This is a genomic window from Cystobacter fuscus (assembly GCF_002305875.1).
GTDB classification, from domain to species: Bacteria; Myxococcota; Myxococcia; order Myxococcales; family Myxococcaceae; genus Cystobacter; species Cystobacter fuscus_A.
In genome coordinates this window covers 2,468,039-2,580,395 of the sequence record NZ_CP022098.1, presented here as the reverse complement: position 1 = coordinate 2,580,395, position 112,357 = coordinate 2,468,039, and the positions used below count along the sequence as shown (strand labels likewise).

At 70.1% G+C, this 112,357-nt stretch carries 96 protein-coding genes and 1 riboswitch (2 of these 97 cut by a window edge); of the genes, 32 read left to right on the top strand and 64 right to left on the bottom strand.

Annotation, left to right across the window (positions count from 1 at the left end; genetic code table 11):
* The 4 genes from CYFUS_RS10705 to pssA all read right to left on the bottom strand — a co-directional run.
* Positions 1-244, bottom strand: the start of a protein-coding gene (locus tag CYFUS_RS10705) for a DUF1285 domain-containing protein (RefSeq protein ID WP_095985130.1). 278 nt of this gene lie to the left of the window's left edge; 244 of the gene's 522 nt are visible here — the first part of the coding sequence; the start codon lies at positions 242-244; its stop codon lies beyond the left edge, outside the window.
* Positions 245-299: 55 nt separating this feature from the next.
* The gene (locus tag CYFUS_RS10700) at positions 300-1,847 is read right to left on the bottom strand and encodes a hypothetical protein (RefSeq protein ID WP_095985129.1); all 1,548 of its coding nucleotides are present in this window, start codon (positions 1,845-1,847) and stop codon (positions 300-302) included.
* Entirely contained in the window at positions 1,844-3,109 is a 1,266-nt protein-coding gene (locus CYFUS_RS10695; RefSeq protein ID WP_095985128.1) for a CinA family nicotinamide mononucleotide deamidase-related protein, read from the bottom strand. The genes CYFUS_RS10700 and CYFUS_RS10695 overlap by 4 nt, the downstream gene beginning before the upstream one ends.
* 64 nt (positions 3,110-3,173) lie before the next feature.
* Entirely contained in the window at positions 3,174-4,016 is an 843-nt protein-coding gene (gene pssA / locus CYFUS_RS10690; protein ID WP_095985127.1) for a CDP-diacylglycerol--serine O-phosphatidyltransferase, read from the bottom strand.
* A 113-nt stretch (positions 4,017-4,129) separates the two neighbouring features.
* Here pssA and CYFUS_RS10685 point away from each other — a divergent pair, with 113 nt between their 5' ends.
* A complete protein-coding gene (locus CYFUS_RS10685) occupies positions 4,130-5,257 on the top strand; it encodes an alpha/beta fold hydrolase (RefSeq protein WP_420042685.1) in 1,128 nt (375 codons plus the stop codon).
* On the opposite strand, the gene CYFUS_RS10680 is transcribed toward CYFUS_RS10685, so the two are convergent.
* The gene (locus CYFUS_RS10680) at positions 5,249-6,175 is read right to left on the bottom strand and encodes a hypothetical protein (RefSeq protein ID WP_157758381.1); all 927 of its coding nucleotides are present in this window, start codon (positions 6,173-6,175) and stop codon (positions 5,249-5,251) included. The genes CYFUS_RS10685 and CYFUS_RS10680 overlap by 9 nt on opposite strands.
* A gap of 795 nt (positions 6,176-6,970) precedes the next feature.
* Between CYFUS_RS10680 and CYFUS_RS10670 the strand changes: the two genes are divergently transcribed.
* Complete coding sequence (locus CYFUS_RS10670; RefSeq protein ID WP_043430183.1) at positions 6,971-7,240, top strand: HU family DNA-binding protein; 270 nt, start codon at positions 6,971-6,973, stop codon at positions 7,238-7,240.
* Positions 7,241-7,280: 40 nt separating this feature from the next.
* Here the strand turns inward: CYFUS_RS10670 and CYFUS_RS10665 are convergent, their stop codons facing one another.
* Both CYFUS_RS10665 and CYFUS_RS10660 read right to left on the bottom strand, forming a co-directional pair.
* A complete protein-coding gene (locus tag CYFUS_RS10665) occupies positions 7,281-8,300 on the bottom strand; it encodes a M23 family metallopeptidase (RefSeq protein ID WP_232537492.1) in 1,020 nt (339 codons plus the stop codon).
* A gap of 29 nt (positions 8,301-8,329) precedes the next feature.
* Positions 8,330-9,358, bottom strand: a complete 1,029-nt coding sequence (locus tag CYFUS_RS10660) for a threonine aldolase family protein (RefSeq protein WP_095985122.1) — start codon at positions 9,356-9,358, stop codon at positions 8,330-8,332.
* A gap of 108 nt (positions 9,359-9,466) precedes the next feature.
* On the opposite strand from CYFUS_RS10660, the gene nth reads away from it, so the two are divergent.
* The gene (gene nth, locus CYFUS_RS10655) at positions 9,467-10,099 is read left to right on the top strand and encodes an endonuclease III (RefSeq protein WP_232537781.1); all 633 of its coding nucleotides are present in this window, start codon (positions 9,467-9,469) and stop codon (positions 10,097-10,099) included.
* On the opposite strand, the gene def is transcribed toward nth, so the two are convergent.
* The 4 genes from def to CYFUS_RS10635 all read right to left on the bottom strand — a co-directional run bounded on the left by def (position 10,096) and on the right by CYFUS_RS10635 (position 18,188).
* A complete protein-coding gene (gene def, locus CYFUS_RS10650) occupies positions 10,096-10,617 on the bottom strand; it encodes a peptide deformylase (RefSeq protein WP_095985120.1) in 522 nt (173 codons plus the stop codon). The genes nth and def overlap by 4 nt on opposite strands.
* Before the next feature lie 106 nt (positions 10,618-10,723).
* Positions 10,724-15,076: a hypothetical protein gene (locus tag CYFUS_RS10645; protein ID WP_095985119.1), complete on the bottom strand. Its 4,353-nt coding sequence runs from the start codon at positions 15,074-15,076 to the stop codon at positions 10,724-10,726.
* 17 nt (positions 15,077-15,093) lie between these two features.
* On the bottom strand, positions 15,094-17,337 hold the full coding sequence (priA, locus tag CYFUS_RS10640; protein WP_095985118.1) for a replication restart helicase PriA: 2,244 nt from the start codon (positions 17,335-17,337) through the stop codon (positions 15,094-15,096).
* Positions 17,338-17,429: 92 nt separating this feature from the next.
* Positions 17,430-18,188 carry a hypothetical protein gene (locus tag CYFUS_RS10635; RefSeq protein WP_095991931.1) on the bottom strand — a complete coding sequence of 253 codons (759 nt, stop codon included), beginning with the start codon at positions 18,186-18,188 and terminating at the stop codon, positions 17,430-17,432.
* A 161-nt stretch (positions 18,189-18,349) separates the two neighbouring features.
* Between CYFUS_RS10635 and CYFUS_RS10630 the strand changes: the two genes are divergently transcribed.
* A complete protein-coding gene (locus CYFUS_RS10630) occupies positions 18,350-18,733 on the top strand; it encodes a hypothetical protein (RefSeq protein ID WP_095985117.1) in 384 nt (127 codons plus the stop codon).
* A 29-nt stretch (positions 18,734-18,762) separates the two neighbouring features.
* Here CYFUS_RS10630 and CYFUS_RS53850 read toward each other — a convergent pair whose 3' ends face one another.
* From CYFUS_RS53850 to CYFUS_RS10610, 4 genes are all read right to left on the bottom strand, one after another.
* Positions 18,763-19,506: an Imm52 family immunity protein gene (locus CYFUS_RS53850; protein ID WP_095985116.1), complete on the bottom strand. Its 744-nt coding sequence runs from the start codon at positions 19,504-19,506 to the stop codon at positions 18,763-18,765.
* Positions 19,507-19,515: 9 nt separating this feature from the next.
* Positions 19,516-20,892, bottom strand: coding sequence for a Tox-REase-5 domain-containing protein (locus CYFUS_RS10620; RefSeq protein WP_095991930.1), 1,377 nt, complete (start codon positions 20,890-20,892; stop codon positions 19,516-19,518).
* A 316-nt stretch (positions 20,893-21,208) separates the two neighbouring features.
* Positions 21,209-21,904: an Imm52 family immunity protein gene (locus tag CYFUS_RS54310; protein WP_332468428.1), complete on the bottom strand. Its 696-nt coding sequence runs from the start codon at positions 21,902-21,904 to the stop codon at positions 21,209-21,211.
* Positions 21,905-22,054: 150 nt separating this feature from the next.
* Positions 22,055-22,516 (bottom strand): Rrf2 family transcriptional regulator, encoded by a 462-nt coding sequence (locus tag CYFUS_RS10610; protein ID WP_095985114.1) that lies wholly within the window; start codon positions 22,514-22,516, stop codon positions 22,055-22,057.
* Positions 22,517-22,652: 136 nt separating this feature from the next.
* Here CYFUS_RS10610 and CYFUS_RS10605 point away from each other — a divergent pair, with 136 nt between their 5' ends.
* Together CYFUS_RS10605 and CYFUS_RS10600 are read left to right on the top strand one after the other, a co-directional pair.
* On the top strand, positions 22,653-23,708 hold the full coding sequence (locus CYFUS_RS10605) for an alkene reductase (RefSeq protein WP_095985113.1): 1,056 nt from the start codon (positions 22,653-22,655) through the stop codon (positions 23,706-23,708).
* A 129-nt stretch (positions 23,709-23,837) separates the two neighbouring features.
* Positions 23,838-27,680, top strand: a complete 3,843-nt coding sequence (locus CYFUS_RS10600; RefSeq protein ID WP_095985112.1) for an ATP-binding protein — start codon at positions 23,838-23,840, stop codon at positions 27,678-27,680.
* A gap of 18 nt (positions 27,681-27,698) precedes the next feature.
* On the opposite strand, the gene CYFUS_RS10595 is transcribed toward CYFUS_RS10600, so the two are convergent.
* The 5 genes from CYFUS_RS10595 to CYFUS_RS10575 all read right to left on the bottom strand — a co-directional run bounded on the left by CYFUS_RS10595 (position 27,699) and on the right by CYFUS_RS10575 (position 31,580).
* Positions 27,699-28,514 (bottom strand): class I SAM-dependent methyltransferase, encoded by an 816-nt coding sequence (locus tag CYFUS_RS10595; protein ID WP_157758380.1) that lies wholly within the window; start codon positions 28,512-28,514, stop codon positions 27,699-27,701.
* Between the two features lie 383 nt (positions 28,515-28,897).
* The gene (locus tag CYFUS_RS10590) at positions 28,898-29,104 is read right to left on the bottom strand and encodes a hypothetical protein (RefSeq protein WP_095985110.1); all 207 of its coding nucleotides are present in this window, start codon (positions 29,102-29,104) and stop codon (positions 28,898-28,900) included.
* A gap of 257 nt (positions 29,105-29,361) precedes the next feature.
* The gene (locus CYFUS_RS10585; RefSeq protein WP_095985109.1) at positions 29,362-30,267 is read right to left on the bottom strand and encodes an RluA family pseudouridine synthase; all 906 of its coding nucleotides are present in this window, start codon (positions 30,265-30,267) and stop codon (positions 29,362-29,364) included.
* A gap of 6 nt (positions 30,268-30,273) precedes the next feature.
* Complete coding sequence (locus CYFUS_RS10580; RefSeq protein WP_095985108.1) at positions 30,274-30,831, bottom strand: class I SAM-dependent methyltransferase; 558 nt, start codon at positions 30,829-30,831, stop codon at positions 30,274-30,276.
* 2 nt (positions 30,832-30,833) lie between these two features.
* A complete protein-coding gene (locus CYFUS_RS10575; RefSeq protein WP_095991929.1) occupies positions 30,834-31,580 on the bottom strand; it encodes a hypothetical protein in 747 nt (248 codons plus the stop codon).
* A 111-nt stretch (positions 31,581-31,691) separates the two neighbouring features.
* On the opposite strand from CYFUS_RS10575, the gene CYFUS_RS10570 reads away from it, so the two are divergent.
* Positions 31,692-32,561: a hypothetical protein gene (locus tag CYFUS_RS10570; protein WP_095985107.1), complete on the top strand. Its 870-nt coding sequence runs from the start codon at positions 31,692-31,694 to the stop codon at positions 32,559-32,561.
* A 107-nt stretch (positions 32,562-32,668) separates the two neighbouring features.
* Complete coding sequence (locus CYFUS_RS10565) at positions 32,669-33,640, top strand: GlxA family transcriptional regulator (RefSeq protein WP_232537489.1); 972 nt, start codon at positions 32,669-32,671, stop codon at positions 33,638-33,640.
* A gap of 47 nt (positions 33,641-33,687) precedes the next feature.
* Here CYFUS_RS10565 and CYFUS_RS10560 read toward each other — a convergent pair whose 3' ends face one another.
* The 4 genes from CYFUS_RS10560 to CYFUS_RS10545 form a co-directional block, all read right to left on the bottom strand.
* On the bottom strand, positions 33,688-35,073 hold the full coding sequence (locus CYFUS_RS10560; RefSeq protein ID WP_095985105.1) for a formimidoylglutamate deiminase: 1,386 nt from the start codon (positions 35,071-35,073) through the stop codon (positions 33,688-33,690).
* A gap of 15 nt (positions 35,074-35,088) precedes the next feature.
* Positions 35,089-35,886: an N-formylglutamate deformylase gene (gene hutG / locus CYFUS_RS10555; RefSeq protein ID WP_095985104.1), complete on the bottom strand. Its 798-nt coding sequence runs from the start codon at positions 35,884-35,886 to the stop codon at positions 35,089-35,091.
* 101 nt (positions 35,887-35,987) lie between these two features.
* Positions 35,988-39,398, bottom strand: a complete 3,411-nt coding sequence (locus CYFUS_RS10550; protein WP_095985103.1) for a tetratricopeptide repeat protein — start codon at positions 39,396-39,398, stop codon at positions 35,988-35,990.
* Positions 39,399-39,435: 37 nt separating this feature from the next.
* Positions 39,436-40,389 (bottom strand): RluA family pseudouridine synthase, encoded by a 954-nt coding sequence (locus CYFUS_RS10545; protein WP_095985102.1) that lies wholly within the window; start codon positions 40,387-40,389, stop codon positions 39,436-39,438.
* A gap of 233 nt (positions 40,390-40,622) precedes the next feature.
* Between CYFUS_RS10545 and CYFUS_RS10540 the strand changes: the two genes are divergently transcribed.
* The 3 genes from CYFUS_RS10540 to CYFUS_RS51670 all read left to right on the top strand — a co-directional run bounded on the left by CYFUS_RS10540 (position 40,623) and on the right by CYFUS_RS51670 (position 42,587).
* Positions 40,623-41,321 carry a hemerythrin domain-containing protein gene (locus CYFUS_RS10540; protein ID WP_095985101.1) on the top strand — a complete coding sequence of 233 codons (699 nt, stop codon included), beginning with the start codon at positions 40,623-40,625 and terminating at the stop codon, positions 41,319-41,321.
* A 256-nt stretch (positions 41,322-41,577) separates the two neighbouring features.
* Positions 41,578-42,138 (top strand): hypothetical protein, encoded by a 561-nt coding sequence (locus CYFUS_RS51675; RefSeq protein WP_198316532.1) that lies wholly within the window; start codon positions 41,578-41,580, stop codon positions 42,136-42,138.
* A 128-nt stretch (positions 42,139-42,266) separates the two neighbouring features.
* Complete coding sequence (locus CYFUS_RS51670) at positions 42,267-42,587, top strand: GIY-YIG nuclease family protein (RefSeq protein WP_232537488.1); 321 nt, start codon at positions 42,267-42,269, stop codon at positions 42,585-42,587.
* Between the two features lie 54 nt (positions 42,588-42,641).
* Here CYFUS_RS51670 and CYFUS_RS10530 read toward each other — a convergent pair whose 3' ends face one another.
* Positions 42,642-43,007 carry a hypothetical protein gene (locus CYFUS_RS10530; RefSeq protein WP_095985100.1) on the bottom strand — a complete coding sequence of 122 codons (366 nt, stop codon included), beginning with the start codon at positions 43,005-43,007 and terminating at the stop codon, positions 42,642-42,644.
* 15 nt (positions 43,008-43,022) lie between these two features.
* Positions 43,023-43,487, bottom strand: a complete 465-nt coding sequence (locus CYFUS_RS50515) for a hypothetical protein (protein ID WP_157758379.1) — start codon at positions 43,485-43,487, stop codon at positions 43,023-43,025.
* Positions 43,488-43,696: 209 nt separating this feature from the next.
* Here CYFUS_RS50515 and CYFUS_RS10525 point away from each other — a divergent pair, with 209 nt between their 5' ends.
* Positions 43,697-45,217 carry a peptidase M3 gene (locus CYFUS_RS10525; RefSeq protein WP_095985099.1) on the top strand — a complete coding sequence of 507 codons (1,521 nt, stop codon included), beginning with the start codon at positions 43,697-43,699 and terminating at the stop codon, positions 45,215-45,217.
* Positions 45,218-45,258: 41 nt separating this feature from the next.
* On the opposite strand, the gene CYFUS_RS10520 is transcribed toward CYFUS_RS10525, so the two are convergent.
* Together CYFUS_RS10520 and CYFUS_RS10515 are read right to left on the bottom strand one after the other, a co-directional pair.
* Positions 45,259-45,585, bottom strand: coding sequence for a hypothetical protein (locus CYFUS_RS10520; RefSeq protein WP_095991928.1), 327 nt, complete (start codon positions 45,583-45,585; stop codon positions 45,259-45,261).
* A gap of 223 nt (positions 45,586-45,808) precedes the next feature.
* Positions 45,809-46,846 carry a hypothetical protein gene (locus tag CYFUS_RS10515; RefSeq protein ID WP_095985098.1) on the bottom strand — a complete coding sequence of 346 codons (1,038 nt, stop codon included), beginning with the start codon at positions 46,844-46,846 and terminating at the stop codon, positions 45,809-45,811.
* 106 nt (positions 46,847-46,952) lie between these two features.
* Here CYFUS_RS10515 and CYFUS_RS10510 point away from each other — a divergent pair, with 106 nt between their 5' ends.
* The gene (locus CYFUS_RS10510; RefSeq protein WP_095985097.1) at positions 46,953-47,798 is read left to right on the top strand and encodes a DUF2058 family protein; all 846 of its coding nucleotides are present in this window, start codon (positions 46,953-46,955) and stop codon (positions 47,796-47,798) included.
* A 53-nt stretch (positions 47,799-47,851) separates the two neighbouring features.
* Here the strand turns inward: CYFUS_RS10510 and CYFUS_RS10505 are convergent, their stop codons facing one another.
* A complete protein-coding gene (locus tag CYFUS_RS10505) occupies positions 47,852-49,159 on the bottom strand; it encodes a hypothetical protein (RefSeq protein WP_095985096.1) in 1,308 nt (435 codons plus the stop codon).
* 70 nt (positions 49,160-49,229) lie between these two features.
* Positions 49,230-50,672 (bottom strand): M20 family metallopeptidase, encoded by a 1,443-nt coding sequence (locus CYFUS_RS10500; RefSeq protein WP_095991927.1) that lies wholly within the window; start codon positions 50,670-50,672, stop codon positions 49,230-49,232.
* Positions 50,673-50,953: 281 nt separating this feature from the next.
* On the opposite strand from CYFUS_RS10500, the gene CYFUS_RS10495 reads away from it, so the two are divergent.
* Together CYFUS_RS10495 and CYFUS_RS10490 are read left to right on the top strand one after the other, a co-directional pair.
* Entirely contained in the window at positions 50,954-51,715 is a 762-nt protein-coding gene (locus CYFUS_RS10495) for an SDR family NAD(P)-dependent oxidoreductase (RefSeq protein ID WP_095985095.1), read from the top strand.
* 118 nt (positions 51,716-51,833) lie between these two features.
* Positions 51,834-55,166 (top strand): hypothetical protein, encoded by a 3,333-nt coding sequence (locus CYFUS_RS10490; RefSeq protein WP_095985094.1) that lies wholly within the window; start codon positions 51,834-51,836, stop codon positions 55,164-55,166.
* Positions 55,167-55,173: 7 nt separating this feature from the next.
* Here CYFUS_RS10490 and CYFUS_RS10485 read toward each other — a convergent pair whose 3' ends face one another.
* Entirely contained in the window at positions 55,174-56,466 is a 1,293-nt protein-coding gene (locus CYFUS_RS10485; protein ID WP_198316530.1) for a hypothetical protein, read from the bottom strand.
* Positions 56,467-56,487: 21 nt separating this feature from the next.
* Positions 56,488-57,369 carry a hypothetical protein gene (locus tag CYFUS_RS10480; RefSeq protein WP_095985092.1) on the bottom strand — a complete coding sequence of 294 codons (882 nt, stop codon included), beginning with the start codon at positions 57,367-57,369 and terminating at the stop codon, positions 56,488-56,490.
* 237 nt (positions 57,370-57,606) lie between these two features.
* On the opposite strand from CYFUS_RS10480, the gene CYFUS_RS10475 reads away from it, so the two are divergent.
* Both CYFUS_RS10475 and CYFUS_RS10470 read left to right on the top strand, forming a co-directional pair.
* The gene (locus CYFUS_RS10475; RefSeq protein ID WP_095985091.1) at positions 57,607-58,089 is read left to right on the top strand and encodes a TlpA disulfide reductase family protein; all 483 of its coding nucleotides are present in this window, start codon (positions 57,607-57,609) and stop codon (positions 58,087-58,089) included.
* Between the two features lie 25 nt (positions 58,090-58,114).
* Positions 58,115-59,152, top strand: a complete 1,038-nt coding sequence (locus tag CYFUS_RS10470) for an SDR family NAD(P)-dependent oxidoreductase (RefSeq protein ID WP_095985090.1) — start codon at positions 58,115-58,117, stop codon at positions 59,150-59,152.
* A gap of 39 nt (positions 59,153-59,191) precedes the next feature.
* Here the strand turns inward: CYFUS_RS10470 and araH are convergent, their stop codons facing one another.
* From araH to CYFUS_RS10455, 3 genes are read right to left on the bottom strand one after another with little or no spacing between them, the layout of a single operon-like run.
* Positions 59,192-60,142, bottom strand: a complete 951-nt coding sequence (gene araH / locus CYFUS_RS10465) for an L-arabinose ABC transporter permease AraH (RefSeq protein WP_095985089.1) — start codon at positions 60,140-60,142, stop codon at positions 59,192-59,194.
* On the bottom strand, positions 60,139-61,653 hold the full coding sequence (araG, locus tag CYFUS_RS10460; protein ID WP_095985088.1) for an L-arabinose ABC transporter ATP-binding protein AraG: 1,515 nt from the start codon (positions 61,651-61,653) through the stop codon (positions 60,139-60,141). Before araG ends, araH begins: the two co-directional genes overlap by 4 nt.
* A gap of 13 nt (positions 61,654-61,666) precedes the next feature.
* Positions 61,667-62,656: an arabinose ABC transporter substrate-binding protein gene (locus tag CYFUS_RS10455; protein WP_095985087.1), complete on the bottom strand. Its 990-nt coding sequence runs from the start codon at positions 62,654-62,656 to the stop codon at positions 61,667-61,669.
* Between the two features lie 371 nt (positions 62,657-63,027).
* Between CYFUS_RS10455 and CYFUS_RS10450 the strand changes: the two genes are divergently transcribed.
* Positions 63,028-63,948 (top strand): alpha/beta fold hydrolase, encoded by a 921-nt coding sequence (locus CYFUS_RS10450; protein ID WP_095985086.1) that lies wholly within the window; start codon positions 63,028-63,030, stop codon positions 63,946-63,948.
* A gap of 9 nt (positions 63,949-63,957) precedes the next feature.
* Here the strand turns inward: CYFUS_RS10450 and CYFUS_RS10445 are convergent, their stop codons facing one another.
* Together CYFUS_RS10445 and CYFUS_RS10440 are read right to left on the bottom strand one after the other, a co-directional pair.
* Positions 63,958-64,839 carry a hypothetical protein gene (locus tag CYFUS_RS10445; protein ID WP_095985085.1) on the bottom strand — a complete coding sequence of 294 codons (882 nt, stop codon included), beginning with the start codon at positions 64,837-64,839 and terminating at the stop codon, positions 63,958-63,960.
* A gap of 107 nt (positions 64,840-64,946) precedes the next feature.
* Positions 64,947-66,059, bottom strand: coding sequence for an MJ1255/VC2487 family glycosyltransferase (locus CYFUS_RS10440; RefSeq protein ID WP_095985084.1), 1,113 nt, complete (start codon positions 66,057-66,059; stop codon positions 64,947-64,949).
* Between the two features lie 59 nt (positions 66,060-66,118).
* Between CYFUS_RS10440 and CYFUS_RS10435 the strand changes: the two genes are divergently transcribed.
* Complete coding sequence (locus CYFUS_RS10435) at positions 66,119-66,430, top strand: hypothetical protein (protein WP_095985083.1); 312 nt, start codon at positions 66,119-66,121, stop codon at positions 66,428-66,430.
* A gap of 127 nt (positions 66,431-66,557) precedes the next feature.
* Complete coding sequence (locus CYFUS_RS10430; protein WP_002630101.1) at positions 66,558-67,457, top strand: LysR family transcriptional regulator; 900 nt, start codon at positions 66,558-66,560, stop codon at positions 67,455-67,457.
* Here the strand turns inward: CYFUS_RS10430 and CYFUS_RS10425 are convergent.
* Both CYFUS_RS10425 and CYFUS_RS10420 read right to left on the bottom strand, forming a co-directional pair.
* Positions 67,423-68,196, bottom strand: coding sequence for an alpha/beta fold hydrolase (locus CYFUS_RS10425; protein WP_095985082.1), 774 nt, complete (start codon positions 68,194-68,196; stop codon positions 67,423-67,425). The genes CYFUS_RS10430 and CYFUS_RS10425 overlap by 35 nt on opposite strands.
* Positions 68,180-68,791, bottom strand: coding sequence for a TIGR02265 family protein (locus CYFUS_RS10420; RefSeq protein ID WP_095985081.1), 612 nt, complete (start codon positions 68,789-68,791; stop codon positions 68,180-68,182). The genes CYFUS_RS10425 and CYFUS_RS10420 overlap by 17 nt, the downstream gene beginning before the upstream one ends.
* A gap of 189 nt (positions 68,792-68,980) precedes the next feature.
* Here CYFUS_RS10420 and CYFUS_RS10415 point away from each other — a divergent pair, with 189 nt between their 5' ends.
* A complete protein-coding gene (locus CYFUS_RS10415) occupies positions 68,981-69,754 on the top strand; it encodes a protein kinase (RefSeq protein WP_095985080.1) in 774 nt (257 codons plus the stop codon).
* Positions 69,755-69,764: 10 nt separating this feature from the next.
* Here CYFUS_RS10415 and rsmB read toward each other — a convergent pair whose 3' ends face one another.
* The 8 genes from rsmB to CYFUS_RS10375 all read right to left on the bottom strand — a co-directional run bounded on the left by rsmB (position 69,765) and on the right by CYFUS_RS10375 (position 78,198).
* The gene (gene rsmB / locus CYFUS_RS10410; protein WP_095985079.1) at positions 69,765-71,084 is read right to left on the bottom strand and encodes a 16S rRNA (cytosine(967)-C(5))-methyltransferase RsmB; all 1,320 of its coding nucleotides are present in this window, start codon (positions 71,082-71,084) and stop codon (positions 69,765-69,767) included.
* 10 nt (positions 71,085-71,094) lie between these two features.
* A complete protein-coding gene (locus tag CYFUS_RS10405; protein ID WP_095985078.1) occupies positions 71,095-72,072 on the bottom strand; it encodes a type II 3-dehydroquinate dehydratase in 978 nt (325 codons plus the stop codon).
* Positions 72,073-72,084: 12 nt separating this feature from the next.
* A complete protein-coding gene (gene fmt / locus CYFUS_RS10400) occupies positions 72,085-73,020 on the bottom strand; it encodes a methionyl-tRNA formyltransferase (protein ID WP_095991926.1) in 936 nt (311 codons plus the stop codon).
* Between the two features lie 30 nt (positions 73,021-73,050).
* Positions 73,051-73,650: a HAMP domain-containing protein gene (locus tag CYFUS_RS10395; RefSeq protein ID WP_095985077.1), complete on the bottom strand. Its 600-nt coding sequence runs from the start codon at positions 73,648-73,650 to the stop codon at positions 73,051-73,053.
* Positions 73,651-73,757: 107 nt separating this feature from the next.
* Positions 73,758-75,044 (bottom strand): myxochelin B biosynthesis transaminase MxcL, encoded by a 1,287-nt coding sequence (gene mxcL / locus CYFUS_RS10390; protein ID WP_095985076.1) that lies wholly within the window; start codon positions 75,042-75,044, stop codon positions 73,758-73,760.
* 50 nt (positions 75,045-75,094) lie between these two features.
* Complete coding sequence (mxcK, locus tag CYFUS_RS10385) at positions 75,095-76,318, bottom strand: myxochelin export MFS transporter MxcK (RefSeq protein ID WP_095985075.1); 1,224 nt, start codon at positions 76,316-76,318, stop codon at positions 75,095-75,097.
* 137 nt (positions 76,319-76,455) lie between these two features.
* Positions 76,456-77,781, bottom strand: a complete 1,326-nt coding sequence (locus CYFUS_RS10380; protein WP_095985074.1) for an MFS transporter — start codon at positions 77,779-77,781, stop codon at positions 76,456-76,458.
* Between the two features lie 54 nt (positions 77,782-77,835).
* On the bottom strand, positions 77,836-78,198 hold the full coding sequence (locus tag CYFUS_RS10375) for an LETM1 domain-containing protein (RefSeq protein ID WP_095985073.1): 363 nt from the start codon (positions 78,196-78,198) through the stop codon (positions 77,836-77,838).
* A 174-nt stretch (positions 78,199-78,372) separates the two neighbouring features.
* Between CYFUS_RS10375 and CYFUS_RS10370 the strand changes: the two genes are divergently transcribed.
* Complete coding sequence (locus CYFUS_RS10370) at positions 78,373-80,202, top strand: HSP90 family protein (protein WP_095985072.1); 1,830 nt, start codon at positions 78,373-78,375, stop codon at positions 80,200-80,202.
* Positions 80,199-81,317: a hypothetical protein gene (locus tag CYFUS_RS10365; RefSeq protein WP_095985071.1), complete on the top strand. Its 1,119-nt coding sequence runs from the start codon at positions 80,199-80,201 to the stop codon at positions 81,315-81,317. The genes CYFUS_RS10370 and CYFUS_RS10365 overlap by 4 nt, the downstream gene beginning before the upstream one ends.
* A gap of 11 nt (positions 81,318-81,328) precedes the next feature.
* Here CYFUS_RS10365 and CYFUS_RS10360 read toward each other — a convergent pair whose 3' ends face one another.
* Together CYFUS_RS10360 and CYFUS_RS10355 are read right to left on the bottom strand one after the other, a co-directional pair.
* Positions 81,329-82,327: an aldo/keto reductase family protein gene (locus CYFUS_RS10360; RefSeq protein WP_095985070.1), complete on the bottom strand. Its 999-nt coding sequence runs from the start codon at positions 82,325-82,327 to the stop codon at positions 81,329-81,331.
* Between the two features lie 63 nt (positions 82,328-82,390).
* Positions 82,391-84,700, bottom strand: coding sequence for a Tex family protein (locus tag CYFUS_RS10355; protein WP_095985069.1), 2,310 nt, complete (start codon positions 84,698-84,700; stop codon positions 82,391-82,393).
* A 154-nt stretch (positions 84,701-84,854) separates the two neighbouring features.
* On the opposite strand from CYFUS_RS10355, the gene CYFUS_RS10350 reads away from it, so the two are divergent.
* Together CYFUS_RS10350 and CYFUS_RS10345 are read left to right on the top strand one after the other, a co-directional pair.
* On the top strand, positions 84,855-85,478 hold the full coding sequence (locus tag CYFUS_RS10350) for a Uma2 family endonuclease (RefSeq protein ID WP_420042684.1): 624 nt from the start codon (positions 84,855-84,857) through the stop codon (positions 85,476-85,478).
* 198 nt (positions 85,479-85,676) lie between these two features.
* The gene (locus CYFUS_RS10345; RefSeq protein ID WP_232537487.1) at positions 85,677-86,300 is read left to right on the top strand and encodes a Uma2 family endonuclease; all 624 of its coding nucleotides are present in this window, start codon (positions 85,677-85,679) and stop codon (positions 86,298-86,300) included.
* Between the two features lie 15 nt (positions 86,301-86,315).
* Here the strand turns inward: CYFUS_RS10345 and CYFUS_RS10340 are convergent, their stop codons facing one another.
* The 5 genes from CYFUS_RS10340 to CYFUS_RS10320 all read right to left on the bottom strand — a co-directional run bounded on the left by CYFUS_RS10340 (position 86,316) and on the right by CYFUS_RS10320 (position 94,176).
* Positions 86,316-87,434, bottom strand: a complete 1,119-nt coding sequence (locus CYFUS_RS10340; protein ID WP_095985068.1) for a tetratricopeptide repeat protein — start codon at positions 87,432-87,434, stop codon at positions 86,316-86,318.
* A 60-nt stretch (positions 87,435-87,494) separates the two neighbouring features.
* A complete protein-coding gene (locus tag CYFUS_RS10335; protein ID WP_157758378.1) occupies positions 87,495-88,691 on the bottom strand; it encodes a hypothetical protein in 1,197 nt (398 codons plus the stop codon).
* A 202-nt stretch (positions 88,692-88,893) separates the two neighbouring features.
* Positions 88,894-89,610, bottom strand: a complete 717-nt coding sequence (locus CYFUS_RS10330; RefSeq protein WP_095985066.1) for a hypothetical protein — start codon at positions 89,608-89,610, stop codon at positions 88,894-88,896.
* A gap of 23 nt (positions 89,611-89,633) precedes the next feature.
* The gene (locus CYFUS_RS10325) at positions 89,634-92,831 is read right to left on the bottom strand and encodes a TonB-dependent receptor (protein ID WP_095985065.1); all 3,198 of its coding nucleotides are present in this window, start codon (positions 92,829-92,831) and stop codon (positions 89,634-89,636) included.
* Between the two features lie 61 nt (positions 92,832-92,892).
* A complete protein-coding gene (locus CYFUS_RS10320; protein ID WP_095985064.1) occupies positions 92,893-94,176 on the bottom strand; it encodes a M14 family metallopeptidase in 1,284 nt (427 codons plus the stop codon).
* Positions 94,177-94,431: 255 nt separating this feature from the next.
* On the opposite strand from CYFUS_RS10320, the gene CYFUS_RS10315 reads away from it, so the two are divergent.
* Together CYFUS_RS10315 and CYFUS_RS10310 are read left to right on the top strand one after the other, a co-directional pair.
* The gene (locus CYFUS_RS10315; protein WP_095985063.1) at positions 94,432-95,157 is read left to right on the top strand and encodes a double-CXXCG motif protein; all 726 of its coding nucleotides are present in this window, start codon (positions 94,432-94,434) and stop codon (positions 95,155-95,157) included.
* Between the two features lie 10 nt (positions 95,158-95,167).
* Positions 95,168-95,629 (top strand): YybH family protein, encoded by a 462-nt coding sequence (locus tag CYFUS_RS10310; RefSeq protein ID WP_095985062.1) that lies wholly within the window; start codon positions 95,168-95,170, stop codon positions 95,627-95,629.
* A gap of 30 nt (positions 95,630-95,659) precedes the next feature.
* Here the strand turns inward: CYFUS_RS10310 and CYFUS_RS10305 are convergent, their stop codons facing one another.
* Positions 95,660-96,472 carry a YdcF family protein gene (locus tag CYFUS_RS10305; RefSeq protein ID WP_157758377.1) on the bottom strand — a complete coding sequence of 271 codons (813 nt, stop codon included), beginning with the start codon at positions 96,470-96,472 and terminating at the stop codon, positions 95,660-95,662.
* Positions 96,473-96,694: 222 nt separating this feature from the next.
* Between CYFUS_RS10305 and CYFUS_RS10300 the strand changes: the two genes are divergently transcribed.
* Positions 96,695-97,222, top strand: coding sequence for an ester cyclase (locus CYFUS_RS10300; protein WP_095985060.1), 528 nt, complete (start codon positions 96,695-96,697; stop codon positions 97,220-97,222).
* A gap of 12 nt (positions 97,223-97,234) precedes the next feature.
* Here CYFUS_RS10300 and CYFUS_RS10295 read toward each other — a convergent pair whose 3' ends face one another.
* Genes CYFUS_RS10295 through CYFUS_RS10280 form a run of 4 tightly spaced genes read right to left on the bottom strand, consistent with a single transcriptional unit; the run spans position 97,235 to position 100,871 of the window.
* A complete protein-coding gene (locus CYFUS_RS10295) occupies positions 97,235-97,981 on the bottom strand; it encodes a hypothetical protein (RefSeq protein WP_095985059.1) in 747 nt (248 codons plus the stop codon).
* On the bottom strand, positions 97,978-98,586 hold the full coding sequence (locus CYFUS_RS10290) for a hypothetical protein (RefSeq protein WP_157758376.1): 609 nt from the start codon (positions 98,584-98,586) through the stop codon (positions 97,978-97,980). The genes CYFUS_RS10295 and CYFUS_RS10290 overlap by 4 nt, the downstream gene beginning before the upstream one ends.
* A gap of 60 nt (positions 98,587-98,646) precedes the next feature.
* Entirely contained in the window at positions 98,647-99,849 is a 1,203-nt protein-coding gene (locus CYFUS_RS10285; protein WP_095985057.1) for a DUF819 domain-containing protein, read from the bottom strand.
* Positions 99,846-100,871: a dipeptide epimerase gene (locus CYFUS_RS10280; RefSeq protein WP_095985056.1), complete on the bottom strand. Its 1,026-nt coding sequence runs from the start codon at positions 100,869-100,871 to the stop codon at positions 99,846-99,848. Before CYFUS_RS10280 ends, CYFUS_RS10285 begins: the two co-directional genes overlap by 4 nt.
* Positions 100,872-100,938: 67 nt before the next feature.
* Here CYFUS_RS10280 and CYFUS_RS10275 point away from each other — a divergent pair, with 67 nt between their 5' ends.
* Positions 100,939-102,336: a M20/M25/M40 family metallo-hydrolase gene (locus CYFUS_RS10275; RefSeq protein WP_095985055.1), complete on the top strand. Its 1,398-nt coding sequence runs from the start codon at positions 100,939-100,941 to the stop codon at positions 102,334-102,336.
* Positions 102,337-102,378: 42 nt separating this feature from the next.
* Positions 102,379-103,632, top strand: coding sequence for a peptidase C39 family protein (locus CYFUS_RS10270; RefSeq protein WP_232537486.1), 1,254 nt, complete (start codon positions 102,379-102,381; stop codon positions 103,630-103,632).
* 28 nt (positions 103,633-103,660) lie between these two features.
* Here CYFUS_RS10270 and CYFUS_RS10265 read toward each other — a convergent pair whose 3' ends face one another.
* From CYFUS_RS10265 to CYFUS_RS10255, 3 genes are all read right to left on the bottom strand, one after another.
* The gene (locus tag CYFUS_RS10265) at positions 103,661-105,031 is read right to left on the bottom strand and encodes a hypothetical protein (protein ID WP_095985053.1); all 1,371 of its coding nucleotides are present in this window, start codon (positions 105,029-105,031) and stop codon (positions 103,661-103,663) included.
* 251 nt (positions 105,032-105,282) lie between these two features.
* Entirely contained in the window at positions 105,283-106,380 is a 1,098-nt protein-coding gene (gene recA / locus CYFUS_RS10260; protein ID WP_095985052.1) for a recombinase RecA, read from the bottom strand.
* A 108-nt stretch (positions 106,381-106,488) separates the two neighbouring features.
* On the bottom strand, positions 106,489-107,256 hold the full coding sequence (locus CYFUS_RS10255; RefSeq protein ID WP_095985051.1) for a hypothetical protein: 768 nt from the start codon (positions 107,254-107,256) through the stop codon (positions 106,489-106,491).
* Between the two features lie 129 nt (positions 107,257-107,385).
* Positions 107,386-107,590: riboswitch (cobalamin riboswitch) on the top strand.
* Between the two features lie 148 nt (positions 107,591-107,738).
* On the opposite strand from CYFUS_RS10255, the gene CYFUS_RS10250 reads away from it, so the two are divergent.
* Both CYFUS_RS10250 and CYFUS_RS10245 read left to right on the top strand, forming a co-directional pair.
* On the top strand, positions 107,739-110,129 hold the full coding sequence (locus CYFUS_RS10250; RefSeq protein ID WP_157758375.1) for a ribonucleoside-diphosphate reductase subunit alpha: 2,391 nt from the start codon (positions 107,739-107,741) through the stop codon (positions 110,127-110,129).
* Between the two features lie 26 nt (positions 110,130-110,155).
* Positions 110,156-111,187, top strand: coding sequence for a ribonucleotide-diphosphate reductase subunit beta (locus tag CYFUS_RS10245; RefSeq protein WP_095991922.1), 1,032 nt, complete (start codon positions 110,156-110,158; stop codon positions 111,185-111,187).
* Between the two features lie 52 nt (positions 111,188-111,239).
* Here CYFUS_RS10245 and CYFUS_RS10240 read toward each other — a convergent pair whose 3' ends face one another.
* Complete coding sequence (locus CYFUS_RS10240) at positions 111,240-112,013, bottom strand: DNA/RNA non-specific endonuclease (RefSeq protein ID WP_095985050.1); 774 nt, start codon at positions 112,011-112,013, stop codon at positions 111,240-111,242.
* A 258-nt stretch (positions 112,014-112,271) separates the two neighbouring features.
* Positions 112,272-112,357: the end of a glutamine--fructose-6-phosphate transaminase (isomerizing) gene (gene glmS, locus CYFUS_RS10235; protein ID WP_095985049.1), read on the bottom strand. It continues 1,750 nt past the right edge of the window; only the last 86 of its 1,836 coding nucleotides appear in the window; its start codon lies off the right edge, out of view; the stop codon is at positions 112,272-112,274.

The window sequence follows — 112,357 nt, the reverse complement described above, 5'->3', positions numbered from 1 at the left end:
AGGCCGCGTCCTCCACCTGGACGTAGCACCAGTCGTTGCCAATCCGGAGCTGGTAGCGGCCCGTGTCGTCCAGGTGCAGGGAGCTGTTGAAGAGTTCGATGATGCGCGGGTGCTCGATGGGCTCGTCGTCGTGCCACCAGCGCAGCCGGGCATCCAGGCGGATGCCACTGTCCTCGCGGGTGTGCCAGCGCTTGCCCGAGGGGGGCCCGGCGGCGGGAGGTGGGGTCGGAGGAGTGTCGCTCACGCCCTGAGATGTGCTCGCCCGGTGGCGGCCGGTCAAGCCCGGAGGCGGGCCGGCCCTACCAGTTCCGGACAAGCTCGGTGTAGCCCCGGAAGGCCACCGCGCCCCAGAAGTTCACCAGTCCTCCGAGCACCAGCGCGGCCACCACGGCCCGATGGCGCAAGGACCAGCCGCCCAGCGCGAAGAGCAGCAACAGGTAGGGCGTGTAGTCGATGCTGAAGCGGAAGCCGAACTGCATGTAGCCGGTGTTCTGGTAGAACAGGCCGGGCAGCGCGGTGACGGCCACGGTGAGCCACACCGGCCAGTGCAGGCGCGGCTTCTTCTTGGGAATCAGCAGGAAGACGAGCAGCGGCAGCGTGAGCAGCAGCGTCAGCCCGTGAGGGTCATACGTGAGACGCGGCGGGGAGCCCGAGAAGCCCGGCAGCTTGAGGAAGGCCGCCTCCAGGTTGCGTGGCAGGTAGGCCGGGTTGAACAGGCCCAGGCGATCGATGTCCACGTTCACCCGGTTGTTGTAGAGGAAGCGGTGGCCGAACTCGGTCAGGCTGCCGAAGCGGTAGAAGTTGTAGGCCGCCGCCAGCAGTCCGAGCGGCGCGGCCCCCAGCACGAAGCGGCCCAGCTTGTCCGCCACGGGCTTCCACCTCGTCCCCAAGTCCTTGAGCTGGGAGAGCCGGTCCGGGCCCGGACACACCGCCTCCAGCACGAAGAACAGCCCGGTGAAGAGCAGCGGCGTGCGCGTGAGCGTCGCCATGGAGAAGAAGAGCCCGGCGAGCACCGGCCGGTGCGCCCGGACGGCGTTGCGCGCGTAGAGGCACGTGAAGGCCACGCCCATCACCTCCGCGCTGAACCACACCTCGCCGCGAATGGCCGCGTAGAAGAAGAGCGTGCCGAAGCCCAGCGTCAGCGCCAGCGCCGCGTTGGGCGCCCACGTGCGCGGCGTCTCCCCCTCCTTCGTGAGGAAGCGCAAGAGCGCGTAGAAGAGCGCCACCGCCAACGCCCCCGTGAAGACGCCGAACGAGGTGTCGTTGAACTGGTAGCCGTTGATCGCCACGAAGGGCAGCATCACCACCGCGGGAAACGACGGGAAGCTCACGTACCAGCGATCCCCCGGCCGCGGCGGGCCCTCGCACCGCACCTTCGCGCCCGCCACCTCGCGCACACACGCCCAGTCCTCCAGGTTGGGCAGGACCTCGGGATCCAGATCCAACCGGCCCTCCAGCCACGCCTTCGCCTGGTACACGAAGTGGGGCGCCTCGCTCTGGCGCAGGAAGCGCTGCGAGCTGAAGCTGGCCAGCACCGCGAAGCTCACCAGGAAGAGCACCACCTCCACCCGGTACGCCGCGAGCCACGTGCGCACCGCCGCCCCCACCACCCCGCTGCCCTGCTCCCCCACGGACACCGGCACCACGGGCCGGGAAGGCCGCTCCGGCGGAGACCCACTCCGGAGCGAAGGCTCGGGCGAGGAGGAACCCCGGGTGGGAGCCTCGCTCGGAGAGGCACCGCGCGCGGGAGGCTCGGCGGGAGGCGGCGCGGGGGGAGCCGGCGCGCGGGATGGGCCCTTGGGAGGCGTGGCGGAAGACCTGGCGCGTTTGGATTTGGAGCGGCTCATGGCGAGGAGGGCGAGGTCAGCAGGTGCTCGCGCAGCAGCTCGAGCGCGTGGGAGGCGGCGAAGAGGCGGATGAGTTCACGATCCCCGGAGAGCGAGAAGCGCTCGCAGCGCGTGGGCCCGCCGTCCACCGCGAGCGCGCAGTAGACGGTACCCACCGGATCCTCGGGCGTGCCCCCCGTGGGCCCCGCCACCCCCGTCACCGACAGGCCATAGGTCGTCTGGCACGAGGCGCGAATGCCCTCGGCCAGGGCCACCGCCACCGGACGCGACACGGCCCCGTGGCGCTCCAGCATGTCGGGGGGCACTCCCGCCCAGGCCGTCTTCATCCGCTCGGTGTAGACGACCGCGCTGCCCATGAGGAAGCCGCTCGCGCCGGGCACCGCGGTGAGCTGCGAGGCGATGAGGCCCCCGGTACAGCTCTCCGCGATCGCCAGCGTGGCGCGCGCCTCCGTCAGGAGCCTCGCCACCACGCCATGGTAGGTGTCCGCGTCCGCCCCGTACACCGAGCGGCCCAGCTCCGCGCGCGCCGCCGCCTCGGCCGCGGCCAGGGCGGCGTCCGCCTCGGCCTGGGAGGGCGCTTCGGCCATCAGCTTGAGCTGGTTCTCCGGCGCATGGGTGCGAAAGCCGAACACCACGCGCGGGTGTGCCCGGGCCAGCGGCGCCACGCGCGCGTCGAGCACCGACTCGGGCAGGCCCACCGTGCGCAACAGGCGGAAGGCACGCCAGGTACGCCCGGGCCGCCGCTCCAGTTCCTCGCGCACACGCGGCACCACCACGCCGTCCACCAGGGCCCGGTACTCGCGCGGCACCCCGGGAAGGAAGAAGAGGCGGCAGCCACCCAGCCGGACGATGAACAGGGGCGCGGCGCCCACGGGGTTGGGCACCACCTCGGCGCCCCGGGGCACGAGCGCCATGCGCGCCACGTTGGGGGTCAGCTCCCGGCCCCGCTTCTCGGCGCGCTCGCGCAGGAAGCGCAGGGTGCCCGCGTCCTCGACGAGGGGCACGCCCGCGGCCGTCGCGGCGCACTCGGCGGTGAAGTCATCCGCCGTGGGTCCCAGCCCCCCGGAGACGATGACCACGTCCGCCCGGGACGCGGCCTCCTGGAGTCCCCGGGTGATGTCCTCGCGAACATCGCCCACCAGCACCACCCGACCCACCTTGACGCCCAGCTCGAACAGCCGCGCCTCCAGGTAGGGACTGTTGGTGTCGGTCGTCAATCCGGTGACGAGCTCGTCCCCGGTGCACAGCAGCTCGACGCGCATGGGCCGGGCATCCTAGCCGCCCCCCGCGTCTCCAGCACGCAACACCTCGCGTCGCACGGGGCGACTACGCCATCCGCTGCCCGTCGTCCTCGTCGTCCTCGTCTTCCTCCGCCTCGTCCATCAGCACCATGGCCGGGGCCGCGCCGCGCCCCGCCTTGCGGGCGACGAGCCGGTGGCGCACGAGGAAGGCCGACTCGAGCAGGCCAAAGCCGAGGTAGGCGAAGGAGTAGGCCACCAGCACATAGGCCGGGTGGAAGCGCGTGCCGATGACGACGCCGCTGGCGAGCACCAGGGCGAGCACCAGGGCGGAGCGGGGCGACAGGCGCAGGTCCTTGAAGGTCCGGTAGCGGACAGTGGACACCATCAGCAGCGACAGCGCGAGCGTGGCCACCACCACCGGCCCCCGGGCCGAGCCATCGAGGGGCTCGCCGCCCGTGGCGGCGTAGTGGGCGATGATCATCGAGACGAGCACGCTGGCGGCCAGGGGGATGGGCAGGCCGACGAAGAAGTTGCCGCCGCCGCCCTGGGGGCTGCGCATGGCGAGGACGTTGAAGCGCGCGAGCCGCAGGGCGCCGCAGGCGGTGAAGCTGAAGGCGATCAGCAGGCCCACGAAGCCCAGGGGCTCCAGGGCCCACTTGTAGACGAGCAGACCCGGAGCGGCGCCGAAGGAGACGACATCCGCGAGGCTGTCGAGCTGCATGCCGAAGTCGCTCTGGGTCCGCGTGAGGCGGGCCACCCGGCCATCGCACCCATCGAAGAACATGGCGAAGAGGATGGCCAGGGCCGCCTGGTTCAGCTGCGCCGGAGCCGCCTCGCCCGCGCACAGGGTCAGGGCGTAGAAGCCACAGAGGATGGAGGTGACCGTGAACAGATTCGGCAGGACGAACATCAACTTGCGAGGACTCATCTGTTCTTTCCCGCCTCCGCGGTGTCGGCCACTGGCCGTTGTGGTGAAAGCCGAGCGAGAACGGACCATAGCAAGGTTTTATTTGCCCGGACTCGAATGGAGGAACAATGGACATGGCGCGGTGGGTCCCATGGGTGGTGGCGGCCGTACTCGTCCTGGGGGCGCTCAACGTCCTCTGGATACTGCTCGTGCGCTGGTGGTACCGCCCGCGTGTCCCCCCACCCGAGCTGCTCAAGACCCGGTGCCAGGACGGCTGGGAGCTGAGCGTGTACCTGCGCCGGGCCCCCACCCGGCGCTTCGAGGAGCCCGTCCTGCTGTGCCATGGGCTGGCCGCCAACCGCTACACCTTCGACTTCGAGCCCCCCTACTCCCTCTCCCACGTCCTCGCGGAGGAGGGCTTCGACTGCTTCATCGTGGAGTGGCGGGGCATCGGGGGTTCGCGGCGCCCGCCCCCGGGAAAGCGCTGGCCGGACGCCACCGTGGATGACCTCGTCGCCCAGGATGGACCGGCGCTCATCGACCTGGCGCTCGCCCGCACGGGCGCCCGGCGGGCCTTCTGGGTCGGCCACTCGCTGGGGGGACTGGTGGGCTACGCGGTGGCGCAGGGCCCCCACGCCCACAAGCTCGCGGGCCTGCTCGCGCTCGGCTCCTCGGTGTTCTTCCCCCCCGACAAGCTCATCCGCCGGCTCATCCGCCTGGGCAACCGGGCCGCGTGGCCGCGGGGCCTGCGCAACGAGTGGTTCAGCCAGACCCTGGCGCCCTTCCTCGGCTACGTCACCCTCCCCCTGTCCGACCTCATCATCAACCCCAAGCACATCCCCCCGGCCATCCAGCGCAAGGTGTACGCCAACATGATGGCGTCGATGAGCCGCAACGTGCTGCGTCAGTTCCAGGATTGGATCGACCATGACGCGTTCCGCTCGTTCGACGGGAGCGTGGACTGGCGCGCGGGGCTGGCGAAGCTGACGCTGCCGGTGCTGGTGATGGGGGGGAGCCAGGATCGACTGGCCCCCCCGAAGAACCTGCGTGCCCAGTACGAGCTGCTCGGCTGCTCCGACAAGCAGCTCTACATCTTCGGCGCCGAGCGCGGCGACAAGATGGACTACGGGCACGGTGACCTGCTCTTCGGCACGGGCGTGGCCCACGAGGTCCACTACGAGACGCGCGCCTGGCTCATCTCCCACGCCACGCACCTGAGCGTGCCGGAGGAGACCCCGGACAGCTCCGCCCGCTCAGCGTGAGGGTCCCGTCACGCACGGCGCCCCCGGCCCCACGGAGGCCTGGCCCTCGACGCGGCCCAGGGTGACCCGGGTGTCGCCCGCGCAGTCGGCCGCCACGAGTCCCCCGGCATTGTCCCCGGCCGAGAGGTCCTCCACGCGCAGCACCCCGTTCTCCAGGGCCACGAGCGCGGGTCCACCGGAGCCCCGCACCTCGAGGCCCTCGGCCGTCACCCGGGCCAGGGTCTCGCCCCACACCCCCGCGGTCCGGCACGACGTCAACACGGTCTCGCGCAACACCACCCGGGCCCCCTGGGCCGCCAGCACCCCCGCGCCCGCCACGTCGCGCACGACGAGCCCGCGCGCCTCCACCTCCACGTCACGCAGGTGCAGCCCATCACCGGCGTCCCCCTCGCGCGACGTCAGCCCGGTGAGCAGGGCCCGCTCCAGCCGCAGCCGCCCGCGCGTGGCCGAGACGCCGTAGGCCTCCGCGCCCTCCACGTGGAGACCGCGCAGCAGCATGTCCGAGCCCAGCAACGACACCGCCCCGAAGTCGCCACTGCCCACCACCCGCGTGTCCTCCATCACCCCCTGGGTGCCGAGCAACGCCACGCCCGCGCGCACCGCGCGCACCGAGGTGAAGCCGCGCGCCTCCAGCCTGGCCTCCCGGGTCTGCAGGCCGTACTCATGTCCGGTGACGGTGACGTCCTCGAGCCGCAGCGTGCCGTGCTGGACGAAGAGCCCCACGTCGGGGCCGTGCTCCACCGTCACGCGCGCGAGCCGCGCCTCGCCCCGCGCCTGGTGCAGCGCCGTGCGCGCCGCGCCCACGCGCACCGACTCCAACACCACCCGCGCGTCCCGGGTCTCCACCGCCCGGCGGAAGCCGCCGCTGAACGAGGCCTCGTGGATCCGCGCGCCCGCACCCTCCACCCGCAGGCCCACCGCCTCCGGGCCCCCGCCTCGAACCGCCCCCCTGCCACCGTCAGCTCGCCCGCCCCCATCCACAGGGCTCCCAGCCCCTGACCCGTGAAGCGCACGGCGTCCATCCGCACCGCGCCCCCCGCCACCACGCCCCACCCGCCCCCCTCGATCACCACCCCGCGCAGCCGCGCCCCGCCGGGAGCCCGCACCACCGTCGTTTCCGCCCCCTCCCCGTACACCACGACTCCTTCCCCATCGCCCACCAGCTCCCACCCGGCCGGCAGCACGAGGGGGCCCGGATAGCGTCCCGGTGCCAGGTGCACGCGGAGTGGAGCACCCACCTCCCTGGCGAGCACCCGTCCCAGCCCCTGGGCGCCGTCCACCCACACCTCTTCCAGGGCAGTCCGGAGGGCCGAGGGACTCCGGTCGGCGTGGGAGTGACAGGCCGAGAACACCAGGCAGGCGATCATCCAGGGAAGGCGGGGCATGGGTTGCCCAGACTATGGCCTGCCAGCCTTCGACGCCCGTTGGATCAGACAAACCGCGCAAGTGATCGAAATGACAAAGGAAAACCCTCTCAATCGATCACACCCACCTGACTCCGCCTGGAATTCCCACGCCGGGAGGCCACACCCACCGCGTGAACCCCTCGCTCTTCTAGAGGAGGAGCACGGTCCGTCAAATTCCTCACATCCTCCTCACATCGTTGGTGTGGGGCCGATCTTCCGGCGCGCAACGCCTGTCAGCGTTGACAGACAAAAGAGCGATTTGTTACCAACCTCGGGCTTTCGCAGAACAACGTGGGTGGAGGAGCGGATGACCAAGGCAGAGCTCGTGGAGGTGGTGGCGGCGCAGTCGCGGCTGACGAAGAAGTCGGCGGCGGAGATTCTCGACATCGTCTTCGCCAACATCGGCAAGGCGGTGAAGAAGGACCAGCGCTTCAGCTACCCGGGCTTCGGCACGTGGTCGGTTCGCTCTCGCAAGGCGCGGAAGATCCGCAACCCGCAGACCAACGAGATGATGAAGCTCAAGGCATCGAAGACGGTGGGCTTCCGGCCCGCCAAGGAACTGAAGAACTCGTTGTAGCCTCGTTGTCGTCCGAGGGGCCCGCGAGCGCGCTCCGGCCTCAGAGAGGGCGTCGTCCGAGAGGACGGCGCCCTTGTCGTTTCCGGGAGTCCGGAAGCGACTCGTGCTGGACGAAGGACGGCAGTTCTCCCGACTCGGTGGGGCCCATGACGTCGAGCGGATCGCTCGGCTCGCCGTCACGCCACAGCTCGAAGTGCACGTGCACCCCGGTGGCCATGCCCGTCCTGCCGGCCGTGCCCAGCACGTCGCCCTCCTCCACCACGTCTCCGGGCACCACCAGCAGCCGCGACAGGTGGCTGTAGCGGGTGGTGACGTTGCCGTCGTGCTGGACGATGACCTGGTTGCCGTGCCCGCCATTCCACCCGGCGCGCAGCACCACGCCCTGGGCCGCGGCGGTCACGAGCTGGCCCGCCTTGGCCGCGAGATCCACCCCCTGGTGGTCGCGCTCCGTGCCGAGAATGGGGTGCAGCCGGCTGCCGAAGACACTGGTGACGATGACGGGCTCCACCGGCCAGCTCAGCGAGAGCCGCTTCGGCGCGGCGCGGGTGGACGGGCGGCGCAGCTCGGCCATGCGCATCGCGAGCGCGTCCATCCGGGAGAGCACCGCGTCGGCCAGCTCCGCGGGGATGTCCCCGTAGGCGCGCGCGTCCAATTCCAGCTCGGCCTCCAACGTCGTGCGGGTGCGCACCACGTCCAACGAGGACGTCTTGCGCGCGGGGCGGCGCAGGAACTCGTCCAGAAAGCCGTTCATCCGCCGCCAGTTGATGACCTGGGCGTCCGGCATGGAGCTGCCCTGGGACACCTGGGTGCGCGAGGCGCGCGCCTGATTGACGAAGGAGGCCAGGGCGGCCCGCAGCTCCGGGGACTCGGGCGCCTGCCTCGAGGCGGTGGCCCCAGCACGGGCGCCCGTGTCCCGGCGCACGGACGCGTCCCCCGGGTCCGGGCCCGAGGGATAGGGCGCGGGATCCGAGTACAGCTCATCGAAGCTCATCTTCTCGCGCGCGCCCGGATGGGCGCACGCCGATGCGACGAGCAGCAGGAAAGGGGCCAGACGACGCAAGGGACCCCAGTCTACCAACGCCGTGGAAATCAGCCAGCCAGCGCCCGGCGGATGCGCACGAGCGCCTCGTCGATGTCCGTGGACGACACATCCAGGTGGGTCACCAGTCGCACCGCGTGGGGCCCCGTGCCCGTGGAGCCAGCGAGCACGCCATGGGCCGCCAGCTTGCCGAGCATCTCGCGCACGGGGAGGGGGAACTCGGCGACCACCATGTTCGTCTCCACCTGGCTCGGCGTCACCTTCACTCCGGGCAACTCCGCCAGCCCCGCCGCGAGCCGGCGCGCGTGGACATGGTCCTCGGCGAGCCGCTCCACGTGGTGCTCCAGCGCGTACAGCGCCCCGGCGGCGAGGATGCCCACCTGGCGCATGGCCCCGCCCAGCCGTTTGCGCAGCCGCCGCGCCTCCTCGATGAACTCACGCGAGCCCAGGATGGCCGAGCCCACCGGGGCGCCCAGGCCCTTGGAGAAGCACACCGCCGTGCTGTCGGTGAGCGAGGCCCAGGCGGAGGCCGGCATGCCCGTGGCCACCGCGGCGTTGAAGAGGCGCGCGCCATCCAGGTGCACCGCCAGCCCCGCCTTGCGCCCCGCCTCCACCACGCTCCGGAAGAGCGCGAGCGGCCACACCCGGCCCCCACTGCGGTTGTGCGTGTTCTCCAGCGACAACAGCCGCGAGCGCGGACCGACGAAGTCCGTGCGCACCGCCGCCGTCACCTGCTCGGCGGACACGAGCCCATGGGCCCCGGCCAGCGGCGCCGGCTGGACGCCCCACAGCCCCGACAGCGCCCCGCTCTCGTAGTGGAAGATGTGGCTGTTGGCCTCGGCGAGCACCTCGTCGCCCTGGCGGCAGTGCAGCCCCATGGCGATCTGATTGGCCTGGGTGCCCGAGGGCACGTAGAGCGCGGCGGGCAGCCCCAGCACCTCGGCGATGCGCTCCTCCAGCCGGCGCACCGTGGGGTCCTCGCCGTAGATGTCGTCCCCGACGTCGGCCTCGGCCATGGCACGGCGCATGGCGGCGGTGGGCTTCGTCACGGTATCGGAGCGCAAGTCGATGGGCTTCATGGATGTCCTGGGAGGGTGTCCTGAAAGGTAGTGGAAACTTCTTTACGGCACAGGTCGCTCTGGCGTACAGCCGTGCACGTGGCACGTGAATCATCGCAGTCCAAGCGCATGCGGGCGATCGAGGTGTTGGAGCGGCTGGAGCACGCCATGCCGGACGTGCGCATCGAGCTGGACTATCGCACTCCGTTGGAGTTGTTGGTGGCCGTCATCCTGTCCGCCCAGTGCACGGACAAGCGGGTGAACCTCGTCACCCCGGCCCTCTTCCAGCGCTTCCCGGACGCGGCCGCCTACGCGAGCGCGAGCGTGGAAGAGGTGGAGCCCTTCATCCAGTCGTGCGGCCTGTACCGCGCCAAGGCGAAGAACCTCGTCGCGGCGGCCCGGGCGCTGGTGGCGGAACATGGCGGCGAGGTGCCGCGCTCGCGCGCCGTCCTGGAGACGCTGCCCGGCGTGGGCCGCAAGACGGCTGGCGTGGTGTGCATCCACCTGGGCGGCGATGACGCCTTTCCCGTGGACACCCACGTGAAGCGGCTGGCGTTCCGGCTCGGGTTCACCCGTCACGTGGATCCCGACAAGGTGGAGATGGACATGCAGGCACTGCTGCCCTCGGAGCGGTGGATGAAGGGCCACCAGCTCCTCGTGTGGCATGGGCGCAGGACGTGCTTCGCGCGCTCGCCCGCATGCGAGCGCTGTCCCGTGGCGCCGCTCTGCCCGAAAAAGGGCGTGAAGGGCGTGGCCCTCTAGGCCGACGGCCGGGTCTCGCGCGACGCCTTCGCGCGCTTCATCCGCTTGCGGATGAACTCGCGCTTGAGCGAGGAGACGTGGTCCACGTAGACGGTGCCATCGAGGTGGTCCGTCTCGTGCTGCACGGCGATCGCCAGCAGCCCGTCACACACGCGCGTCTGCTCGCGGCCCTCCTCGTCGAGGTAGCGCACCGTCACCACCGCCGCGCGCTCCACGTCCTCGGACTCGCCGGGGATGGACAGGCAGCTCTCGTGGTAGGTGGCCTTGCCCTCCAGCGCGATGAGCTCCGGGTTGATCATCGCCAGCGGCTGGGACTCGGGCTGGCTCGGACGCGTGTCCAGGACGATGACCCGCTGCAACACGCCCACCTGCGGCGCGGCGAGCCCCACGCCCTGGGCGGCGTACATCGTCTCGAACATGTCCCGGATCAGCGTGCGCACGGTGTCGTCCACGCGGGCCACTGGCCGGGCCTTCTGCTTCAGGACGGGATCGGGCCAGATGAGGATTTCTCGGACCATCCACTTTTCATAATCCCAACCCGGGCGGGCGGGCAACCCACGCTGGAGGCTCCCACCGCCGGGCCGTTGGCCCTGGACGGATGCCTCCCCTCCCCCCGGCCGGGCTTCAATCCAGCAGGCTCCGGGCGTACTCCTCGCGCAGCCGATCATCCGCGAGCGCCCGCGCCGCCTCGCTCAGGGTGTTGGAGATCTGCTGCGCCCGGTGCTGGAGCACCGGATCCGGATGCCCCGCGAAGCGCAGCGGGTGGAACTCGGCGGACAGCAGCGCGTGGGCGCGCTTGACGTCCTCGCTCCCCGCGGTGCGCGCCAGCCCCAACACCGAGAAGTAGTCCGCGTCCTGGATCTCCTCGAACTTGGACTCCAACCGGCGCACCTCCAGCTCACCCGGAGTCTCCTGGCCGGACACCGGGATGGCGGGCTTCAAGACGACGAGCCCCAGCGTGTGCAAGAGCGCGAGCAGCTTGAACGCGGTGTCCTGTGGCAGGCCCGCGCCCAGGAGGAGCTGCTCGAGCGTCTGCTCCCCGTCCACCTCCGAGAGCAACCGCAGCTCGCGCGCGGACAGACCGAAGGACTCCGGCGCGGACTCGCCGCGGAAGACCCCGGCGCGCAGCCCTCCGGCGGCCGACAGGAAGGACTCGGCGGTGACATGGTCGCGCAGCGCCTCGGCCAGCAGATGGAGCAGGGGCCGGGTGGAGGCGGCGAGCGCCACCTCGTGGGGCGGTGGCTCCTCGACGAGCCGGTAGAGCGAGGAGGCCTCGCCGAACGCATCCAGGGCCACCTGCTCGGTGTAGCGCTGCACGAGCGGGACGACCTCGTTCTCCAGCAGGTGGCCGCGCGCGCGCATGGTGTCGATGAGCGCGCCGGTGGAGGAGCCGCGCACCAGCCGCAGCTCGTTCTCCTGGCGCGCGTCGATGAGCGCGTCGGCGCGGGCCCGATCGATGAGCGACTCGTCGGGCGCGGAGGACAGGGCGCCCACGATCCGCCCGTCCTTCAACCACAACACGCGCAGGGCCCCGGTCCCCTTGAGCTCGAAGCGGGCCTGGAGCCGCGCCGACTGGAGCCGCGAGAGGAGCGAGGCGAGGCCCTCCCGGTTGACGCTGCCCGCCCGGGGAATGTCCACCAGGGAGCCCCCGGGCTCCTCGAAGGTGATGAGTGCCGCGCGGCTCCGGGCCTCGGCGGCCTCGGCCTCCGCCCGGAGGCGGACGAGTTGCTCCCCGGATTGGACCCGCGCCTGCTCCAGCCGCTCCACCTCCCGGCGCGCTTCCGTCAACGCGCGCCCCAGCCGCTCCGCCTCCGCCCGGGACTCGTCGAGCTGGGTGGCGCGCTCGGCCAGGGACTCCTCCAGCCGGGAGAGCCGCTCGGACAGCTCGGCGGACTCGCGCGACCAGGCCTCGCGCGCGTGGAGTCCCGCCTCCACCCGGGCCAGGGCCTCGTCCCGGGCGTGCTCGGCGGCCTCGACCCGGGCCTCCGCTTCACCCCGGGCCTGCTTCTCCTCGACGGCGCGGGCCTGCGACGCGGCACGCGCCTTCTCCGCGCGCTCCACCCGGAGCTCCATCTCGACCCGCAACCGCTCCGCCGTCACCGCGCGCGTCTCCGCGTCCACGCGCGCCCGCTCCAGCTCCTCGGCCTGGGACTCGGCCTCGGCGCGCGCCTGCGTCGCGCCCTCCAGCCGGGCCTCCCATTCCTGATGCCGCCGGGACAGGGCCACCCCGCGCATCTCCGCTTCCTCGCGGGCGCGCAGTTGGGACTCGGCCTGGGCGAGCGCCTCGTCGCGCTCCTGCTCCGCCTTGCTGGCACGCGCCTCCGCGCGCAGCCGGGCCTTGTCGGCCGCCTCGGCGCCCTGCTGCGCCCGGGCCCGCTCCCGGACCTCCCGCTCCGCCTGGGCCTCCGCCTCCGCCCGCGCCGCGTCCGCCGCCTCGGCCCGTGCCTCCGCCTCCGCCCGGGCCTGCATCTCCGACTGCACGCGCGCCTCCGCGGTGGTGCGGGCCCGCGCCTCCACGTCCATCCGCGCCTTCTTCTCGGCGTGGACGCGCGCCTCGGCCTCCGTCCGGGCCCGAGCCTCGGCCTCCGCCCGGCTCTCCGCCTGGGCGCGCGCCTGGGCCTCCGCCGCGACGCGTGCCTCCACCTCCGCCCGGGCCCTGGCTTCCTTCTCCACGCGCGCCGACAAGTCCTTGCGCGCCTTCGCCTCCGCGTGGGCTCGCGCCTCCCACTCCCCGCGGGACTTCGTCTCCGCCTCGGCGCGAGCCTCCGCCTCCTCCCGCGCCGCCCGCTCCTGCCCGGCCCGCTCCTCCGCTTTCACCCGAGCCGTGCGCTCCTGCTCGACTCGCGCCTCCGCTCTCACCCGCGCCGCCCGCTCCTGCCCGGCCCGCTCTTCCGCCTCCTCCCGCGCCGCTTCGGCCTGGGCCTCCGCGTCCACCCGCGCCGCCCGCTCCTGCTCGGCTCGCGCCTCCGCCTCTGCCCGGGCGGCCCGCTCCGTCTCGACCCGCTCTTCCGCCTCCCGCAGCGCGACCTGCTCCTCCTCGGCCCGGGCCCGCGCGTCCACTCGCGCCGACTGCTCCTCCCGCGCCCGTGCCTCCGCCCGCGTTCGCGCGGCCCGCTCCGCCTCCGCCCGGGCCTCCGCGTCCCTCAGTGCCGCCCGTTCCTGCTCGGCTCGCGCCTCCGCCTGGACGCGCGCCTCCGCCTCGGACGCCACGCGCCGTTCCGCCTCGAGGCGCTGTCGCCGCTCCTCCTCGAGCTGGCCTCGCAGCTCCTCGAGCCGCTGCTGGAGTCCGGCGGCATCCTCCTGCCCCGTGCGCGCCTCCTCCAACCGCCGCTCCAGCTCGCGCCGCCGCGTGGCCTCGCGCTCCCTCTCCCCGGACAACTCCGCGAGCCGCGTGCGCTGCGCCTCGACCTCCCGCCGCAGCGCCTCCTCCCGACCCACCGACTCCCGCGTCAGGCGCTCCCGCTCCGACTTGAACGCGGCCTCCCGGTCCGCCAGCGCATCCGAGTGCTGCTGCAGCGAGAAGTGGAGCTCCTCCGCGAACGCATCGGCCTCCGTGCGGTCGCGCTCCGCTTCCCGCAGCGCCTTCTGGGCGGCATCCCGCTCGGCCTGGAGCTGCGCGAGCCGCCGCTCCGTCCGCATCAGGCGCACTTCCAGGACGGCGAGGGCCTCCTCCGCCGGGAGCGCTTCCACCTTCGCGGGCGCGCCCACCTCCGACACAGGCGCGGGCTCCGCCACGGCCGGCGCGCCCTCGCGAGCGGGCCCGGACGCGGCCTTCTCCGGCCCGGAGTCGAACCAGTCCGCCGCGCTCTCCTGGTGCGGCTCCTCCCAGGACTCGGGCGCATCACCTTCCGTCGGCAGCGGCGCGTCCGCCGGGACGGGCTCCAGGTCCGAGCCCTCCAGCAGCCGGGTGGACTCGGGCGCCAGGGCCCGCGCCTCCGCCTCACGCAGGGCCGCCGTGGGCGCCACGGGCGTGGGCTCCACGTCGAAGAACCCCTCGTCCCCGAGTTGGGGCCCGACCCGGGCGGCGAGCTCGCCCGGCGAGAAGTCATCGGAGGCTTCCAGCCCATCGCGCGCACGCGCCTGCGCCGATTCGATCTCCAGTTGCGCGAGGCGCTCGGCCTCCGCGCGGGCCTCCGCGTCGAGGTCCACCGTCTCCGGGCTGATGGCCTTCACCGGAGGCAGCGACGGCAGGGGCTTGACCGGCTCCGGAGCCAGCACGGGGGTCGACACCGGCCCCATCTCCACCGGGCTCACCGCGGTGATGGTGGGAATGCCGCGCCCCGAGGAGACGGCCTGCTCCGTCTGCCCGAAGAGGGACTCCGCCTCACCCTCCGGCTCCAGCTCGGCCGGCACCGGCGCGGGCTGGGCGGGGGCCGGGGCGAAGACCTCGGGCGGAAGCAGCGGCAGGGGCACTTCCCCCGTCAACCCCACGTGGGAGAACAGCTCATCCGCGTCGAGCGCGAACGGGGACGCGGGGAGCGCGGGCGCCACGGGCTCGCTCCCGGAGGCGCGGCCCGGCCCGGCCTGCCGGGGAACGAGCCCCGGAGGACCCGAGCGCGGCGGGAGCGGCTCGAGTGGCTCGAGCGGCGGCTCCGGCTCCTCGTCCTTCACCACGTACCAACCCTCGGGCCCGGAGGGCGAGTGGATGAGGGTGGACACCTGCACCACGAAGTTGGCCCCGTCCAGGGGCAGCGGCGCCACCGGGGCGGCGCTGCCGGCGATGGGCTCGCCGAGCAACAGCACGCGCGCCAGCCGCATGTCCGGGTGCAGCCCCAGCTCCTCGAGCACCAGCGGACCGCGTCCTCCCTCCACCCCGGGGGCGAGGATGATGAGCGCGGGCAGGTGGTGGCCAAAGGCGATGAGCGCATCCGCCACGGAGGTGGCGAGGATGACCTCATGGCCCTCGCGCGTGAGCAACCGCCGCACGGTGGCGATGATGGCGATGTCGTCGTGGACGAGGAGAACCGATTCAGCCATTGGCAGGGGGCAGGAGTCTACAACATGGCCGCGGGATCCACGTCGATCGTCACGCGCACCGCGGAGGGAATATCGACCAGTTTCGCCTCCAGCCTGGCCAGCAGGGGCGCGAGCGCCGCGTGGGTGGGCGCCTTGAGCAGCAGTTGCCAGCGCGTCTTGCCGCGGATGCGGGAGATGGGCGCCACGGCGGGCCCGAGCAGGCGCACCCCCCAGGAGGCCGGAGGCATGTGCCGGCCGATGAAGTCGCCGAGGAAGCGGGCGACGCTGGCGGTCTGCTCCGCGCTCTCCCCCTCCAGCCGCACCGCCGCCATGCGCGTGTAGGGGGGCCAGGACAGCGCGCGGCGCCGCTCCAGCTCGCCCTCGGAGAAGCCCTCGAAGTCATGGGCGAGCATGCGCCGCACGGGCTCGGCGTCCGGGTTGTACGTCTGCACGAGCACCCGCCCCGGATCCTTGCCGCGTCCGGCCCGGCCAGCCACCTGGGTGAGCAGGTGGAAGGTGCGCTCGGAGGCACGGAAGTCGGGGATGGCCAGCGACGTGTCCGCCATCACCACGCACACGAGCGTCACCCCGGGGAAGTCATGCCCCTTGGCCACCATCTGCGTGCCCACCAGCACGTCGATCTCCCGGCGGGCGAAGGAGGCGAGCAGCTCGGTGAGGCGCTCGGCGCTCGTGGCCGAGTCCCTGTCCAACCGCGCCACGCGGGCCTGGGGGATGCGCTCGGCGACCTCGGCCTCCACGCGCTCGGTGCCGATGCCCAGCTTGAGCAGGGGCCCGGTGCACTCGCGGCAGTGCTCGGGCACGCCGTGGGCCTCGCCGCAGTAGTGGCACACCAGCCGGTTCTGTGAGCGGTGGTAGGTGAGGCACACGTCGCAGTCGCCACACTTCACCGAGACGCCGCACACCTCGCACAGGAGGAAGGTGCTGTGGCCGCGGCGATTGAGGAAGAGGATGACCTGCTGGCCGCGCCCGATGGTCTCCGCCATGGCGTCGAGCAGGGGCTGGGAGAGGATGGGGGCCTCCTGCGTCTGGAGCGGATCCTTCGGGCGCTCCTGGCGCAGGTCCACGCACTGGAGCGTGGGCATGGGCCGGTCATCCACGCGGTGTTTCAGTTCCAGCTTGCGGTAGCGCCCGCGGCGGGTGTTCTCCAGCGTCTCCAGGGACGGGGTGGCCGAGCCAAGCACCACCACGGCACCGGCCTGCTTGCCGCGCACCACGGCGAGGTCGCGCGCCTGGTAGCGCAGCTTGTCCTCCTGCTTGAAGGAGGGATCGTGCTCCTCGTCCACGACGATGAGGCCGAGGTTCTCCACGGGGGCGAACACCGCCGAGCGCACGCCCACGGCGATGCGCACCGTGCCCTTGCGCAGGGCCTGCCAGTGGAAGAGCCGCTCGCGGTCCTTGAGGGCCGAGTGCAGCACGGCCACGTCCGCGCCGAAGCGGCTGCGAAAGCGCCCCACGAGCTGCGGCGTGAGGGCGATCTCCGGCACCAGCACGAGGCTGCCCTTGCCCTGCTCGAGCGCGCGCTCCACGGCGCGCAGGTAGACCTCGGTCTTGCCGCTGCCGGTGACGCCGTGGAGGAGGAAGGGCTGGAAGCCACCCGTGTCCACGGCGGCGTGCAGCTCCTTCACCGCGGCGTCCTGCTCGGGGGTGAGGTGCTCGGGGCGATTCTGTCCGAGCCCCTCGCGCACACCGGGGGCGAGCACCACCTGCTCCAGCCGCACGAGGCCGCGGGAGGCCAGCTTGCGCAGCGTCTCGCGGGCGCCGGGGATGGCGTGGGCCACCTCCTCCACGGGGACGCGGCCACCCACGGTGAGCAGGTAGGCCAGGGCGGCGGACTGGGCGGGGGCACGGCGCAGGGCGGCGGGGGCCTCGGTGACGAGCGCCTCGGCGAACTCCTGCACGTCGGGCTTGGCCTCCTTCTCCTCCTCGGCCTTGGTGAGCCCGGGGGGGAGCGCGCCCCGGATGACCTCGCCGAGCGGGTAGCGGTAGTGCTCGGCGGCGAAGCGCAGGAGCGCGATGAGATCGGGCGGGAGGGAGGGCGAGTCCTCGAGCACCTTGAGGATGGGCTTGAGCTTGACGTTGGCGCCCTCGGCGGGGGGAGCGGCGGGGCCGAGGAAGAAGCCGAGCGTCATGCTGCGGCCGAAGGGGACGAGGATGCGCTGACCCGGCGAGAGCCTGCCGGACAGGGACTCGGGGACGGAGTAGGTGTACTCGCCGCGGACGGGGCGGCCGACGGCGACGGAGGCGAGGGAGGGGGCAGGCACGGTGACTCAAGGGCCACTGTAGCGGCCGCTCCTGACACGGGTAGTTTCCGGCCAGGGGAGCCCCTCCCCCCCCTCGGTCGGAAATGTTGACATCAGGGAGCGACGGACTGGGGCGCTCTCTTGGGTTTGGCGCCGGGCATGTAGCACTTGCCCTGGTACTCGGCCGTATCCGGATCGCAGGGAGGCTCCTGGTCCAGCCGCACCCAACACCCGCCGTTGATCTCCACGACGCTCCGATTGCGCTTGCAGGGAGGAACCGCCTGATCGCGGAGGGGCTTGTCGGGCATGGGATAGGCGAGGGCCGCCGGGTCCGACTCCGCCAGATCGACGAAGGACGAGTCGTCCTCCTGGGAGAAGGAATCCGAGGCCGCATCCCGAGGGAGGGGAGACGGAGGCGCGGAGAGACTCACCAGCAGCCAGACGCCCAGAGCGAGCGAGAGCCCGGTCCAGTTCGCGGCCGTGCAACCCGTGCGCTGGCGCGAAGTGGGAGGAGTCGGAGACAGGCCCGAGGCGAGGTGTGCCTGGAGCCGAGGACTGTGTTCCACGCGCGAGACGGCGGCGGAGGTGAGCACGAGGATGTCCGCCAGTTCCGACACAGGCATGGACGCGGGAGCCTCCTCCACCCTCACGGTCACCGAGTTAGGTTGCGGCTCGCACAAGAGGGAGACCCGCCAGGGCCCCTCGGGCTGCCATTCCACGCGGTCCGTGGGCAGCAGTTGCAGGACCGGCATTCCGGTCTTCACATCCCACGCATCGTGGAGACTGCCCAAATCGGGCCCCACCTCGTCGTAGGCACTGCCCCGTTCGAACGGCCCCCACCCACTCCCCTTCCCGCTCTTGTCGTCCGCCACGTGCACTCCCGATCAGTTCGGCGCCCAGCGGAGCGGATTCGACCTGTCACGTCAACACGAAGCACAGGTCCTATAATCATGCCCTTGCGTTCCTCGAGACATTGCTGAAAGAGACGAACACTTCGGGTAGGCTCGTGGTCAAGCACTGAAGGAAATTGCACATGGACTGGTACCTGATGACCCGTGATGGGTGGAGCATTTCAGTTCATCAGTTCATCGAACTACTCAATTCGCGATGGCCATTGGTTAAATTCAAATCCGCGTTCAGCTCAGAGGGGTTCCGGTCCATCGACTTCCAACTCGAGATGTCAAACTCAACGATTGATGGCTCCCTCGGCGGCGAGGGCTCGACCATCACCTACAACGGCGCAATGCGAGACTGCGCGGAGTTCGCGCTCTGGTATGGCTCGATGATTTCCCCCGAAGCCAAGCCCTTGATGCTGTTCGACGAGGGCTACAATCACAGTATCGAGCTTGGGGAGAAAACAACTCTCGAGGACATCCTTCTCGCCTTCAAGAACAAGCCGAGCCAGCAGAACACCTGACACCGCGCGCCACGCAGTTCCTGCCCTGGTCACTCCTCGCTGGTCACGGGCTCCGGACGATTGATGAGGCCAGCCCGGTCGAGCAACTCGCGCACGCGCACGGTGAACGCCACGTGCTCGGGATTGCTCGCCGTCATGCGCTCGGGCGAGAGAACGAGCAACCAGCCCAAGGTCCCCACGGGCTCGATGCGCACTGGAGCGGGCAACGGAGGCAACGTGCCCAGCCGTCGCGACAGGTACGTCAGCCACCCCACCCGAACCTCCCTCTTGCGCTTCTCCACGAGGTCCACCATCTCCGAGGAACTGACCATGGCAAAGTCGGGGTCCCAAGCCGTGGCCATACTGGTGAGCACCTCCGCCAGCAGTGGGGCACTTAATACCCGCTCCCGCAGCGGGCCCTCCTCGGGCGGATAGAACAGGCACACGTTCACCACTCCCGGATAATAAGCACCGCAATGCACTTGAATGCGGGTCCATTGACTTCCCTTCGCGTTCCAGACATGCGCGCCGAAACCAGCATCCTCGATGACTTCCTTGTCAACGTCAGTGCGGAGCCTTCCGCGAAGGAATAACTGCTCCCACTCCGCGGCCGTGGAGCGAACAAGATGACCTGGCTGATTTCGAGGGGCGCCACGTCCTCCCCTGTACCACTGAGTGAACATCGGGTCACACCGCGCCAGCATGTGAAAGAAGAGTTCCGCGCGCCGGGCGCACTCCAGCGGCGTCTCCTCGCGAGGCCCCCAGTATCCGCCCACATAGTACCGCTCGTCCATGCCTACTCCTCACCGCGTCGTCGGTTGTTTGAAACGGACGTCGATGCCGTACACCCGGTTATCTTTGAAGGTCTCACAGAGGAACTTCGCGAATTCCGCCTCGGCCACGTACCACACCAGCGGCAGGTTCAGCGCACTGGCAAGCCGCGCCTGACTCCTGGCCTGATCCAGCAGCCCCGTGAACCCCTCCCCAGCGAGAAACCAGGGTTGGGCTGTACCATCCTTCTTGAGGAAGTGCTTGTAGCTGGCGCCCTTGGCCTCCAGCAGTTCCTTGCCGTTGAATCCGTCGAACTCCACTCTCCCAATCATGTACACGTACCAGGCGGGCCGTCCCGTTATCTCCTCCTGGTAGTCCAAGGCCTGTCTGGACTCGGTGGTGGGCTTCTTGTACGTCCACTTTCCCGGCCCCTTCCCAGCAGTCGTCCCGGAGGACGTCCCCTTCTTCCCGCTCGCACCACCGACGTTCGCCGGACCTCTCGCCATGTGGAGGATGGAGAGGGCTCCCAGATCCATCCCCACGGTGGTGGCCGTCGCGGCTCCCGCCACGACAGTTCCGCCCAGCGCCAGCTCGCCCCTCGCCGTGAGCGACAGCGCCGGCAGTTGTGCCCCCAACCCACCCATGCGCCCCATGGTGGCCTCCGCTCCCCCGAACATCATGAGCACGTGCGTGGATAGGCGCGCCGCCTCGCGTATCTGGTCCTCCCTCGACATGGCGCCGTAGCGCGCGAAGTACTCCGGCGAGGAGGCGATGAGGTGCGCCACCGTGTCAGGTAGCTGCACCAAATCCTCCACCGTGCGGAGGGGATGAAGGATGGACTGGGCGAGCGCCACCCCCATCTCCCCCACCGCATCCTGCGCTCCGTCCAGAGCGGCGTTGAGCGGGTCTCTCCCCAAGCCCAGTTCGGCCAGGGGCGGGACGTCCACACGCCGCAGGGCCTCATTCACCGGGTAGAAGACGCCCCCGCGCGAGAAGTAGAAATCGCCCACCACGAGGGGGCCCACCTTCCACACTCCTTCCACGAGTCGAAGGGGGCCCAGGCGCTGAAGAGGAGCACCGGTGGGCGCGGCCACCAGGTAGCCATCCGGTCGCACCAGCACCAGGAACAAGAAGCGCTCGGCGCGCCACTTCAAATCCGCGTACTCCACGCGCTCGCCGCCCTCGAGCACCTCGCGCAACAGCCAGGAGAGCACGCGGCGAGGAGCGAAATTCCGCTGGGTGACGGGCGTCTTCGCCAACGCGCCCAGGAGTTGGCGCGCTTGCCCCACGTAGAGCGCCGCACCCGCCGGGTGCCAAACCTCTTCCCCGAGGCCGCTGGCCTCCTGCACCACCTGGAATGCATCCACTGCCGGCTCGGGAAATCCGCCCGCGCTCCCCGTCTCCTCCATGGTCACGGGAGAGGCAACCGGAGTCCTGGGCCCAACGCCGTAATGCAACGAGGCGGAGCGCGAGTGGATGCCAACACTACTGGTCAGGCTCCCTCGCGAATGGCCCGTGGCACACCCCTCGAGGAGCACGACCACGGCCAGGGCCAGCAGGAGTACGCCGCTCTGGCGACCCGGGAGCTCAAAACGAGGGCGCGAACTGTCTTCGAGAAGGGACTGGAGGGGCATGGGTGTCACTCCGTGTAGGGTCGGCCGGTACGGCCTTCTCCACACTCTGATCTTGCCCTGGTCACTCCTCGCCGGTCACGGGCTCCGGACGTTAGAGGAGACCAGCCCGATCGAGCAGTTCGCGCACGCGCACGGTGAACGCCACGTGCTCGGGATTGCTTGCCGTCATACGCTCCGGAGAAAGGACGAGCAGCCAGCCCAGGGTCCCCACTGGCTCGATGCGCACTGGAGAGGGCAACGGAGGCAACGTGCCCAGCCGTCGCGACAGGTACGTCAGCCACCCCACCCGTACCTCCCTCTTGCGCTTCTCCACGAGGTCCACCATCTCCGAGGAACTGACCATGGCAAAGTCGGGGTCCCAAGCCGTGGCCATGCTGGTGAGCACCTCCGCCAGCAGTGGGGCACTCAATACCCGCTCCCGCAGTGGGCCCTCCTCAGGCGGATAGAACAAACACACGTTCCCCGACCCACGGGAGTAGGAACCGCAATGCAATTGAATGCGGCTCCATTGACTCCCCTTCGCGTTCCAGACGTGCGCACCGAAACCAAACTCCTCGATGACTTCTTTGTCGACGTCCGTGCGGAGCCTTCCGCGCAGAAACAATTGCTCCCACTCCGCTGCATCTGGTCGGACAGGGTATCCTGGCAGCGTGCGGGGAGCGCCACGTCCCCCCCTGTACCACTGAGTGAACATCGGATCACACCGTGCCAGCATGTGAAAGAAGAGCTCCGCGCGCCGGGCACTCTCCAGCGGCGTCTCCTTGCGAGGCCCCCAATACCCGCCCATGTAGTACCGCTCGTCCATGTGTACCCCTCACCTCGTCGGCGATTTGAACGTCGACCCCTCCGCAGTCCTGCTACTGACGCACGCCGAAGGGCTCCACCGCACCGAGGAGCCACCTCCCACCAGGGCGCTGGGCCCGCGGGGCGGCCAGGCTCACCCGTGCGGAGCCCGCTTCGCCGGCCTCGCTTTGTCCATCGCCCGCAGCTCGGCGAAGCTCTGCTCGAGCGTGCGGCGGCCCAGCGTGTCGAGCATCGCCTGCTCCGCCTCGTCCGCCAGCCCATCGAAGAAGCGTTCGATGTTGGAGCTGACGAGGCAGCGGTGCGGCACGTTCGACCGCGCCGACCAGAGCTTCTTGCCTTCCGTCACGCAGCAATAGATGTCGCGCAGCGTGATCTCCCCCGCCGGCCGCCCGAGGCGCACGCCGCCGCTCTTGCCCATGAAGGATTCCACGAGCCCCGCGCGCACCAGCGGCACGAGCAGCTTGCGCACGAGGCTCGGGTTGGCGCCCAGCCCCTCGGCCAGCTCCGCCGAGGACACCTTCGCCATGCCCTCCCGCTCGGCCAGCACCAGGCCCAGCATCATCTGCAGCGCCGTGGGGAAGCGCAGATCCGTCATGCCCTGAATATAGCGCGCCCGTTTTTTGCAACAATGAGAAGAACACTTCCCGGCTCGAAAGTGCAATCGTCACTATTGCACTTGAATGGGCTCATCTGTATCTCTCACGAGAACACTTCAGCCACCGGGAGCCCGCATGTCCCCCCACCCCGCCTCGGATCTCCTCCAGACGCCCGTCACGCTCGGCGCGTTGCGACTGCCCAACCGGCTCATCATGTCCCCCCTGACGCGCCTGCGCGCGGATGCGGAGCTCGCGCCGACGAAGCTCGTCGCCGAGTACTACGCGCAGCGCGCCAGCGCCGGGCTGATCATCTCGGAGTCGATCGCCGTCGCGCCCTATGGAGAAGGCTACCCGGCGCTTCCCGGCCTCTTCACCGCCCGGCAGGCCGAGGCCTGGCGCTCCGTCGTGGAAGCGGTGCACGCGGAGGGCGGGCGGATCGCCGCCCAGCTCTGGCACTTCGGCCAGGCGCGGTATGCCACGGACGAGGCCCAACGGGCCGCGGGTTGGTGGGCGGTGGCCAACCCGCTCAAACCCCATGACCTCACCCCCGCGGAACTGGCCGCCATGGTCGAGGCGTTCGGGCGTGGGGCTCGCACGGCGCGGGCCCTGGGCTTCGACGCCGTCGAGATCCACAACGGCAATGGCTATCTGCTCGACCAGTTCCTTCGCGCGGGCGCCAACCAGCGCACGGATGCCCACGGAGGCTCGCTCGAGAACCGGACCCGGCTGGCCCTGGAGCTCGTCACGGCGGTGAGTGAGGCCATGGGTGCCGATCGCGTCGGAATCCGGCTCTCACCGAGCGCGACGGTGAACGGCGCGCCGGACCCGAGCGGCGAGGAGACCTTCGCCTATCTCCTCGAGCGGCTGGCCCCGCTCGGCCTCGCGTACGTGCATGCCACGCGCACCACCGAGCAGGACCGCCGGCACGGCTCCGGCCCGGGCATCCCGCTCCAGCGCATCCGCGCCCTCTATCCGGGCAAGCTGATCGGCGCCGGTGACTTCACGCGCGAGGACGGCGAGCATGCCCTGGCCGAGGGGACGGTGGATGCCGTGGCGTATGGGCGGCTCTTCATCGCCAATCCCGATCTGCCCGAGCGCTTCGCCCGGCGCACGTCGCTCAACGTGCCTGATCACGACACCTTCTACACCCCCGGCCCCGCGGGCTTCACGGACTACCCGCGTCTGGCTTGAGGACGCATGGGCGCGCCTCCATCGTGAGCGAGGCGCTCGCGGCCGCCTGGCCGGTCCACGGACGGGTTCCCCTTCCAGCCGAAGCCACGGCGCTTGTATGCCCGCTGCGAGTGGATGCATGAAGGGTCCATGTCCAACAGCCTCGAGTTCCTGGCAGGTGGCGGGGAGATGGGCGCGCTCATGCGCGCCAAGGATTGGTCCCAGACGCCCCTCGGCCCGGTCGAGAGCTGGTCCCCCGCGCTGCGCTCGGCGGTGGGCATCTGCCTGGGGTCGCGCTTTCCCATCGTCCTGTACTGGGGGCCCACGCGGGCACTCCTCTACAACGACGCCTGGAGTCCGGTGCCCGGCCAGAAGCATCCGTGGGCGCTCGGGCGTCCGGGCGCGGAAGTGTGGGCGGAGATCTGGGACATCATCGGCCCCATGTTCGACCACGTCATGAACACCGGCGAGGCGACGTGGTCGGATGACCAGCTCCTGCCGCTGCACCGCTTCGGCTACACGGAGGAGTGCTACTTCTACTATTCCTACAGCCCGGTGCGCGGCGAGGGCGGCCGGGTCGAGGGCATCTTCACCGCCGTCACCGAGACCACCTACCGCGTGCTCGCCGAGCGGCGCGAGCGGCTGCTGCGCGAGGTGTCCGAGCGCACGGCCCAGGCCCGCACGGCGGAGGAGGCCTGCGCGTCCGCCATCCACACGCTGGCGCGCACTCCCGTCGAGGCGCCCTTCTGTCTGCTCTATCTCCACGACGAGCGCTCGCGCCGGGCGCGTCTGGTGGGTCAGGCGAACCTCGAGGCCCACGCGGACCTGTGCCCGGCCGAGCTCGATCTCTCGGCGCCCCCGGAGGGCACCACGCCCTGGCCGCTGGCGGAGGTGCTGGCCCGTGGCGCGGCGGTGAGCGTCGGGGACCTGTCCTCGCGCCTCGCCCGGCGGCTGCCGGGCACGCCCTGGCCCGAGCCCGTCGAGGAGGTACTCGTCACCCCCATCCAGAGCGCCCGGCCGGGGGTGCCCCATGGCTTCCTCGTGACGGGCATCAGCCCCCGGCGGCGGCTGGACGCCGCGTACCGGACGCTGTTCGAGCGCGTGGCGGGCCACATCACCACGGCCATCGCCAACGCCCAGGCCTACGCGCTGGAGCGCCAGCGAGCCGAGCAGCTCGCGGAGATCGATCGCGCCAAGACGGCCTTCTTCTCCAACGCCAGCCACGAGTTCCGCACCCCGCTCACCCTCATGCTCGGGCCCCTGGAGGACATGCTCGCCACGGCGCCTCCCGGGGCCGGCCCCCTCCAGGTCGAGCGCGAGGGGCTGGAGCGGGTGCACCGCAATGGCCTGCGTCTGCTCAAGCTGGTCAACACGCTGCTGGACTTCTCGCGGCTGGAGGCGGGCCGGGTGCGCGCGGTGTTCGAGCCGGTGGACCTGGCGGCCTACACCGCCGAGCTGGCGAGCACCTTCCGCTCGGCCATGGAGCGCGCGGGGCTCACCCTCGTCGTGGACTGTCCGCCGCTGCCCGAGCCCGTCTGGGTGGACCGGGACATGTGGGAGAAGGTTGTCCTCAACCTGCTCTCCAACGCCTTCAAGTACACGTTCCAGGGAGAGGTGGCGGTGCGCCTGCGCGCGGTGGACGCGGGGGCCGAGCTGTCCGTGAGCGACACGGGCGTGGGCATCCCCGCCCGGGAGCTGCCGCGCGTCTTCGAGCGCTTCCACCGGATCGAAGGGCAGCGGGGGCGCAGCCATGAGGGCACGGGCATTGGTCTGGCGCTGGTGCAGGAGCTGGTGCGGCTGCATCACGGCGCGGTGCGCGTGGAGAGCGAGGAAGGACGGGGCTCCACCTTCACCGTCCAGGTGCCTTTCGAGAGTCCCCAGGCCTCCCCTTCTCCCCACCCGGCCGCCGTGGCCCGCCCGCCTCCGTCCAAGCACGCCGCGGCCTATGTCCAGGAGGCGCTCGGCCTGTTGCCCGACGCCCCCGCGCCCTCCCTCCCGGAGGGAGCGTTGGACGGAGCCGCGCCGGTGGGAAGGGACACGCCCCGGGAGCGGCTGGTGCTGGCGGACGACAACGCGGACATGCGCGCCTACGTGCGGCGCCTGCTCACCGACGCGGGCTACTCGGTGCAGGCCACCGCGGACGGCGTGGAGGCCCTGGCCGCCGTGCGCGCCCAGCCCCCGGCGCTCCTCCTGTCGGACGTGATGATGCCCCGGCTGGATGGCTTCGGGCTCATCAAGGCGCTGCGCGGACATCCGTCCACCGCGGACCTGCCCATCATCCTGCTGAGCGCCCGGGCCGGCGAGGAGTCCTCGGTGGAGGGCCTCGAGGCCGGGGCGGATGACTACCTGGTCAAGCCCTTCAGCGCCCGGGAGCTGCTCGCGCGCGTGGAGGGCGCGCTGCGCCTGGCGCGCCTGCGCCGCGAGACGAACGAGGCCCTGCGCCGCGCCAACGAGAGCCTCGAGGCCCGGGTCGAGCAGCGCACCCGCGAGCTCGATCGCATCTGGAACGTGAGCCAGGATCACCTGCTCATCACCGACCTCCAGGGCGTCTGGCTCAGCGTGAATCCCTCGTGGCGGCGCACCCTGGGCTGGCGGGAGGAGGAGCTGGTGGGCCGCACCTCCGAGTGGATGGAGCACCCGGAGGAGCTGTCCAGGACACGAGAGGAGCTCACCCGGCTGGCCTCGGGCGTGACCACCGCTCGCTACGAGAACCGCTTCCGGGATGTCCACGGCGCCTGGCACTGGTTCTCGTGGAAGGCGGTGCCCGACCAGGGGCGCATCTACTGCGTGGCGCGCGACGTGACCGAGGACAAGGCGCGTCAGGCGGAGCTCGAGCAGGCCCAGGAGGAGCTGCGCCAGAGTCAGAAGCTGGAGGCGGTGGGCAAGCTCACCGGCGGCATCGCGCACGACTTCAACAACCTGCTCACCGGCATCAGCGGCGCGCTGGAGTTGCTCAAGCTGCGCATGTCCCGCGGGGAGCATGAGCGGGTGGACCGCTACGTCTCCACCGCCATCGCCTCGACGCAGCGGGCCGCGGCGCTCACCCACCGGTTGCTGGCCTTCTCGCGCCGCCAGTCGCTCGACCTCAAGTCCGTGGACATGAACGCGCTGGTGAGCGGAATGGAGGATCTGCTGCTGCGCACGCTCGGCGAGCGCATCACCCTCCAGGTGCGCCCCGGCACCGCGCTGTGGCGCGTGTACACCGACCCCCACCAATTGGAGAACGCGCTGCTCAACCTGTGCATCAACGCGCGCGACGCCATGCCCGAGGGCGGCACCCTGACGATCGCGACGTCCAACGCGCACCTGGACGAGCATTTCGCGCGGCGGGAGGAGGGGCTCGCGCCGGGCGACTACGCCGTCCTGTCGGTGACGGACACGGGGACGGGGATCCCCGCCGAGCTGCGCGCCCGCATCTTCGAGCCCTTCTTCACCACCAAGCCCATCGGCCAGGGCACGGGGCTGGGCCTGTCGATGATCTACGGCTTCGTCAAGCAGTCCGCGGGGCACCTGGGCCTGGAGAGCGAAGTCGGCCGGGGCAGCACCTTCAAGATCCATCTGCCGCGCCACCGGGAGGACACCGGGAGTGACGAGGAAACCCGGGGCGAGGCCGCGCGGGGAGCGGGGGAGACGGTGCTCGTCGTCGAGGATGACCCGGCGGTGCGGATGCTCGTCGTCGAGGTACTCGGGGACCTGGGCTACCGGGCGCTGGAGGCCACATGCGCCGAGGAGGCACTGCCCCTCCTCCAGTCCACCCAGAGCGTCGATCTGCTGGTGTCGGACATCGGGCTGCCGGGGATGGACGGCCGACGGATGGCGGAACTGGCGCGCCAGCATCGGCCGAAGCTCAAGGTGCTGTTCATCACCGGCTATGCCGCGAAGGCGGCGGTGCGCGGCGAGTTCCTCGCACCCGGCATGGACATGCTCACCAAGCCCTTCGCCCTGGACGTGCTGGCCAACAAGATCCGCGAGATGCTGCTCGGCCCGGGGTGAGGCGAGGCACCGCCGGGCTCAGGACCGTGCCTCGTGGGCAGCGTGGGGCGTCACCTTGGCGAGCAGCGCATGCCGGTCGCGGCGCACCAGGGTCAGCTCCGAGCGGCGCTCGAAGACGCGGGCCTGCTCGTCGGTGTTCCGGATGTTGACGTACAGCAGGTAGATGTCCCGGGGGCTGCGCTGCCAGGACTCGGCGATCCGGGCGATGACCCGCTCCATCACCTCGTCGCTGAAGGGGTTGAAGAAGAAGCACAGCAGCGGCTCGGCGGGAGGCTCCCACTCGAGCGCGTCCGCCCCCACCACGTCCAGGGAGAAGCAGCGCTGGGTGGGGCTGCGAAACACGGCGAGGTTGCGCCGGGCCACCTCGTACAAGCCCGGTGCGTACTCCACGCCGACGATGCGGCGGAAGGGATAGGCCGAGGCGAGCAGCATGGCCTTGCCCTTGCCGGCGCCGTAGTCGACGAACGTCAGGTCCCCCTCGGGCAGCCCGGTGCCGCGCAGCGCCTCGTGGAAGATATCCGCCCAGATGCCCCGGTAGATGCCATTGCCATCCCGCGCCTTCTCGGCCGGCACCCCCACCTCGGTGAGCGAGGACTCGCTCGAGGTGTCCACGCCGAACTGCTCGTCGAACTCCCGGGCCAGGGCGCGCTCATGTTGCAGACGCCGTACGAAGGAACGCCGCGCCGGAGACAGACGCCAGGCCATGGCTTCCGTCATGCGCTCCACCGCGGCGCGCGGACCTTGCGTGCGCGCGCTCTCGGCGACCCCGGCCAGTTCGTGTTGGAGCTGACGCGCGGCATGAGCAAGTCGTTCGGTGATTCGCTGCATCGACACGTTGTGCCTCCCCCTCCGCGCGGACCCTGGCTCCAGCCGCCCGTCGGAAACAATCATTGACGCCGAGATTGAACGCGACTCCGAGGATACCACCAAGCAAGAACGGCTCGAACCGTGGGGCGACAACAAAAACCCACGCTTTCTGCTCACCTTTGAGCAACGCCCCCCCCTCGTCTTTCAGGACCAAAGCCAGGCCGGTGGAGGCAATTCCTGTCAAAACGAGAATCACCGCTCAGTCCGAGAAATCAAGACTCCACACGGAGTCCCACTGAACGGATTCAATTTTCTTGTCTGGCTATACCCCCCCGACAACGACAGAGCGGCGAACCCGGCCGCGAACAGCCCGGCTCACCGCTCTGGAAGGACAGCCCGCGCGCATGCCCTCAGGAGCGCAGCGGGTTCACGCTCCGCGGGCATTCCCAGTAGGTGTACTCGCACGTGGCGGTCGCGGCATCACACGGCACCCGCATCACCGTGATGAGCTCGCACGGGTGTTTCGGCGCCTGGGGCACGGGACCCGCCGGAACCATGAGCGGCAGGGCCGACGCCGTCGCCAACAGCACCCCCAGCAAGCACAGCTTCATTCGCATGCAGCCTCCTCACCGCCGAGACCCTCCCTCACGCACATGGCGCTGGGGTTCCGGTTCAGCGGCAAGAAGAGAAACTACCCGAGGGGTCTGACATCCCCCGTCCCTCCAGCCCCGGCGGAGCCTCCCCGTCGCCCCGCCCGACACCTCCACTTTCCCTCCAGATTCCGGGCACTTGCGCGACGCCGCCCACGCGCGGGCGCACACACCGTCCCACTCGTCCGGTAGGTGACACTCCACCGTCCACCAGCGCCCCGGGCCTACGCTCCGCGCAGCAGCGCCAGGGCCCGTTGGAAGTCCTCGGGCAGTGGGGCCTCGACGCTCACCCCGGGCAGCGACAAGCGCAGCGCATGCAGGGCGTGCCGGCCCACCGCACCCGCCGCCGGGTGCGTGCGCGTCTCGTCGGGGCCATACAGGGCATCGGCGAGCACCGGGTGGCCCGCCTCGGCCAGCTGCACGCGAATCTGGTGGGTGCGCCCCGTCTCCAGCCGCACCTCCACCAGCGTCGCGCCCCGCAGCCGCTCGCGCACCTCGTAGGAGAGCGCCGCCCGCCGCGCCGAGCGCACCTTCGTGGTGAAGCGCCGCGGATCCCTCGGATCCCTCCCGTAGGGTCCCTCGAGCCGCTCGCGCTCGGGCGTCTCCCCCAGCACCAGCGCCCAGTAGCGCTTGTCCACCCGCTTCTCCTGGAAGGCCCGCTCGAGCGCCGCCGCCGCCGCGTCCGTGCGCGCCAGCGCCAGGCAGCCGCTGGTGTCCCGGTCCAGGCGGTGCACCACGCCGGGCAGCGCCTGGCCCTCCACGTCGAAGGGCGGCAGCCGTGCCGCCACCAGCTCCACCACCGAGGGCACATTCCCCCCGGCGGGCTCCACGCTCAGCCCCGCCGGCTTGTTCACGACGATCCACGAGGCGTCATCGTGGAGCACCGGCAGCGCGGGTCCCTCGACGAAGCGCCTCGCCGGAGCACGGGGCTCGGGGCGGCTGAGCTCGATCTCCTCCCCGCCCCACAGCTTGCGCGTGGGCTGGCACTTCTTGCCCCGGATGCGCACGTGGCCCTGTTCGATGAGGCCTCGTGCCCGCTCCAACGACAGCCCGGGGACGTGCGCCGAGAGGAACTTGTCGAGCCGCGCACCAGCGGCCTCGCGGGGAACGGTGAGCTTCTGGAGGGACATGGGCTCTCAGCGCCTCGCCACCAGCCGCGCCTCGTGGCGCCCCTCCTCCGTCCACGCCTCGGTGTACGAGAGGATCTCCAGGCCCTGGAGCAAGCCGGGCAGCTCCCCGTCCTCCAGGAGGAAGCGGGCCGAGGGATGGGCGTGCCGCGTCAGGTTGCTCCGGGTGGGCTGGGCGAAGACGAGCAGGCCGCCCGGCGCGAGCACCTGGGGAAACGCGGCGAACAGGGGCCGCCAGAGGTAGTTCAGGCAGAGCACGAGCGCGAAGGGGCCCTGCGGCAGGGGCTCCTGTTCGACGTCCAGACGCTGGAGTCCGAGCACGAGCCCCGCCTCGCGCGCGGAGGCGGCGGCCCGCTCCAGGGCGGTGTCCGAGACATCCACGCACGTGACGTCCAGGCCCCGGCGGGCGAGCCAGAGCGACTCCTGCCCCACGCCCCCCGCCACGTCGAGGGCCCGGCCCGTGCGCGGCAGCCACTGCTCGAGCGAGCGCAGGAAGGGCGAGGGCTCACGGGCCCCGGCGCCCTCCTGATAGCGCGCGTTCCACCGCTGACGATCGGCCTCGGACATGCTCAGAACAGCGTATCGGCGAGCTTCGCCCGGGTGTCGCCCGCGAGCGCGGTGAAGCGCAACAGGCGCTCGCCCCCGCGCCACACCTCGATGGCGCGCGGCAGCATCTCGCCCGTGGCCGCCGACGAGTAGTCCTGGAAGCGCACGTCCCACTGCGTGCCCTTGGCGTCCTTGTGGAGCAACCGGGCGGGCCGGAAGTTGTCCTTGAACACCCAGAACTGGGGCTTGCCCTCGCCCTGCGTGCCCAGCACGTACACCACCTCGCCGCCAAAGCGGGCCAGCGACGTGGTGCGCGGCTCGATGCCCAGTCCGCGCAGGTACTCCTCGAGCGCCTCGCGGCCCTCCTGCACCGAGCTCCGGCGATCCGCCAGCAGCGCGCACACCTGCTGCACCGCCTCGGTGAGCGCGGGGATCTCCGCGCCCTCCACGCGCTTGCGGCCTCCGGAGGACACCGAGGCCACCGTGTTGCCCTCGGCCGCCTTCGCCTCGAAGCGGCAGCGATCGGGCACGCGCAGGTACACCGTGCCGTCCGCCTCCAACTCCGGGCGATCCGTGGGCTGGCCCAGTGCCCCGCCCGCCTCCTTCACCCCGGCGCCATAGAAGTGCACCGAGCCATCCGCCTTGATCGAGGAGAAGGACAGCTCATTTCGCGCGCCCACCATGCGGCGCATGATGGAGCCACCGGGCAGCACATACGCTCCGGCGCTCAGCGCCGTCAGGAGGCCGAGAAGAAGGACGGGCCGCTTCATGGCGAGGGCACGCGTGCGGCGGAAGGGCTGTGTCGTCGCGGATGGGGTGGGCATGGGGGCGGCGAATGTAGTGGTGGCCCTCCCCTCCATCAAGGCAGTAAGGAGGACGGCATGTGGCACCGTCCAACGCTCCTGCTGGCCCTCCTGCTGTCCCTGTCCGCCGCGGCCCAGGAGGACGCCGGGCCCACCCCCTTCGTCTCCCCCCGAGCCGAGGAGCTGAGAAACCTGACGAGCGCGCGCTCGCTGGGCATGGGAGGGGCCTGGCGGGCGCTGGGTATGGGGGGGGACTCGGGCACGGGCAACCCGGCCGCCGTCGCCGCCTTCCGCACCTACCGCGCCGAGCTGACGGGCGCCTGGGACTGGGTGGGCAAGGACGCGTTCGGCTCGGTCTCCGTCGCCGACGCCACCAATCCGCTCGCCGGCGGGGTGACCCAGCAGCTCATCACGCTCGGCAAGGGCAGCGAGCGCGCCACCGCCCACCTCAATACCGTCGCCCTGGCACTGCCGCTGGGTGAGGCCCTCATGCTGGGCGTCTCCTCGCGCTACCTCGTCATGCGCGGCGCCCGTCAGGCCAATGCCTTCACGGGCGACGCCGGCCTGCTGCTACGCCTGGGGCTCTTCTCCCTGGGCGTGTCCGCGCACAACCTCATCGACACGAAGAACCCCGAGCTCACCCGCTACTACTCGGCCCACGCCGCGGTGCTCGCCGGCATGCTCACGCTCGCGGCCGACGCGCGCGCGGACTTCACGACGAACGCGAGCACCACGTTCACCTACAGCGGCGGCCTGGAGTACGTCCTCGGGGAGAACTTCCCCATCCGCGCGGGCTACACGTGGGACGGCTTCGCCCGCGCCTCGCAACTGGGCGTGGGGCTCGGTTTCCTCACCCCCGGAGGCGGCTTCGACCTGGCCTACCACCACGACTTCGGCGGCGAGGGCGGACGGAGCGTGGCCCTCACCTTCAAGGTGCAGGTGCACTAGGCCCCGGTCCGCCCGAGAGCATTCGAGCGACATCGCGCCAGGACTCGACGACTTCTGGCCAAACGTCCGGCGGCCTCCCCGGGTGTCTTGGCGAGAAGTGAGCGCTCATGCATCTTCGTGCCATGCACGTCGTGGCCATCGTCGCGCTGGACGGAGTCGTCCCGTTTGATCTCTCGGTCCCCACGGAGGTGTTCCAGTGTGTGCGGCTTCCTGGAGGCCGGGCGGGTTACGAGGTCCGGGTCTGCGGGGTAACGCCCGAGGTGAACGCCGGAGCCTTCACCCTGCGAACCCGCTGGGGCCTGGAGGCGCTGGCGGAAGCGGACACCCTCATCCTTCCCGGCACCTCGGATGTGAGCGCCCCGGTGCCGGAGGAACTCATCCGGGCGGTTCGCGCCGCGGCGGCCTCGGGGACACGCGTGGCCTCCATCTGCTCCGGGGCCTTCCTGCTCGCCGCGACCGGGCTGCTCGATGGACGGCGCGCCACGACCCATTGGCTGGCAACGGACGAGCTGGCGCGCCGCCATCCGGAGATCCACGTCGACCCGGATGTCTTGTATGTCGATGAGGGTCAATTCTTGACGTCGGCGGGCGCCGCGGCGGGGCTCGATCTCTGTCTGCACATGGTGCGGCTCGACCACGGCGCCGCGGTGGCGGCGGACGCGGCCCGGCGCTCGGTGATGCCGCTCGAGCGCGACGGAGGGCAGTCCCAGTTCATCCTGCACGCGCCGCCCGCCCCGGATGGCTCGTCCCTCGAGCCGCTGCTGCGCTGGCTCGACGAGAACCTCCATGAGCCGCTCACGCTCGAGGACCTCGCGCGTCACGCGGCGCTGAGCGTGCGGACGCTCAACCGCCGCTTCCGCGAACAGATGGGTACCACGCCCCTCCAGTGGATCCTCCGCGCCCGTGTGCGCCGCGCGCAGCAACTGCTCGAGACGACGGGACACTCCGTGGAAGCCATCGCGGAGCGGGTCGGCTTCGGCTCGGCGACCGCCTTTCGTGAGCACTTCCACAAATTCGTGACGACGAGCCCCCAGGCCTACCGCCGCGCGTTCCGCTCCGCGCCTCCCGCCAGTCACTGAGCCGCCTGGGAGGCACGCGGCTTCACCAGGGGCGCGCGGCTCGGGTGTCAGGCCACCGCGAGCAGCCGGTCCAGCTCGCGCCGGTAGCGCGCCAGCAGGGTGTCCTCCGCGGGGTGGTGTCCCTCGCGCACCACGAAGCGCCCGGCCACCATGACGTCGCGGACGCAATCGCTCCCACTGGCGAAGAGGTAGGAGTCGAGGAGCGCATCTCGCGTGCGCCCGTAGAGCTTGGGATGGTCCGCATCGAGGACGACGAGATCGGCCGGGGCTCCCACGTCCAGGCCGGGAGCGGACAGCCCCAGCGCCCGGGCACCTCCGGCCACGGCGGCGCGGTAGAGGCCCGCCCCCACCGAGTCCTCCGAGCCCACCCGCAGCACGTTGCGGCGCCGGGCCACCAACCGCTGGCCGTACTCCAGCAGGCGCAACTCCTCCGGTGCGCTGACGCTGATGTGGCTGTCCGAGCCGATTCCGAACACGCCCCCCTGGCGCAGGTAGTCCACCGCGGGGAAGAGCCCGTCCCCCAGGTTGGCCTCCGTCGTCGGGCACAGGCCGGCCACGGCGCCACTGGCGGCCAGCCGGGTCACCTCCTCGGGCGTGAGGTGCGTGGCGTGCACCAGGCACCACCGGGAGTCCACCGGCACGTGATTCAACAACCACTGCACGGGGCGCTCACCGCTCCAGGCCAGGCAGTCCTCCACCTCCTTGACCTGCTCGGCGATGTGGATGTGGAGCGGCGCCCGCGCGTCCAGCGAGTGCATGCCGGCGAGCGCCTCGTGCAACTGCTCGGGCGTCACGGCACGCAGCGAGTGCAACGCCAGGCCCACGCGCACCGAGGGCTCCGCCGCCGTCACCCGCCGCACGGACTCCACGACGCCGAGCAACCCCTCCACCGTGTTCAGGAAGCGCTTCTGCCCCTCGGTGGGAGCGCGTCCACCGAAGCCACCGTGGGAGTAGAGCGTGGGCAGGTGCGTCAGCCGGATGCCCGTCTCGCGCGCGGCGGCCACGATGCGGTGCGAGTTCTCCGCGCGGTCGGCATACGGTGTCCCCTCCCGGTCATGGTGGAGGTAGTGGAACTCGGCGACGGAGGTGTAGCCGGCCTTCAACATCTCCAGGTACAGGAGCGCGGCCACCGCCTGCAGGCCCTCCGGGGTGAACCGGGCGAGAAAGCGGTACATCGTGTCCCGCCACGTCCAGAAGTCGTCCTCGGTGCGGCCGGCCCGCTCGGCGAGCCCGGCCATGGCGCGCTGGAAGGCATGGGAGTGCAGGTTGGGCAGCCCCGGTATCACCGGTCCCCCGGCCCGTGCCTCCCCGGGCCGCGCCCCGCGCTCCACCGCGGTGATGACGCCCCGGTCATCGAACCGCAGCAGGACATCCTCCGCCCAACCGTCCGCCAGCAGCACGGAGTGGCAGAACAGGCTCGTCTCACGGCTCATGGCGGTTCCTCGCGCTCAGGACCGGCCGCCGGAGCGGGCGAAGTCGGCCAGGACCTCGACGAAGCGCCGGAGCGCGGGTCGCAGGGCCGCGGCACGCTCCTCGCGGAAGGTGAAGGGCGCGTCCTCGTCCATGTAGTTGCATTGGGCCATCTCGAGCTGCACGGCATGGTAGCCGTCGGTGGGCCGCCCGTAGTGACGGGTGATGTAGCCGCCCTTGAAGCGGCCGTTGAGGACGTGCGAGTAGCCACTCGTGGCGCACGTGGCCACCAGCCGCTCGGTGATGTCCGGCGCGAGGCTCCGCCCGTCCGCGGTGCCGAGGTTGAGATCGGGCAGGCGTCCCTCGAACAACCGCGGGACGACCGAGCAGATGGAGTGCGCATCCAGCAGCACCGCGATTCCATGCCGCGCGTGGAACCCGGCCAGCGTCTGCTCGAGGCGCTCGTGGTAGGGGCGCCAGTACGTCTCGAGGCGCGCCTTGCGCTCGGCGGGCTCGAGCGCGAGACCGGAACGGAAGAGCGGACGCCCGTCGAAGAGCGTCTCGGGGAAGAGGCCGGTCGTCGCGGTGGCGTAGAGCGGCGTGTCATCCGGCGGGCGGTTGAGATCGATGGTGTAGCGCGAGTAGCGGGCCACCAGCACGCTGGCGCCCACCTCCTCGAGGAAGTCATAGAGGAGCGGCAGGTGCCAGTCGGTGTCCGGGAGGCCCTGGGCGTCGTCGGTGAGCCGCTCGCGCAGCCCCTCCGGGAGCTGGGTCCCCACGTGAGGCATGCTGACGAGCAACGGAATGCGTCCCGGTTTGAAGAGGTAGGGCTCCATGGGCCTCGAGTCGTTCGTATGGGGGGCGAGATTCTAGGGGACGGCCGGAGGGATGCCCAGGGCGCGCACCGGGAGCTGTCGCGGGGCCGACCTCGGAGGGCTCAGGCGCCGAGCGCGCGCAGGGGCAGGTAGCGCTCGGAGGCGGAGAAGCGCACCAGCTCGATGCACTCCGGCTCGCTGGACTTGAGCTGGCGCAACGCCGCCAGGGCGGGCCCCGGACCGCCGCCCGCCACGAGCCCCGCGCGGTTGGCCGAGTGCCGTGCCGACTCCGCGAGCGCCGCCGCGTCGAACTCGCGCTGGGCCGACTCCAACAGCCCCAACGCCCGCTCGCGCGCCCGGGGATGCAGCGCGTCGCGGACCACGCGCGACTCGGGGCCGAAGTCGGAGCCCTCGCGCAGCACCGAGCCGAGGATGGCCACCGCGCGCAGGAGCTGATCCTTGCGCAGGCAGCGCAGCGCGAGCAGATCCGAGCTGACACAGAACAGGGCGCGTCCGGCGAAGAAGCGCAGCTCCGGCTCCGGGAGCACCTGGCGCACCGCGAGCCGGCCCACCAGGACGCGCGGGCCTCCCGGATGCACGAGCGAGAAGGGTGGACCGTCGTCCTCGGACAGGTAGACGTCGGGCAGGGGCACGTCCAGCATGCGCGCCACGGCCTGCAGCGCCTCGAAGGCGGCGCGGGCCCCCGGACCCGAGTCCGCACGGAGCGGCTCGGACGAGCCCGCGGCCCGGCCGAAGGTGGGAAAGAGACGGCAGAGGGCGGAGCCCACGGCGACGAGCAGCTCGCCCGCCGGGTTGCGCAGGCCCGGGTGGCGCAGTCCCGCACGCTCCTCGGGGGTGAGGGGACGGCGCGGAAAGCGGACCGTGGCCTCCCGGTTGCCCGCGAGCGCCGAGGACACTTCCGCCATCAGCGCGCTGCGCGCCTGGTCCCCCCGGCTCTGGAAGAAGGCCGAGAGCTCACGGTAGGCCGCCGGATCGAGCGGACGCTCGCGCACGCGCTCGATGGCTCCCGGCCGGGACTCGACGGCAGCGGGCGCGGAGCGGGCGATTGGCGTGGCGAGGGCGCGGGTGACGGTGACATCGGGTGAGGCGGGCGCGGGCGGGAGCGGCTCGGGAGCCCCCTTCACCCGACGGCGCACGGGGTCCATCTTCCCCGGCGGCGCTTCCCAGGCGGACGCCGCGGGAGCGTCCGCGAACGGGGGCGGAGCGGAAGGCTCGAACTCGGTCGGCGGGGGCGTCACGACAGCGCGCCCCCGGGAGGTGGACGCCACCGGCTTCGCGGGAGGGAGCGGGAGCTCGACCGCGGGCATCTCGAGGACGGTGGGCGCGGACGAGGAGTCATCGCCCTGCGCGACGGGAGGCGGAACGAGGACGGCGGAGCGAGCGCCGGTCGTCTCCAGTCGCGCGGAGGAGGTGCGAGTCGGCTCGGGAGGTAGCGGGAGGGGCGCGGCCAGGGAGGCGCGCAGATTGTCCGCGCGGGTGGCGTACACCTGGGCCCGGACCACGTCTCCGAGCACGTCGCGGCAGAAGCGCGCGAGCCGCTCCCAGGCGCCCATGCGCTCGCGATCATCTTCGGTGGCGGTGGCGGCATGCTCCAGGGCCCAGGCGGCCTCGCCATTCTGTCCGAGCGCGATGAGGCGCTCGACGAGCAACAGCCAGGCTTCCTTGTGGCCGGGCTCGAAGCGCACGGCCTGACGCAGCTCGGCGAGCGCGGCGTCCCGCTCACCCGCGGCCTCTTGTAGGGCCACCAGCTCCAGGCGGGCCTTGCGCGCCACCGGGCCCCGGGGCTCGCGCGCGAGGCTCGCGCGCAGCAGGCGGCTCAACCCCTCCGAGTCGCCCAGGCGCCGTGTCAGCTCGAGCAACTGCTCCTGGGCCGCGGCGTCTCCGGGGTTCTCCGCGAGCACCTCCGTCCAGGCCCAGTGGGCGAGCCGCGCGTCACCGTTCGGATGGGAGACGAGCTCGGCGAGGCAGCGCAGTCCCTCGGCGCGCGGGGAGGCACGACGGGGCATGGTGGTGAGGACGACGCGCAGCCGCTCGGCGACGCCGGGCCGCTCCGGCTCGGAGACACACCGGGCCAGGCCGATCAGCGCCGGCAGGGACTGGGGCGCGATCGCCAGGCAGGCCTCGAAGTCGGCGCGGGCGAGCGCCTCCTCCCCGGTGGACAGCAACCGCTCCCCGCGCGCCAGGAAGGCACTGGACCGGGCCTCGGGGGTGCTCGCGCGCTGCACCGCCTCGTCGAGCACGCGCCGCACCGCCCAGTCATCGCCGTCGGAGCGCTGGGACAGCAGCCGCACCTGCTCGGCGAGCGCGGACTTGTCCCCGGTGAGGGCAACGATCTGCCCGTAGACGCGTGCCGCCTCCGCCCCGTCGTGCAGCTCGTTCTCGAGCACCTCGGCGAGCCGCGTGAGGGCCTCGGCGCGCACGGACAGCTCCTCGGCCGAGTCCGCGCGGGCCAGGTAGAACTGCGCCAGCTCGCGCCAGGCCTGACGCGCGATGAGCTGCGCCTCCAGACGCGGATCCTCGGGCTGCGCGCGCCGTTGCAGGCGGGGAATCGAGGGGCCCGTCTCGTCGTCCTGGCCCCAGGGCACGGGAGGTCCGGAGCGAAGCGCCGCGGGCGGCGGGGCGGCGGGGCGCGCGGGGGCGTCGTCCTCGTCCAACACGAGGTCGTCGGTGACGTCGACCGTCATCCGCCGATGGCTGAAGGCCGCTCCCTCGGAGTCCTCTCTCGGGGACGAAGGCGGAGCGGCGTCGGTCGAGAAGGGCAGACCCGAGGCCTCGGAGGTGATCTCCTCCTCCTGCCGCGCCCACGGCGAGCGCGTTTCGAGCGGAGTGCCATGCCGGTCATCGACGGAGGGAGCGCGCGGGGAGAAGCGCGCATCCGGCGGGGCCGGGCTCTCCTGCGTGTGCTCGTCCTCCCCCCACGAGGTGGCGCCGAACATCAGGGTCTCGCTGAAGATGGGCGGCGCGCCGGCCGCGGGCGGCGCTGGCGGGACCACGAAACCGCCCGGGGGAGTGGCCTCGCGCCGGGGCGGCCGGGGAGCGGAGGGGGCGCGTCCGGAGAGCAGCTCGAGGAGCCGGCGGGCGCGGCGGTCCCCGGGGAACTCCTTGACGAGGGACTGGAGCGTCTCGATGGCGCGGGACTTCTGACCCACCCGGCGCAGCAGGCGGGCGAGCTGGAGCCGCACGGCGCGGCGGGTGTCGCCCCGGGTGGAGGGGAGCGAGGAGGACAGGAGCGCGATGGCGGCGGCCTCGGTGCCCGCGATTTGTGAGAAGGCGACGAGCACGGCGGCCAGGCGCGGCGACATGGGCAGGACGCGGCTGGCGCGCACCATCTCGCCAAAGGCCCGCGCCGCGAGACCCTCGCGCAACAGCCGGGCGGCGATCTGGCGGTGCCGCTCGACGGGATCGAGCCCCTCGGCGCCCTCGCGGGAGCGGAGGGGGCCAGCGGGCGCTCGCGGGCGAGTGTCGGCCTTGTCCGGTGAATCCGCGCCCTTACCGTTTCTCACGCCAGCCATGGGGGGTGCAGTCTACACGCGATGGGGCCGCTGGTCGTCACTGTCCGCCAGAGGGCTCGTCGGTGGGGATGGCGCCCGAGGGAGCGGGGAGGCGCGCGGCCGAGAAGAACCGGGCGAGGTCCTCCGGCACGGGGGCCTCGAACCGGACCGGAGTCCCCGTGCGGGGGTGGGCCAGCTCGAGGGTGCGAGCGTGCAGGAGGCACCGGGGCGCGGCGAGTCCGCCTGCCTGGGGCGCGCCGCCATAGCGTGAGTCCCCGAGGATGGGCGCGCCCAGGGCGGTCAGGTGCGCGCGCAACTGGTGGGTGCGCCCCGTCTGGGGCAACAGCTCCACCAGGAGGAAGTCCAGGCCGGTGAACAGCACCCGGTATGCGGTGAGCGCGGGAATGCCGTTGGCGGCGCGGGTCGCCCGCCAGCGGCCCGGACGGGAGGGATCCTTCGACAGGGGCAGGTCGATGAACCCCCGAGCGGGCAGCGACACGGGGCCCACGGCGGCCAGGTAGCGCTTGCGGGCGTGGCCCTCGCGGAACTCCCCGGCGAGCGCGGCCGTGGCCTCGGGCGTCTTGCCGAAGACCGTCACCCCGGAGGTTTCGCGATCCAACCGGTGCACCAGGCCCGCGGGGCGCTGGAGGTGCGTGCCCACCCAGTCCACGAGGCTGTCACCCACGCGGCCCTCGGTGGGCTGCGCCGTCATGCCCGCCGGCTTGTCCACCGCGAGGAGCCGATCATCCTCGTGGAGGATGCGCGGCTCGAGCCGGGGAGTGCTCGCCGCCGCGAGGGGACTCTGTCCGCCCTCCTCGAGCACGACCGTCACCACCTGCTCCGGCGTCAGCCGCACCGCCGCGTCGCGGCTGCGGCGTCCGCCCACGTACACCGCCCCCACGCCCACGAGCCGCTCCACCTCCTCGCGGGGCAGGCCCAGCACTCCGGCCAGCACCTCGCCCAGGGGGCGGCCCGCGTGAAGGGTCTCGACTCGGAAGGTGCGGCGCTTCATGGGAGGGGACCTCGGGGCTCGGCGGGAACGGCTCCCCGGCGCGTATCTCCTGGGCGCTCGCCGTTCAAGTCCTCCGGGGCCCGGCGGTGCGACAACGGGACGTGCGCCCCCCACTTCAATCCGACCAGGAACCAACATCCTGGAGTGAAGGCGTATGGGAATGAACAGGTCCTCCCGGCATTCGGATTGTCAGACACTTCCGGCGGCGCGGCGAGGACTCATCCTGTCCACCCATGAACGCACTCAAGCTGCTCAAGAATGATCACCGCACGGTGGAAGCCCTGTTCAAACAGTTCGAGAAGGCGGGCGACAAGGCATTCAAGGAGAAGCAGGAGATCGCCCGGAAGATCGTGAAGGAGTTGTCCATCCACGCCGCCATCGAGGAGCAGTTGCTCTACCCCGCCGCGCGCGCGCAGGACGAGCGGCTGGAGGATCAGGTGCTCGAGGCGCTCGAGGAGCACCATGTGGCGAAGTGGACGCTCAACGAGATCGATCGCATGTCGCCCGAGGACGAGCGCTTCGACGCGAAGGTCACCGTGCTCATCGAGAGCATCCGCCACCATGTGAAGGAGGAGGAGGGCGAGCTGTTTCCCAAGCTCGAGCGGCTCATGGGCAAGGCGCAACTCGAGGCACTCGGCGCGGCCCTGGAGCAGGCGAAGGCCATCGCGCCGACGCATCCGCACCCGATGTCGCCCGACACTCCGCCCGGCAACGTGATCTCCGATGCGCTCGCGAAGATCATCGACATGGGCCGCGACGCGGCGCGTGAGGTAGGCCGCCGCGCGGGCAAGGTGGCCACCCAGGTGATGAACCGGGCCAAGAACCCGAGAGGGACGGTGAAGGCCAGCGGCGGCACGGCCAAGCGCGCGGTCCCGACGAAGCGCGCGGCCGCGGCCAGGCGTGGCACCCGACGGACCTCGGCGGCTCGCTAGGGTACATCCCCGGAGGCGCGGGGAAGACAGACATCCGGAGGGCGGGCGGGGGAGCGGGCAATCCCGCCCGAGCCCTCGGGCAGAAAGCACTTGCGGACATGCCTGTCCTTCGCTCATCCTTCCGCGCACAGGTGCCGAGGGGCGCCTGCACCCTCCAAGACGACGTCACCCTCGCTTCACCGGCGGTCTGGCCGTTCAGCTCAAGTTCCTGTCACGGTCCTCTCCAGGGTAAGGGGCCGCCTCCGAGGGACTTGTCATGCGCACCGCATCCTCCGCCGCCCCCCTGCCCCTGCGCGAGTGCAAGATTCGAGCATCGCTCCTGCTCAAGAGCCTGCTCGGCGCCGACGCGTCGCGCGCGACGCTGGCCGCGCAACGGCTGTGCACCCTGCCCGGCTACACGGGGCTGAGCCCGGACGAGCTGCTCGCGCGCCGGGAGCAGGTGAGCCACAAGGACGCGCTCGCCGTCATCGCGCGTGAGCAGGGCCATGCCTCGTGGCGGGAGTTGAAGCACGCGCGGGAGACGGCTCCGCGGCGCTTCGACCCGGAAGCCTTCTTCACCCGGGAGGGGGGCGGCGATCTCAAGCGCTGGTTCTCCACCTACGCCCAGGCGCGCGAGTCCCTGCTCGCGCACGGCGGCTGGCTCTTTCCCTTCCGCCAGCAGTTCTTCGTCTGCGAGCACACCTTCCTGCGCGCGCTCGGCGTGGACGCCACGGATCCAGACTGGCGGCGCATCGGATTCAACTGGGTGGAGCCGGCGGACGACGCCGCACGGGCCCGGTTGGAGTCCAAGCTCATCGCCCTCGGCTACACGCGCTGAAACCACGCGCGCGTCCTTCAACCCCCACCCGAAAGACTCTCATGTCCTCGAACGATTCCTCCGCTCCGAGCGGTGCGCCGTCGCGCCGTTCGGAATTGAAGCGCGCCTACAAGGAAAACCCTCCCGCCATGGGAGTGTTCGCCGTGCGCAACCTCCGCCAGGGCAAGGTGATGGTGGGCTCGGCCCTCAACCTGCCCGGAGCACTCAACCGCCTGCGCTTCGAGCTGACGCAAGGCATGCACCGCAAATACCCCGCCCTGCAGGAGGACTGGAACCGGCTCGGCGCCGACGCCTTCTCCTTCGAGGTGCTCGACGTCCTGGAGCCTCCCAAGGAGCCAGGCACGGACCTGGGCGAGGAATTGCGCGTCCTGGAAGCGCTCTGGATGGAGCGGCTGCGCCCCTACGGAGAGGCTGGCTACCACCCCACGCCCCAACCGTCGGCTTCGTGATTTCTCCGGCGTGGACTTGGAGCCCAGTGGCTCTCAGTCCATCCGGAAGGAGTCCTACCGGCCCTGCTCTTCTGGCAGGGGGGTCCGGATGAACTTCAGTTCGTGAAGGGCCTGGATGACGGTGAACCCCTGACCGGCGATGCTGACCAGCTCGCCATCCCGGGCCTTTCCACTGACGAGCCAGGCGTCCGCGTCCGCCCGTGTCGCGAAGACATGTGCGGCAATCACGGGCCGATGAGTGAAGAATCGCTGGAAATAATCCCGGTACTCCTCCAGCTTCTGGATATCTCGAACATAGAGCAAGGCGACCGCGGCGATCCGCAGCGCTTCATCTTCCGGTGAGCCCTCCGTGAATCCATTGTTCACGGTTCCCAGCGTTTCCAATACGGCGTCGAGATTGAAGTTCGGGTTATAGGGCATGGGCACACCCAATCATCAGAGGGCAAGAGGAGCCAGGATCAAAGCGCCGGAACCACCTGTCGTCAGGAAGAAGGCCGTACCGGCGATGATGACAACGGTTCCAAGTGCCACCTCGGCCTTGTGATTCTTGATCCATTCGACAGCCTCATCCGCACGAGAGAACTTCAATTCTCCTGATTTCTTTTCGTTGGACCTCTCACATTCGATGTACAGCTCGCGGCATTTCCGGGTGCAATGTTCGTGAAGCCAACCATCTCTCTTCGTGTGCGGGTAAGGAAGCGGCTCGGCGTTCCAGCACTCAGAAAAGCAGGTGTTCTGCTCCGCATCGCAATCGCGGAAGCCCGATCCACCCGTGCCAAGCGAAGAGCCAACGCCTACAGCATCCTCGGCAACCACGTAGACCTGAGCCGATGGTGACCGCGAGTGGGCACATCCAGCGCTCATCACACCAGCAAACAACAGCAGAACAAATCGAGACATCAGTCTCCCCCCGTCCCTGCTCGTCGCGACTCTTCTCGAAGAGGGCCTGCTCGCGAGAGCAGCCAACAGGGTGCCTGGGCTTGTTGCCAGCGTCTACCCCACGGCGTACGGAGTGTTCCGTCCATGACCAGAATGTCCATGCGGCCCAACGCGGGCGCCCATGGCGAAGGCGAATGCCGGGCCCCCGCCGCTGGAGTATGAGAAGGGGCATGGACCGTCCCCTTCCCCTTCTGCGCGAGAACCTGGACGACTTCCTCGCCGCGCTGGCCACTTCCGCCTGGCGCTCGGCCGCGGGCCTCCCCCAGGACTCCTCCCTCCGTGAGCTCTATGAGGACTCGCCGGAGATCGCCTCCGCCGAGGCCTTCGCCGCCGCCACCGAGGCCGTCCCCAAGGCCCAGGCCAAGGGAGACCTGCTCGCGGTGCGCCGCCTGCGGCTGCTGCGTGACTTCATCGCCACCCAGGTCGAGGAGTCCCTCGCCGCCCCCGAGGCCGAGGCCATCGCCCGGCTCGAGACCCGCTCGAGCCTCCCGGTGGACGACGGAGTGCTCTCCTTCGGAGAGGTGCTCGGACAGCTTCCCCACGAGGGCAATCGCACCCGGCGCGCCGTGCTCGAGAACGCCGCGGGCGGCTTCCTCTGGGACAACCGGGGCCGCTACGGCGCCCGCCACGAGGCCACCTTCCGCGTCGCCGAGAAGCTCGGCGCCCCGAGCTACCTCGCCCTGCGCGAGGACGTCTCCGGCATCGCGCTCCAGCCGCTCGCCGAGGCCGCCGCCCGGACGCTGCGCGCCACCGAGGACGCCTACCGGGACGTGCTCTCCTACGTGCTCAAGAAGGTGGAGCCCACGCTGCGGCCGCTGCCCACGGGCAACGCGCGACGGCATGACCTGCGCGCCGCCACCCAGGTGCCGTGGATGCACGCCTTCTTCCGGCGCGAGGACGGGCTGCCCGCCGTCATCCGCTGGCTCGGTGAGTGGGGCTTCCACCCGTCCGCCGAGGGCCGCATCCGCCTGGACGACGAGACGCGACCCGGCAAGGCGGCGCGCCCCATTACCGCCTCGGTGCGCGTGCCGCACGAGGTGCGCCTGGTGCTCCAGCGCCACGCGGGGCTCGACGCCCTGGGCAGCCTGCTGCACGAGTACGGACACGCGCTGCACCACGCCCACGTGTCGGAGCAACTCCCGCTGGAGCTGCGCCGCCTGGGCGACGCCTCGGTGACCGAGGGCTTCGCGACCCTCTTCGAGCGGCTGCTGATGGACGAGGAGTGGCTCAAGCGCTACGCGGGCCTGCCGACGGCACCGGCGCGCGACGCGGCCCGCATGGCGGCCTTCCAGGCCCTCACCGTGTTGCGCCGACACTGCGCCCGGCTCGGCTACGAGCGGTCGCTGCGCACCAGTGGGCCCTCGTCCGAGCGCGCCGAGGAGTACGTCGACACCCAGCGCCAGGCGCTCTTCGTCGAGCCCCACCGCGGCTTCTTCCTCTTCGACGTGGACCCGCAGTTGTACGTCACGCGCTACCTGCGCGGCTGGGCGCTGGAGGCGCGGCTCACCCCGTCCCTCACCGGACGCTTCAACGAGGACTGGTGGCGCAATCCCTCCGCGCGCCAGTGGCTCCAGGGCCTCTTCGCCCGGGGTGGCACCGACGACGCCGAGACGCTCGCCAAGGAGATCTCAGGCAATGAGCTGGCGCTCCCCGAGGCGGGTGACCGCCTCGTGGCCCTGCTCAATCGCTGAGCGCCTTCTCGGGAATCCCCCCCTCGGGTTACCGGCTACGGCTACTTCTTCTTCAGGGCGCGGACGATCTTCTCCTTCGTCGCCTTCGCGCTCGCGGCCGTCTGGGGCTTGTTGCTGGCCGTCTTCGCCTGGCCCGTGCGCTCGCGCATGGCCTTCATGAGCTGCATCTCGATGAGCAGCAGCTCATCGCCCAGCTCCTCGTTCTGGCCCGCGGCCCGCGGAAGCGGCGCGCTCTTGCTGGCGGCTCCGGCGCCGTGCCGCATGCGCAGCACCTTCTCCTCCTCGGGGGCCAGGGTCCGCGCCTTCTCCAGCGCTACCTTGACCTCCTTGGCCGTCACCGTCGTGCTACCGCTGACCTTGCGCTCCATTTCCACTCCCTTGCGATCGACCCTGAACATCCGATCATGTCGGACGCGTCCGAGCCGCAACCGACGAGGATTGTAGAGATCGCAAGAGGAGGGTCAAATTTTCTTCCAACATCCCGATGCCTGCCTGTAGCGAAGCACACGCCTGCCTACCCCGGAGCATGAGACCCGGGTCCGATTCCCAGGTCCAATCCCGGGACGGCAGGCGTGGAGACAACGGGGGGGACTACGGCTCGTCCGGAGGATCCTCCACCGGGGCGGGGGCCGCGCCCGTCGTGGCGCCCTCGGGCTTGTTGCGCGGAATCCCGAAGCGATCCAGCGCGTCCGCGATGCCCTGCGGCTTGTCCGCGTCCGGCAGGAAGTTCTCTGGCGCCTGCAGCTTGGGATCCTTCCCGATTTCAGTCACGGCGGACTCCAACACCATGCGCAGCTCGGCCAGACCGGCGGCGTCGTTGGCGGGTACGGAGACGCGGCCGTCGAGGCGGACCTTGAGGACGACGGAGGTGGCGGCGTCCACGAGCACCTCTCCGCTGAGCGACTGGGGGACGCGGTGCTCGAAGAAGGCCAGACGGCGGCGGGTGGTGTCGTCGCGGCCGCCCTTGGGCGTGGCGAGCGCGGGCAGCACGACGGGCTGGGTGCCCGTGTTGCCCTCGGGGCCCAGGCTCACCTGGTAGCGCCAGGCGGTGCGGCCCTCATAGGTGACGGTGCCCTGGGCCGCCAGATGCAGCCGATCCCGGAAGAGCTCGTCCATGTCGCGGATGGCGCCGGTGAGCTCGGAGCGCGTGCGCTCGGCCATGCCCCGGTCGCGCAGTCGTTGCCGGAAGACGCCGTAGCGGTTGCGGGCGTACACCTTGCCCCCCACGCGCATCACCTCCAGGCCCTGATCCCGACTGTTCTCCAGCACACCATGGAAGTCCCCGCCCACGCCGCCGGGGCCCGCGCGGAAGGTGCGCGTCTCGGTGAGCTTGTTCGAGCCGCTGTCCTTCGCCCCCGTCCACTCGGAGGTGATGGTGGCCGTGTAGGCATGGGGCCCGAGCCGCTCGGTCACCTCGGCGGCATCCATGGACAGGATGCGACGCGCCACCCGGGGGTTGTCCGCCACGTCCTGGGGGTTGAGCTTCTCGGCCGCCGAGGCCACCACCTTGGGCGGATCCTCGGGGGAGAAGATGCGCGCCTTGGCCGCGCGATCGACTTCGTCCGGACGGCACGCCGAGGCGGAGAGCGCCAGGACGGCGGCGAAGACGGACGGAGAAAAACGGGTCACGGGTCCTCCAACTTCCAGACGAGGGGGTTGCCCAAATTACGAAGGAGGTACAAGAGGGGCAAGGGACGGCTTTGCGCGCGGCAATGTACGAGATAGAAGACGCCGTATGCAGAACCTGCGTGACAAGCTCCTGAAGGCCGGCCTGGTCTCCGAGGAACAGGCGAAGAAGTCCGAAACCGTGGCCGCGAAGGCCCCCCGCCCTCCGTCCGAGCCGTCGGCCCAGCGCTCGGGCCCGCCTCGAGGCGAGCGAGAGGAGCGACCGCCGCGCGAGCACCGGGGCCGGGACGAGCGTCCGCCGCGCCGCGAGGGTCCGGGAGGGGGAGGCCGTCCCCAGGGCGCCGGAGGCCGGCCGCAGGGAGGCTTCCGTCCGCAGGGTGCCGGTGGTCGGCCGCAGGGAGGGCGTCCTCCCCAGGCAGAGGCGGCGAGCCGCCCCGTGCCCAAGCTGCCACCCCTGCCGGGCTCCAAGGCCGCCCAGCGCATGGAGTCCAAGAAGCAGGTGGAGCAGGACAAGAAGCTGCGCGAGCTGGTGTACGGCGGGCAGGTGCCCGTGGACGTCGGCGCCACCGTCTTCTACTTCATGACGCGCAAGGGCAAGCTGCGCCGCCTGGAGCTGACCGAGGCGCAGGCCAAGCAGCTCGAGGACGGCACGCTCGGCGTGGTGGAGCGCCCCGAGCCGGCGCAGATCGAGCACTCGCTGGTGCCCGCGGCCGTGGCCGAGCAGATGTACGCCCTCTCGAAGAAGTCGGTGCGCTTCCTCAACCGCAAGGACTCGCCCATCGGCTTCATGAGCGACGACCAGGTCAAGGAGCAGCAGGCGGCCGAGGCCCGGGGTGACGCGCCCGTGCCCGACGAGGACGACGAGCCGTCCGAGGCGTCCGCGTCCGACGACGCCGCGAGCGCCTCCCCCGAGGGCACCGCCCCCGAGGGCTCCAGCGAGCCCACGCCGTCCTGAGCCCCTGAAGCGGTACGCCCCGCGGCCCGAGCAAGGGGAAGCGGGGCGCTCCCTCAGTTCTTCAGCCCGCCCGTGGGTCCGGGCCGGGGCGGCTCCCCTGACGGAGAAGGGGGTCGCGCTTCATCGCCCAGCTGGACGAAGCCGCGGATCATCCCGTCCTGGATGACCAGGGGCGTCGGAGAGATGGGCGGGGAGTCCTGACTCGCGTACTGCTCCTCGCACAGGTCAAGGAATTCCGCCGCGAGCGAGGGCTCCACGAGCGCGCTGGTGAGCAGGAGCAACCCCTTGCGGGGCACCGCCGCCAGGAGCACCTGACTGCCGAGGCGCTCGTGCACGGCGCGCATGAAGGAGACGTCCAGCACCTTCTCGGCGGCGAAGAAGTGGCCCGACACGGCGAGCATCCGCCGGGGGCCCGCGCCCACCTCCTCGATCTCCACGGGGACGGCCTTCAGGTTCTCGAGCGCCTGGGCATGCAGCGCATCCAGTTCCCCATCCCGGGAGCCGCCCCGCTTGAAGAGGGAGAACGAGTTCGGCAGATCCTCCCCATAGGCCAGCAGCGGCACGTCGGCACGGGCCGACGCGTCGAACAGGGGACGGCAGAGCACCCGGTCGCGCACGCTCCAGTCCGAGGGCTTGAGCGTGAACAGCACGGGCCTGGGCTCGGTGGCCGCGAGGGACTGATCCTCCGCCATGCGCAGCAGGAGCACGAGGCTGTCGCGCTCCCCGTTCGCCAGGAAGCGCTCGGCCTTGCCCACCACGTTGACGATCGCGGGCGACGACCCCTCTCCCCCGAGGCGGAAGGCGAAGGGCATCGTCGCCAGGTCCTGAGCCTCGGTCCACCGCCCGCCATGACGAGCCCGCAGGAGCTCTCCGGCCACCGCCGCCAGCTCGACGACGCGCGTCCAGTATCCGGGCTCGTCCTCCTCCACCCCAGGCTGTTGGGCGTACTCCTCCTGCAGCGCCGACAGGAAACCCTCGTCCAGGGACGCCTCCCGTCCATGCACCACCCGGTACGCGAGCTTCCGGAAGGCGTCTTCCGCGAGATCCTCCGGAGTGCCGATGGGGCCTTCGTACACGGAGACCGGCTCGTCGTTGATCTGCACCCGGCCCCCCGCCGAGGTCACCACGCTGCGCAGGAAGTCGGGAGGCGCTTCCGAGCAGACGTAGAGCACGTCCACCAGGCCCTCCTCGGACTCGATGGCCTGGCGCGCGTTGAGCACACGGGTGAGGGCGAACAGGGTAGACACCTCCCGCTCCTGTTGGATCTCCGCGGCCGAGCGATGATCCGTCTGCAGGAAGCCCTTGCGGCCCGTCTCTTCGTTCTGCGTGACGATGTCGATGCTGTCGAGGCTGCTGTACATGGTCCTCTTCGAGGGGGCGGCGAGACCGTTCCGAAAAAACACTCCCCGAGGAAACGCCCCCGAGGAATCCCTACCGGGACAGGTGCGCGGAGATGACGCTGGCCACGCAGCAGGTGAGCTTCTTGCCGGTGGGGATGTGCAGGAACTCGTTGGGGCCGTGGGCGTTGCTGTTGGGCCCGAGCACACCGGTGATGAGGAACTGGGCCTGGGGGAAGCGCCGGCCGAGCATCTCCATGAAGGGGATGGTGCCGCCCTCGCCCATGGCCATGAACGGCCGGCCGAAGTACGTGCGCGAGGCGTCCTGCACCGCCGCCTCCAGCCACTTCTCCAGCGGCGGCGCGTCCCAACCAGCGCTCGCCTTCTCTCCCTCGAAGGACACCTTCGCGCCATAGGGCGGGTACGCCTCGAGCGCCTGCTTGAGCGCCTCGGTGGCCGCCTTCGGCTCCAACCGCGGAGGAATACGCATGGACAGCTTCACCGAGGTGAAGGGACGCAGCACGTTGCCCGCACTGCCCAGCGGCGGCATGCCGTCCACGCCCGTGACGGACAGGGCCGGGCGCCAGGTGCGGTTGAGGATCTGCTCCACGCGATCCGTGGTCACCGGGTGGGCGCCGGGCACCCAGGGGAACTTCGAGTACACCTCCTCGCCCAGCACCTCCGCCACGGCCGCGGCCTGCTCCCGGCGCGCCTGGGGGATGTGCACGTGCAGGCCCTCGACGCGGATGCGGCCCGTCTGCTCGTCCTCCACGCGCGAGAGGATCTGCCGCATGATGCGGAACGACGAGGGCACGATGCCGCTCGCGTCTCCCGAGTGCACGCCCTCGGTGAGGATGTCCACGCGCAGGTTGCCGGACACGAGCCCGCGCAGCGACGTCGTCATCCACAGCTGCTCATAGTTGGCGCAGCCCGAGTCCAGGCACACCACGAGCGACGCCTTGCCGATGCGCGGCGCGAGGTGCTCGATGTAGGCCGGCAAGTCGTAGCTGCCGCTCTCCTCGCACGCCTCGATGAGCACCACGCAGCGCGCGTGCGGCACGCCCTGCTCGCGCAACAGGCGGATGGCCGCCAGCGACGCGAAGGCCGAGTACCCATCGTCCGCGCCACCCCGGCCGTACAGCTTGTCACCCTCGCGCACCGGCTCCCACGGGGAGAGCCCCGCGCGCCAGCCCGTCATCTCCGGCTGCTTGTCCAGGTGGCCGTAGAGCACCACCGTGTCGTCGCCGGTGCCGGGAATCTCCATGTAGATGACGGGAGTGCGCGGCTCGCCCTGCTCGTTCTTGAGCGTCACCACCTCCACCTTGAGGCCGGGGATGTGCTTCGCCTGGGACTCGCACCAGCCGGCGATGAGCTTCACCGCCTTGTCCATGTGCCCGCTCTTCACCCACTCCTTGTCGAAGCTGGGCGACTTGTTGGGGATGCGGATGTAGTCGTGCAGCCGGGGGATGATCTCCTCCTCCCAGATGCGCTCGGACGCGGCGGTGGCGGTGGTGACGTTCAGCCGGGGGGTGCTCATGAGGATGGGCTCCGGGTTCGATTCGTGAAACACGAGGCGCCCTCCCCTCTACACCACCCCGGGCCCCGATGGGCGGCTCCCGTGCTCCCGCCCGGTCGCTTCCCTCCCGGGCGTTCCTCCCCCAACACACTCCTCGCGGGAATTAGCCGAACGCGTCATGGCCCGGTGAGGGCCTCGCCGAGCACCCGCCCGCGCACCTCGTGGCGGCCCTCGTCGGTGAAGAGACGCTCCAGGTCGAGCACGGGGCCAGACGGACCGGGGTCCGGGTATGGTTCGGCGCCATGACGACATCCAAGAAGGTAGCGGTGGTGACGGGCGCCAGCCGGGGCATCGGCAAGGCGCTGGTGCAGTCCTTCGTGAAGGAGGGCTACGAGGTGTGGGCGCTCGCGCGGGCCGTGGACGCGCTGGAGCAGCTCGCGCGCGAGTCCGGTGGAGCGGTGCGTCCGCTCGCGATCGACGTGGCGGACGAGGCGGCGGTGATCGCCGCGAGCCGGCGCATCCTCGAGACGGGAGCACCCCGCGTGCTGGTGAACAACGCGGGCATCACCGTGTCGGCACCCATCAACAAGACGAGCATGGAGGACTTCCACCGGGTGATGGCGGTGAACGTGACGGCGCCCTTCCTCTTCAGCCGCGAGCTGTTGCCGGCGATGGCGGCGGCGGGCGGGGGCCGCATCATCAACATCGGCAGCATGGCGGCGACGCGGGGCGTGAAGTACACGTCGGCGTACTGCGCGTCGAAGCACGCGCTGCTCGGGCTCACGCGCTCGCTGGCGGCGGAGTGGGCGCGCAAGAACGTGACGGTGAACATCGTCAATCCGGGCTGGACGGAGACGGACATGCTCTCCAACGCCAAGTCCGCCATCAGCAAGACCACGGGCCGCTCGGAGCAGGAGGCCCACGCGGCGCTGGCGAACATGCACGCCATGGGACGCGTCATCCAGCCCGAGGAAGTCGCGGCGCTGTGCCTCTTCCTGGCCTCGGACGCGGCGGCCTCCATCACCGGCTCGGCCTACAACATCGACGCCGGCGAGGCGGGCTGAGCGGCCACGCGGTCAGGCTCGCTCCAGCCATTCCATCAGTGCCCCGGCCTCCGGGTCCGGGGGCCATCCCCGCCCCATGGCGTCCCGTCCCGGGCGGCAACCTGGAGAGGAAGTCCGCATGCGGATCCCATCGCGAGAGGCGTTGCTGTCGGAGCTGGACAAGCTGAACCACGGGGCGCGGCTCAGACGGGTCGCCCTCCTGGGCCGAGATGGCAAGGACAGCCCCGAGCTGAAATCGCTCATGAGCCGGCTGCTCTCCGGCGGCGCCCACGAGGGACTGCTGGCACTCGAGATGGCCCGCGCGGCGCGGGACGGCGACATCCTGCTGCGGGGACTCACCCACCCCTCCTGCCAGGTCCAGGGCCGCGCCGCCACCTTCGCCGGGCGCTTCGTCCTGGACGACACCGCCCTCGAGCGGCGCCTGCCCGGGCTGGCCCCCTTCGTCCGCCGCCGCGTCCTCAAGGGCCTGGCCCATGCCCGACGAAGCGCGCTCGCCGCCCGGCTCTTCCCCCTCATCCGCGCCCGCCATGGCGCCGCGGAAGCCGCGCTCCTCCTGCCCGCGCTCGATCCGGCCGCGCTGCACCGCCTGCTCCCCGAGCTCGCCCACCAGGTCAACGTCTGGCGCTCACTCGTGCACCAGATGCCGGACGCGGTGCTCGCCTTCCTCCGCGACACCTTCGCCCAGGCCTCCGGTCTCGAGCGCGTCTCCCTCTTCCAGCGCTACCACGTGCCGCTCCAGGAGCTGACGCTCTCGCGGGCCGACGCCGTGCTGGCCCTCGTCCAGGACTTCGCTCCTCCCGACCACCTGCCCGCCTTCGTGACGTGCGCCCTGCCGCGCCTCGTGCGCCGCCATCCCGAGCAGATTCTCGCGCTCCTGCTGCGTCCCGCCTTCCGGGCCACCCTCCTCCACACGCGCCTGCCCCGGGGCGCGCTGCGCGAGCTGAAGACCGCCTCCGCGGATCAGCGGCGCGCCCTCGCGCGGGCCCTCGCGGAGGAGCCCTCCCTCCTCGCCCGCTTCCTCGCGGCGTGTCCCCCTTCCGAGCGCCCCGCCCTCTTCGCCCATGCCTTCGAGGGAACGGCGCCGCGCGCGCACCCGGACACCCTGCTCACCGTCCTGCCCCTCGCCTCGCGCGACGCCGAGGCCACCCGGCAGCTCGGTCTGCGCGAGGTGCGCGAGGACCGCGACCGGCGGCTCGCGATGCTGGCCCTGCGCGCCATCGAGCACGCGCGCGAGCCCCTGCGCCAGGCCGCCTCCGCGAGCAAGGCCGAGGACCGGGCCCGGGCGCTCACCCTGCTCGTGGCCTGCACCGGCCTGTCCCGCCGGGGCCTGACGGAGACGCTCGCCGCCCTGGCCCGGCTGAGGAACGAGCAGGATCCGGTCCGCCATGGAGTCCTGCTCGAACTCTCCCGCCTCCCGCTGTCCCTCTTCGCACCCGAGCACGTCCCCGCCCTCGAGTCCCTGGTGACGTATGCCGTCGAGGCGCAGGACACGTCCCTCGGCACGCACAATGCGCTCCAGGCGCTGGCCCTGCGCCTGCTGCGCCAGTACGCCACCGCGCCGGACCATCCCCTCTTCCGCTTCGCCCTGGAGACCGTGAAGCGGCTGGCGGTCCGGGCCGGAGCGCTCCATCTGCCCTCCCTGGAGCGGGATCTTCCCCGTGGCGCGGAGCACCACCTCTTCGCGGCCCTGCTCCCGCTCATCCGCGCCGCCAACGAGCGCGAGAGCCACGGGATGACCCTCACCCTCGCGCGCGCCCTGGGCCGACGGGCGTGGAACCTGGACATGCTCCAGACCCACCTCGCGACCGTCACCGAATCCACCCCCGACACGGGCGCGCAGGAGGCCATCGGACTGTGGCTCGCCCCGCCGCGCACGCGAGACGCGCGAGTGCGCGAGCTGCTCGATCGCGACGAGAGCCACGTCGTCCTCTACCCCGTCCTCGAGCACCTGCACCGCAGACGCCAGGAGTGGCTGGATCCCTTCCTCAAGGGCCGGAGCATCAAGGGGCGCTTCAGCACGGGCAAGACGATCTGGGTGCCCGCGGTGTTCGACGGCTTCCACCGCTGGGTGCCCCGCCAGCAGGAGCAACTGCGAGATCTGCTGCTGCGCATCGCCGCGGACACCGAGCGCAGCGCCTTCGAGCGCATGCGCGTGCTGCACGTCCTGCCGCGCCTGTCCGTGGTCGACATGGACACCCTCGCCCCGTTCCTCGCCTCGCCGGACGTGCCCACGGTGGAGGCCGCGCTGGGCGCGCTCGCGGCGTTGGACCAGCCCGAGCCCGCGCTGCCCCTGCTGCTGGACGCCCTGGACGGAGACCGGGCACGGGTGGCCATGTACGCGGTGCCCCGGGTGGCCCGCCGCGTCGCCCCCGAGGTGCTCTCCACCACGCTCGGCACGCTGCTCGCGCGCGAGCGGCTCAAGGTGACGGTGCACAAGGAGGCCCTGCGGCTGCTCGGCGCCTTCCGCTCCCCACGCAGCCTCCCCCTGCTGCGCGAGCAGTGGGACAACCCCCGGCTGCACAAGGACGTGCGCATCGCCGTGGGCCACGCCGCGCGGCAACTGCTCGACGAGCCCGCCGCGTGGGAGCTGCTGGAGGCCATCGCGCGCAGTCCGGAGGCGGATGTCGCCGCGAGCCTCCTCGAAGAAGCCCCGGCGCGGCTGCCTCCCGAGGCGCGGCCCCGCTACGCGGCGCTCCTGCTCCAGGTGTCTCGCCACCCCGAGCCCACCGTGCGCCGCCGGGCCTTCACGGGGCTCGCGCACTGGGCCAGTGGGATGGAGGACACGGTGGCGCGCGAGGCGGCCGGGCGCGTGCTGGACATCGCCCAGGGCATCGAGTGGCGCGAGGCCCTCGGCGCCCTGGTGGGCACCACCCGCGAGGGCAAGGCCTTCGAGCACGTGGAGGACTGCGCCGCGCGGCTCGTCTCCGCGCCCCTCGTCTTCAATGCCACCACCGAGAGGGATCTCCCCGAGCGGCAACGGCTCGAGGGGCTGATCCGGGCGCTGCTCGGCCAGCCGCTACCGGTGCGGGTGCGCCTGCGAACGCACCTCGAGACCCTGGCCCGGGTGCTGGCGCGCGAGCCGTCGCTCTGGCCCGAGAGCGCGGCCCTGCGTCTGGCGGGACTCCAGTGGAAGGACGTCCCGGACGCCACCCGGGTGTTGCTCGCCCTGGCGGAGGAGACACGGGAGGAGCCCCTCTTCGCCTCGGGACTCTCCGCCACGGTGGCCAGCGCGGTGGACCATCGCGGCGCCGAGTGGACCCCCGAGGGACTGTTGCAGCTCGCCCAGGCCGTCACCGGGCCCCTGCCCCTGGTCGCGGTGGTGCTCGTCTCCGCCGCCGGGCGCCGGCTGAACTGGCGCGAGGACGCGGCCCAGGCCTTGCGCGCCCTGCGTCAGCACCCTCGCCCCTCCGTGCGCGCCGCCGCCTTCGGCCTGCTCACCGCGAGCGAGTAGCCTCGACTCAGGGCGGGCCCTTGCCCGCGAGCGCGTCCAGGTGCGCCTGGGCGTCGGCCACGTCCCGGGAGAACTCGTCCAGGTAGCGCTGGCGCTCCTCGCTCGTCCACTCGTCCGAGGAGAAGCGCTCCAGGGGATACTCGCCCGTGGTGTGCACGACGCCCGCGAGCGTCTTCACCAGCTCCCGATCCGGATCCCCCCGCTCGCGCAGGAGGAAGCCCTCCACGTCGCGCAGCCGCAGGGGGAAGTCCGGCTTCTTGTCGTGCAGCAACAACCCGAAGAGCGAGAAGCGCACCTCGCGCGCTCCCGCCTCCAGCTCCTCGTTGAAGTCCAGGTAGGCGAGCGGCACGCCCGCCTCGTCATCCACGCGCGCCGCGAACACGTAACGGCCGGGCTTGCGCACCTGGAGCCCGGCGTACAACCGCAACGAGCCCTGCTCCACCACCTCGCGCACCTTGCCGGTGAAGGTGGCGGGGGGCGCGGGGGTGAACTGGATGTCGAAGAAGGAGCTGCCCTCGGCGTTGCCCGCGGCCCTCACGCTGAAGCCCACGCGCAGGGTGCCCTCGAACAGGGTGAAGCCCTGACGCAAGGGTTGGAAGCTCGTCGTCCACGTCCCATCCCCGGCCACCTCGTCGCCCAGGCGTCCCGAGTCGTTGAACTCCAGCGGCACCGGGCTGATCTTCCCCGCCTGCTCCAGGTAGGGCGCCTCGCTCGCGGTGGCGGAGTGCACCTCGCAGGACAGGGGCTGCCCGGTGTGCGCGTTCTCGCAGCCCACGAAGAAGCGCACCGACTCCTCGCCCACGACGAAGACCTTCTCCTGCTTGAGCCGCAGGGAGATGTCCCCCCCTTTCTTGCCGAGCGGCTGCTTGCGCGAGGGCGAGGCCGGGTACACCCGGTCCGGGTGCTCCTCGATGGGACGGGACTCGTGCGGGTAGCGCGTGGACTGCCGGTAGGACTCGAGCGAGAAGCGCGCCCGCTCCAACCGCGCCGTCCAGAGCTGCCGTTGGGCCTCGCGCTCGGCCTCCTCCGGCGACGGAGCGGAAGCCGCTGGCGCCACGGGGACCGAGGAAGGCGGAGCACCCGGCGCGCGGACCCGGGGGCTCGCCCGAGCCGGGGAGGCCGGGGAAACACCGGGCCCGGACGTCTCCGGCGAGTCCGGGTCCGGAGCGGGCATCCATAGGGACAACAGCAGCCCCCCTCCACCCACCACGAGGGGAACGAGCAGGAGGAACCATCGGCCGCGGCGCGCGGGGCGAGCCGGCGCGGCGGACGGACCAGGAGGGCTGCTGTCGTGCTTCATGTCGAGGACGCCCGGAGGGAGCTACTTGGCGTAGGTGACCACGTCGGAGCGCACGGGCCCGACGATGCCGGCCCAGTTGCCAGCGGCGTAGTGATCATACGACTCGCCATCATCGCGCAGCGACACCGAGTGGTAGGACCACTTGGCGATGCCGTTGCTGGACGCGCTGGTGCCCGTGTTGAGCGTGCCGCCGCAGAACCAGTCCCCGGGATTGCACAAGGAGCTGCCCGAGGAGCCGGAGGTGCCACCCGTCGAGTGATAGGAGACGGCCTCGTCGTCCTGCCCCGGAAGGACGCCGGAGTAGAGCGTGCCCTTGGACCCGGCGAAGTTGTAGAACCACAACGAGCGCGTGGTGTTGTGGTTGTACATGCCCCGCGCCGTGGTGGTGACCAGGTCGCTCACGAGCGGATCCGACACCGCCCACTCGCCCACGTCCGCCAATTCGCTGCCGCCGCTCGCGCCCGAGGCCACGTCCACCCACTTGATGTTCCAGCCCACCTGGGTGCCGCCCGCATCGCCGCACACGCCACTGCTGTTGGGCGTGGCGTTCTTGATGGAGCGCGTGGAGCCGCCGTAGAGCGACAGCGCGTAGCCGATCTGCAAATCCCCCGCGCTGTGCACGGCGACGTAGCACCAGTTGCTCCCCGTGCAGAAGCAGTCGAGCGCGTCGCGCACGCGGTAGTTCTCCACGGAGATGCGCTGGGTGCCGTTCCAGTTGACGGCCTTCTTGTTCACGCCCGCCGCCGTGGTGCTCGGGCCCCAGTAGCTGAAGTCGGTGTAGTTGCCCGGCTTGGTGGTGCTGCCGTTCTTGCCGTGAATCCACAGCGTGTAGTTGGTCGCCGATGCCTCGACGCTCATCAGCGTGGTGACGGCCACGGCGGCCGCGCTCAGGAACTGCTTCATGGGGGAGTGCCTCCTGCTCGAACTTCCGGGGGGCCTGCATGCAGAGCTGCCAGGCAGGGGAGGCCAATCTAACTTGCTTTCTCAGAAATCGAAAATCGTACAGCCCTTTTGGAATTGACATCCGCGACTCGCCGCGTCAGGCGCGGGAGACGCGGCGCGCCATCCCCCGCGTGGATGGAGAGCGGCCTGGGGACCGGGGCCACCGGAGGGCACGGGGCCGATGCATAGCTTCAGGCCATGTCCTCTCTCGACGTTCCCCTGACGCTGTTGGATCCGCGGGGCGGTTGGATCAACGCTCCGGTACACGTTCACGACCTGCATGGACGGCCCGTGCTGCTGTACTTCTGGACGGAGCGCTTCGCCTCCAGCCAGACCCAGCTCCCGAGGCTCCAGGCCCTGGTGAGGGAATTCATCCCCCGAGGGCTCCAGGTGATTGGCGTCCACGTGCCCATGAAGGGCCAGGACGCGGCGCGGGCCATGAACACGAACGACATCGAGGCCACGGTGAAGCGACTGGGCTTCCACCACCCGGTGGCGGTGGACGATGGCTCCATGGCGCGGGCCTATGGTGTCCAGGGCACGCCCGCCTACCTCGTGTTCGACGAGACCCTGAAGCTGCGCCTGCGCGTGCTGGGCGACGAGTCCCTGGAGGAGGTGCTGAGGCCGCTGCTGGAGCGGCTCACCTCCGCCGAGTCCACCTCCGGCGCGTTCGCGCCCTGAACCCCAGACCCCGAGAGGAGCGAGTATGGCCGACCACAAGAAGAAGAAGGAATCTTCCCGGCTGACGCTGGGCGCCGTGGCCGCGGCGAGCGTGGGCGCGGTGATGGGACTGCGCGCCCTGCGGCGGGAGAAGCCGTCCTTCCGGGGACGCACGGTGATGGTGACGGGTGGCTCGCGCGGACTGGGCCTGGAGCTGGCCCGGCTCTTCGTCGCCGAGGGAGCGCGCATCGTGCTGTGCGCGCGCGAGCAGGTGGAGCTGTCACGGGCGAAGGACGAGCTGGAGTCGAGCGGCGGCGAGGTGCTGGCGATTCCGTGCGACGTGACGGACCGGGTGCAGGTGGAGGCGCTGGTGGCCCGGGTGCACGACCACTTCGGCCCGGTGGACGTGCTGGTGAACAACGCCGGCACCATCCAGGTGGGCCCCCTCGAGTCCATGGACGAGCGCGACTTCTCCGAGGCGATGGACCTGCACTTCTGGGCGCCGCTCTACACGACGCTGGCGGTGCTGCCGGAGATGAAGCAGCGGGGCTGGGGCCGCATCGTGAACATCTCCTCCATCGGAGGGAAGATCAGCGTGCCGCACCTGCTGCCCTACAGCGCGAGCAAGTTCGCCCTGGTGGGATTGTCGGACGGACTGCGCGCGGAGCTGGAGCAGGACGGGATTCTCGTGACGACGGTGTGCCCGGGACTGATGCGCACCGGCAGCCCTCCCAACGTCGTCGTCAAGGGAGACCACGAGGCGGAGTACGCCTGGTTCGTGACGAGCGACTCGCTGCCGGGCCTGTCGATGAACGCGGAGCGGGCGGCGCGCAAAATCATCGAGTCCTGCCGCCGGGGTGACGCGGAGGCCCTGGTGGGGTTGACCGCGAAGGTCGCCACGCTCGCCCGGACACTGGCGCCCAACCTCACCGCGGCGGTGCTCGCGCAGATCACCCGCCTCATGCCCCAGGACGGCAACACCGAGCGGCACTGGGGCTTCGAGAGCGAGACGCCCCTCACGCGCTCCTGGGTCACCCAGCTCACCCGGTGGGCGGCCCAGCGCAACAACGAGCTGCTGCACTGAGCCACTCGGGGCCCCGTTCGTCTCGAACGGGGCCCTGCCCTACCCACGCCGCCCCATCGCGCGCGTGCGCAGGTTGTCGAGCAACACGGCGAGCAGCAGGATCACGCCTCGGGCCACGTACTGGTAGAAGGCCTGGATGTTCATCAGGTTCATCACGTTCTCCGCGATGCCCATGATGAGCACGCCCACCAGCACGCCCGAGACGGCCGCCCGGCCACCGGACATCGACACGCCGCCCAGCACGCACGCGGAGATGACCGACAGCTCGAGCCCCTGGGCCGCGTTGGGCTGACCGCTGGTGATGCGCGAGGACAGCAGGATGCCGGCGACCGCGCACGCGACGCCCTGCAGCACGAAGATGATGATGCGGGTGGCGCCGACGTTGAGGCCGGCCAGCCGCGAGGCGTCCGGGTTGCCACCGATGGCCAGCGTGTTGCGCCCGAACACCGTGCGGTTGAGCACGAAACCGAAGAGCAGGAAGACGACCCCCATCACGAGGATGGGCATCGGCACGCCCACCACGGTCTTCTGCGCGATCTCGAAGTAGTCCGAGTCATCCACGCCGACGGCGCGACCGTCGGAGGAGATCAGCGCCAGACCGCGCACCACCTGCATCGTCGCCAGCGTGGTGATGAAGGCGTTGACGCCGAGCTTCGCGATGATGATGCCGTTGACGGCACCCACCACCACGCCGGCCGCGATCGCGGCCAGCAACCCGAGCAGGATGTTCTCGGTGTGGTTGGCCATCATCACGGCGATCATGCCGGTGAAGGCCACCGTCGAGCCGACGGACAGGTCCACGTCGCGAGAGGCCAGGCACAACATCATCGTGCAGGACACGATGCCAATGGTCACCACCGCCTGGAGCAGGCCCAGCACGTTGCGCTGGGTCATGAAGTTGGGAATGGTGAGGGAGACGATCGCCAGGGCGAGCAGGAACAGGATGACCAGTCCCTGCTCACCGAGCACGATGCGCTTCAAACGATTCATTTCGAATCCTCTTGGGCCACGGAGCGGTCGGGCAGTGCCGCCGCCAGGAGTTTCTCCTCGGAGAAGTCGGGTCGGTCGAACTCCGCCGTGATGCGGCCACCGCACATGACGAGAATCCGGTCGCTGATGCCCATGACCTCGGGCAGCTCGCTGGAGATGACGATGATGGAGATGCCCAGCTCCGCCAGGCCGTACAGCACCTCGTAGATGTCGCTCTTGGCCCCCACGTCGATGCCGCGGGTGGGCTCGTCGACGATGAAGACCTTGATGCCCTGCTCGGCCAGCCAACGCGACAGGATGACCTTCTGCTGGTTGCCGCCCGACAGGTTGACGATGTCCTGGAAGCGCGACGGCGTGCGCACACCGAGCCGCTTGATGTAGTCCTCGGCCATGCGCGCCTCTCGGGCCGGGTTGATGAGCCCCAGCGGCGAGAAGTGGCGGCGGCAGGAGACGTTGACGTTCTCCTCGACCGAGCGGCCCTGGAGGATGCCGTCCGCCTTGCGGTCCTCGGGACAGAGCACGAGCCCCGCGCGCACCGCCTGCCGCGGGTTGCGGACGTGGACGGGCTGGCCATCCATCCGCAACTCGCCCCCGTGCCGCCGGTCGGCGCCATAGAGCAGGCGCGCCAGCTCGCTGCGCCCCGCCCCCACCAGTCCGAAGAAGCCGAGGATCTCCCCGGCGCGCACCTCGAAGGACGCGGGAATGGGCAGGCGCGAGCCCCTCACCCCCGACGCCGACAGGCGCACGTCGCCCAGCTTCCGGGGCCGCCAGCCCCAGATGTCCTGGATCTCCCGCCCCACCATCTCGCGCACCAGCACCTCGCGCGTGAGGCCCTCCATGGTCTCGTGATGCGCCACCAGGCGGCCATCGCGTAGCACCACGCAGCCATCGCACAGCCGGAACAGCTCATCCAACCGGTGCGAGACGTAGAGGATGACCTTGCCCGCCGCGCGCAGCCGGTCGACGAGGCGGAAGAGCACCTCGCTCTCGTGCGCGGAGAGCGACGAGGTGGGCTCGTCCAGGGCGATGACGGAGGCGTCGAAGATGGCGGCCTTGGCGATCTCCACCATCTGCCGGGTGCCGATCGACAGCTCGGAGACCTTGACCCGGGGATCCACCTCCACGCCGATGTCCTTCAGGACGGCGCCCACCTGCTCGAACAGCTTGCGGAAGTCCACCACCCCCGCCTTCGAGGGGAAGCGGCCGAGCATGAGGTTCTCGGCCACCGTCAGCTCGGGCACCAGTTGCAGCTCCTGGTGCACCACGGTGACTCCGGCGCCGAGCGAGGCGCGCGTCGAGGTGAAGCGCCGCGCCTGGCCCGCGATGCGAATCTCCCCCGAGTCCGGCTGGTAGTCCCCGCCCAGGATCTTGATGAGCGTGGACTTGCCCGCGCCGTTCTCGCCCAACAGGCCGATGACCCGGCCAGCGGGGACGGAGAAGCTCAACTCCTTGAGGGCGCGGACCCCGGGGAAGCTCTTGGTGATGTTCGTGAATTCGAGGAACGGGGGCATGCGCCTTCGACCACTAGAGTCCGAGCTGCTTGCGGACGTCCTTGTACGTGTCGCGGGTGGCCAGCTCGCCCGAGGTGAGGATGAGCTTCTCCGGCTCCTTGCCGGTGCTCACCCAGTTGAACATGTTGAGCGTGGTCTCGTAGCCGTGGCGCTTGGGCGAGATGATGATGCTGCCGTAGAAGCCCGTCGGAGCGGACTTCTTGAACTCGTTGATGGACGCGTCCGAGCCGCCGATGCCGATGCCCACCACGTCCGCCGCCTTCAGCCCGGCCGTCTCGGTGGCCCGGACGGCGCCGAGCACCGCCTCGTCGTTGAGGCCGAACGCCACCCACTTCTTGATGCCCGCGTTCTTGTTGAGCACGACGTTGGCCGCGTTGAGCGCCGCCTCGGTGTCCGTCTTGCTCTGGGGCGCGTCGAAGATGTTCTGCGCCAGGAAGCCGTTCTTCTTGAGCACGGAGATGGCGCCCTCGACGCGCTCCTTCGCCGTGGGGAGCTGATCATAGGAGACGCGGATGGCACCGACCTCCTTCATGTTCCAGCCTCGCGCCTTGATCTGATCCACGATGGCCTGCCCCACCGCCTCGCCAATCTTGGTGGCGGAGATGCCCATGTGCGGCACCTTCTCCAGCGGCCGGCCCTTGCTGTCCACCAGCCGGTCATCCACCGTCATGAGCTTGAGCTGGTTGGCATTGGCCCGAGCCACCAGACCCGGCCCGAGCTTCACGTCGGGCGTGCAGATGATGACGCCCTGGGCGCCCTGCGCCCCGAGGTTGTCGATGGCCGCCAGCGCCTTCTCACCGTCCTCGGCGCCAATCTTCACCAGGGTGAAGCCCTTCTCCTTGGCCGCGATGTCCGCGAACTTCCACTCGTCCTGGAACCAGGGCTCCTCGGGCTGCTTGACGACAAAGCCAATCTTCACGTCCTTGGCGTCGGCGGCGGAGGCGGTGAACGCCGAGAGCAAGGACACGGCACAAGCCACGATCAGGTTCTTCCAAAGGCGCATTTCGTCCTCCTGAACTGTCTGATGTTGGTGATGCTTGCGTGCTGTATGACTTTTGCAGCGGCAGGCGTAGTCCCATGTCGCGCCCAGCGCAAGCGCTATGTTCGTCCCCTTCCATCTCCCAGCGGGTGAGAGGTCGGGAAGCCGCTCGGGCGAGCGGCCGGGTGACGCGGGACGTCATCGGTGTGCTGTCATTGGGCCTGTCCTCGAACGCGGAGTGCGTCAACTCCAATCAGGCCGGCTCGATGACCCTCGACATCAACTGCACTGTTGTACACATAACAGGTCTATCTGTTCTTTCCCGATATACAAATCTTGCCATCATCCACCGGCCTGTCATGAGTCGGGAGCGATAGCTCCTGGAGGGGGGCCCCATGAAGAACCATCTGATCCTGCTGCTCGCCATGACGGCGCTGAGCGCCTGCGGTCCGGAAGACGAGTCCCTGGAATCCCACCTGGGCACGGGGGCCGAGACCCTCGGCGCCGAGGCGGACCCGCGCGAGGGCTTCGTGTGGCTGTCCACCGGCGTGCGGATGCACTACGTCGAGCAGGGCCGCCGCGACGGCCCGGTGCTCGTGCTGCTGCACGGCTACACCGACTCGTACCGCTCCTTCGATCTGGACTACCCACTGCTGTCGCGCCGCTATCACGTCTACGCACTCGACCAGCGCGGCCATGGTGACTCCTCGCGGCCCGGCGGCGGCTATTCCCAGTCCGACTTCGCCGCCGACGTGGTGGCCTTCCTCGACGCCCGGGGCCACCGGAGCGCCACCCTCCTGGGCCACTCCATGGGCAGCTTCATCGCCCAGCAGGTCGCCCTCGAGTCCCCCCAGCGCGTCCAGGCCCTCGTGCTCGTCGGCTCGGCCCCCACCTCCCGAGGCAATGCCGTCATCGCCGACCTGAAGTCCGTCGTGGACACGCTGAGCGATCCCATCGACCCGGCCTTCGTCCGCGACTTCCAGGCGAGCACCTTCTACCGCCCCATCCCCCCCACCTTCCTCGACACCGCCGTGGCCGAGAGCCTCAAGGTGCCCGCCCGCGTGTGGAAGGACGCCCTCGCGGGACTCGCCGCCGAGGACCATTCCTCCCAGCTCGGGAGCATCCGCGTCCCCGCGCTCGTGGTGGGCGGGGACCAGGACGGCCTCTTCTCCGTCGCCGAGCAGCGGGCGCTCGCCCAGGAGCTGGGCCGGGGCCGGCTGCTGCTCTACCCGGACACGGGCCACGCCCCCCACGTCGAGCGGCCCCAGCGTTTCGTCGCCGACGTCACCGCGTTCCTCGACTCGCTGCGCCTGTAGGCGGCGGGCTCAGGGACAGCCGCTGCTCACCGAGAGCGCGTCGTACGCCATCCACCCGTTGCGCCTGGTGCCCGTGGCGGCGATGACGTAGCCGTAGATGAACTTCATCGTTCCCGACTGGGTCCGGTAGCGGCCCTCGCTGTCCTGGACCCAGAGCGGGATGTCGATCGACGGCGCGCCGGCATCGGTCGGCACGTCCAGGCGCTGGAACTTCGTGCCCGCGGGGAAGTGGTCCACCGCGACGCCACCCAGGCCGAAGCCCGGCACGTTGAAGGCGAGGTTGACCGAGCGCCTGCCATTGGCACGCACGAGCGGGAGGTAGTCGCCCGCGCGCTCGTGCACCGCGTCGCTGTCGTAGACCACCTTCTTGAACTCCAGCGTGGTGTCATGCGAGTCGCGCACGGCGTAGCAGCCCAGCTTCGCCAGGCCCGCCCCCAACGCCGAGACGTGCCCGACCTTCTGCGCGAAGGACTCCTGGCCCAGGATGCTCGACAGGGGCATCCATCCGGCGCTCGAGTTGGACGTCGACACCGCGAAGGCATGGGTCTCACCAGCGAAGGTGCGCGTCTGGCCGTAGTTGAAGGTGACGCGCGTCCGGGTCGAGGTGCCCATCACGGTGCCGTTGCCGTCGCGAATGGGGACCCCCGTCACCACGCCCCAGGAGTCATCGTCATCCGGATCGTTGGTGGCGACGCGATTGCCCCCGGTGGGGCGCAGCTTGCAGTTGTACGGGCTCGCCGTGCAGGCCTCGCCATTCACTCCCGCGTAGAGGGCTTGTCCCGTGCTCTCTCCCACCTCTCCGCCCTCCTCGACGAGCACCTCGCCACCACAGGCGGAGGACACCCACGCGAGCGCGGAAACGACCAGCAGTTGGTTTCTCATGGACTTCATGGAAGACCCGGAATACCCGGACTGTCAAACCCATCCGGGCGTCCTGGGTCGACTCGTCGCCAACGCACCGCGGCGCACGCGGTGCGTCGTGTGGAACGGGGCGAGCCTCAGCCGTTCACGGGTCCGCCCGGCTCGACGTCCTCCCACCAGCGGCCCTTGTACTCGGCGGCCCGGGCGAGCTGCTCGCGCAGGGCGCTCATCATCTTCACGTTCCCGTCCTGGGTGTAGCCCTCGAGCGCCTTCTGGCACTGGGGGACGCGCTCGAGGAACTCGCGCAGCCGCTCCACGGTGAGCGTGGGCGCGTACATGCCGTAGCCGAGCTTCTCCAGGTACAGGGCGTTGAGCACCTGCTCGAACTGACCCTGCACGGGGAGCGCGAGCATGGGCTTGTGCAGGTAGACGGCCTCGCTCATGAGGGTGTAGCCGCCGCCGGCCACCACGGCGCGCGCGGTGCGCAGGTCGTCGATGAAGCCCGCCTCGCTGAAGGGGCGGTAGAGCAGGTTGCCGTCGCGCACGTCCTCGGTGATGTCCCGCCGCAGCCCGTAGATGTGGCAGGGCAGCCCGCTCTGCTTGAGGATGTCCGGCAGCGCGGTGTTGGAGGTGGAGGTCTGGTAGACGAGCAGGTGCTCACCGGGCTCGGAGCGGGCGGCGAGGATCTCCGGCCGGAGGATGGAGGGCAGCAGCGTGGTGCGCTCCTTGCGCACCGGCGGATAGAAGAAGGTGGTGGTGAGGTAGTGGAAGCAGCCGGGCAGCTTGGACTTCACGATGGCTCGAGTGCCCTCGAAGTCCTCCTCCCACCCGGCGAGCAGCGCGCTGTCGTGCTGGCAGCGGTTGATGATCTGCATGTTGTCCACGCTGATGACGGGCAGGCGGTGGTTGCGGCCGAAGAGGTAGCTGAAGCTCTCGAAGTCGCTCACCACCACGTCGGGCTGGAACTTCTCCGCGAGCTCGAAGTACTGGCGGATGTTGTGCGGCCAGCCCTTGATGGCCCCGGAGACGTTCTGCAGCAGCGTCTGCAGCTTCTTCACCGAGTTGCCTTCATAAGCCAGGGTGAGGCCCCAGATGCCGTGCACCTTGTCGAAGCGTTTGGCCAGGTAGTCCTTGGCGCGCCCCGAGACGACGATCTGCACCTCGTGCTCGCGGGTGAGCTCCTCGAGAATGACGCGGGAGCGGGTCGCGTGCCCCATGCCTTCGCCAACGACGCCGTAGAGGATTCGCATGGGGGCCGAGCATACGCGGGATATGGCGCGTGACCCCAAGGCGGGGGTAGCGTCCGGCCATGCAACGCCAAGCCAGAAACACCCAGGGCCCACCAGGCGCCCGGGGATTGCTCCGAGCGGCACTGCTGGGACTGAGTGGAGGCCTGCTACTGGGTGGCCTCTTCCTCGCCGTCACGGGCCTCGTGACACGATTCAAACCCGCCGACTGCGTGGAGCTTTCCGAGGAGGAGTGCACCTTCATGCGGGACACCGCGCGGGAGATGGGCCGCGTGCAGGGCCTGTCGGGAGCGGCCCTGCTGGCGCTCGGCCTGGCCACGGCGGTGCTCGTGCTCCGGCCAAAATCTCCCTCCTCCGCCGAGCGACCGGGTTGACTGACGGGCCAGTCAATCGAGGAGCCGGGCTGACAAGCCAGTCTCTCAGGCGAGCCACCATCCGGCGAAGACCGACTAATTAGGGCTGGCCTCGTTATTAGGGTTCGGTTAGGAGGGGCGCCGCCCTATGCAGCTTGAATCCCTGAAAATGTTTTGTGACGTGGTTGAGACCGGCTCCTTCTCGCGTGCCGCGCAGCTCAACCATGTGACCCAGTCGGCGGTGAGCCAGCAGATTCGCGCCCTGGAGAACCGCTACGAGCAGAAGTTGTTGTCGCGCAGCGCGCGGCAGGTGACGCCGACGCCCGCGGGCGAGCGCCTCTTCCGAGGGTGCAAGGAAATCCTGGCACGCTTCGCCGAGGTGGAGCAGGAGATCCGCGAGCAGTCCGCCGAGGTGCATGGCACCACGACGGTCTCCACCATCTATTCGGTGGGTCTGCATGAGCTGCGCAACGTGCAGAAGCAACTGCTCAAGACCCACCCCAAGGTGAACATGCGCCTGAACTACCGGCGCAATGATCAAGTGTATGACGATGTCATCCTGGGTGCGGCGGAGATTGGCATTGTCGCCTATCCGCAGCCACGCGCCGGCGTGGACATCCACCCGTTCCGCGATGACAAGCTGGCGGTTGTTTGCGCTCCCAACCATCCATTCGCCAGCAAGGCGAAGGTGAGCCTCACGGCGCTCTCGGGCGTGCCCTTCATCGCCTTTGATCGCGAGGCGCCCACGCGCAAGGCGTTGGACCGGCTGGTGCGCGAGAAGAACCTGGACCTCAACCCGGTGATGGAGATCGACAACATCGAGACCATCAAGCGCGCGGTGGAGATGGGCATCGGCGTGGCCATCCTCCCCATGGCGACGGTGGCGGCCGAGGTGGCGCAGGGGACGATCGTCTCCAAGCCCTTCGCCGAGGGGCCGGTGTCCCGACCGATCGGCCTGCTCATCCGCAAGGGCAAGTACCTGGACCGGGCGTCCGCCGCGGTGCTCGAGGCCTTCAAGCTCGCTGAAGCATCGGCCGAGGAGAGCTGAGCCTCACCGGAGGCGCCAGCGCCGCGAGCCAGGGCTCGAGCAGGCGCGCGCACTCCTCCGGGTGGGTGAAGTAGGGCACGTGACCGACGCCACGCAGCAGGTGCTGGGGCGTGCCCGGAGGCAGCGAGGCGGCCAGGCGCTTCACCGTCGCGGGTGGCACCAGCACGTCCCGGTTGCCCTGGATGCACACACACGACACGGGCAGGCCCCGCAGGGACGGAGGCGGCGGCTCGCCACGAATGGCGAAGGCACGGTGGAGCGTGGTCATCCGCTCGAGCCAGGTGGTGGGAACCACCTCGGGCACGCGGGCGGGTGCGATGGGCTTCCAGGAAGCCAGGGCGGCGGTGAGCGGACCCGGCCGCCCCAGCACGGCGATGGGCCCCATCATCGCGATGAGCCGGCCCCGCGCGCCCAGGTGCTCGGTGCGGGTGAAGGAGCCCAGGAAGGCCACGCCCCGCGCGGCGCCCGCCGCGGCCAGGTGCGCGGCCACCATGCCTCCGAAGGAGCTGGCCACCACGGCGTCCACCGGGCCGCAGGCCTCGAAGAGCTCCTGGGCGAGCGCCCCCGCGCCCCGGGCCGCGTGAGGGCCCTCGGGGTACTCGACGAGAATGGGCCGCGCCACGTGCTGGAGCCGTCTGGCGAGCGCCAGGAAGCCCGCGCCCCGAGCCCCCAGACCCGGCAACAACAGGACCCGGGGTCCCTCGCCCGACATCTCCGTCCACTCAACCACCCGCCGCATGTCTCTCCTTGTCCCAGGACACTTCCACCTCCGTGTCGAGCAGGTTCACCTGCCGCGCGCTGACCAGGGTCTGCGCGATGCGCGTGCTCTGGAAGACGCCCCGCACCGCACCCTCGTAGTACTCGGCCGGCAAGGTGCAGCCCTGGAAGAGCAGCCGGCCATGGTTCGGCCCCAACCAGGAGACCGAGCACTCGCCGTGCCGGACGGCCGTCCGGAAGGCGGAAGGGAGTCCCTCGAGCAACCACCGAGGCTCCCCTCGAGCCAACAGCAACAGCACCTGCCCGGCGCTGGATTCCAGGTAGTACGGCACCATCTCCCGCCCCAGGTGCCACAGGGCCGTGCGGAAGTCCCCCCTCCCCTCGCTCAGCACGCCCGCCGCGGCGTAGAGCAGCCGGATGAAGGAGTCCATGGGGTAGCTGAAGAAGGCCATGAACCGCTCACCCCCGGCCGCCTCGATGCAGCGGCGCCAGGAGACGGGGTCGCCGAGCGGGCGCACCTGCTCCAGCACGCCATTGAAGAAGAAACCCCGCAGGGTGTCCTCGGGACGAATCACCTCCAGCCGCCGCTCCAGTTCCTGCTGTGCGCCGTGCTCCATGTCGCTCGTTGGGTGACCAGGGAACCGCGAGACCTTCTTGTTCGGGGATGGACTCCACCTGAAGAGGACCCCTCACGTCCAGGGTCCTCATCCAGTTTACACTTCCCCCCCATGAGCCCACTGATTCCAGGTGACATCCTTGGGGGAACGTGGCGGGTAGTCCGGCCCGCCCTCGGCGACGAGCCCGGTGTGGAGTGCCAGGTAGAGCCCACCCAGGGAGGAGAAGCCGGCCGGCTCACCCTGTGGCGGACGCTCCGAGCCCCCTCCCGCGCCGAGATCGAGCACTTCACGCACGTGCTGAGCGAGGCCCAACGCACCGGGCACGCCGCCTTCGCGCCCGTGGTGGACGCCGGGTACGACGAGGCCCGGGAGGGCCTGTGGCTCGTGCGCCCCTGGTGGAGCGGGGAGTCCCTGCCGTCCATGTTGAGGGGACTGCACGACATCGGACTCGATCTGCCCGATCTGCGCGCGCTCGCGCGGCAGTTGGCCGGAGCGCTCACCGCCGCCCGGAGCGCGGGCCTCGTGCATGGACGGCTGCGGCCCGCGCGGGTGCTCGTCGCCTCGGGACCCGCGGGCGCACGGCTGAGCGTGCTCGACGTGGGACTGGAGCACTTCCGGCGCACGCACGCCGCGGGCTGGCTCAAGCCCCCCGAGGGAGGCGCGGACTACCTCGCGCCCGAGTGGAAGGAGAACGGACCCCTGCCCGCGTCCACGGATGTCTTCGCTTTCGGGCGCATCCTGCGCGACATGCTGGCCTCGCGCCGGGATGGAGCCTGGAAGGGACGCTGGGAGTCCTGGGTGGAGCGGGCCACGGCTCCGGCGCCACACGAGCGCTTCGGCGACGCCGCCGAGGCCCTCGACGCCCTGCTGCCCATCCTCAACACCCTGCCCACCCCGGTGTCCCCGCCGCCGGACAACTACCAGCCCGAGCCGCCGGATCCGCTGGTGCTCCCGCCCCGATGACGGGGGCGTCTCAGTACAGCTTGCGCAGGCGCGCGGCGAAGAAGCCGTCCCAGCCCTCGGGCCCCGGCAGCGTGCGCAGGTATGCCTGGGTGAGCGGCAACTTCACGCCCTCGCGCGGCACCGGGGGCTCCGCCGTCCACTCCGGGTGGCTGCGCAGGAACATCTCCACCTGATCCTGCCCCTCCTGGGGCTCGGGAGTGCACACCGCGTAGACGAGCAGGCCTCCGGGGGGCACCGCCTCCTGGCAGTTCTCCAGGATGCGCCGCTGCAACACCGCCAGCCGCGCCATGTCCTCCGGCTTGCGCCGGTAGCGCAGCTCCGGGTGGCGCCGCAGCGTCCCCAGGCCCGAGCACGGCGCGTCCACCACGAACGCGTGGAACTCGCCCCACGCCTCCGGCCAGGGCGCGGTCGCGTCGTGCACCTCGGCGCGCAGGCGCTCGGTGAGGCCCAGGCGCTTCGCCTCGGAGAGGATCTTCCGCATCTTGTTGGCGTGCAGATCCGTGGCCACCACCTCGTGCGTCTCGGCCTGGTGACAGGCCTTGCCCCCCGGCGCCGCGCACGCATCCAGCACGCGCGCCGTGTCGGGGATGTCGCCGTAGACGCCCACGAGCTGCGCCGCCTCGTCCTGCACCTGCCACAGGCCCTCGGCGTAGCCGTACACGTCCTCCACCCGGCCCACCGGAGGCAGGATGATGCCCACCGGGGACACCGGCGTGGGGCGCGCCTCCAGCCCCGTCTCGCGCAACTGCTCGAGCAGCGCGTCTCGCGTCACCTTCGCGCGGTTGGCGCGGATGACCACGGCGGGCGTCTGGTTGTTGGCCACGAGCATCGCCTCGGCGCGCTCCCGGCCGAACTGTCGCAGCCAGCGCTCCACCAGCCAGCGCGGGTGGCTCTCGCGGACCGACAGGAACTCGGCCAGGTCGTCCTCGGGGGGCAGGGGCTGCCCGGGGAGCGCCGCGAGCTTGCGCAGGATGGCGTTGGCGAAGCCCGCCGCGCGCGAGAGCCCCAGTTCCTTGAGGGCCTGCACCGTCTCGGCCACCGCGGCGCGCGCCGGCACCCGCGTGTAGAAGAGCTGGTAGGCCCCCACGCGCAGCGCCGCGAGCACCCTGTCCTCCAGGGCCTCCAGCTTGCGGTCGGCGAAGCGGGTGATGGCGTAGTCCAGCGCGAGCTCGCGGCGCGTGGCGCCGTAGACGAGCTCGGTGATGAGCCCCGCGTCCCGGGGATCCGCCGGAGGCGACTCCGAGAGCATCGTGTCGAGCACCACGTTGAGGTAGGCATCCGTGGCGCGGACGCGGCTGAGGACCTGGATGCTGATGGCGCGTGCGTTCATGAAATGTCTCTCACCCCTCCAGCCGGGTCATCCAATCCACCAGCTCCGTCTCGGACATGCGGGTCGCCGGGATGTTGGCGAGGGTGAGCCGCTGCAGGATGTCCTCCAACAACTCCCGGTGGCCCGTCTCCGTCGGGGCGCCTCCCTGGATGCGCGTCCACCACGAGCGCGCCCAGGTGGCCAGGTCCGCGGGAGACAGGCGTCCGGCGAGCCGATCGGCGATCTTGCTCCGCACCAGCGCCCGGGAGAGCACGTCCTCCGACGGCGCGGCCCGCGGACTCTTGCGGCCCAGCGTCTTCACGGACGAAGGGGGCGGCGGGGCCGCCTCCACCACCTTGCGGCCCAGCGTCTTGCGGGGGCCCGCGGCGTCCCGGCCCGCGGCCACGGCCGGAGCCTTCACCCCCGTGCCCCGGCGGCCCAGCGTCTTCGCGAGCCCCACGGGCTCCTCGGCCACCTCGTCCTCCCCCGCCTCCGCGTCCTCGTCGTCGACATCCTCGTCCTCGACGTCCTCGTCCTCGACGTCCTCGTCGTCGACATCCTCGTCGACGTCCTCGTCCTCCTCGGAGGACTCGCCGGTGAGGTCTCCGCTCGCGAAGCGCTCCAGGGCCTGGAGGTACGAGTCGAACCCCTCCCCCTCGAGCGTGGCGACGCAGGCCTCGGCCACCACGGAGTCGCGCTCGCCGAGCTCCTCCAGGTACACCTCGAGCGCGGGCAGCCCGATGGCCTCCAGCGCATCGCGCAGCGGGTACGAGCCGAAGAGGCTCGAGGGGCTCACCACCACGCCCTCCACGCGCGAGCGCTCGGCGTGCAGGGTGTCGAGCAGGACGCCCTCGTGGTTGGACTGCACCACCGTCAACTCCAGCCCCAGGGCGGTCGCCCGGGCCTTCAGGGCGGCGTCGAGGTCGGCGAACCGTCCGCCCTCGCGGCCCTCGCGCTCACCCACCAGGTTCAGGTTGGGCCCATGCAGCACCAACAGCCTCTTGCCCATGTCGCGTCTCTCCTACGTCTCGAAAGGCCGGCTGCCCGGCGCGAGCTTGCGGCCCGACAGGAAGTCGCCCACGGGCATCACCCGCTTGCCCTCGGGTTGCACCTCGAGCAGCACCAGCGAGCCCTGAGCGCACGCCACCTCCAGGCCCCGCGCGTCCGCGGACAGCACGGTGCCCGGCGCGCCCTGTCCCGTGCCCACCCTGGCCTTATGGACCTTGAACAGCTTGCCTTCCAGGGTGGTGAAGGCGCCCGGCCAGGGGGTGAAGGCACGCAGGCGCCGCTCCAGCTCCACCGCGGGCCGCGAGAAGTCGAGCTTGCCCTCCTCCTTGTGGATGATGGGCGCGAGCACCATGCCCTCGGACGGCTGCGGCACCGGCGTCAGCTCGCCGCGCAGGTAGGCCGGGAGGTACTCGCGCAGGAGCGCTCCGCCCAGCGTGGACAGCTTGTCGTGCAGGGTGGCGCTCGTCTCGTCCGGGGCGATGGGCAGCCGCTTCTCGGCCAGCACCGGCCCGGTATCCAGGCCCTCGTCCATCACCATCAACGCCACGCCCGTCTCCGTGTCCCCATGGGCGATGGCCCACTGGATGGGGGCGGCCCCCCGGAAGCGCGGCAGCAGCGAGGCGTGCACGTTGAGGCACCCCCGCGCGGGCGTCTCCAGCAAGTCCTTGGGGAGGATCTTCCCGTAGGCCGTCACCACGGCCACGTCGGGTTTGAGCTCGCGCAGCACCTCGGAGAAGGGAGGGGTGCGCAGCTTCTGGGGCTGCAACACCGGCACGCCCCGCTCGAGCGCGTAGGCCTTCACCGGGGAGATGGCGAGCGCCTGGCCCCGGCCCTTGGGCTTGTCCGGCTGGGTGACGACGGCCACCACGTCCCCGATGTCGAAGAGGGCGGCCAGGGAGGGCACGGCGAACTCGGGCGTGCCCATGAAGACGATGCGGGGACGGGTCATGGAAGGGGTGTTGTGCTGCACCCGGGCGCTTCAGGCAACGGACTTCAGCGTGCCCGAGGTGGGACCTTCGATGGCCTGACGTTTGCGGGTGCGCATCGAGCCGAGGATGCGCAGCGCCGCCTGGGCGTCCTGGGTGGTGGCCAGGGGCTCCAGGGCGTCGATGACCTCGGTGAGCAGGCGGGCCTCCTCGGCCTCGCGCTCGCGCAGCCGGTCCACCGTGTAGCTCAGGGACTCGAAGAACTCGCGCAGCTCGTCGCCGCTGCGCAGGGGACGCAGCCGCGGATAGCGGCCGGCGGCGATGGACGCGAGGTACAGGTTCATCACGTGCACCGGCCCCGCCACCCGGTGGGTAAGCACCAACCCCACCAGGGACGTGAGGATCGCCATCACGATCGCGCCCACCCCGCCGAGCCACAGCAGGGTATCGCTGCTCGCCAGCATCACCTCCGGCGAGCCGCCCTCCTCCACCGCGTTGCGAATCACCCGGGAGGCGAGCACCCCGACGATCAGCACTCCGAACGCGCCAATGGCGGCGAACCGGAACATGTAGCGGAACTGGAAACCGACATCGAGCAGCAGCGTCCGACGCAGGATGTGGGGGCGCCCCGAGGGCGTGGAGTCAAGAGACATGGCGGGGCAGCCTACCCCAATCTCCCCGGTCGGGCGGCGCCTTCCGCATGGCCGGGTCTCCCCCCCGGGCCCGGCGGGCCCCCCCCAGGGCCCGGTGGACGTCCGGCTCAGGCCGCGCTGGAGGCCGAGGCCTGCTGGACGCACTCGCGCATCACTTCCTCGGCCATGTCGATGGTGTAGTCGATCTGCTCGGCCGTGTGCGCCGAGCAGATGAAGTTGAGGTCGCGGCGCAGCAGGATGCCACGGCGCGCCATGCCCGCCTGGAAGGGCTGGGTGAGCTTCGCGTTCTCCACGGGATTCTTGGAGAAGCGGAACAGGGGGATGGCGTCATAGCCCAGGATGCGCAGCGGCGAGCCCACGCGCTCGGCTCGGGCGTTGATGCCCGTGGCGAGCCGCCGGCCCAGGTTCGCCAGGTGCTCGGTGAAGCCCGGCTCGCGGCTCACCTTGAGCACGGCCTCGCACACCGCCAGGGACAGGAGCTCGCCACCGAACGTGGTGGACACCTGCAGGTCCGCCAGCTTGCTCAGGAACTTCTCCGGCCCCGCCACCGCCGACAGGGGCATGCCCGCGGCGATCGCCTTGGACAGACAGACGAAGTCGGCCTTCACGTCGAAGAACTGCTGGGCGCCGCCCGGCGCCAGCCGGAAGCCGGTGATGACCTCGTCCTGGATGAGCAGCACGCCGTGCGCCGTGCACACCGCGCGCAGCTTGTGCATGAACTCGCGGGTGAGGCAGCGGTTGAAGGGCACCGACAGGAGCACCGCCGCGAGCTGGCTCCCCGTCTGCTCGATGCGGGCGAGCAGCGCCGCCTCGTCCGGCTCCTCGAACAGCGGCATGCGCGTGGTGTACTGGGCGAGCACCGCGGGCACTCCCGGCGTGTCATACATGAAGTGGTCGTGCCAGCCGTTGTAGCCCACCGTGATGAGGTGCTCCTTGCCCGTGACGTAGCGCGCCAGGCGCACCGCCGCCGAGGTGGCATCCGCCCCCGTCTTGAAGAAGCGCGCCATCTCCGCGCCGGGGATCATCTCCACCAGCGTCCGCGCGGCGCTGACCTCCCAGGCCGTGGGCAGCGAGTGCAGCAGCCCGTCCTCCAGGTGCCGGCGGATGGTGTCCACGACGGCCGGGTGGTTGTGGCCGAGCGAGTTCGCGCCGAGCCCGCAGATGTAGTCGATGTACTGCTGCCCATCCACGTCCTCCACCAGCGCGCCCTGCCCGCGGGCGAGGTAGACGGGGAAGGAGCCAGGGGCGAACATCTCCGGCTTCTTCATCATCGTCTGGGTGAGGCCGGGCACCAGCCGCTTCGCCTCGGCCAGCAGGCGGTTGGAGTTGGTCAAGTCCATCTTGCCCACGATGGGCCGGGGCAGAGACGGGTGCCTGTTCGCGTGTACGTCCATGGGATTCCTCGTGTGAAGGGGAAGTTGAAGGGGAACTGCGTTGGAAGAACTCAGGCCGGCACCGCGCTCGGGGCGGAGACACGACGGCCGAACAACCAGAGCGTGAGGAGCGCGCAGCCCGTCACCCCGGCGGCGATCCACCCCACCCGGCCAAACCCCGCGAGCGCGCCATCCGGCAGCACCGTCAGCAAGAGGCCCCCCACCCACGCGCCGGCTCCCGAGGCGCCATCACTCGCCGCCATGTTGACCGCCATGTAGCGGCCACGCAGCGCGGGGGGCACCCGGGAGGCGACCAGCGCCAGGGTGGGAATGGCCCGCCCGGAGGTGAGCACCATGAACAGCACGAACACCGCCGCCACCTGTGGCAGCGGCGCCGCGCCCAGGTGCGTGAACAAGAGGTGCGGCCCCACCGTGCCCACCAGCAGCCCGCCCAGGACCCGGGCCGGGCCGAACCGGTCCGCCAGCCGGCCAATCCACCGCGAGCTCAACAACGTGGCGGCCCCACCCGCCAGGTACACCCAGGACAGGTCGGACAACTGGAGCCCGAGGTTGCCCACCATGTAGGGGCTCAGATAGGGAATCAGCAGGAAGCCGGAGAACACCACGCTGAAGGTCAACACCCACCCGAGCGCCAGGGCGGGCGACCACCCCGGCCCGGCCGTGGCTCCGCCCCGCGCCTCATGCCGCCCGGCCAGGTGCTGGTTGACCGCGGGCAGGACGAACAGCAGCGCGAGCCACAACCCGCTCCCGAGCGCGCAGATGACCCAGAACGGCGAGCGCCAGCCCCACTGGCTCGCCAGCCACAGCCCCAGCGGCACGCCCGCCACCGCGCACAGGCCATACGACGCCATCACCGTGCCGATGGCCCGCCCCCGGCGCTCCGCCGGGATGACATCCCCGATGATGGCCTGCACCACCGCGCTCATCAGCCCCGCGCACGCCCCCGCCACCGTGCGCGCCCCGAGCAACCCCAGGTGGCTGTCCGACAAGCCACACAGCAGCGTGGACACGATGAACCCCGCATACAGCCCGAGCAGCGTGCGCTTCCTATCGAACCTGTCCAACCACAGCCCCCCGAGCAGCCCCATCCCCGCCGACGCCAGCGTGTACGCCGACACCAACACCCCGAACTGCGCGGCCGTGATGCCCAGGCGCCGCATGAACTCCGGCCCCAACGGCATGACGATCATGAAGTCCAGCAGGTGGGTGAACTGCACGGCGGCCAGCAGCCAGAGCATCCGCTGCTCCGACTTCGGCGGGGTGGAAACGGTCACGACATGCTCCCGGGACTCGACGCCCTTCCAGCACTGATAATGATAATGAAAATCAAAATCATGAAGCGGGCGCACTTATAGACGACGCGGGGGGCGGCCGGCAAGTCCCCCGTGTTCGTGGGCGTGTCCGCGCCTGGTCAGGAGGCGCGCATGGAGGCGAAGCGGGCGCGGCCGGCGGTCAGCAGGTAGAGCGCCACGGCGAGCCCCACGACCCCGAGCGCCGCCACGTAGTGCGCGGGCGCCAGGGGCGAGGCCTGGATCATCAGCGTCACCACCAACGGCGTCACCCCGCCGAAGAGCGCGTAGGCCATGTTGTACGAGAACGACAGGCCGGAGAAGCGCACCCGCGCGGGGAAGGCGCGCACCATCACCGAGGGCACCGCCCCCACCACGCCCGCGCCCAACCCCGCGAGCAGGTACAGCGGGACGAGGTGCTCGGGCCGCGCGCCCACGCCGATATAGAGCAGGTACGTCGTCACGGACAGCAGCACGCTGCCCGCGGCCAGCGCCCACCCCGCGCCGAAGCGATCCACCGCCAGGCCGAAGAGCACCGCCCCCAGGGTGAGGCTCAGCGTGGCCAGGCTGTTGGCGCGCAGCGCGACCGCTGGCGCGATGCCGTGCAGCTTCTGCATCAACGTCGGCGTCATCAGGATGACCACCACGATGGCGGCGGTGAGCACCCAGGTGATCAACATGGACACCACCACGCCGGTGCCGTGGCCGCGCAGCACCTCCTTGAGCGGCAGCCCCTCCACGAGCGCGCGGCGCTGGCGCATCTGCTCGAACACGGGCGTCTCGGCCAACCAGCGGCGCAGGTAGACGGCGAAGAAGCCGAACACGCCTCCCACCAGGAAGGGGATGCGCCAGGCGAAGTCCTTCACCTGCGCGGGGGTGTAGACGAGGTTGATGGCCGTCGCCATCAGCGAGCCGAGCAGGATGCCGAACGTGAGGCCCGCGGTGAGGATGCCGCAGGCGAGCCCCACGCGCCGCTCCGGCACGTGCTCGGAGACGAACACCCACGCGCCGGGCACCTCCCCACCCACCGCCGCGCCCTGCAGCATGCGCATGAGCAACAGCAACAGCGGCGCCGCGTACCCGGCCGTGGCGTAGGTGGGCAGCGAGCCGATGAGCAGCGTGGGCACCGCCATCATGAACACGCTCAGCGCGAACATGCGCTTGCGCCCGCCGCGATCGCCGAAGTGCGCCATCACGATGCCGCCCAGGGGCCGCACCAGGTAGCCCGCCGCGAACAGGCCGAACGCCTGCAACTGGCGCAGCCACTCCGGCGTGTCGGCGGGGAAGAAGAGCTCCCCGATCACCGCGGTGAAGAACACGAAGATGATGAAGTCGTAGAACTCCAGCGCGCCCCCCAACGCCGCCAGGCCGAGCGTCCTCACGTCCTGGGCGGAGAGTGGGCGCTGCGCGAGCGAGGGCTGGGTCTCGAGGCTCGAGTGGGTCTCCATGGGGACAACAGAGCGTGATCCCCGGAGCCGGGCAAGCACTCGTCGCGGAAGATGTCAGCCCACCTCACGCCGCGCGGGCTCGTCCGCTTCCGGGGTGGGGACCGGGACCGGCTGGGGCGGCGCGGGCGGATCCTCCTGGAAGGCGCTCGGCAACAGGCTGAAGGGCAGCACCTTGCCCAGGACGATCAACAGGAACATGCCACCGGGCGCCGCGAAGATCGCGAGCGCGGGGAGCACCTTCGCCACGTCGATCAACTGCGCCCGCATGCGCCGACGTTCCTCGGGCGTGAGCGGCTGCCGGCGAGCGACCCGGGCGAGCAGATGATACAGCTCACCCGTCTCGCGCACCTCGCGCCGCAACCGGCCGTAGTAGCGATCCAGCAGCGAGGAGAACCTGGCTGCCCTTCCCAGCTTCATGTGTGCAACCCACCTCGGAGACCGCGCCGGCCCGCCAGAGGGAAATACTCCACCGCCGCCCCGGACGCCACTGGCCCCCCGCCACCGGAGCGCCCGCCCGCCCGACCGTCATGGGCTGGACGCCCCGGAACGAGCGCATCCGGGCCCTGGCATCTGCGCTAGAGTGGGCCGCCCGTGGCACATCGCTTCCAGGTCAACCTCCGGGGGGTTATCGACCTCCTCTCCCACCATCTCTACAGCACGCCCGGGGTGTTCGTGCGCGAGCTGCTGCAGAACGCCACCGACGCCAACCGCGCCCGCCAGCACCTGGAGCCCTCCCACCCTGGCTCGGTGCACGTGGAGCTCATCGAGAAGCAGGACGGCGGGCCCCCCACCCTGCTCTTCCGCGACGAGGGCGTGGGGCTGACGGAGGAAGAGCTGCACCGCTTCCTGGCCACCATCGGCGAGAGCTCCAAGCGCGAGGTCCTCGAGGCCCACCGGGCGGACTTCATCGGACAGTTCGGTATCGGACTGCTCTCGTGCTTCATGGTGTGTGACGAGCTGTTGGTGGTGACGCGCTCGGTCCGGGGAGACGGTGGCACCTGGGAGTGGCGGGGTCGGCATGACGGGACCTACTCCGTGGGTCCCTCCGCGCACCCGATGGAGCGCTGCGGCACCCAGGTCTTCCTCCTGCCCCGCCCGGACGCCGCCGAGTACTTCACCCCCGAGCGCGTGCGCCAGCTCATCCTGCACTACGGCGGCCTGCTGCCCTACCCCATCCACCTCACCGCCGACGGCCACACCGAGCACCTCAACCGCACCCCACCCCCCTGGCGCCGCACGTACCCGAGCGCGGCGGCCCGACGCCAGGCGCTGCTGGCCCATGGGCGCGAGGTGTTCGGCGTGGACTTCGTGGACTGCATCTCGCTGCGCGCGGAGGCCGGAGGCGTGGAGGGCGTGGCCTACGTGCTGCCCTTCTCGCCCCACTTCAACGCCCGCCAGAAGCACCGCGTGTACCTCAAGGGCATGCTGCTGTCGGAGAGCGCGGAGAACCTGCTGCCGGACTGGGCCTTCTTCGTCAAATGCGTGGTGGACGCCCAGGGCCTGCGCCCCACCGCCAGCCGCGAGTCCTTCTACGAGGACGCCACGCTCTCGCGCACCCGCGAGGCGCTCGGCCAGCAGTTGCGCCAGTACCTGGTGGACCTGGCCAACGAGCAGCCCCGCGCCCTCCAGCGGCTCATCGCCCTGCATGGCCTGTCGGTGAAGTCGCTCGCGCTGGACGACGACGACTTCTACCGGCTCGTCATCCACTGGCTGCCCTTCGAGACGACGCTCGGCACGATGACGCTGGAGCACTACCGCCAGGAGTCCTCCACGGTGCGCTACGTCAACACCCTGGAGACCTTCCGGCAGGTGGCGCGCGTGGCGGCCGCCCAGGGCCTGTGCATCATCAACGCCGCCTACACGCACGACGCGGCACTGCTGGAGAAGCTGCCCCGGGTGCACCCGGACGCCCAGGTGGAGCTGTTCTCCGCGGCGCGGCTTCCCCAGGGCTTCGAGGAGCTGACGCACGAGGAGAACGAGGCGGTGGCCCGGCTGCGGCGGGTGGCGGAGGAGGCCCTGGAGCCCTTCCGGTGCGAGGTGAGCCTCAAGAAATTCCTCCCGCCCGAGGTGCCCACGCTCTACGGCGACGCGAGCGACGGCGCCTTCCAGCGCGACCTGGAGCGGGCACGCGAGGAGACGGACGCGCTGTACGCCTCGGTGCTCGAGGGGGCACTGGGCAAGCGCTCCGACGAGGAGAGGCCCCAGTTGTGCTTCAACCTGCGCAACCCCGTGGTACGTCAGCTCGCGCGCGTGCGCGACACCGCCCAGCTCCGACTGTCCGTGGAGATGCTGTATGTCCAGGCGCTCCTGCTCGGGCACCGGCCGCTCAACGCGCGGGAGATGGCGCTGCTCAACCGGGGCCTGCTCGGCCTCATCGCGGCGCGCCTGGATGACGACGAAGGCACGGGAGGCATGCATTGACGGAGCAAGACTGGCGCGAGCGGTTCAACACCCTGCGCGCGCGTGCCGAGCGGTTGGAACCGGGCGAGTCCAAGGTGATGGCGCTGGAGGAGGCGGCACGGCTGGCGGACACGCACGGCGAGGTGGCGCTCGCGTATGAGACGCGCGACGAGCTCATCGAGGCGGCCACCTTCGCGGGCTTCCCGGAGCGCGCCCTGGTCGCCTACGCGTGGTGCCGCGGCCAGCAGCAACGCGACCCGCGGCGCTTCGATCCCGAGGGCCTGCTGTGGAAGCAGAAGTGGATGGTGGGCATGCTCACCGAGTTCCCCCATATCGGCCGCAAGCAGATAGAGGCCGCGTTGGAGGACGTGGAGCAGGGCTACGCGAAGGCGGGGGCGGGCCAGCGCGCGGTGTTCAAGCTGCGCTACCTGGCGGCCCGCGACATGGGCGAGCGGGCCCGGGCCGAGGAGATGCGCGCCCGGTGGCTGGAGGCGCCTCGCGACCACCTCACGGACTGCCTCGCGTGCGAGCTGAACGTCGAGCTGCACCACTACCTCGATCAGGGGGACCACGCGCGGCTGATGCAGAAGGCCCGACCCCTGCTCGAGGGCCGCCACACGTGCGCGAAGGTGCCGCACCTCACGTTCGGACGGGTGCTCTACCCGCTCTTCAAGCTGGAACAGTGGGAGCAGGCGCGCGAGCACCACCTGCGCGGCTACGCGATGGTGCGCGGGGACCGGTACTTCGTCAGCACGGTGGGCGAGCACCTGGAGTTCCTCGCGCTCACGGGGAACGTGGAGCGGGGGCTGAAGCTCTTCGAGCGGCATCTGGGCTGGGCGCTGGAGCACGCGACGCCCCTCAACCGCTTCACCTTCCACTCGGCCGCGCTCGCCGTGATGGAGCGCGCCATGGTGGAAGCGCGGGAGCGGGTGGAGCTCGACCTGCCGCGCGCCTTCGCGCTGTACTCCCCCGAGGGCACCTACGAGATCCGGGCCCTGCGTGGCTGGCTCGCCGCGCAAGCGGAGGAGCTCGCCGCGAAGTTCGACGCACGTAACGGCACGGACCGCTTCCACCAACTGCTCGCGCGCACCCAGCGCCTCGCCTCCGAGGTGAGGCCCCTGCCCATCGACGACTGACACCCATCAGCTCACGGCCGCTTCGGGGGACTCCCGGTGCGCGCGGGATCCCGTTCGGCGACGGGGCCGATGATCTCGTCGATCCGCTGCATCACCTCCGCGCTCAACTTCACCCCCGCGGCCTTCACGTTCTCCGTGACCTGCTCGGGCCGCGAGGCGCCGATGATGGCCGAGGAGACGTTCGGGTTCTGCAGCACCCACGCCACGGCGAGCTGCGCCATCGACAGCCCCACCTCATCCGCCACCGGCTTGAGCTGCTGCACGCGCGCGAGGACCTCATCGCGCATGAAGCGCTTGATCTGATCCGCGCCTCCCTTGTCATCCGTGGCTCGGCTGCCCGGCGGCGGCGTCTCTCCCGGGCGGTACTTCCCCGTGAGCACCCCTTGCGCAATCGGAGACCAGACGATCTGACCCACGCCCAGCTCCTGGGACGTGGGGATCACCCGGGCCTCGATGGTCCGCCACAGCATCGAGTACTGCGGCTGGCTGGACACGAGCTGGATGCCGAGCTGCCGGGCCAGCGTCACGCCCGCGAGGATCTCCTCCGCCTTCCACTCGGACACCCCGATGTAGAGCGCCTTGCCCTGACGGACGACGTCGGCGAACGCCTGCATCGTCTCCTCCAGCGGCGTCTCGTAGTCGTAGCGATGCGCCTGGTACAGGTCCACGTAGTCCGTCTTCAGCCGCTTGAGCGAACCGTTGATGGATTCCAGGATGTGCTTGCGCGACAAGCCCCGGTCGTTGGGCCCCTTGCCCGTCGGCCAGTAGACCTTGGTGAAGATCTCCAGGCCCTCGCGGCGCTGTCCCTCGAGGGCACGGCCCAGGACCGATTCCGCGCGCGTGCCGGCGTAGACGTCGGCGGTATCGAAGGTGGTGATGCCCTCGTCGAGCGCGGCGCGGACGCACGCGAGCGCCGCGTCCTCCTCGACCTGGGAACCGTGGGTCAGCCAGTTGCCATAGGAAATCTCACTGATCTTCAGACCGCTGCCGCCAAGACGTCGGAAGTGCATGGGGGAGATTTAAATCGGGTGTCTCCCCCTGTCCGCTCCAAACAGCCTTGGAAACTGGCCGGCTCACCTCTTGAGCTTGCTGAACGGATTGTTGAAGGGCTCGGCCGAGGGCTTCGGCGCCGCGGGAGCCTTGCCGCCCCCCTGCTTGCTCATGGGCGCATGGGACGGGCCCGCGGGACGGCTGGATGGAGCCGCGGGACGGCTGGACGGGGCCGCTGGAGTGCCCTCGGTGAGCGCGCGCACGGACAGGCCGAGCCGCTTGCGCGCCAGGTCCACGCTCACCACCTTCACCGTCAGCCGATCCCCCACCTTCACGGCCTCGGACGGGTCCTTGATGAAGCGGTTGGACAACTGGGACACGTGCACGAGCCCATCCTGGTGCACGCCCACGTCCACGAAGGCGCCAAAGGCCGTCACGTTGGTGACCACGCCCTGCAACACCATGCCCTCCTTCACGTCCTCCAGCTTCTGCAAGTCCTCGCGGTAGGACGGAGCGGTGAAGTCACCGCGCGGGTCGCGGCTGGGCTTCTCCAGCTCGGCGAGGATGTCCTTGAGCGTCATCTCCCCCAGGTCCGATCCGAGGTAGCGCTTGGGATCGATCTTCCGCACCAGCGTGGCGTTGCCCACCAGTTGCTTCACGTCCACGCCCAGGTCCTTCGCCATGCGCTCGACGACGGCATAGCGCTCGGGATGCACGGCGCTCGCGTCCAGGGGCTCCGGGCCGTGGACGCGCAGGAAGCCCGCGGCCTGCTCGAACGTCTTGGGGCCCAGCCCACTCACCTTGAGGATCTCCCGGCGCGTGGTGAAGCGGCCCTTGGCGGCGCGGTGCGAGACGATCTTCTTGGCCAGCGTGGGGCCAATGCCCGACACGTGCTCGAGCAGCTGCGGCGACGCCGTGTTGACGTCCACCCCCACCGCGTTGACGCACGAGTCCACCACCTCGCCCAGCTTCTTCTTGAGCTGCCCCTGGTCCACGTCGTGCTGGTACTGGCCCACGCCGATGCTCTTCGGATCGATCTTCACCAGCTCCGCGAGCGGATCCTGCAAGCGCCGGCCGATGGACACCGCGCCGCGCAGCGACACGTCCAGGTCGGGGAACTCCTCCCGGGCCACCTCGGACGCCGAGTAGATGGAGGCACCCTGCTCGCTCACGGACACCACGGGCACATTCACCCCGAGCACCTTGAGCACCTCGCGCACGAAGCCCTCCGCCTCGCGGCTGCCGGTGCCGTTGCCCACGGCGATGAGCTCCGGCTTGTGCTTCTGGATGATGGCGCCGCACTGCCTGGCCGCCGTGGCGCGCTCGTTGGCGCCGCGCTCGGTGTAGAGCGTGGCCGTGTCCACGAGCTTCCCCGTGGCATCGAGCATGGTGGCCTTGATGCCCGTGCGCAGGCCGGGATCCAACGCGAGCACCGCCCGGCCTCCCGCGGGTGGGGACAGGAGCAGGTGGCGCAGGTTCTGGCCGAACACGGTGATGGCCTCGCGGTCCGCGCGCTCCTTGAGCTCGTTGCGCAGCTCGGACTCCAGCGAGGGCCCCATGAGCCGCTCCCACGAGTCCTCCACCGCGGCGCGCAGGTGCGGGGCGAACGCGGACTGGGGCTTCGTCACCACGCGCGAGGAGAGCGTCCCCTTCACCTCGTCATCCGGCAGGGCGAGCTGGATGCGCAGCACCTCCTCGGCCTCGCCGCGCAGCAGCGCGAGGATGCGGTGCGAGGGCGCCTTGGACAGGTCCTCCTCGTGGTCGGCGTAGTTGTCGAACTTGGTGGCCTCGCCCTTCTTGGCGGCCACGACGGCCGAGCGCAGGCGGCCCTTGTTCACGCACAGCTCGCGCGCGGTGCGGCGCAGGCCCGCGTCCTCGGCCACGCGCTCGGCGCAGATGTCGCGCGCGCCCGCCAGCGCCGCCTCCTGGTCCGGCACCTCCTTGTCGGCGTGGATGAACGGGCGCACCCGGGCGGCCACGTCCTCACTCCGCGCTCCCTCCTGCTTCCAGAGCAGATCCGCCAGCGGCTCCAGGCCCCGCTCCCGGGCGATGGCCGCGCGGGTGCGGCGCTTGGGCTTGTAGGGGAGGTAGAGGTCCTCCAGCTCCGTGCGCGTCTTCGCCCGCTGCAGCGCCTGGGTCAGCTCGGGGGTGAGCTTTCCCTGCCCCTCGATGGTGCGCAGGATCGTCTCCCGGCGTGCATCCAGCTCCTCGCGCTCGGCGGCGCGGTCGAGGATGGTCTGGATCTGCACCTCGTCCAGGCCCCCCGTGGCCTCCTTGCGATAGCGGGCGATGAACGGAACCGTGGCCCCCTCGGCGCTCAGCGCCAGGGTACGGTCCACCTGCTCGGCCTTGAGGCCCAATTCCTTCGACAGCTCGATGGCGTAGACGTGCATGGCGACCCACACCCTACACCATCCCACACCCAATGGCGAGGCCCCGCTCGGGAGCCCACCCCGCCCCGCTCATATAAGGAGGGGCCGGGCGGGCCTTGGCACACGACCCCTGTCCGGAGGGGATTCGGCCTCGGCGTTGCACGAGCCGCGGGCCATGCTGAATTCTTCCCTCATGCCTCCCCGTGACCCGCCAGACACCGGCTCCACCGAGCACAACGATCCGTCCGTCGAGGCGGCCTTCCAGGCGTCTCCGCCGGAGATGGTGGCGGAGATCCTCAATGGAGAGCTGCACGTCAGCCCTCGCCCCGCCCGTCCGCATGCCAGCGTGGCGACGCGACTGGGCGTCCTCATCGGGGCGCCCTTCTGGCTCGGCACGGGGGGACCCGGAGGGTGGGTCTTCATCGATGAGCCGGAGCTTCACTTCGGTCCACGCCCGGACAAGCTCGTCCCGGACCTCGCCGGCTGGCGGCGTGAGCGGATGCCAGATGTCTTCGGTGGGGAGGACGCGCCAGCACACTACGATCTCGCCCCGGACTGGGTATGCGAGGTCCTCTCCAAGAGCACGCGGCAGAGGGACAAGGGCCCCAAGCAGCGCATCTACGCCCGGGAAGGAGTCCGGCACATGTGGCACGTGGATCCGCTGGCCCGCACGCTCGATATCTTCCGGCTCCAGGGGAGCCAGTGGCTCCTGGTCGACTCCTTCGCCGAGGATCAGCGGGTGCGTGCCGAGCCCTTCGAGGCCGTCGAACTCGACCTGGCGCGGCTCTGGTCCAGGTAAGGCATCGTCACCACTCACCGACTCAGGCACACGTGACTCCACTTCCAGCCCGCGGGTCCGCGGGCCGAGCGGCAACGGGCGGTCCAGGAGTGGCGCGACTGGTGAGCCGCGCACCGCAACACCTTCAAACGACAATGGGGGCGCTCGGCGGGAGGAGAGCACGGTTTCTCGGCCCCGGTGTTGCACGAGCCGGGGGCCATGCTGAATTCTTCCCTCATGTCCCCCCGCGACCCACCAGACACCGACTCCACCGAGCGCAATGACCCATCCGTGGAGGCGGCCTTCCAGGCGTCTCCGCCGGAGATGGTGGCGGAGATCCTCGACGGGGAGTTGCACGTCAGCCCTCGCCCCGCCCGTCCGCATGCCAATGTGGCGTCGAACCTGAGTGGCCTCATCACGGTGCCCTTCAAGCTTGGCAGGGGCGGACCGGGCGGGTGGGTCATCATCGTCGAGCCGGAGCTGCACCTCGGACCACGCCCGGACAAGCTCGTGCCAGATCTCGCGGGATGGAGGCGTGAGCGCCTGCCGGACGCCCTCGGTGGGAATGACGCCCCGGCGCACTACGACCTCGCCCCGGACTGGGTGTGCGAGATTCTCTCCGAACGCACGCGGCAGAGGGGCAAGGGCCCCAAGCAGCGCATCTACGCCCGGGAAGGGGTCCGGCACATGTGGCACGTGGACCCGCTGGCCCACACGCTCGACATCTTCCGACTCCAAGGCAGCCTGTGGCTCCTGGTCGATTCCTTCTCCGGCGAGCAGCGGGTACGCGCCGAGCCCTTCGAAGCCATCGAACTCGAGCTGGAGCTGCTCTGGTCCAGGTGAGGCGCCCGTGCCCGCTCAGGCCTCGCCCAGCTTCTGGAGCAGGGCCCGGGCATGGCCGTGGAAGGGATGTTCCGGAGGCAGGGTGCTCACGAGCTGCCGCGCCAGCTCGGCGCTCTCGGTGGACTTTCCGCCCTTGGAGCACGCCACCGCCAGGTTGAAGACCGGCTCGGGCCGGGTGGGCGCCCGCCGCCGGGCCTCCCGCAGCACCTCGATGGCGCGCGCCGCATACCGCTGGCCCCGCCGCAGCAGGAACAGGCCCAGATCGTTGCACGCCTCCCACGCCTTGGGATCCATCCCCATCGCCTCTTCATAAGCATGGATGGCCCCCTCCTCATCCGGCCGGAGCAGGGACTCGCAGGCCTTGGCCTCCAGGAGCTTGAGGGTCAACGAGCGCACGCCCTTGCCCTGCGCCTCGCGCACGAGCGTCAGGGCCTCGCGGTTGCGGCTGCGGCCCAGCAGCTCCACCACCTGTTCAATCAGCGCGGCGTTCGGATCCGCGGCCGGGGCGGGCGTGGGCAACGGCTCGCGAAGCACCGCCGCCTCGGGCACCTGCTCCAGGCCCCGCTTCAAGAGCCGCTCGGCGGAGCGCACCTTGCCCCGCCGCGCCAACAGCTCGGCCAGGAAGCGCCACGCCCGCGCATCCCGCGCGTCCAACCGCAAGCAGCAGACGAACTGGCGCACCGCGGGCCGGACCCGGTCCACCATCGCCCACGCACGGCCCAGCTCGAAGCGGAGGGAGGGCTGCTGGGGCTCGAGCGTCACGGCGCGCTCCAGCGCCTCGCGCGCGGCCTCGACGTGGCCCAGCCGCATCAGCGCCACGCCCAGGCCATACCAGACCTCGGGCCGCTCATCGCCCTGGGCGGCGAGCGGCAGGTAGAGCGTCCTGGCCGCTTCCCAGTCCTCGCGCTGGAGCGCCAGGGCACCCCGCACGAGCGCCACGTCCCGCTGCGAGCCATGGACGGCCGCCTGCTGGAGCAGGGACTCGGCCCGAGCCCCATCGCCCTCCACCAGCGACACCTTGGCCAGCGCGACGAGCGCCTCCCCATCGTTGGGATTCCGGCTCAGCCGCTGATTCGCCAGCACCGCGGCCTGCTTCACCTGGCCCATCGCCAACATCTCACCGAGGGATGGCATCACGTCTCCTGGACTCGAGTGCTCATGAACGGGCCGCCAGCGGGGGACGGCCTCGACGCATCACGTGTGATGGGACACCTGGGGGAGCCCGGGCGCCGTGGCCAACATGCTCGACTTGAACAGGGCCCCGAGCGCCGAATGGGAGTGACCGGTCATCGGGCCCTGGCTCGCCGCCGGGAGCCCCGGCGTCAGGCCCACCAGACCGGAGTTCACCAGACCCTGCTTGATCGAGGGCTTGGGGTGATGGCTGGTGTCGATCGCCACCTCGGACCTGATGCGGGTGCCCACGCCCATCGCGGCCTTCACGTCCGTGGCGAGCACGAGCTTGCCCTTGTCGAACCCGGCCCTGCCACCGGCGGTCGCCGTCGCGCCCGCGACCGCGCCCAGGGTGACGGAGCCGTGCAGGCGGCCCACATGGCCACCGAAGGTGGCATTGGCCTCGGCGCTCGCCCCCGCCCCGACCCTGCCCGCCACCAGGGCCGTGCGGTTCTTCGGATCGAAGGCCGCGCTGCCCTCCGCGACCGCCATGGCGGAGGCCCTCGCCGACCCCGTCGCGTGCACCCCCACGTGCTCGTTGAAGTCATGGGTCAGCTGGCCGGCGATCCCCGCCGAGGTCTCGGCCTTGAGGAACGCATTCGCCGTGTACGCGTGGCTGCGCGTGTCGAGGCTGTAGCCCGCCTGGCCCTGCAGCTTGAGGGCATTGGCGTCGGCGACGAACTGCGCGGAGCTCGACCCCAGGCGGCCCTCGTGCTCCACGTTGGCCACGAAGGAGGCGTTGGGCCCGTTGGCCTCGCCCTGGACGTACAGCTGATGAGAGCCCTTGGCGTTGTGTTTGACGGTGGTCAGGCTCGCCGAGCCCGCCTGCGCCGTCAGCTTGGCTCCCGGAAGGTTCTTCTCCACCTTGGGGCCCTGGGCATCGACGAGCTTGTTCGGCTTGGCGCCCGGGGCTTCCTTGAAGGGCGCGGGGCCCGGCAGGTTGACCGCGTTGCCCGAGGTCGCGAGCATCCCATTGTTGTTGTTGACGGGGACGAGCAGCGCACCGGCCGGGGTGGCGGGGGCCGGCTGCTTCTTCACCGCCGGCGCGGACGCCTCGGGGGGCAGACTCGGCAGCGGCTTGTTGAGCGCGGGAGCGGTCTTCTGCTGGGCCTCGGCGGGCATCGGCAGCGGCTTGGACGGCGAGAGCTGCTGGGGCTGAGAGGAGGGCTGAGCGTGGTTCCGATGGAACAGCGACCTGGGCGAGTGGAAGCGAACGCTCATCTCGAAGTCCTTGAGTGAAGACCGTACGTACTCAGCGCACGTACTGGTCATATGTAGGATTATCGCTCCTAAGCCTCGCGGAGTTTCCAAAGCGGAGCGAAAACCTGTCACGCAAAGCTTCTCTCCAGGATTCTGAGAAAAAGCGCCTGGAAGTGACGCTTTTTCCCACCTCCAGAGAAAGAGCCGCCCACGTTCCCCGGGGCTACGGAACGGAAGGCACCTCGCCCGTGAGCACGCAGATGAGGGCGAGCGGATCGCACTTCACGGGGAAGCTCGGGTTGATGCCCGAGCCGCGCAGGCGCGTGGGCGGGTCCGGGTAGGGATCGCACTTCGACTCGTCGGGCTGCTTGTTGGTGGCGCAGGACACCACGGGCCAGATGCCGCGCACGGTGTACTCGGCGATGCACCCGTTCTCCGTGTAGCGCAGGTCCGCGATGAACTGCGTGCCGGGGATGGAGGGGGTGTTGTAGATGCGCAGCCCGGACCACTCGTACGTCAGCGCCTTGGCCCCCTCCGACGACGAGTCGAGCGTGACCAGGCGCGTGGGATTGAGGACGGGCACCTCGCAGAAGTTGTCCGGCCCCGGGGCCTCGGTGGTCAACACGCCCACGGAGTTGGGCTGGTTCGCGGCCGCGGGGTCCAGCTTCGCCTCATCCACCAGCTTTCCCACCCGCGCGGTGCGCAAGCCCACCGAGTCCAGTGCCCCCTCCTCGCCCAGGTACTTCTGCAAGCCCACCGGCTCGGACTTGAGCTGGGCGCAAGCACTTGCCGGATCCTGCCCGGGCTTGAGCGAATAGGTGGCCGCGAACGAGCCGGTGGAGCCGTCGGACACGGCCCTCGCCACCACGCACTGCGGATCCTGCCGTTGGGCCCCACAGGCGCCCAGGAGCAACCCCAAACCAATCCATCCACGCTTCATGATGTTCCTCCGGGTGCACGCGCCTAGAAGCTCAGCCTCATGCCCAGGCGGACGGAGCGCGGCGACTGGTAGGCGATGGGGCGCTTGAAGTTGGGATTGATGTCCGCGCTGGTGATGAGGGGGTTGTTGGTCGCCGAGGAGCGCACGCGGCACCCGGTGTTGCCCGGCTCGACGCAGCTGTCCACATCGGAGGGCTTGCCCCCGTCCTCGATGGGGAGCACCCGGGTGAACGTGAACACCTGATCCACGTCCGTCACCTGCTGGAAGTTGAAGAGGTTGAAGACATCCAGGGTGACGCCGAGCGAGTAGTTGCCGCCCAGCCGATAGTTCAAGCCCAGGTGCCCGTCGACGTTGTGGACCCACGGGAGCCGACCCGCGCTGCCACGCGGCAGGATGAACGTCTCCGCGCCGCTGCGCCGCGGGTGGTAGCCCAGGTAGTTGAGCGGCGAGCCCGAGCGCACCCGATAGCTCCCACCGAGGTCGATGTTCAGGTCGCGCGACACACGGAACTCCTTGGCGCCAAAGGCCTTGAATGCGTGCGTGCGATCTCCCGGCAGCGGCCCATCGCGGTTGGTGGTGAGCGACAGCAGATCGAAGTCGCGCGTGAGGTTGGGAGACAACTGGCCGGTGTCCGCCCGGAAGAGGCCCGAGTAGTTGCCGCGCAGCGAGGACGCCGTGTAGCTCACCTGGGCCAGCCACGAGTTGGAGAAGGTCTTGGTGTAATAGACATTCACCGCGTCGTAGTCGCGGCGGGCCAGGGGGAAGTCCGACGAGGTGCCCTTGCCGGGATTGCCCAGGAAGAAGGTGCTGCCGTCGTCGCGGCTCATGTCCTCGATGACGTCGTTGAGGTAGCGCTTCGTATAGGAAACGCCCAGGCGGCCGAACACCAGCTCGTACTCCGCGCCCACGACGAGCTCGTCACTGGACTGCGCCCGGATGTTGGGATCCACCGGCACGCGGTCTCCTCCCTCGGAGCTCCAATACTGGTTGGGATTCTCCGGGTTGCCGATGGGTTGCCGGTTGCCGTCCGAGTTGCAGGCGCCTCCCGGCGCGAGGTCGCCCGGGCGGGAGGGATTGCAGGCGGGAGCGTTGTAGGTGGCCGACAGCAGCCGCTGCTGGGGGAAGGACAGGTCGGCCATGTCGAGCGGGACGTTCTCGTAGAAGCGCGCGAAGTTGGCATAGAGCTTCGAGCGACCCTGCTGGGTGAAGTCGTAGATGACGCCCAGGCGGGGCGACCACTGGTGGGGCAGGCTCAAGCCCACCTTGCCATCCAACCCCCAGATGGTCTGCGTGTCGTAGCGCACGCCCACGTTGACCGTGACCTTGTCGAGCACGGACCAGCTGTCCTGCACGAAGCCGCCCAGGGTCATCGAGGTGGACGTGCCCTCCTTGTTCGGGTCGAACTCGGGCACGTCCGGCGCCTTGAGGTAGCCGTACTGGTTGAGGGTGTAGAAACACGAGCCGTCGGTGCACTCGAACCAGGGCGCGAGTCCCGTGCGCGCCCGGTTGTTGTAGAAGCTGGCGGTCTCGCCATCGAAGCCGGCCTTGAGCACGTGGTGGCCCAGGGCCTGGAACAGGTACGTCCCCAGCACCTTGCCCTGATAGCGATTGAGCGACGAGACGCTGATGGTGCCAGGCCCTCCCGTCGTGTACGAGGAGACCGGGCAGCGCCCGCCCTCACAGACGGAGGGATCCGGCAGGCTCTCGAACTCGGTGATGGAGTGGTAGCCGGGGTTGCTCGTGCGCCGCCAGGAGATGTTGGGCGTGGCGGACAGGCCCCAGCCGCTGGACAGCCCCGAGCCATCCGTCGGCAGCGTGGAGGCCTGCTGGTGGTGCCAGCCCACCGTCGCGTCGAGCAGCAAGGACTTGTCGAAGAAGGACGAGGACTGCTTGGCCACCACGTCCATGGCGCCCCCGGTGCGAAGGGTGGCGATGGCGTCATATTGCCCCTGCACGTACGCGGTGCACGACAGCCCGCTGGTACACACCTCCGGGGCTCCATCGCGGCTGAAGGCGTAGCGGCCCGGGCCGCCGGACTGGTTGGGCGTGCCATACACCGACACGCTCAGGGTGTGATCCGGGTTGAAGTTGTAGGTGAGCTTGCCGATGTATTGCAGGGTCCGCTCGTCCGCGAAGCGCTCCACCCGGGTGCCCTCGATGGGCGTGGCGACCTGGAAGCCGGTGGCCGGATCCTTCTGCACCGCCCCCACCTTCGTACAGCCGATGGCGGGATTCACCTCCGTGCACAGGTTCAAGGCGCTGATCTGCCGGGCGACCTGGATGCGATTGAACGAGGGCGCCGCGCCCGCGTAGAACCAGAGCCTGTCGCGCAGGATGGGGCCACCGATCTCGAAGCCCACGTCCCCCTGGTTCCACGGCGTGCCCTGCGCGGAGATGACGCTCCCGGCCCGCTGGATCTCCAGCCCCGGCGTCTGCAGGAAGCCCGGGGCGATGGTGCCGAAGACGGAGCCATGGAATTCATTGGAGCCGGACTTGGTGACCACGTTGAGCACCCCGCCCGTGGAGCGGCCGTACTCGGGCATGTAGCCGCCGGTGATGACGTTGACCTCCTTGATGAACTCCACCGACAGCGGCGTACCGATGGTGCCCACCGAGGGATCATTCACGGACAGGCCATCCACCACGTACTGGCTCTCGGGCGAGGTGCTGCCATTGATGCTCACCCCGTAGGCGTCCTCCTGCGCGCCCGGCGCCAGCTCGGCCAGGGACTCGAAGGAGCGCGACGCCGAGCCCTTGCTGCCCGGGCGGATCAACGCGAGGTTGCGCAACTGGGCGGTATCCACGCTCACGCCCTGCGTGCTCGAGCCCACGTCCACCGTGGGCGGCGTGGCCACGACGACCACGTCCTCGCTCAGGCCCGCTTCCGGCAGCAGCTCCACGTTGAAGCGGATGGTGCGGTCGATGCGCAGTTGGATGTCCGTCCGGGAGTAGGGCTTGAACCCCTCGCGGTCCACCCGGAGGGTGTAGACGCCCGGCGGCAGTTGCGGAATGCGGTAGAGGCCGCTGGCGTCCGACACCACCACCTGCTCGCCCTGGAGGCTCGGCGAGGTGGCCGTCACCACCGCGTCCTGCACGGCCTGCTTGTCCGCGCCGTTGATGATCTTGCCGACGATGACCGCCGTGCCCTGCGCCATCGCGCTGGTGCCCCACAGCAACAACAGCACACACCACGCGCGCACGCGTCCAACCTGCGAGTTCACGGTCGTTCCCCTCCTGGGATGCGGAGGGGAATCCTTTGCCATATTTCTTGGAAACTGGGAATCAGCGCTCGTAGCGGATGATGCGCTCCACGCGGTGGTTCCCGGAGGAATCCACCGGCCGCGACACCATCAACTCCGCGGGTTGCTCCGTGCGCACCACGCGGGCGCTCCGGGGAGGCAGCGGCAGCACCTGTCCGACCTTCACGTCCCCGGGCGGGAGCGGGACGACCGTGAGGCCCGAGCCGTCCACCACCTCCACCGCGCCCAGGACGCTCAGGTCTCCCAGCTCCTCGATGGTTCCCGTGAGCACGAGACACGGGGCGCCCTCGCGCTGACGCAGCGCCCGCTGCGCGACCACCCCGATGTCCGCGACGAAGGCGTCTCCCGCCTCGCCGAACACCTGGGCGCCCCGGATGAGCAGGTGCAGGAGGCCGTTGCTTCGATTGAAGGGAATGGACTCGTAGCGGCCGACGTCGGCGTGCTCCGCGCTGCCCTGGGCGAGCGACTCCAGGGCGGACATCAGGGCCACGAAGGTGAGCCGGAGCATGGGCTCATCGGGCTCGGGCGAGGGCCAGGGACCCGTCTCGATGAGCACGGTGGGCGTGCCCCAGCGCCCCAGGTTGTCGCCAAAGGCGCGAGCCTCGAAGGAGTCATCGAAGCGGCCAATCTGCCCGGGGATGAGGGGCTCCAGGGCGTCGCGGATGACGGCGCAGACCTTCTTGGCGAACACCCGGCCGGGGTTGTCGTTGCGCGCGGCGTCGAAGGGAGGGGCCAGCACGGAGATGGAGGCGGGCCGCCCCGTGTCGCCCACCGCCGTGCGCCAGCTCTGGTCGTGGAGGTTGAAGCCGAGCGCCGGCTGGAGCCGGTCACGCACCGCCTTGAGCGTCCGGCCCTCGGGCGTCTGGAGCGCCAGCGCGTCGCGGTTGATGTCGATGCCTTGCGCGTTGCGTCGCTGGAAGCGCTCGGCGCCGTCCGGGTTGAGCAGGGGGAGCGCATGCACGGTGAGCGAGGAGAGCCAACGCGTGACCCGGGGAGAGTGGCGGTGACGGTGGACGTACTCGAGGACATCGAGGAGCGCGGTGGTGGCGGAGGGCTCGTCGCCATGCATCTGGGACCAGAGCAGGAGGTGGAGGGGGCCGTGACCGAAGCGCACGAGTTCGAGCGGCCGGCCCTCCACCGAGCGCCCCACCTCCTCGAGGTGGAACAGCTCAGGAGCGGCGTCGCGCAGCCGCCGCAGTGCGGCACCCACGTGGGGCTGGCGTACGAGGGCGGGGGGAGGCAGGTCCCCGGGGTGGACGTCCGCCCAGAGGTCGAGGAGTTCACGGGAGAGGGTGGGAACGATCATGAGCGGTCTGTCCTCGCGATGGCGTGCCGCGGAGGTTGCCACGGGAGTATGACGGAAGGTCATGCGGCCTGAATCCCGATGTAGCAAGCAACGCCGTGTGGGGGCCGTGGATGTTGGCGCTCCTGCTGGGAACCGGTGTGTTCCTGACGATCCGGCTCCGGTTCGTTCAGGAGGTGCGCTTTCGGGAGGCCCCGCGGGCCATGATGCCCGCGCGGTCCACGGGAGAGGGCATCAAGTTCAACGAGGCCGTCGCTCATGCATTACTTCAAAATCGAGACCGACTCCTCTGGAAGATACGCTGGGTACATTGACGGCTCACATCAATGGGGACTGCCGGGCATCATCTGTCCCGTGTGTCACGCCACATGGAGCGACGGCTCAAAATCATACCCGTCCATCGATTTGACCTCGATAGTAAGCTTGGCCGACTTCGAGACACCACGTGCCGAACCCATCGAGGAGTATGAACGGCTGTGTACATTGGTTCGCCCCCTGCTTCCTCCCGAAGCCCTCCTCGAACCTGGTACGACGTTTGGTCCCTTCATAGGCAAGTACCAGGGGAGGTTTGGACAACTCGTGGCACCCGATCCCTGGTGGCTGCTGGTACAACAACAGACACTGGACGCACTCCACTCGGCAGGCCTCCGCCACCTCACGGGCTGCCGTGCGATCCTACAAACCCGTCAGAAAGATCTGCCTGATTTGTTTGAGTTTGAACTCCTTCCTCAGGGCCAGCTCCACCCAGATTGCCTTCCAGCGAAGCGCGCTCCTGCCTGTCCGCGCTGTGGTCGGACCGGACACTCCTTGCCCGATGAACTCTTGCTCGACGAAAGAACGCTTCCACAGCACCTGGACCTGTTCCGGCTGGAGGACTTCTCTTCCGTGATGGTCTGTACGGAGCGCTTCTTCTCACTCTGCCAACGGTTGGGCTTGGATGGAGTCGAGTTCCATCCACTGCCAACACGGTCATCGACCAGATAGGGTATCCGGCATGAACAACACCATGCCCCGGAGCGAACTGGAAGCCCTCGTCCTGCGCTTCACCGATGCCTTCAACCGAGACAACCTGGACGAAGTGATGACGTATTTCGCCGAGGACGCCGTCTACGAGACCCTCGAGGGTCACCACGCCCGGGGTATCCCGGCCATCCGGGCGGCCTTCGAGCCCCAGTTCCGAGGAGTGTTCGGACGCCTGCGCTTCCTCACCCAGGACATGCTGGTGGACGAAGCCGCGGGCAAGGTGGTGCTCCAGTGGCGCTGCCAGCATGACCTGTCGCAAGCGTGGAGAGTGACCGGCCCCGAGAGGCTCAAACAATTGCTTTTCCGTACAGGGCTCGGACAGACCTTCCATTGGGAGGGGCTGGTTGTGCTGCACCTCGCGCAAGGGCGATTGCGCAGGAAGCAGACCTACTCCCGGTCGAAGCTGCCCCTCATCCGACGAGGCGGCTCCTGACCGGCCAACCGTCGCACCCACGGCGCTCCGTCAGCCGGGCTTGCGCACCAGGGCGCCGAACTCCGGAAGCAGTTGGCGGTAGGCCTCCAGGATGTCCTCGGGCACGTCCACGTGGGCAATGAAGCCCTTCCCGCGAGGGCCATAGCCCGCTTCATCATCGTGGAGTCGCGGAATCTCCCCCAGGAGGAGCGAGATGAAGCGCTCCACGCTCCAGATGGGCCCGGCATCGGTTCCCGGCTCGATGGCGAACGCGCCGTCGCGCACGACGAGCTGGGGAACGAATGGCGCATGGCTGATGAGCTGGACTCCTTCCGCCTGGGCGTTCCAGTACAGGTCGAAGGACGCGTGGGTCCTGAGCTGCATGGTCGGGTCCTGCAGCAGGATGACGGTGCGTGGCGACAGCCCGAGCTGCTTCAAGACGCGTCTCGACTGGATCGCGTTGTCCCCGCAGTTGGTCGACACGGTTTCCAGGAGGATGTCGCGCGGCGCCAGCCCCGTGGAGCGAGCGGAGATGTGGGCCATGATTTCCGCTTCGCTCCTGCCCTCCAGCTCGATGTCCGAGTACCGCGGCTCCTTGCGGACCGCCTCCCTCAACATCGCGGTCGAGTGACCGATACCGCCGGCGATCATGAAGCGCTCGGCGATCCCCGAGGCGAAGGCGGCGGCGGCCCACTCGGCGGTTCGCGGCAGGCTGCTTCCCAACAAGAGGAGCAGGTCTGCCCGCTCGATCCCCGCGCCCGTGCGCAGAGCGGCTTTCGTCAGCGATCCGAGATCACGGCGGGCCAGGAACGTGGCGATCCGATTCAGCATATGTGCCGCGCCAGTACTTCCCAGGGTCGTCATGCGAGGCTCCTGCTCCGGGATCATTCCGGTGAGGCGCCTTTTTAGTAGGGGGAACATCGGCACGCCAGGGCCAGAGTGGCATCGTCGAGCGTTCCAATCCAGCAACAGTGAGGAGCGCTGGAGCCAGCTAGTCGCGCTGGTGCAACAACGACATATTGCTCTTCGAACAGCGCGACGGCGGGCTGGGCCCGGCGTCACACTTCACCCAGGAGAAGAACAATCATGCTCACTCGTCCCCTATTGCTCACCTTGTCATTGCTCGGCGCTGCTCCCTACACGAATCCGTGGCAGGAGTTGGAGCAATACCGGGAGGACGCGCGCCGGGTGCGCGAGAACCTCGCCACCTTCGACACCCTCGACTTCGATGTGTTCACGAACCAGAAGTGGAACCAGCTCCATCACAGCCACGCGCGGAACATCATCGTCCACTGGCCCGATGGCCATCAGACGCAAGGGATTGACGTCCACATCGAGGACTTGAAGGCGATGTTCGTGTACGCACCGGACACGCGCATCCAGGTGCATCCCATCAAGTTCGGCTCGGGGGAGTGGACGAGCGTCATCGGGGTGATGGAGGGAACCTTCACCCGGCCCATGCCACTGCCTGATGGAACGAGCATCCCGCCGACGGGCAAGTCGTTCAGGCTGGTGATGAATACCGTGGGCCGCTGGAAGAACGGCGTCATGGTCGAGGAGTTCTTGTTCTGGGACAACCAGGCGTACATGCAGCAGTTGGGTCTGGCGCCGTAGCACTGACGTGCTTCAGCGTGACTCCTTGAATTCGGCGGCGAGGTCGAGGAACTTCCGGACGGCCCTCGTATGGTCTCCCTGGCAGTCTCGCAGGTATTTGACGTGCCAGCCCTCGCCCGGGAACTCCTTCTTGACGTCCCGGAGCCAGTCCCAGAAGGGTTCCAGGGAGGGATCCTCCTGACGGTTGTACAGGGTGTTGCGGATCCATCCAATGGTGAAGCAGTACAGGGAATCGAGGCTCCGCGCTCCCGTGAGAAGAGACAGTTCATGTCCCTGATCCATCCGTTGCCGCAGCCAGAGGAGCGCATCCAAGAGACCGACGGAGCGTCCGCCCCATTCCCTGGGCAGCGGCCCATAGGTGGTGAAGACCCATTCGTCCATGGCACCAGCCCCACGCCGGGCAAACACCCCATGTTTCTCGACGTATCCAGCCACGAGATCCAACAGCACCAGGGCCGCCCGCTCCTCGTCTCCCTGACACTCCAGGAGAGGCTTGACATACCAGTCGTAGCGCAGCGACTCGCCTCGTGACTCCTGGTACCAGTCCAGGAACTCCCGCCACGCCAGTTCCGCCCCGCCATTGAGATGCGTGTTCGCGAGCCACCCCTGTATGGAGGGAAACAGGGAGTCAGCGGTTTCAATCCCCGTCACGTACCACAGGGCATGTCGCGTCAGGACGTATCGGCGGCCCTGGAGGAGCGAGTCCAGGATGCCCACGCGTCGCCCCTTCCACTCCTCGGGAAGCTCTTCCGCGCTCATAGCGCCTCCACGATCTGGTGAATGACCCGACTGTCCGGACTCGTCGTGAGCCGGGTCATGTATTCGCGCAAGGGCAGACCCGCCAGTCCCGTATAGGCATCAATGACGCGGTCACCCAACTGCACGGCCACGTGATGCCCAGTGGGCGAAACCTGAAGATTCCGTACAAACACCCCATTCTCGATCACATCGAACCCCATGACCTGAGACTTACCCCTGATCGAAAAACGGATGAAGACGGGCCGTTGTGTGAACTCGCGAAGGGCCGTGTGGATGGCACGGGCAACCTTCTCGCATTCACCGGGGCGACGATTCGTGATGGAGAATGCGTTCTGGAAAGCCACCAACCAGCCAGGCATCCGACCCAGGTCCTTGAGCAACAGGTACTCATCGACGACACACTTCATATCGCCCATGAGCAGACAGGCCTTGAGCCGAGCCCTGATGGTATCGTCCTGAGGCCCTGGAGGGGTGTTGGTCAGCACTCGTCCTGTCAGCTGAGTCGCCGTACCTGCCACCTGTGCCCAGGATACTGGGGCCAGCAGCAACAAGCCCAGCAAGACCCATCCGTGCCATGCCGAGACAACCCGCCGCTCAAAGCTCATTCATGCCCCCCTGTTGAGCTTTATCAGGCGATCCAATGCCTCGTCTACCGAGGCACTCACTCAATGCAGCAAGCCGTACACTTGCTCCAGCATCACCGCGCACACGAGCCCGCCGTAGGTGCCCAGCACGTAGCCCGCCACCGCCAGCATGACGCCCACGGGCGCCAGCGCGGGATGGAACGCCGCCGCCACCACCGATGACGACGCCGCTCCCCCCACGTTCGCCTGCGAACCCACCGCCGCGAAGAAGATGGGCGCGCGCAGCCACCGCCGCGCCGCCAGGATGAAGCCCGCGTGGATCGCCATCCACACCAGCCCCACCGCCACCATCGCCGGCGCGTCCAGCAACCGCCGGAAGTCCGCCTTGGCCCCGATGGTCATCACCAGCACGTAGAGGAACAACGCCCCCACCCGGCTCGCCCCCGCCCCCTCCAGCTCTCGCAGACGGGTGAAAGACATCGCCGCCCCCACCGTCGTCACCAACAACACCACCCACGTGAAACCCGTGATGAAGGTGCCCACGTCTGGCAGATGCCTCGCCACCTCCGTGCACACCACCGTCGTCCCGAGTCCCAGGGTGAGCATCCACACCAGGTCCGACAGCGTCACGGGCCGCGCCACCGAGGCCTGGAAGCGCGCCACCTGCTCGCGCACCTCATCGAGCGCCTTCCGGTCCGCTCCCATGCGCGCGTCCATCTTCAACTCCTGGCCCGCGAACCACAGCAGCACCGCCGTCCACAGGTTCGACACCCCCACGTCCACCACCACCATCATGCTCAACGTGTCCTCGTGCGCCCCGATGCTCCGCCCGATGGCCACGAAGTTCGCGCTCCCCCCAATCCACGAGCCACTCAGCGCCGCCAATCCCTTCCACGCCTGCTCCCCCAGTTCCGCCGGCATCCACCGCCCCAGCAGCAGATAGGCGATCGGCCCCCCGAGCATGATGCCCGCCGTCCCCGCCAGGAAGGGCACCACCGCGTTGCGCCCCAGCCGGGCAATGGCTCCCAGGTCCATCGACAACACCTGGAGCACCAGGCTCGCGGGCAGCAGGTACGCCGACACGAAGCCATACAGCGGCGACTGTGTGGGAATGACCCCCGTGTTCGACAGCAGCGTGGGAATGAAATAGACGAGCACCAGCAGAGGCACGACCTTGAAGAAGCGCCCGAGCACCGGGTGCCGCTCGACGAAGAGCAGCAGCGCCAACACGGCCAGCAGCACCGTGAGCACCGCCATGGGCTCCTGGATGAGCGGACCACTCATGGTTGGGATTGAGGCTCCACGCCGAGCCCGGGCCCATCCCCCAGGCGGATGCGCCCACCCACCACCGGGTGTCCCTGGAAGGGGTCCGCCGCCAGCAGCAGGTTGCCGTCCAGATCCAACCAGTCCGCCATCGGCCCCAGATGCGCCGCCGCCGCGATCCCCACCGACGTCTCCACCATGCACCCCAACATCACCTTCAGCCCACAGGCGCGCGCCGTCTCGATGATGCGCAATGCCTCGCGGATGCCCCCGCACTTCTGCAGCTTCACGTTGATGCCGTGATAGCCCTCGGCCAGCCGCGGCACGTCCGAGGCCTTCATCAACGCCTCGTCCGCCACCAGCGGCAGCGGCGAGCGCTCGCGCAGCCACTTCGCCCCCTCGACATCCGCCGCCGGCAAGGGCTGCTCCACCAACTCCACTCCCCGCTCCGCCAGCCACTCGATGTGACGCAGCGCTTCCTCGGGGCCCCACGCCTCGTTGGCGTCTACCCGCACCACCTTGGACGTGGCATCCCGCACCGCGCCGAAGGTCTCGCGCACCGCCTGTGCACCCAGCTTCACCTTGAGCACCGGATACGGCTCCGCCTCGCGCACCTTGCGCGCCAGTGTCTGCGCGTCGTCGATGCCGATGGAGAAGGAGGTGATCGGCATGCGCGCCGGATCCAACCCCAGCATCCGGTAGAGCGGAACCCCCAGCCGCTTGCCCGCCAGGTCATGCAGAGCCACGTCCAACGCCGCCTTGGCCGCATGGTTTCCCGGCAGGGCCTCGTCGATGCGCTCGGAGAGGATCCGGAAGTGCCATGGGTCCCCCTCGAGCGCCGGAGCGAGCCGCCCGAGCGCCTCCGTCACGGTGTCGGCGGACTCCCCGTAACGCACGTTCGGCGCCGCTTCGCCCCGACCCACCACGCCGTCCGCGCGCAGCTCGACGATGACGTTGCGTTTGAAGGTGCTCGTCCCTCGCGCGATCGTCCACGCGTGGCGCAGGGGAAGCTCGAGGACTCGGACATCCATGGGGAGTGGCATGCGGAGAACCCTGGGGGAAGGAGCCGCATTAGCACAGCCCCGAGCGACTCCCCTAGACTCCCCACACATGCGCCCCCTCCTGTTGGCCCTCGCCCTCCTGTTCGCGCCCGGCCGCGGACTCGCCGCCAGCGCTCCGCCGCCGGCGAAGGGAGAGATGCGCGCCTTGCTCGCCGAGCTCATCGCCGTGGACACCTCCAACCCTCCGGGCAACGAGGCCGCCGCCGCCCAGGTGGCCGCGCGGTGGCTGCGCGAGGCCGGCATCTCCTCCGCGCTCGTCGAGGACACTCCAGGGCGTGCCCACCTCATCGCCCGGCTCGAGGGCTCCGGCGCCGCGAGGCCCCTGCTCGTGCTCGCCCACCTCGACACCGTGCCCGCGCGGCGCGAGGAGTGGGCCTCCGATCCCTGGACGCTCACCGAGCGCGACGGCTTCCTGTATGGGCGCGGCGTCCAGGACAACAAGGGCATGGCCGCGGCCAGCATCCTCGCGCTGCGACGGCTCGCTCGGGAGGGAGGGAAGCGCTCGCGCGACGTGGTGCTCGTGCTCAGCGCGGACGAAGAGGTGGGCTCCCAGGCCGGCATCGACTGGCTGCTGGAGCGCCGCCCCGAGCTGCGCGAGGCGGAGTTCGCCCTCAATGAAGGCGGGCTCACGGAGCTGGGCGAGGACCGCCGCCGGGTGCGCTTCGTCAACCTCCAGGCCGCCGAGCGCGTCTCGCGCCACATGGTGCTGCGCGCCACGGGTCCCGGCGGTCACTCCTCGGTGCCACCCGCCACGCCCTCGCCCCTGGTGCGGCTGGCGGCGGCGGTGGCTCGTGTCGGAGCGGTCACCTTCCCCACCCGACTCACCCCCGTGACCCGGCTGAACATCGAGGGCCGGCTGAAGGTGACGGACGGCGAGACGGGCGAGGCCCTGAAGCGACTCGCCGCCTCTCCGGAGGCTCCGCCCCAGGACGCGGTGGACACGCTCGCGCGGCTCGAGCCCGCCCTGGCCGCCGTGCTGCGCACCACGTGCGTGCCCACCGTCTTCACCGCGGGCACCCGCCCCAACGTCATCCCCGCCACCGCCGAGGCCACCCTCAACTGCCGGCTGCTCCCGGACGACGACCCCGAGCAGGTCCGCGCGCGGCTCGTCGCGGCGATCGCGGACCCGGACATCCAGGTGGAATGGAACGCGCGGCCCCTGGACTCACCCGCCTCGCCCGTGGGCGACAACGCGATGTTCCGGGCCGCCCGCGCCGCCGCCGGCCGGGTCTGGCCCGGCGCGCCCGTCTTCCCCCGCATGTCCACCGGCACCACCGAGTCCACCGCCCTGCGCCGCGCGGGCATCCACGCCTACGGCATCGATCCCTTCGCCCTCACGCCGGAGGACGCTCGCACGGCCCACGCCCCCAACGAGCGCATCCCCGTGGCCTCGCTCCAGCCCGGCGCCGACTTCGTCCACCGGCTCCTGTCCGAGTTGGTGAAGTGAGCCCTGGCGCCCTCCCCTTCCGCTTCATCCCGAGAGGACCTCATGACGACTCCCCCCAAGGCCTCAGTCCGCACGCCCCTGGTCCTCCTGGCGGCGGTGCTGACGGCGTGTAGCTGGCAGACCCGGCCATCCCCCGAGGAGGCAACACCCGTGGCGAGAATCTGGAGGAAGAGCGCCCAGGCGCGCGACTTCGAGCGCTTCACCCGCGAGGGCACCCGGCTCACCCCGGAGGGCCAGCTCGAGCTGGATTCCTCCGGCCCCGCCCCCGCGGATCCCTTCCCAGGCCACACCCTCCCCGGCACGGACAGTCCCCTGCCCGAGGGCAGCGCGCTCGTCGGCCGGGCCCGCTCCGAGGTGCAACCCGTGCCAGGGGGCTTCGACAACGTGGTGCCCTCGTTCGACGTGCACACCCCGCCGGGCACCTGGGTGCGGCTGACGCTCGCGGCGCGCGTGGAGGGCGAGTGGACGAAGGACTACGACTTCGGCGTCTGGGCGCTCGAGCCGGGCACCGTCACGCGCCACAGCGTGGATCGTCAGGAGGATGAGCGGGGCAAGGTGCTCACCGACACCCTCGTGCTCAAGCAGAAGGCGGACGGGCTGCGGATGACGGTGTGGCTCTTCTCCACCCGACCCGGCACGAGCCCTCGCGTGCGCGCGCTCGCGGCGGCGGTGACCGACACGGGCCGCACCGCGCCCGAGGAGCCCTCGGACCGGCACGCCTGGGGCACGGTGCTCGAGGTGCCCGGCCGCTCGCAGATGCTCTACCCGCCCCATGGTGGCGCCTGGTGCTCGCCCACCTCGGTCACCATGCTGCTCGCGTACTGGAGCCACCGGCTCGGCCAGGAAGAGCTCCAGGTGAGCGTGCCCGTGGCGGCCGCCTCCGTCCACGACGCGGTCTACGCGGGCACGGGCAACTGGCCCTTCAACACCGCCTATGCCTCGGCGCTGGCGGGCGGAGTGCTCCACGGGCTGGTGGCGCGCTTCGACACCTTCACCCAGGTGGAGCGGCTCATCGCCCAGGGCATCCCCGTGAGCATCAGCGTCGCCTACGAGCGCGGCGAGCTGACCGGCTCGCCCGTGCCCCGCTCGGATGGGCACCTGCTCGTGGTGAAGGGCTTCACGCCCCAGGGCGACGTCGTCTGCAACGACCCGGCCTTCCCCAGCGACGACACGGTGGGCGTGACGTACCGTCGCGAGGAGCTGCTGCGGGCGTGGGACCATTCACGCCGCTCGGCCTACCTGCTGTGGCCCGCGGGCACGGAGCTCCCCCCGGGCGCGCTCACCTTCGTGCCCTGAGCCACACGGAGGAGCTCCAGGCCTCCGCTCACGGCGCGCGGAGCTCGTCGATCTGGGCGAAGCGGGCGAACGTCATGTCCGCGCCCGCCGTGCACTTGATCTCACCGGGGCCGGGATTCGAGCCACCGCCGCTGATGTCCTGCGCGCGGTACGCCACCCGGGGCAGGCCCTCCTTGCCCAGGGTGATCGACGGACTGTGCAGGAACCAGCCCCCCGCGATGTTGCAGTCGGGATAGGGGATGATCTTGTCCTTCTCCATGTCCGAGGCGAACTCCACCTTGGCCAGGTTCCACTTCGACTTCGTCTCGTCGGTGCAGTTGGCGTCACAGTGGGCAATCACGATGTTGTAGGCCGCCGCGTAGGCGATGCGCGGTTGATCCTTGCTGTCGAGCGCGAGCTCGAGCCCCGCCTTGAGCTGCGCGCCCCCTTCGTTGGCCGGCAGGAGGATCTGCGCGAACCAGCCCTCCGGGGAGGTGCAGTTCGTGTCGCACTCCAGGTAGAGCAGGTTGCGGCCGCTGCCGTCATCGCCCATCAGCGCCAGGCGCGGCTTGCCCTGGCTCGTGAGCCGCAGCGACATGGCCGGGTACATGCGGACCGCCTCGGAGAAGCCGTAGAACGTCTTGTAGAGGGCCGTGCCCTTCCAGTTGACGGCCGACGAGCAATCCGTGTCGCACTCGTAGTAATAGCTCAGGTGATTGCCGCCATCGACGAGCTCCGCCTTGACCAGACGCGGCTGGCCCGAGGGGGTGAAGCGCAGCGAGCCCATCTGCCAGTTGCGCGTGGCGATCTGCGACTGGGTCCAGCTCCCCGGGTTCTGGCAGTTGTTGTCACACTGCACGTAGAAGGTCGCGGGAGTCGGCGCCCCGATGCCGATGCTGCGGTAGCTGTGCATGATGAAGCGCGGCTTGCCCTGGGGCGTGACGGCGAACGCGTCTCCGGAGACCTCGCGCTCGCCGCCATGCTCGAGGATGGGCGTCACCGTCCACGAGGTGCGCTGGGTGCAGTCGCCCGAGCACGTGGCGTAGTAGACGCGCTCGTGGGTATTGAGCAGCAATTGCGGCTTGCCGTCCGGACCGACCGCCACCCGGGCGTTGTCCACCGTGCCCTGCGTCTCCAACTGCACCACCTTGGCCTGCTCGACCGAGCTGCAATTGGACGGGCAAAAGGCGTAGTAGGCATCGCCCCGGGAGTAGGCCGGGTAGACGATGTGGAAGTTGCCCTGCGCATCCGCCTGGATGTGCGGATCCCCCGTGTTGCGGGGCTCGCCCGTGGGCAGGAAGAACTGGCTCGTCTTGCTGACGGGGCCGTTGGGATTGTCCTTCCCTCCACACGCGGAACAGGCCACGAAAACCACGGCACAGACGGCGGCGAACAGGGCGGTCTCGATGCGACGCATCATGCGGCTCCTTGTCTCCAGTACCTCACCGCGGCGCGGCCCGCGGTTGGGGACAGAGACCTTCCGGCGGAAGGCCCACTGTTGTCCACAGAGAACCACCACGTCCCCCCCGGAGTGTCGGACCGAGGCTCCCCTCGCCTCCCAGGCCAGGGTCCCGCCAGACAGCCCTGGAGCCGAAAAGCGAAGGGGCCGTCCCCCGGTGAAGGGAGACGGCCCCTGGGACTTCAGGCACGTCAGGCACGAAGGGGCGTGGACTACTTCACGGCCTTCACGCGCTGGCGCTTCTCGCCGTGGCCCTCGGCCGGCGGCTCGCCATCGGCCGGAGGCGTCGGCACCGCCGCCACGGCCGGCTTGCCAATGCCGTACTTCTCGTACACCTGCCGCTCCACTTCCTTCATGACCTCGGGATGGTCACGCAGGTAGTCCTTGGCGTTCTCGCGGCCCTGGCCGATGCGCTCTCCCTTGAAGGAGAACCAGCTACCGCTCTTCTCGATGATGTTGTCCGTCGACGCCAGGTCGATGAGGTCGCCCTCCCTCGAGATGCCCGAGCCGTACATGATGTCGAACTCGACCTCCTTGAACGGAGGCGCCACCTTGTTCTTCACCACCTTCACGCGGGTGCGGCTGCCCACCACGTTCTCGCCATTCTTGATGGCGCCCACGCGGCGGATGTCCAGGCGCTGCGACGCGTAGAACTTCAGCGCGTTGCCGCCCGTCGTCGTCTCGGGGTTGCCGAACATCACGCCGATCTTCATGCGGATCTGATTGATGAAGATGACGCACGTCTGGCTCTTGCTGATGGTGCCCGTGAGCTTGCGCAGCGCCTGGCTCATGAGGCGCGCCTGCACGCCCATGTGCGCATCGCCCATCTCGCCCTCGAGTTCCGCCTTCGGCACGAGCGCGGCCACCGAGTCCACCACCAGCACGTCGATGGCGCCCGAGCGCACCAGCATCTCGGCGATCTCCAGCGCCTGCTCACCGGTGTCCGGCTGGCTCAGCAGCAGGTCATCCGTGCGCACGCCCAACTTGCGCGCGTAGCCGATGTCCAGCGCGTGCTCGGCGTCGATGTAGCCCGCCACGCCGCCGCGCTTCTGCGCCTCGGCCACCACATGGAGGCACAACGTCGTCTTACCCGAGGACTCCGGCCCGTAGATCTCCACGATACGGCCCTTGGGCACGCCTCCGACGCCCAAGGCGATGTCGAGCGAGACGCTTCCCGTCGAAATGGCCTGAACATCCCTCACCAGCGGCTCCTCGTTACCGAGCCGCATGATGGACCCCTTACCGAACTGGCGCTCCACCGCGGACATCGCCAACTCGATCGCCTTCTCCTTCTCCGGATTCACGGCCATTTCGTCTTGCTCCTTGCGTATGCGGCGAGCCACCCCGGCTCACCTGAACTCACGTTTAGTACGCGATGGGAAAACCCTAGTCCATCCGTCTGACATGACCCAGAACGTTCAGCGTCGTGTCCGCACGAGCAGCAGGCAGGCCACCAGCCCGCCCAGGCCACTCGCCGCTCCGTGATAACCGGCGGGCCCCCCCAAGAACACCTCGACGAGGGAGAGCAGGGTCAGCACGAACAGGCCCGCCCGCCTGGAGGGAGAACGTTCAGGGGCCAACAGGGCCATCATCAGCCCCATCAGCGCCAGGCCCATGAGCACCACCAGGAACGGCCCCAGCCCCCCCACCTCGGAAGCCACCTCGGGGGACAGGGCCCACCACTGCCCGACGAAGCCCACCCCCAACACCCCCGCCGGCACCACGCCCGAGGGCAGCACCGGACCGCGCCGCCGCCGGGTCCACGCCCGGAGATGCTCCAGGTCCTCGGGACGGACCTCCAGGGCATAGGGAAAGCCGAGCCGCGTCAGGGACTCGACGGCCACGCTCCGGCTCGTCCGGCCCCCGCGCTCCACCAGTCCCTCCAGCTGGCCGCTCTCCAGGAGGTGCAGGAGCAGATCCGCCACCTCCCGCGAGCCGCCTCCCTCCCCCAGCGCCTCCAGTTGGGCTCCCAACTGATCGGCCAGCCCCTCCCGCTCGTCCCCCGTGGCGTTCCGGGCCGCCTCCACGAGGCGCAGCACCTCGCGCCGCGTCGCCTCCGGGAGGGAAGCCTGGGGGGAATCGGGGAGCGGCTCCCAGGGGGCCAGCGACGCCACCTCCGGCTCCCGCCCGGCATCCCGGACGCGTGGGCCCGGAGAGAGGGGGTGGGGAGGGTGGAGCGTGCTCATGGCTCATGAAGATAATGATCGCCTCTCATCGAAGCCGACGCGTTCCGCCCAGAGCAGCGCCCCCGTCGGGCACCCGACAACACCCCCCGGCGCGCGCCGCTTTTTTGGACAGGTGAGGCACCTTCCGCGAATGTAGCGCTCGTCGCTGGTGCCCGGACGCACGTCGCCCGGGCTCAAAAGGGAATCCGGTGCGAATCCGGAGCTGCCCCGCAGCGGTCAGCGAGAACGAAGCCGTTCACACCACTGGCTCCTCGGAGCTGGGAAGGGAACGGTGTAGGCGGCATCACCCCAACGCTCGCGAGCCCGAAGACCTGCCAACGACCCGCGTCCGGGAGAGACATCCCGGGGCGGCGCAGACCTGGAGTTCCTCGGGGGAGGGACGCGGTCCAACACGCCACGAGCGCCGCTCGTCGCGTGCGGGCTCCCGTTGCTCTCCTCACCCGTCCGGGCTCCAGCCACGGTCGTGTAGGAGGAGCCGCAACATGTTGGACACCATCCCCGTCTCGCCCCCCAACCCGCAGCCGACCGCCACCACCATGCGGGTACGCAAGCGCAATGGGACGCTCGAGGCCGCGGATCTGAACAAAATCGTCCGCGCCATCAGCCGCTGCTGTGAGGGCCTGCGCCAGGTGGACGCCATCCGCGTGGCCACCAAGACGATCGCCGGCCTCTATGACGGCGCCTCGACCCAGGAGTTGGATCAGCTCTCCATCCAGACGGCGGCCTCGCTCACGCTCGAGGAGCCCGAGTACGCCAGGCTCGCCGCGCGGCTGCTCGCGACCTACATCGACAAGGAGCTGTCGGGCCAGGAGGTGCACTCCTTCTCGCAGTCCATCGCCGCGGCCCACCGGCTGGGGCTCGTCAACGAGCGCGTCGCCCAGCTCGTCGCCGCCAACGCGCGCAAGCTCAACGACTCCATCGATCCCACGCGCAACCGCCTCTTCGAGTACTTCGGCCTGCGCACCGTCTACGACCGTTACCTGCTCAAGCACCCCACCACGCGCGCGGTGCTGGAGACGCCCCAGCACTTCTTCATGCGCATCGCGGTGGCGCTCGGCGAGACCGTGCCCGAGGCCCTGGAGCTCTACCGGCGCTTCTCGCTCCTGGAGTACGTGCCCAGCTCCCCCACCCTCTTCAACTCCGGCACCCGGCACGAGCAGCTCTCCTCCTGCTTCCTGCTCGACTCGCCCGAGGACGAGCTGGGCAGCATCTACCAGCGCTACACCGACGTGGCCATGCTCTCGAAGTTCTCGGGCGGCATCGGGCTCGCCTACCACCGCGTCCGCTCGCGCGGCTCGCTCATCACCAGCACCAACGGGCACAGCAACGGCATCGTCCCGTGGCTCAAGACGCTGGACGCGTCCGTGGCGGCGGTGAACCAGGGCGGCAAGCGCAAGGGCGCGGCGTGCGTGTACCTGGAGACGTGGCACGCGGACCTGGAGGAGTTCCTCGAGCTGCGCGACAACACGGGTGACGAGGCCCGGCGCACGCACAACCTGAACCTCGCCAACTGGGTGCCCGATCTGTTCATGAAGCGCGTCGAGACGGACGCCTCCTGGTCGCTCTTCGATCCCAAGGTGGTGCCGCACCTCACCGACCTGTACGGCGAGGAGTTCGAGCGCGCCTACCTCGAGGCGGAGGCCAGGGGGCTCGCGGTCAAGAGCATCAAGGCGCGCGAGGTGTACGCGCGCATGATGCGCACGCTCGCCCAGACGGGTAACGGCTGGATGACGTTCAAGGACAAGAGCAACCGCGCGTGCAACCAGACGGCGCGCCCGGGCCGCGTCGTGCACCTGTCCAACCTGTGCACGGAAATCCTCGAGGTGACGAACAAGGACGAGACGGCCGTCTGCAACCTCGGCTCCATCAACCTCGCGCGGCACACCTCCACGGACGCGGCGGGCAAGGTGACGTTCGACTGGGAGAAGCTCGCCCAGACGGTGCGCACGGCGGTGCGGCAGCTCGACCGGGTCATCGACCTGAACTACTACCCCATCCCCACCGCCGAGAGCTCCAACCGGCGCTGGCGCCCGGTGGGCCTGGGCATCATGGGCCTGCAGGACGTCTTCTTCCAGATGCGCCTGCCCTTCGACGCCCCCGAGGCGCGTGCCCTCTCGCGCAAGGTGTCCGAGGAGATCTACTTCCACGCCCTCTCGGCGTCCGCGGAGCTCGCGGCCGAGCACGGCGCCCACCCCTCCTTCCCCGAGACGCGCGCCGCCCAGGGCGAGCTCCAGTTCGACGCCTGGGGCGTGACGCCCGAAGACAGCGCGCGCTGGGAGGCGCTGCGCACGCGGGTGAAGCAGACGGGCCTGCGCAACTCGCTGCTCATCGCCATCGCGCCCACGGCGACCATCGCCTCCATCGCGGGCTGCTACGAGTGCATCGAGCCCCAGGTGTCCAACCTCTTCAAGCGCGAGACGCTCTCGGGGGACTTCCTCCAGGTCAACCGCTACCTGGTCGAGGAGCTCAAGCAACTGGGCAAGTGGAACGAGGAGATGCGCACGCGCATCAAGCTCGCGGAGGGCTCCATCCAGGGGATTTCGGAGATTCCCTCCGAGGTGCGCGCCATCTACCGCACCGCGTGGGAGCTGCCCATGCGCTCGCTCATCGACATGGCGGCCGACCGCGGCGCCTTCATCGATCAGAGCCAGTCGCTCAACCTGTTCATGGAGTCGCCCAACATCGGGCAGCTCAGCTCCATGTACATGTACGCCTGGAAGAAGGGGCTGAAGACGACGTACTACCTGCGCTCGCGCCCCGCCACGCGCATCGCCAAGGCCACCGTCGAGGCGCCCCGCGAGGAGAAGCCCACCGAGGCGCAGGCCATCGCCTGCTCCCTGGAGAACCCCGAAGCCTGCGAGGCCTGCCAGTGACCGCCGCCAAGCCGCTCGAGACCCCCATGCCCTCCAACGCGACTCCCAAGACGGGCGGGCGCCTGCTCGATCCGGGGCTCAACCTCACCCTGCGCCCCATGCAGTACCCGGCGTTCTTCGAGATGTACCGCAACGCCATCAAGAACACCTGGACGGTGGAGGAGGTGGACTTCTCCACGGACGTGGGAGATCTCCGCTCGAAGATGTCGGCCGCGGACCGCCACCTCATCCAGCGCCTCGTGGCCTTCTTCGCCACGGGCGACTCCATCGTGTCCAACAACCTCGTGCTCAACCTGTACAAGCACGTGAACGCGCCCGAGGCGCGCATGTACCTGTCCCGCCAGCTCTACGAGGAGGCACTGCACGTGCAGTTCTACCTCACGCTGCTCGACACGTACGTGCCGGACCCCGCCGAGCGCGCCAAGGCGTTCGCCGCCATCGACAACATCCCGAGCATCCAGGAGAAGGCCGCCTTCTGCTTCAAGTGGATGGACTCGGTGCACCAGCTCGACAGGCTGGAGACGCGCGAGCAGCGCCGCGCCTTCCTGCTCAACCTCATCTGCTTCGCGGCCTGCATCGAGGGGCTCTTCTTCTTCGCGGCCTTCGCCTACGTGTACTTCCTGCGCTCGCGCGGGCTGCTCCACGGCCTCGCCGGGGGCACCAACTGGGTGTTCCGCGACGAGAGCGCCCACATGGCGTTCGCCTTCGAGGTGGTCAAGTGCGTGCGCCGCGAGGAGCCCGGCCTCTTCGACGCGCAGATGGAGCGCGACGTGGTGACCATGATGGAGGAGGCGGTGGCGTGTGAGCTGCGCTTCGCCGAGGACCTGCTGGGCGGCGGCGTGGCGGGGCTGTCCGTGAACGAGATGCGCCAGTACCTCGAGTACGTGGCGGATCAGCGCCTCACCCTGCTGGAGCTGCCCAAGCGCTACGGGGCCAAGAATCCGTTCGGCTTCATGGACCTGCAGGACGTGCAGGAGCTGGCCAACTTCTTCGAGCGCCGCGTGTCCGCCTACCAGGTGGGCGTCGTCGGGGAAGTGACCTTCGACGCCGCGTTCTAGGCGCCTGGACCTGGATATCGTCCACCCCCCGAGAGCGCTGGGGGTGGACGCATCAGTTGCAGCCTTGGCTCGACAACCAATTCACGCCACGGGTCCGCTCGTTCGTGCCGTTCGAGCCACCGGAGTCCACGTTCGAGAAAGACATGGACACAGCGCTCCCCGTGGACTGGTTGGTGATCTCCATCGTCATGGTGTTGGGGATGAGCGTGGTGGAGTTCGGGTAGTTCGCACCGATGTAGTAGCGCAACCGGCCGCTCGGCAGGCTCCCACACTTGGCCATCTTGTTCTCGAGCTGCACCCAGTTGCCCCGGTTGAAGTTGGCATCCTGGGGCACGATGTTCGCCCGCCCGCCCCAGCCCCCGAGCTGTGAACCGATGAGGTGTCCCCCGTCGTAGTCGTTGCTGGGGTTTTCCGCGTCGCCCCACTGCCCCACGCTCGTCTGACAGGAGTCGATGCGCGGCGCGGCGACGATCGGCGGCAGGTACTTGTACGCCCGGTTCGGCCGGCCCGCGCTGTCGATGAAGTAGTACTCGCCGTCGAAGTTGTGCCAGATGCTCCGGTCTCCCGACGGGAAGAACTTCGGGCAGTCGCTGATCAACGCCGCGGTGACGTTCCCGTGGGCAACGTAGCCGACGCCGTAGAGCGCCATCGCCCCCCGGATCTCCTCCTCCGTGTGACTCTCGAAGAAGTCCATGAGGCCGCTCGGGCCACCGAAGTCTTGCTCGAGCTGGCTGGCGACGCCTTCACCGCCCAGGTCCGTGACTCCGCAACCGCCGAGCAACAGGCCAGACACCACCGCGACCGAGAGCCCGTTCATGGTGCGCATTCTTCTTGGCCTTTCCTCACCGGAGTCGTTGACTTCGCGACACCAATTACCAAGAAGTCGAGAAAAAGGCGAGAAGCGGATTGCTAAAATTCCGTGACAATCCTGCTGGAGCGTACCTACCTGGATCCCACAAAGCTTCCCCAGAGCATCAACATCTGGGCCGGGCCGGACATGAAAACGCCCGGGGCCTCGTGAGGGAGGCACCCGGGCGTCGTTCGCCGTCCCCCGCGAGGGGAGCGGAGGCCGGAGCGAGGCGGACTACTCCACCGTCACGCTCTTGGCGAGGTTGCGCGGCTGGTCCACGTCGTTCCCGCGCATCTCCGCCACGTGGTAGGCGAGCAGTT

What these genes read in the sequence shown, in the direction of transcription:
- CYFUS_RS10700 (WP_095985129.1), bottom strand. Translation starts at nt 1,847, where the DNA reads ATGAGCCGCTCCAAATCCAAACGCGCCAGGTCTTCCGCCACGCCTCCC.
- CYFUS_RS10695 (WP_095985128.1), bottom strand. Translation starts at nt 3,109, where the DNA reads ATGCGCGTCGAGCTGCTGTGCACCGGGGACGAGCTCGTCACCGGATTG.
- pssA (WP_095985127.1), bottom strand. Translation starts at nt 4,016, where the DNA reads ATGAGTCCTCGCAAGTTGATGTTCGTCCTGCCGAATCTGTTCACGGTC.
- CYFUS_RS10685 (WP_420042685.1), top strand. Translation starts at nt 4,130, where the DNA reads ATGGCGCGGTGGGTCCCATGGGTGGTGGCGGCCGTACTCGTCCTGGGG.
- CYFUS_RS10670 (WP_043430183.1), top strand. Translation starts at nt 6,971, where the DNA reads ATGACCAAGGCAGAGCTCGTGGAGGTGGTGGCGGCGCAGTCGCGGCTG.
- CYFUS_RS10660 (WP_095985122.1), bottom strand. Translation starts at nt 9,358, where the DNA reads ATGAAGCCCATCGACTTGCGCTCCGATACCGTGACGAAGCCCACCGCC.
- nth (WP_232537781.1), top strand. Translation starts at nt 9,467, where the DNA reads ATGCGGGCGATCGAGGTGTTGGAGCGGCTGGAGCACGCCATGCCGGAC.
- def (WP_095985120.1), bottom strand. Translation starts at nt 10,617, where the DNA reads ATGGTCCGAGAAATCCTCATCTGGCCCGATCCCGTCCTGAAGCAGAAG.
- CYFUS_RS10645 (WP_095985119.1), bottom strand. Translation starts at nt 15,076, where the DNA reads ATGGCTGAATCGGTTCTCCTCGTCCACGACGACATCGCCATCATCGCC.
- CYFUS_RS10630 (WP_095985117.1), top strand. Translation starts at nt 18,350, where the DNA reads ATGGACTGGTACCTGATGACCCGTGATGGGTGGAGCATTTCAGTTCAT.
- CYFUS_RS53850 (WP_095985116.1), bottom strand. Translation starts at nt 19,506, where the DNA reads ATGGACGAGCGGTACTATGTGGGCGGATACTGGGGGCCTCGCGAGGAG.
- CYFUS_RS10620 (WP_095991930.1), bottom strand. Translation starts at nt 20,892, where the DNA reads ATGGAGGAGACGGGGAGCGCGGGCGGATTTCCCGAGCCGGCAGTGGAT.
- CYFUS_RS54310 (WP_332468428.1), bottom strand. Translation starts at nt 21,904, where the DNA reads ATGGGCGGGTATTGGGGGCCTCGCAAGGAGACGCCGCTGGAGAGTGCC.
- CYFUS_RS10610 (WP_095985114.1), bottom strand. Translation starts at nt 22,516, where the DNA reads ATGACGGATCTGCGCTTCCCCACGGCGCTGCAGATGATGCTGGGCCTG.
- CYFUS_RS10605 (WP_095985113.1), top strand. Translation starts at nt 22,653, where the DNA reads ATGTCCCCCCACCCCGCCTCGGATCTCCTCCAGACGCCCGTCACGCTC.
- CYFUS_RS10600 (WP_095985112.1), top strand. Translation starts at nt 23,838, where the DNA reads ATGTCCAACAGCCTCGAGTTCCTGGCAGGTGGCGGGGAGATGGGCGCG.
- CYFUS_RS10590 (WP_095985110.1), bottom strand. Translation starts at nt 29,104, where the DNA reads ATGCGAATGAAGCTGTGCTTGCTGGGGGTGCTGTTGGCGACGGCGTCG.
- CYFUS_RS10585 (WP_095985109.1), bottom strand. Translation starts at nt 30,267, where the DNA reads ATGTCCCTCCAGAAGCTCACCGTTCCCCGCGAGGCCGCTGGTGCGCGG.
- CYFUS_RS10580 (WP_095985108.1), bottom strand. Translation starts at nt 30,831, where the DNA reads ATGTCCGAGGCCGATCGTCAGCGGTGGAACGCGCGCTATCAGGAGGGC.
- CYFUS_RS10575 (WP_095991929.1), bottom strand. Translation starts at nt 31,580, where the DNA reads ATGAAGCGGCCCGTCCTTCTTCTCGGCCTCCTGACGGCGCTGAGCGCC.
- CYFUS_RS10570 (WP_095985107.1), top strand. Translation starts at nt 31,692, where the DNA reads ATGTGGCACCGTCCAACGCTCCTGCTGGCCCTCCTGCTGTCCCTGTCC.
- CYFUS_RS10565 (WP_232537489.1), top strand. Translation starts at nt 32,669, where the DNA reads ATGCATCTTCGTGCCATGCACGTCGTGGCCATCGTCGCGCTGGACGGA.
- CYFUS_RS10560 (WP_095985105.1), bottom strand. Translation starts at nt 35,073, where the DNA reads ATGAGCCGTGAGACGAGCCTGTTCTGCCACTCCGTGCTGCTGGCGGAC.
- hutG (WP_095985104.1), bottom strand. Translation starts at nt 35,886, where the DNA reads ATGGAGCCCTACCTCTTCAAACCGGGACGCATTCCGTTGCTCGTCAGC.
- CYFUS_RS10550 (WP_095985103.1), bottom strand. Translation starts at nt 39,398, where the DNA reads ATGGCTGGCGTGAGAAACGGTAAGGGCGCGGATTCACCGGACAAGGCC.
- CYFUS_RS10545 (WP_095985102.1), bottom strand. Translation starts at nt 40,389, where the DNA reads ATGAAGCGCCGCACCTTCCGAGTCGAGACCCTTCACGCGGGCCGCCCC.
- CYFUS_RS10540 (WP_095985101.1), top strand. Translation starts at nt 40,623, where the DNA reads ATGAACGCACTCAAGCTGCTCAAGAATGATCACCGCACGGTGGAAGCC.
- CYFUS_RS51675 (WP_198316532.1), top strand. Translation starts at nt 41,578, where the DNA reads ATGCGCACCGCATCCTCCGCCGCCCCCCTGCCCCTGCGCGAGTGCAAG.
- CYFUS_RS51670 (WP_232537488.1), top strand. Translation starts at nt 42,267, where the DNA reads ATGGGAGTGTTCGCCGTGCGCAACCTCCGCCAGGGCAAGGTGATGGTG.
- CYFUS_RS10530 (WP_095985100.1), bottom strand. Translation starts at nt 43,007, where the DNA reads ATGCCCTATAACCCGAACTTCAATCTCGACGCCGTATTGGAAACGCTG.
- CYFUS_RS50515 (WP_157758379.1), bottom strand. Translation starts at nt 43,487, where the DNA reads ATGTCTCGATTTGTTCTGCTGTTGTTTGCTGGTGTGATGAGCGCTGGA.
- CYFUS_RS10525 (WP_095985099.1), top strand. Translation starts at nt 43,697, where the DNA reads ATGGACCGTCCCCTTCCCCTTCTGCGCGAGAACCTGGACGACTTCCTC.
- CYFUS_RS10520 (WP_095991928.1), bottom strand. Translation starts at nt 45,585, where the DNA reads ATGGAGCGCAAGGTCAGCGGTAGCACGACGGTGACGGCCAAGGAGGTC.
- CYFUS_RS10510 (WP_095985097.1), top strand. Translation starts at nt 46,953, where the DNA reads ATGCAGAACCTGCGTGACAAGCTCCTGAAGGCCGGCCTGGTCTCCGAG.
- CYFUS_RS10505 (WP_095985096.1), bottom strand. Translation starts at nt 49,159, where the DNA reads ATGTACAGCAGCCTCGACAGCATCGACATCGTCACGCAGAACGAAGAG.
- CYFUS_RS10500 (WP_095991927.1), bottom strand. Translation starts at nt 50,672, where the DNA reads ATGAGCACCCCCCGGCTGAACGTCACCACCGCCACCGCCGCGTCCGAG.
- CYFUS_RS10495 (WP_095985095.1), top strand. Translation starts at nt 50,954, where the DNA reads ATGACGACATCCAAGAAGGTAGCGGTGGTGACGGGCGCCAGCCGGGGC.
- CYFUS_RS10490 (WP_095985094.1), top strand. Translation starts at nt 51,834, where the DNA reads ATGCGGATCCCATCGCGAGAGGCGTTGCTGTCGGAGCTGGACAAGCTG.
- CYFUS_RS10485 (WP_198316530.1), bottom strand. Translation starts at nt 56,466, where the DNA reads ATGAAGCACGACAGCAGCCCTCCTGGTCCGTCCGCCGCGCCGGCTCGC.
- CYFUS_RS10480 (WP_095985092.1), bottom strand. Translation starts at nt 57,369, where the DNA reads ATGAAGCAGTTCCTGAGCGCGGCCGCCGTGGCCGTCACCACGCTGATG.
- CYFUS_RS10475 (WP_095985091.1), top strand. Translation starts at nt 57,607, where the DNA reads ATGTCCTCTCTCGACGTTCCCCTGACGCTGTTGGATCCGCGGGGCGGT.
- CYFUS_RS10470 (WP_095985090.1), top strand. Translation starts at nt 58,115, where the DNA reads ATGGCCGACCACAAGAAGAAGAAGGAATCTTCCCGGCTGACGCTGGGC.
- araH (WP_095985089.1), bottom strand. Translation starts at nt 60,142, where the DNA reads ATGAATCGTTTGAAGCGCATCGTGCTCGGTGAGCAGGGACTGGTCATC.
- araG (WP_095985088.1), bottom strand. Translation starts at nt 61,653, where the DNA reads ATGCCCCCGTTCCTCGAATTCACGAACATCACCAAGAGCTTCCCCGGG.
- CYFUS_RS10455 (WP_095985087.1), bottom strand. Translation starts at nt 62,656, where the DNA reads ATGCGCCTTTGGAAGAACCTGATCGTGGCTTGTGCCGTGTCCTTGCTC.
- CYFUS_RS10450 (WP_095985086.1), top strand. Translation starts at nt 63,028, where the DNA reads ATGAAGAACCATCTGATCCTGCTGCTCGCCATGACGGCGCTGAGCGCC.
- CYFUS_RS10445 (WP_095985085.1), bottom strand. Translation starts at nt 64,839, where the DNA reads ATGAAGTCCATGAGAAACCAACTGCTGGTCGTTTCCGCGCTCGCGTGG.
- CYFUS_RS10440 (WP_095985084.1), bottom strand. Translation starts at nt 66,059, where the DNA reads ATGCGAATCCTCTACGGCGTCGTTGGCGAAGGCATGGGGCACGCGACC.
- CYFUS_RS10435 (WP_095985083.1), top strand. Translation starts at nt 66,119, where the DNA reads ATGCAACGCCAAGCCAGAAACACCCAGGGCCCACCAGGCGCCCGGGGA.
- CYFUS_RS10430 (WP_002630101.1), top strand. Translation starts at nt 66,558, where the DNA reads ATGCAGCTTGAATCCCTGAAAATGTTTTGTGACGTGGTTGAGACCGGC.
- CYFUS_RS10425 (WP_095985082.1), bottom strand. Translation starts at nt 68,196, where the DNA reads ATGCGGCGGGTGGTTGAGTGGACGGAGATGTCGGGCGAGGGACCCCGG.
- CYFUS_RS10420 (WP_095985081.1), bottom strand. Translation starts at nt 68,791, where the DNA reads ATGGAGCACGGCGCACAGCAGGAACTGGAGCGGCGGCTGGAGGTGATT.
- rsmB (WP_095985079.1), bottom strand. Translation starts at nt 71,084, where the DNA reads ATGAACGCACGCGCCATCAGCATCCAGGTCCTCAGCCGCGTCCGCGCC.
- CYFUS_RS10405 (WP_095985078.1), bottom strand. Translation starts at nt 72,072, where the DNA reads ATGGGCAAGAGGCTGTTGGTGCTGCATGGGCCCAACCTGAACCTGGTG.
- fmt (WP_095991926.1), bottom strand. Translation starts at nt 73,020, where the DNA reads ATGACCCGTCCCCGCATCGTCTTCATGGGCACGCCCGAGTTCGCCGTG.
- CYFUS_RS10395 (WP_095985077.1), bottom strand. Translation starts at nt 73,650, where the DNA reads ATGTCTCTTGACTCCACGCCCTCGGGGCGCCCCCACATCCTGCGTCGG.
- mxcL (WP_095985076.1), bottom strand. Translation starts at nt 75,044, where the DNA reads ATGGACGTACACGCGAACAGGCACCCGTCTCTGCCCCGGCCCATCGTG.
- CYFUS_RS10380 (WP_095985074.1), bottom strand. Translation starts at nt 77,781, where the DNA reads ATGGAGACCCACTCGAGCCTCGAGACCCAGCCCTCGCTCGCGCAGCGC.
- CYFUS_RS10375 (WP_095985073.1), bottom strand. Translation starts at nt 78,198, where the DNA reads ATGAAGCTGGGAAGGGCAGCCAGGTTCTCCTCGCTGCTGGATCGCTAC.
- CYFUS_RS10360 (WP_095985070.1), bottom strand. Translation starts at nt 82,327, where the DNA reads ATGCACTTCCGACGTCTTGGCGGCAGCGGTCTGAAGATCAGTGAGATT.
- CYFUS_RS10355 (WP_095985069.1), bottom strand. Translation starts at nt 84,700, where the DNA reads ATGCACGTCTACGCCATCGAGCTGTCGAAGGAATTGGGCCTCAAGGCC.
- CYFUS_RS10350 (WP_420042684.1), top strand. Translation starts at nt 84,855, where the DNA reads ATGCTGAATTCTTCCCTCATGCCTCCCCGTGACCCGCCAGACACCGGC.
- CYFUS_RS10345 (WP_232537487.1), top strand. Translation starts at nt 85,677, where the DNA reads ATGCTGAATTCTTCCCTCATGTCCCCCCGCGACCCACCAGACACCGAC.
- CYFUS_RS10340 (WP_095985068.1), bottom strand. Translation starts at nt 87,434, where the DNA reads ATGCCATCCCTCGGTGAGATGTTGGCGATGGGCCAGGTGAAGCAGGCC.
- CYFUS_RS10335 (WP_157758378.1), bottom strand. Translation starts at nt 88,691, where the DNA reads ATGAGCGTTCGCTTCCACTCGCCCAGGTCGCTGTTCCATCGGAACCAC.
- CYFUS_RS10330 (WP_095985066.1), bottom strand. Translation starts at nt 89,610, where the DNA reads ATGAAGCGTGGATGGATTGGTTTGGGGTTGCTCCTGGGCGCCTGTGGG.
- CYFUS_RS10320 (WP_095985064.1), bottom strand. Translation starts at nt 94,176, where the DNA reads ATGATCGTTCCCACCCTCTCCCGTGAACTCCTCGACCTCTGGGCGGAC.
- CYFUS_RS10315 (WP_095985063.1), top strand. Translation starts at nt 94,432, where the DNA reads ATGCATTACTTCAAAATCGAGACCGACTCCTCTGGAAGATACGCTGGG.
- CYFUS_RS10310 (WP_095985062.1), top strand. Translation starts at nt 95,168, where the DNA reads ATGAACAACACCATGCCCCGGAGCGAACTGGAAGCCCTCGTCCTGCGC.
- CYFUS_RS10305 (WP_157758377.1), bottom strand. Translation starts at nt 96,472, where the DNA reads ATGACGACCCTGGGAAGTACTGGCGCGGCACATATGCTGAATCGGATC.
- CYFUS_RS10300 (WP_095985060.1), top strand. Translation starts at nt 96,695, where the DNA reads ATGCTCACTCGTCCCCTATTGCTCACCTTGTCATTGCTCGGCGCTGCT.
- CYFUS_RS10295 (WP_095985059.1), bottom strand. Translation starts at nt 97,981, where the DNA reads ATGAGCGCGGAAGAGCTTCCCGAGGAGTGGAAGGGGCGACGCGTGGGC.
- CYFUS_RS10290 (WP_157758376.1), bottom strand. Translation starts at nt 98,586, where the DNA reads ATGAGCTTTGAGCGGCGGGTTGTCTCGGCATGGCACGGATGGGTCTTG.
- CYFUS_RS10285 (WP_095985057.1), bottom strand. Translation starts at nt 99,849, where the DNA reads ATGAGTGGTCCGCTCATCCAGGAGCCCATGGCGGTGCTCACGGTGCTG.
- CYFUS_RS10280 (WP_095985056.1), bottom strand. Translation starts at nt 100,871, where the DNA reads ATGCCACTCCCCATGGATGTCCGAGTCCTCGAGCTTCCCCTGCGCCAC.
- CYFUS_RS10275 (WP_095985055.1), top strand. Translation starts at nt 100,939, where the DNA reads ATGCGCCCCCTCCTGTTGGCCCTCGCCCTCCTGTTCGCGCCCGGCCGC.
- CYFUS_RS10270 (WP_232537486.1), top strand. Translation starts at nt 102,379, where the DNA reads ATGACGACTCCCCCCAAGGCCTCAGTCCGCACGCCCCTGGTCCTCCTG.
- CYFUS_RS10265 (WP_095985053.1), bottom strand. Translation starts at nt 105,031, where the DNA reads ATGATGCGTCGCATCGAGACCGCCCTGTTCGCCGCCGTCTGTGCCGTG.
- recA (WP_095985052.1), bottom strand. Translation starts at nt 106,380, where the DNA reads ATGGCCGTGAATCCGGAGAAGGAGAAGGCGATCGAGTTGGCGATGTCC.
- CYFUS_RS10255 (WP_095985051.1), bottom strand. Translation starts at nt 107,256, where the DNA reads ATGAGCACGCTCCACCCTCCCCACCCCCTCTCTCCGGGCCCACGCGTC.
- CYFUS_RS10250 (WP_157758375.1), top strand. Translation starts at nt 107,739, where the DNA reads ATGTTGGACACCATCCCCGTCTCGCCCCCCAACCCGCAGCCGACCGCC.
- CYFUS_RS10245 (WP_095991922.1), top strand. Translation starts at nt 110,156, where the DNA reads ATGCCCTCCAACGCGACTCCCAAGACGGGCGGGCGCCTGCTCGATCCG.
- CYFUS_RS10240 (WP_095985050.1), bottom strand. Translation starts at nt 112,013, where the DNA reads ATGCGCACCATGAACGGGCTCTCGGTCGCGGTGGTGTCTGGCCTGTTG.